Source organism: Microbacterium sp. AR7-10 (assembly GCF_001878835.1).
GTDB classification, from domain to species: domain Bacteria; phylum Actinomycetota; class Actinomycetes; order Actinomycetales; family Microbacteriaceae; genus Microbacterium; species Microbacterium commune.
Map to the genome: position 1 here is coordinate 53,989 of NZ_MJIR01000036.1, position 91,345 is coordinate 145,333.

Genomic DNA, 91,345 nt, shown 5'->3' on the forward strand with positions numbered 1-91,345 from the left:
CCCCGCGTCGAAGCTGTGCAGCACGATGGCGTCGGCCTTGTGGATCGTCTTGCCCGCCCAGTTGGCGATCACCTTCGCCGGGTCGCGGTAGGTGTACACGACCGTGCGATCGGCTAGCTTGCTGCCGTAGTGCAGGCGTGTGGCGTCTGGTGCACCGACCTCGATCCAGGCCGTGACGCGGCCGGTGCGGTCACGCACGAGCACCGCCGGCTCGTCGGTCGCAGCCACGCCCTCGGTGAACGCGATGCCGTCCGCATACTCGAGGCAGTACGCCAGCAGCCGCGTGAGCATGTACGCGTCGGTCTCGGACGGATGCCGCGCGAGTCGCAGGCTCAGCTCGTCGTAGACGCCGCGGTCGACGTCGGCGAGCTGCACATCGAACGTGTGGATCGTTGCGCCTGCCGCCATGGGTTCGAGCTTACGCGTCGAACACCACGGCGGCAGGCGCCCTCCGGTCGCAGTCGGACCGACCGGGGGGTGAGCGATCAGATGGTCGTTGTCCCCACATCGACCATCGCGACGATGAGCCCGAACTCCGTCGCGGCGCCTCGGGTGGCGAGCCGCATTCCTCCCGCTTCGGTCTCGGCTGAGCAGGTGCGAGACCTGAGACCACCTTCTCATCGACCTCGTGCGAAAGGGGGCGTCAGCCGGGTTCCCGCACGGCTCCGGACGGACCCGGCCTGTGATGAGTCGACGAGCAGTGCCGCACGGGCGTCCGTTCGACGATTCATGCCGAATCGTTCATACGTCTAATGGCGCTCGGCCCGCATCCTGCTTTCAGGATCCCTTCCCCGACAGCTGACGATAGATGGGCCATCGAGTAGCAATCTGACATGTGCTATGTTACAGGCGAGCCACGGCCCGTCCGTGGCCACGCCCGTCGAAGATGCGGGCATCCGACCGAGAATCAAGGACGACTCTATGGCCCGCAAGAAGCTGTCCCCCCTGGCTCCCCTTATCGTCGCCTCATCCTTCGCGCTCGTGCTCAGCGGCTGCTCGTCCGCCGGCGGCGGTGGCGGCGGCGACGCCGGCGAACCGCAGACCGGCGGCACCCTCAAGGTGCTCTCCAACGGCGACACCGATCGCATCGATCCGCAGCTGATCGCGTACGTGCCCTCGAACAGCATCACGCGCGTCATCTCCCGCTCGCTGCTCAGCTACGAGGCATCCAACGACGCCGAGACGCGCTCGAAGCTGGTCGGCGACCTCGCCACCGAGGTGCCCAAGCCGACCGATGACGGGCTGACCTACACCATCACCCTGCGCGACGGCGCCACCTGGGATGCGCCCGACGGCGCCCGCCCGATCGTCTCGGAAGACGTCGAGCGCGGCATCAAGCGCATCTGCAACCCGCACATCGGCGCCGCCTTGGGCAGCTACTTCATCACGCTCATCGACGGCATGGCGCAGTTCTGCGACGGCTTCGCCGATGTCGCTCCCGAGGCCGGCGCGATGAAGGAGTACATCGAGGCCAACGACATCACCGGAATCGAGACGCCCGACGACAAGACGGTCGTGTTCCGCCTCACCGAGCCCGCATCCGACTTCACGTCCATGCTCAGCCTGTCGACCGCCAACCCCGCCCCGGTCGAGGTGCTGGACTACCTGCCCGACTCGCCGGAGTACCGCAACAACTTCATCTCGTCGGGCCCGTACACGATCGACGAGCACAAGCCCGACGTGAAGCTCACCCTCACACGAAACAAGTCGTGGGACGCGAAGAGCGACCCGCTGCGCAAGGCGTACGTCGACAGCATCGAGATGACGATGGGCGTGGAGGTGGATGCCGCCATGCAGCAGCTCCAGGCGGGCTCCGCCGACATGCTGTTCGACATCCAGCCGGGACCTGCGAACATCCAGCAGCTCACCGCCGCCAATGACGAGAAGTTCTCGACCCTCGAGAACGGCGGGGTCGACCAGTTCATGTGGATCAACACCAAGACCGACAACAACGGCGGCGCGCTGCAGAAGCTCGAGGTTCGCCAGGCCCTGCAGTACGCGATCGACAAGAGCGCCGTCGTGCAGGTCATGGGCGGTACCGATATCGCCACGGTCACGAACGGCATCTTCGGACCCGGGATCAACGGGTACGAGGAGTACTCGCCGTACGGCGACGGGAGCGGCAAGGCCGACCCCGAGAAGGCGAAGGAGCTGCTCGCGAAGGCCGGCGTGCAGAATCTCACCCTGAAGTTCCCCTACCGCAACCTCGGCTCGCAGCCCGACATCGCCCAGACCGTGCAGGCGAGCCTCGAGAAGGCAGGCATCACCGTCGAGCTCTTCCCGGTCCCGCCCACCGACTACTACGCCAACTTCATGACCAACCGCGAGAACGCGTCCGGCGGCGAGTGGGACATCGCGCTGGTCGGCTGGTCGCCGGACTGGGTCGGCGGCGCCGCGCGCAGCGTGTACCAGCCGCAGTTCACCTTCGACGGGACGCCGCAGGCGTACAACTACGTCGACTACAACAACGACGAGGCGAACGCCCTGGCCGACCAGGCTCTGGCGGCCAGCACGCCCGAAGAGGCCGCCAAGCTGTGGCACCAGGTCGACCAGACGGTCATGAAGGACTCGCCCATCGTCAGCATCGCGGCGAAGAAGAAGGCCAACTACCACTCGGCGCGTGTGCAGAACTTCTCGATCTACGCTCTCGCGCAGAACGGCGACTGGGCCAACGTCTGGCTGACGAAGTAGCCGCTGCTCGACCTGCTGCTGCGGCGCGACCCGCTCGCGCCGCAGCAGCCCCACTCGGAAGAGAAGAGAACGAATGCCCATTCTCGAGGTGTCCCATCTGAAGGTCGACATCCCCACCGAGGGCGGCGACGTGCACGCTGTGAAGGACGTCTCGTTCGACGTCGCCGAGGGCGAGTTCTTCGGCATCGTCGGCGAATCCGGCTCGGGCAAATCGGTGCTCGTGCAGTCGGTGATGGGTCTCATCCCGCAGGCACGCACCTCCGGCGCGGTGCGCTTCCAGGGCGAGGACCTGCTGACACTCGATCCCGAGCGGCTGCGCCGCAAGCGCGGACGCGAGATCAGCATGATCTTCCAGGACCCGCTGTCCAGCCTGCATCCGCAGTACACCGTCGGATGGCAGATCGTCGAGCAGATCCGCGCACACGAGAACGTCTCCCGCCAAGCGGCGAAGGCGCGGGCGATCCAGCTGCTCGACAAGGTGCACATCAGCGATGCGGCGTCGCGGTTCGACGCATACCCGCACCAGTTCTCCGGCGGCATGCGTCAGCGCGTGATGATCGCCATGAGCCTCTCGCTCGACCCGGCGCTGATCATCGCGGATGAGCCGACCACCGCGCTCGACTCCACCGTGCAGGCGCAGATCCTGCAGCTCCTCGGTGAGATGAAGCAGGACTTCGGGGCGACGGTGCTGATGATCAGCCACGACCTCAGCGTGATGGCGAGTGTCGCCGACCGCGTCATGGTCATGTACCGCGGCGAGCAGGTCGAGGTCGGCACGAGTGATGAGGTGCTGCGCCGCCCACGAGAGCCGTACACGCGCGACCTGATCGCGTCGTCGGCCTTCACGCAGAGCGAGCGTCGGGCTCCGCTCGGTCAGCTCGCCGAGGCCGCCCCGGGCGATGCCGCCCCCGCCGCGGCCGGTCCGGTCACGGCTGCACCGATCGCCGAGGCGTCGGATGTCAGCGTCTCGTTCTCGGCGCGGCGCGGCGTCGAGCGCAAGGTTCTCGACGGCATCAGCCTCGAGGTGCGCCGAGGCGAGACGCTGGGCCTGGTGGGCGAGAGCGGATGCGGCAAGACCACGCTCGCCCGCACGCTCGCCGGCCTCGTACCGCCGTCGGAGGGCACCGTGCGCTTCGACGGCACCGACCTGCGCACCCTCAACGGTGCGCAGTGGCGGCGGATGCGCCAGCGCGTACAGGTGGTCTTCCAGGACCCCTTCTCATCGCTCAACCCCAAGCGCCGCGTCGGATCGATCATCGGCGACCCGCTGCGCATCCACGGCGTGGGCACCCCACGCGAACGCGAACGCCGCGTCCTCGAGCTGCTCGAGCAGGTCGGCCTCGACCCCGACCACTACAACCGCTTCCCTGCGCAGTTCTCGGGCGGGCAGCGTCAGCGGATCGGGATCGCGCGCGCCATCGCGCTCAACCCCGATCTGATCATCCTCGACGAGCCTGTCTCGGCGCTCGATGTCACGGTGCAGGCCCAGGTGCTGCAGCTGCTCGACGACCTGCAGCGCGAGCTCGGGCTGACCTATCTGTTCATCTCGCACGACCTCGCCGTCGTCCGTCACATGTGCGACCGCATCGCCGTGATGGAGCACGGGCGCATCATCGAGCTCGGCGAGGCCGAGACCATCTACGACGCGCCGCAGCAGCCGTTCACGAAGAAGCTGCTGGCCGCTGCGTTCCTCGGCGCGCTCAGCGACGCCGGTGACCCCACCCCGTCGGAGGCGCACGCATGAGCCCGTTCTCGAAAGAGACCCTGACACTGCTCATCCCGGCGAAGGGCGCCGCCGACGCGGCATCCGGGGTGAAGAGCTCGTGGCAGCTCACCCTCCGCCGGCTGCGGCGGGACCCGGCCAGCGTGGGCTCTGCCGTCGTCATCGTGTTCATCGTCGTCTTCGCCCTCGGCGCGCCCCTGATCGCGCAGTGGACCGGGCACGGTCCCACCGAGCAGTTCCGCGAGACCGGGCTGTCGCCCGCCGGCATGCCTGTGCCACCGAACGGCGAGTTCCTGCTCGGCACCGACCAGCTCGGCCGCGACCTGCTGGTGCGGCTCGCCTACGGTGCCCAGGTGTCGCTGCTGGTCGGCGTGGTCGCGTCGCTGGCGGCCTCGGCGATCGGCATCCTGATCGGGATGACCGCCGGCTTCTTCGGCGGGGTGGTCGACACGGTGCTCAGCCGCGTCATCGATCTGGTGATGAGCGTGCCGTTCCTGCTCGTGGCGATCGCCACGGTGTCGGTGCTCGGGCCCAGCCTGCAGCTGTCGATCTCGGTGATCGTGTTCTTCAGCTGGGCGGGCCTGGCCCGCGTCATCCGCGGGCAGGTGCTCGCCCTGCGTGAGCGGGAGTTCATCGAGACGGCCCGCTCGCTCGGTCAGTCCCCCATCGCCACGATGTTCCGCGATGTGCTGCCGAACCTGGTCGTGCCGATCGTGGTGTACACGACGTTGATGATCCCCGCCGCCATCGTGTTCGAGGCCACGCTGTCGTTCCTGGGCCTCGGCACCGTGCCGCCCACCCCCAGCTGGGGCAACATGCTCGCCGACGCCTCCAACGGATCGATGTACATCGTCGCTCCGTGGATGGTGCTCGTGCCCGGCCTTGCCCTGCTGGCGCTGACCATCACGTTCAACCTCGTCGGCGACGGTCTTCGCGACGCGCTCGATCCGTCCTCTGCGAAGGGAGCGCGGGCATGATCCGCTTCCTGCTGTCGCGCATCGGGTTCGGCCTGCTGGTGCTGTTCCTGCTCAGCGTGTTCATCTTCGTGCTGTTCTACGTGACGCCCTCCGACCCGGCGCGGATCATCGCCGGCGACAAGGCGACCGAGGCGCTCATGGCGCAGATTCGGGCGAACCTCGGCCTCGACAAGCCGATCTGGGAGCAGTACCTGATCTTCATCGGCAACCTGCTGCAGGGTGACCTCGGCTTCTCGTACCGCTCGAGCCTGCCTGTCGCCGATCTCGTACTGGCCCGGATCCCCGCGACCATGTCGCTGGTCTTCGGCGCGGTGGTCCTGTGGCTCGCGATCGGAATCCCGATCGGCATCGCCTCGGCCAAGCGTCCGGGCAGCGTCCGCGACCGCCTGGGTCAGGGGTTCGCGCTGGTCGGCATCAGCTTCCCCACCTTCGTGCTGGGCATGCTCGCCCTGTACCTGCTGTACTACCTGCCCACCCGCTTCGGGGTGAACCTGTTCCCGCCGTCGGGGTACGTGCCCTTCGCGACCGACCCTCTGCAGTGGGCGTGGCATCTGGCGCTGCCATGGCTGACCCTCGCGATGGTCACCGCGGCGGTGTACGCGCGGCTCACCCGCGGGCAGATGCTCGACGTGCTCGGCGAGGACTACGTGCGCACGGCACGAGCGAAGGGATTGACCGAGCGGCGTGTGATCTACGTGCACGCCTTCCGCAGCGCCATGCCGCCGCTGGTCACCCAGCTCGGCATCGACATCGGGCTGCTGCTGGGTGGTGTCATCGTGATCGAGCAGGTCTTCGGCCTGCAGGGCGTCGGGGCGCTCGCGGTGACCAGCGTCGCCATGCAGGATCGGCCGGTCGTGATCGCCATCGTGCTGCTCGGCGGACTGTTCGTCGTGCTCTCGAACCTCATCGTCGACCTCTTCTACGCGCTGCTCGACTCCCGGGTGCGCACCCGGGCGCAGTGAGCGCGGCACCGGTCACGGCGGGCGCGGCGCCACCGGACCCGGCAGCCCCGGGCAGACTGGATCGGTGCCTGCGAACCGCCGGCATCCCCATCGGAAGGCAAGGTGACCTGCGTGACCTCTGGCAGCGCGTACTTCGTCGGCAAGGACATCGTGGCCCGCGACGTGTGGACCACCGTGCCCCTGGACTGGAACGACCCCGACGGCGAGACCATCGAGATCTTCGCCCGTGAGTTCGTCGCCGCCGAGCGCCGCCACGACGACCTGCCGCTGCTGCTGCACCTGCAGGGCGGTCCCGGCGGCAAGGGCGTGCGACCGGTCGGTCGGGGCGACTGGGTCGCCGCCGCGCTGTCGCGCTTCCGGCTCATCGTGCCCGACCAGCGCGGCACCGGCCGGTCGACGCCGCTGTCGGGGTCGCGGTTCGCCGAGATGCCGGCTGAGGAGGCCGCGCGACGGCTGTCGCTGCACCGGGCGGACTCGATCGTGCGCGACTTCGAGGCGCTGCGCGCCGCACACTACGGCGGGCGCCGCTGGTGGACGATCGGGCAGAGCTACGGCGGCTTCCTCACACTGCACTACCTCTCCGCCTTCCCCGAGGCGATCGTCGCCTCCGCGATCGCGGGCGGGCTCCCCTCGCTCGATCCGGACCCCGCCGAGGTCTACCGGCGCACGTTCCCGCGCGTGGTGGAGAAGAACCGGCAGTTCCGTGAGCGCGCCCCGCACCTCGCCGAGCGCATCGCGCGGGTCGCGGACACCCTGCAGGCGCAGGACGTCCGCCTCGCCGACGGCGACCGCCTCACCGTGCGCCGCCTGCAGACCCTGGGCTTCGACTTCGGCATGGGCCCCGGGTTCGACCGGGTGCACTGGCTGCTCGATGAGGCCTTCAGCGACCCGGCCGAGACCGGGCTGAGCGACACCTTCCTCGCCTCGGTGGGCCCGGCCACCGCGTTCGCCGGCAACCCGCTGTTCATCGCCCTGCAGGAGAGCATCTACGGCGCAGGGCCGACGGGCTGGGCGGCGCAGCGCGAGCGGGAGCGGCACCCGGAGTTCGACGAGGATGCGCGGCCGGTGCTGTTCACCGGCGAGATGGTGTTCCCCTGGATGTTCGAGGAGGTCCGTGCGCTGCGCGGCTTCCGCGCGGGGGTCGAGCTGCTCGCCACACAGGAATGGCCGATCGAGCTGTACGACACCGCGCGGCTCGGCGCGAACGAAGTGCCGGTCGAGGCGGTGGTGTACTTCGACGACATGTACGTCGACGCCGGGCTCTCGCTCGACACCGCGGCCCGCGTGGGAGGGCTGCACGCGTGGGTCACCAACGAGCACGAGCACGACGGCATCGTCATGGACGGCGTCGCCGAGCGGCTGTTCACCGCACTCGAATGGCGCCTCGGCGGGCGCGGCGGCGAACGATCCTGACCCGGCGGGTGCGCCATCCGCACCTGTTCCCCGCCCGACGACCCTCTGGAGACAGCATGAGCAATCACCACCACCAGCCCACCGGCTACGGCGCCGAGGTGCACGTCGTCGACTGGGAGAGCGGCATCCCGAACGCCCGCTCCGACTCGCAGGATCCACGGATGCCGTCACTCGCGGCCGCCTCGGGTTTCACCGACTGGATGAGAACCGGTTGGGGTGATGCCGACCGCACGCCGCGGGTAGAGCCCGGCGCCGCGCAGGCGGCCGCCCGTCACCGCGAGCGCCTCTCGACCGCCCTTCCGGGTCGCACCCTCGTCGTCGCCGCGGGGCGCGCACACGCGCGACTGAACGACTTCTTCTTCGACTTCCGCGCACACAGCGACTTCCTCTGGCTGGTGGGCTTCGGTGTGGAGGACGGGGTGCTCGTGCTCACCCCCCGTGCCGGAGGACATGACGCGACGCTGTACATCATCCCGCCCGCGCGTCCCGGCGCCGCCGCCTTCCATGCCGACCCCACCCACGGCGAGCTCTGGGTCGGTCCGCTCGCCGGCACCGCTGAGCTGGCCGACGCCCTGGACGTGCGCGTACGCGAACTGGACGAGCTCGCTGTGCCCGACGACGCGCTCATCGCGGGCAGTGCGGTCGTGGGCGCCGTGCCCGGTCGGCAGCTGGGCGCCCGGGCACGCTCAGCCGAGCTCGCCCAGACGCTCTCCGCGCTGCGAATGCAGAAGGACGCGTGGGAGCTCGCCGAGCTGCGCGCGGCCGTGCAGCACACCGTCGAGGGATTCGCCCAGGTGCGCCGAGAGATCCCCCACGCCGTGCAGCACGGCGGCGAGCGCTGGCTGCAGGGGACCTTCGACCGGCACGCCCGCACGGTCGGCCAGGCACCCGGGTACGCGAGCATCGTCGGCTCGGGAGCGAATGCGCCCATCCTGCACTGGGTGCGCGCCGACAGCCCGGTCGATCCCGAAGCGCTGCTGCTGCTGGACATGGGAGTGGAGAACCGCAGTGGATACACCGCCGATGTGACGCGCACGCTCCCGGCGAGCGGACGCTTCACCACGGCGCAGCGCGAGGTGCACGACCTGGTCGAGCGCTCGCACCGCGCCGGCCTCGCCGCGGTGGCACCCGGTCGCGACTGGCGGGACTTCCACATCGCGTGCATGGAGGTGCTCGCACAGGGTCTCTCCGACTGGGGGCTGCTGCCGGTCTCGGTCGACGAAGCGCTCGCGGCGGATGGTCAGCACCACCGCCGCTACATCGTGTGCGGCGTCGGACACCACCTCGGACTCGACGTGCACGACTGCGGGGCGTCATCGTACGCGCAGTACTTCGAGGCGAGCATGCAGCCGAGCATGGCGCTCACGGTCGAGCCGGGTCTGTACTTCCACGCGTGGGATGAGACCGTGCCGCCGGAGCTGCGGGGTATCGGCGTGCGCATCGAGGACGACGTCGTCGTGACCGACAGCGGGATCGAGGTGCTCAGCGACGCGCTGCCGATCGATTCCGCAGGGTTGGAGCACTGGATGGCCTCCGTACTGTAATATGTTACATATGACCAACGGCTTCAGCGCCGCGAAAGCTGGAAAGGAACAAAGATGTCTCAGAAGGCTCCCTGGCATGGCGTGATCGTCGCATCCGCCCTGCCGTTCAAGGACGACCTCTCGGTCGACTACGACCGTTTCGCCGATCACGTGCGCTTCCTCGCCGAGAACGGTTGCGACGGGATTGCGCCGAACGGCTCGCTGGGTGAATACCAGAACCTCAGCGAGCAGGAGCGCGCGAAGGTGATCGAGGTCGCCGTTGACGCCGCCCCCGAGGGCTTCTCGGTGATGGCGGGCGTCGGCGCCTACGGTGCGCTGCAGTCGGCGCACTGGGCCGAGCAGGCCGCGAAGGCCGGCGCGGACTGCGTCATGCTGCTGCCTCCGAACACGTATCGGGCGAACCGTGAGCAGGTGAAGCACCACTACGCCACCGTCGCAGCGGTCGGCCTGCCCATCGTGGGCTACAACAACCCCATCGACACCAAGGTCGACCTCGTGCCCGACCTGATCGCCGAGATCCACGAGGCCGGCCACATGGTGGGCGTGAAGGAGTTCACCGGCGACCCCCGGCGCATCTACGAGATCAAGGAGCTCGCTCCCGACATCGACATCCTGATCGGCACCGACGACAGCGTTCTCGAGGTCGGCATCGCGGGAGCCGTCGGCTGGGTGGCCGGCTACCCCAACGCCATCCCGCAGGCCACCGTCGAGCTGTTCCGCCTGTCGACCTCGGGAGACGTGCGCGACCTCGAGCGCGCCAAGGTGATCTACCGCGACCTGCACAAGCTGCTGCGCTGGGACACCAAGACGGAGTTCGTCGAGTCCATCAAGCTCTCGATGGACGTGCTCGGCCTGTACGGCGGCCCCTGCCGCCCGCCGCGCCTGCCCCTTCCGAAGGACGTCGCCGACCGCATCGTCGCCGACACCGAAGAAGCCGCCGCCAAGGGCTACGGCAAGTGATCCACGCCGTGGATGCGCGGGCGGCGTGCTGTCGCCGCGCATCCACGGCATCCGATAGTTTCGTAGGCAGTGCCATGCCGCATGGCACTGCCTACGCTTCTTGATCGGTGGTCGTTCATGACACTCCCCTCCGTCGTCACCCCCCTGCAGCCGGTGATGAACCTGCGTGAGCGCGTGGAGGTGGCGCTCGAGGCGGCGATCCGCGCCGGAGAGATGGCCCCCGGCGAGCTCTTCTCGGCGCCCGCGCTCGCCGCCCGATTCAACGTCTCGGCCACGCCGGTGCGCGAAGCGATGCTGAACCTCGAGAAGCTCGGCTTCGTCGAGGCGGTGCGCAACAAGGGGTTCCGCGTCACCGAGGTGCGCGATGACGAGGTGGCGAACATCGTCGCGGTGCGGCGACTGCTTGAGCCGCCGGTGATGCGCGAGCTGGCGGGGAAGATCCCGGCGGATGTCATCGAGAAGCTGCGCGCGACGGCGGATGCCATCGTCGAGGGCGCCTCCAGCGGCGACCTCACCACGTACCTCGAAGCCGATCGCGCCTTCCACGAGGCGATCAACGTGCACAGCGGCAACCCGCGCCTGGCCACGCTCATCTCGCAGCTGCGCAAGGAGACCCGCCTACCTGGCCTGGCCGATCTGCTGGCCACGGAGGAGCTGTCACGCTCGGCCGCGGAGCACCACGAGCTGCTGGACCTGCTCGCGGCGGGTGAGGGTGAGCGCGCCGAGCGCCTCATGCACCAGCACATCGGCCACGTCATCGGCTGGTGGGCGGGACGGCCCGAAGCCGCCAGCTGACGCCTGCTCGCCCGCGTGGCGGATCATCCGTGCGAGGTACACGGATACCTCGCATGCACGACGCGGTGCGGATCCGCTGCGGCGAGGCTGGAAGCATGAACGCACGCACAGCCCTCGCCGCTTCCGTCCTGATTGCCGCAGCGGGGTTCTCCCTGACCGGATGCACGGCGTACGAGGAGCTCGTCCACCAGCAGTCCACGCACACCTTCGACGACCTCGCCGCGTTCCGTGCGGAGGCCGAGGTCGACGCGCCGTGGCTCCCCGCGGATGCCACCGACATCACCGTGCGCACCTCGACGTCGGAGAAGTCCGATGACGTGGTCATCCTGCTCACCGGTGAATCCCCTCTCGCCGGCGACTGCGCGGATGTTGAGCGACGCTCGGCACCGGTGTGGACTCTCGACGACGCACCGGACCCTTACGCGGCGAAAACGGTCTTCGCCTGCGGCGACTGGAGCGTGATCCCCGCAGAGGACGGCTGGTTCGGCTGGACGCCGAACTCCGACGCGGAGCGCGCGGACGCGCGGGGGAAGTGACCGGTCGGCGAAACGCGCACCGTCTGGTCGCACGCCGCTGTCGGATACGGGAAAACCCCCGATTTCTCGGGGGTTTTCATGGCGGTGACGGTGGGATTTGAACCCACGGTAGGGGGTTACCCTACACAACTTTTCGAGAGTTGCACCTTCGGCCGCTCGGACACGTCACCGTCGTCCAGCTTACGACATCCGTCCGCCCGTTCGCGAATCGAGACCGACCCGCGCACCGAACAGCGATAGCGCGTGACATATTACTGTTTTGATCCTAGATTGGGAGCATGCCCGACGTCATCGCGGATCTCGCCCTGGTCAACGCGCAGCTGCTCTCGGAGCGGGTGAGCATGTCCGCCGCCATCGCCGCCGTGCAGAGCACGCTGCGAGACGGTTTCGACCCCGAGCACGACCTCGCGCGGCAGATCCTCGACGTCCCCAACGGGCAGCTGCTGCTCATGCCCGCCGCCGCGGGCGGCGCCGTGGGGCAGAAGTTCGCCACAGTCGCGCCCGGCAATCCCGAGCGGGGTCTCGAGCGCATCCAGGGCGTGTACATCCTCGTCGACGGCCAGACCCTCGCGCCCACTGCCATCCTCGACGGCACCGCGCTGACGAGCCTGCGCACCCCCGCGGTCTCCGCCGCCTGCGCGGACGTGCTCGCCGGCGCGACCGCCGGCGACCTCGTCGTCATCGGCACCGGGCCGCAGTCGATCCGTCACGTCGAGGCGTTCGCGGCGATCCGCCCGCTGCGCTCGGTGCGCATCATCGGGCGGGATGCCGGACGCGCGGCATCCGCCGTCGAGGCCTCCCGCTCCTACGCGCCCGACGCCGACATGCGCGCAGGCACCTTCGACGACATCGCGGCCGCCGACCTCATCGTGTGCGCGACCACGGCATCCGCTCCCCTGTTCCCCTCTGAGGCGGTGCGCGACGACGCGACGATCGTCGCGATCGGCTCGCACGAGCCCGACCGCACCGAACTCGACCCCGCGCTCGTCGGCCGATCGCAGGTCGTCGTGGAGAGCCGCCGGGTCGCGGCATCCGAAGCCGGTGACGTGATCGTCGCCGTAGAGGCGGGGATGCTGCGCCTCGAGGACGTCGTGACCATGCACGAACTGTTCACCGGCGCGACTCCCGCCGCGACCGACCGCCCGCGGATCGTCAAGACCTGCGGCATGGGCTGGCAGGACCTCGCCGTCGCCCGGCTGGCCGTCTGAGCGCCGGACCACGGAACCACCCGAGCATCGAAGGAGAACGCATGCAGTGGAGCACCGAGGACTGGCACACCGCCGGGGAGCCGTTCCGCATCGTCGAGGGCGCACCCACGCACGGCGACACGGTCGCCGAGCGCCGCATCGAGGCGATCAGCGGTGAAGCGGATGCCATCCGGCGGTTCCTCTGCCTCGAGCCGCGCGGCCACGACGACATGTACGGCGGGTTCATCACCCCGCCCGACGACGCGGGCGCCGACTTCGGGGTGCTGTTCTGGCACAAGGACGGCTTCTCGACGGCGTGCGGGCACGGCACGATCGCCCTCGGCGCCTGGGCGGTGCGCACCGGCCGAGTCCCGTCCGACCCCGACGGCGAGACGGCGGTGACGATCGACGTTCCGAGCGGACGCGTGCAGGCGCTGGTGCGCCAGAGCGCAGGGCGCATCGACGAGATCGTCTTCCGCAACGTCGAATCCCGGGTGCTCGCCCGCGGCATCCCGCTGCGCACGTCGCACGGCGACGTCGAGGTCGACCTCGTCTTCGGCGGCGCGGTCTACGCGACGCTGCCCGCCTCGGTCGTCGCGCTCGAGGTCACCCCGCAGCACACCACCGATCTCATCGCGATCGGCCGCGAGATCAAGTGGGCGCTCAACGGGCATCCGGCCGCGCAGCTCGAGGACGACCGTCTTTCGGGGGTCTACGGCACCATCCTGTTCGACGATCTCGGGCGCACCGACGCGGGTCCCCACCAGCGCAACGTGACCGTGTTCGCCGACGGTGAGGTCGACCGCAGCCCGTGCGGCTCGGGCACTGCGGCGCGAGTGGCGCTGCTCGCGGCGAGCGGAGCGCTGGCCGATGACGAGACGCTCACCCACGACTCGATCATCGGCACCCGCTTCCTCGCGCGCGTCGCCGAGCGCACGACAGAGGGGGTCATCCCCGAAGTCCGCGGCATGGCGCACCGGGTCGGCACCTGCACGTTCGAACTCGACGAGAACGACCCCGTCGCCGACGGCTTCAGCCTGCGCTGACCGAGAGAACCGAGGAGACATGAGCATGTCCGCACCCGCAGCACCCCTGACGATCTCCGGCGCCCAGGTCTGGGACGGCGAGCGCTTCGAGCGCCGCGACCTGCACATCGCCGAGGGCAGGGTGTGCGAGCACCCGCATCCCCGCGCCCAGACGCTCGACGCGGCTGACCTCTGGGTCGTCCCCGGACTCATCGATGCGCACTTCCACGCCTACGCCACGAGCATGGACGGCTTCGAGAACGAGCGGGGCCCGCTCAGCTATGCCGCACTCAACGGCGCGCGCCGGCTCGCGCGGGCGCTGCAGCGGGGCTTCACCACGGTGCGCGACGTCGCGGGCGGCGACATCGGGCTCGCTCAGGCGATCGATGCCGGACTGTTCCCGTCTCCGCGGTACCACTTCACCGGCCCCGCCCTCAGTCAGACCGGCGGGCACGGCGATCCGCGCGCCGCGCACGTGGACGTGTGCTTCTCGCACGGGCACATGTGCGAGGTCGTCGACGGCGTCGACGACCTGCGCGTCGCCGTACGCGAGCGGCTGCGCACCGGCGCGCACGCGATCAAGGTGATGGCCTCTGGCGGGGTGTTCTCGCTGACCGACCCGATCCGGATCCCGCAGTACTCACCCGAAGAGCTGCGCGCCGTTGTCGAGGAGGCGACCCGCCGCGGCAGCTACGTCGCCGCACACGCCTACTCGTCCGAGGCCGTGCAGCACGCCGTGCGCGCCGGCATCCGATCGATCGAGCACGGCAACCTCATCGATGAGGCGACGGCCGAGATGATGGCAGAGGCGGGTGCTTTCCTCGTGCCCACCCTGGCCGCGTACGACGCGATGGACCGCCGCGGCGCCGAGATCGGGCTGAACGCCGTCTCCCTCGCGAAGAACGCCGAGGTGCTGACGAAGGGGCAGGATGCCGTGCGGCTCGCCCACGCCGCCGGCGTGCGGGTCGGCTTCGGCAGCGACCTGATGGGTGACCTCGAAGACGACCAGCTCGCCGGGGTGCGTCTGCAGGTCGAGGCCAGCGGTGCCGCCAGGACACTGCAGTCGATGACCGTCGTAAACGCCGAGCTGATCGGGGATACCGCGCTGGGACACCTGCGACCGGGCGCGTACGGGGACGCCGTGCTGCTGGCATCCGACCCGCTCGCCGACCCCTCGACGCTGTGGCGCGAGGACGCACGCCTCGGCGTCATCCGCTCCGGCGCCCGCATCTGACCACGCAGCCGACGACAGCCACGGTTCAGCGACACCCACGGTTCAGCGACACCCCCATCCAAGGCCGAGACCCCCACGTGCGCCTGCGCACACGTGGGGGTCTCGGCGTAACGCGGGTCTCAGCTGAGAGGCGAGACCAGCCGGTCGGGTCAGCGGGCGAATGAGCCCCACTCGTGCGAGCGACCGGCCTCGCTGCGCTGCTGCGGCACATTCCACGGGTTGTCGTCGCGCAGCGGTGCGGGCAGCAGCTCCTGCGGGGCGCCCTGGTAGGCCACGCCGCGCAGGAAGCGGGTGATCGCGGCGGTGCCGACGCTGGTGGCATCGGTCGTGGTCGCCGGGTACGGGCCGCCGTGCTGCATGGCGGGCGTCACCGAGACGCCGGTAGGCCACCCGCCGAACAGCACGCGTCCGCTCGTCTGTGCGAGTGCGTCGACCAGCGGGGCGAGCGAGCCGTCGGAGAGCTCGTCGGCGCGTGCGTGCAGGGTCGAGGTGAGGTTGCCGGGGAACAGCTCGACGTGCAGCTGCGGTAGCGCATCCCTGTCGCTGTACTGCACGATCACCGACAGCGGTCCGAAGGACTCTTCGAGCAGAGCCTCGCGGTTCGCCATCAGGGTGTCGACGCCGACGGTCACCACGGTCGGGGTGGCGTAGGTCTGCCCGGCGTCATCCGTGCGCACCTCCCCCTTCGAGAGCACGGTCACCCCGTCGGCGCCCAGCACGTCGTCACGACGCTGCGAGAACGCGCGCCCGATGCCCGGGTTCAGCAGCCGGTGCTCGTCGACGGCGCCGGCGGCATCCGTCACCGCACCCAGATCCGACCCCTCCGGCACGAACAGGAACCCGGGCTTGGTGCACAGCTGCCCCGCCGAGCCCGACACCGAGGTGACGAACGCCTCGAGCAGTGCGGAATCGGCGTAGGTCGCATAGACCGGGTTCACGCTGCCCAGCTCGCCGAAGAACGGGATCGGCACGGGCCGGGATGCGGCGATGTCGGCCAGCATGCGGCCGACGTGCGTCGACCCGGTGAACGCCCCGGCGCGGATGCGCTCGTCCTTCAGCAGCGCGACGCCGTTCTCCTGCCCGCTGATCAGCTGGAAGCTCCCCTCGGGCATCCCCGCGCCCTCGAGGGCCGCGGCGACGATCTCGGCGGTGCGCCGCGACAGCTCCGGATGCCCGGAATGCGCCTTCACCACCACGGGGCATCCCGCCGCGAGTCCGGCGGCCGAGTCGCCGCCCGCGACCGAGAACGCGAACGGGAAGTTCGATGCGGCGAAGTTCAGCACCGGGCCGACCGGCTCCAGCATCCGGCGCAGGTCCGGTCGCGGACCGATGACGTAGTCGGGGTCGGCTGCGTCGATGCGCACATCGAGGTAGCCGCCGTCGACGATGGTGTCGGCGAACAGGCGCAGCTGCCAGGCCGTGCGTCGCAGCTCGCCGGCCAGCCGCGTCTCGGTGAGGCCGGTCTCGCGCATCGCGATCTCGATGAGCTCGGGCGCTGCGCTCTCCAGCGCTTCGGCGACCGCGACCAGGGCCGCGCCGCGCTCGCGGGGGCTGGTGCGGGCGAACGGGCGGGCGGCGACGGCCGCGGCTGCGGCGACGGCGTCGATGGGCTTCTCTGTCACTGTTCTCTCCTCGTCTCGATGTCTGTCTGCGGTGTCCGCGCTGCGGTCAGAACACGAACCCCTCGGGGAACGGGTCGTCCGGGTCGAGCAGATACTGCCCGAGTCCGGTCACCCAAGCGCGTCCGGTGATGGTGGGCACCACCGCGGGGCGGTCTCCCACGCGCGTCTCGGCCACCAGCGTGCCGGTGAACTCGGTGCCGATGAACGACTCGTTCACGAACGGCACGTTCAGGTCGAGCTCGCCCCTCGCGTGCAGCTCGGCCATGCGGGCGCTGGTGCCGGTGCCACAGGGCGAGCGGTCGAACCAGCCCGGGTGGATCGCCATCGCATGACGGGATCGCACGGCATCCGAACCGGGGGCGATGAACTCGACGTGGTGCACGTGGTCGGCGCCGCGCAGCACCGGATGCACGGGCGGGGCCTGGGTGTTGATGGCATCCATGATCGCGAGTCCGGCGGCGAGGATGTCGTCCTGCCGGGCGCGGTCGAAAGGTAGCCCCACCTGTTCGAGGTCGACGAGCGCGTAGTAGTTGCCGCCGAACGCGACCGAGTAGCTGATCTCGCCGATGCCCGGCACGTCGATGCGCTCGTCGAGGCGGTCTACGAAGCTCGGCACGTTCTCGATGGTGACGTCGAGGGCCCGGCCGTCCTCCACGCGCACCCGCGCGATGACCAGGCCCGCGGGGACGTCGAGGCGGATCTCGGTGACCGGCTCGGTGACCTCGACCATGCCCGTCTCGACGAGCACCGTCGCCGCCCCGATGGTGCCGTGCCCGCACATCGGCAGGAACCCGGATGCCTCGATGAACACGATGCCCCAGTCGGCGTCGTCCCGCGCCGGCGGCTGCAGCAGCACACCGGACATGGCGGCGTGACCGCGCGGCTCGTTCATGAGGAAGCCGCGCAGCCCGTCGAGATGCTCCATCGCGTACAGGCGGCGATCGTTCATGGTCGCGCCGGGGATGCGTCCCACCCCACCGGTGACGACGCGCGTGGGCATCCCCTCGGTGTGCGAGTCCACGGCCTGGATCGTTCGACGCGCGCGCATCAGATACCTCCTGTGATTGTGGTCTTCGTGTCGGCGAGCGCGGCGAGCTCTCCGATGCGCACCGACGAGAGCACGGGACGGCGATCGAGACTGAAGCCCGTCCCCAGCACGTCCTCCACACTGCGGCCGCAGGTGCGGCCCTGGCAGGCGCCCAGCCCCGCACGCGTGGACAGCCGCATGGCGCGCGACGACGCGGCCGAGTACTCGTCGATGCGCGCCTTGGGCACGCTCTCGCAGCGACAGATGATGGTGTCCTCCTCGAGCCAGCTCGTCCATCCGCGCCCGATGCGGTGCACGTCCAGCCGAGCGGCGAACGCCCGCATCCGTCGCCTGGCGGCCAGCGGTGCCCGCCGGCGGGCATCCGCGTCGGGCACCCCGGCGGCGGCGAGTCCGGCGATCTCGCCCTCGGCGAGCGCGGCATCCGCACCGCCGATCCCGGTGATCTCGCCCGCCGCGTAGACGCCGGCGACGGTCGTGCCCTGATCATCACCGACGCGCACGAATCGGTCGGAGCCGATCTCACAGCCGAACTGGATCGCCGCCTCGAGCCGCGGGGTGAATCCGTGTCCGAGGGCGACCGAGTCGCACTCGACGGTCCGCTCGGTCCCCGCGATCGGATGCCAGTCCGCGTCGATCCGCTGCACGGTGACAGCCTCCACCGCGGCACCCCCATGGATGCGGGTGACCGCGCTGCCGAAGCGGTACGGGGTGCGGTGCCGCGCCAGCGAGAGCAGGTACGAGCCGAGTTCTCCGGCCTTGCCGACGGCGGCGGTGAGCTCCCACGCGCGGGCGCCCCAGCCGCGCAGCATCCGGCCGGTCGAGGTCGCCTCGACGACCTCGGCGACCTGCCCGCCCATCAGTGCCACGCTCTGCGCGACCGGCAGCAGGAACGGACCGGCGCCGGCGACCACGGTGCGCACGCCGGGTGCGAGCCCGTCGCGCTTGGCCAGCGCCTGTGCGGCGCCGGCGGAGGTGACGCCGGGAAGCGTCCACCCCGGCACGGGCAGGACGCGATCGTGCGCGCCGGTGGCGACGATGACCGCATCAGCCTCGATGGTCTCCGCGCGTCGGTCCGCCGCGTCGGCGGGGCCGATCAGCACGTGCGCGCGCAGCGGCGGGCCCGCCTCGACGCGCCACACGCTCGCCGACGACACCACGCGCACCCCGCGGAGCCGGTCGCGCAGATCGGCGAAGCGGCGGCGCTGATGCTGCAGACGCTCGTCGGTGAGCACAGGATGGTGGCGCCAGAACTGCCCGCCGACGCGCTCGCCCTCGTCGACGAGCACCACCTCGGCACCGGCGTCTGCTGCGGCTGCGGCAGCGGCGAGGCCGGCGGGGCCGGCGCCGATGACCATCACCCGGCGCGCCGTATCGCTCATGCGCGGGTCTCCTTCTCGATCACGTCGCCGTCGCAGGCGGTGCGCTGGCATGCGCGCACGCCCTCGACGCCGTTGACGGTGAGCACGCAGTCCTGGCAGACCCCGATGCCGCAGAAGATGCCGCGTTCGCCGCCCTCGGCGGTGCGCCAGGTGCGGTGCCCGTGGGCGAGCAGCACGCCGGCGATGCTCTGGCCGTCGCGTCCTTCGAGCGACTCCCCGTCGAATCGGATCTGTACGGTCATGCCGCGGCTCCCTGCAGGGTGGCGCGCGAGGGCAGGAAGGGCGTCGGGTCCAAGGGCGCCGGGACGCCGAGCACGGCGTGCGCGATGAGCGCCCCGGTCGTGGGCGCCAGGCCGATGCCGGCGCCCTCGTGACCGGCCGCGTGGAACAGTCCCTGCACGCGTGCGTCGGCACCGATTGCGGGCAGGTGGTCGGGTGCGTACGGGCGGAAGCCGAAGTAGGTGCGCAGCAGCATGGTGTCGCGCAGGAAGGGGAACAGCCGGCTCGCCTTCGCGGCGATCTCGGCGAGCGGCGCGAGCAGGCCGTCCTCCGAGAATCCGACGCGCTCGCGGCTCGAGCCGATCAGCACGGTGCCGGCGGGGGTCGACTCGACCACCGTCGAGGTCTGCAGCGCGGCATCCGCCGATCCGACCGCGCCCACGTAGTCGGCGTCGTACACCTTGTGGAAGATGCGCTGCGGCATCGCCGTCGTCACCAGGATCGTGCCGCGGCGCGGCCGGATGTCGAGGGCGGCGCCGAACAGCGTGGCGATCTCACCGGCCCACGGACCCGCGCAGTTCACCACGGCATCCGCATCGATGCGGCCGGTCGAGGTGCGCACACCCCGCACCCGCCCGGCCTCGACGACGGCCCCGGTGACCTCGGTGATCTGCAGTTGCGCCCCGAGGTGACGGGCGCGGGCGAGCATCGCCTGGGTGGCCAGGCTCGGCTGCACCTGGGCGTCGTCGGGGTAGTGCACGCCGACGGCGATCTCGGGGGCGAGGTGCGGCTCGGCGGCGCGCAGCGCCGGTGTGTCGAGCACCTCGGCGCGGATGCCCATCTCGCGCTGCGCCGCAGCGAAGGCCTTCAGCGCCTGGGCGCCCTCGGCGAAGGCGACGACGATCCCGCCCTTCGCCTCGAACTCGGTGGCCGGCTGTCCGGGCACGCGCTCCGCGTCGAGACGGGCCGCGAGCTCGCGCCACGCGCGGTTCGCCTCGACGGCCATGACCGCTTCGGCTCCCGGCTGCTTGTCGGAGACGAGGATGTTGCCCTCGCAGCGACTCGAAGTCTCACCGGCCACCCCGGTGCGGTCGAGCACCGTCACCTCGGCGCCGGCTTCGGTCAGGCTCAGCGCGCAGGCGGCGCCAACCGCGCCGGCTCCGATCACGATGATCCGCATCGATCACACCTCCTCGACCAGCTTAGTGCAATGTCACATGCTCACAATGCTTATCAGCCCCCGAGATAGGCGTCGATCACCCGGGCGTCCGCCGCAAGTTCCGCGGCCGGACCCGACAGGGTGGTCTGCCCGCTCTCGACGACGTACGCGCGGTCGGCGATCTTCAGCGCCGCGCGGGCGTTCTGCTCGACCAGCAGCACCGTGGTGCCCTGGGCGTTCACCGCCTGGATCGTCTCCATGACCTGCTTGACCACCAGCGGGGCGAGTCCCATCGACGGCTCGTCGAGCAGCAGCAGCTTGGGTCCGCCGATGATCGCGCGTCCGATCGCGACCATCTGCTGCTCGCCGCCCGAGAGCGTGCCGCCCTGCTGGCGGCGCCGCTCGGCGAGGCGCGGCATCAGCGCGTACACCTGATCGACGCGCTGGGCGATGAGCTTCGCGTCGCGCACGGTGTATCCGCCCAGCAGCAGGTTCTCGTGCACGGTCATGGTCGAGAAGATGCGTCGACCCTCCGGCACGTGGATGAGCCCCGCCGCGACGATGTCCCAGGGCTTGGCTGTGGCGAGATCCATCTCACCCCAGCGCACGGCGCCCGACTTCGGGCGCACGAGCCCCGAGAGCATGTTCATCGTCGTCGACTTGCCGGCGCCGTTGTTGCCCAGCAGGCAGACGATCTCACCCTCCTGCACCTCGAAGCTCAGACCTCGCAGGGCGTGCACGCGACCGTAGTAGACGTCGGCCGCATCGACTGTCAGCGTGCTCACGACCGGCCCCCCTTGCGGGTGCGACCCGGTCGGGCAGGATCGAGCGATGACAGGTTCACGGTGCCGGTCTGCAGCTTGGTGTCGTCGAGTGCCTCGTCTTCGACGCCGAGGTACGCCTCGATGACCACCGGATCGTGCTTGATCTGCTCGGGCGTGCCCACCGCGATCTCCTTGCCGTAGTTGAGCACCACGATGCGCTCGGCGAGCTCCATGATCAGGCCCATGTCGTGCTCGATCAGCACGACGGCGACGCCGAGGTCGCGGATGCGGCGGATCAGCTGCATCAGCCCCTGCTTCTCGTTGAAGTTCAGTCCGGCGGCCGGTTCGTCCAGCAGCAGCAGCTTCGGCCCGGTGGCGAGGGCGCGAGCGATCTCGACGCGGCGCTGCTCGCCGTAGGGCAGCTGCGTGACGTAGAGGTTCTCGTCGCCGGTGAAGCCGACGAAGTCCAGCCATCCTCGGGCCTGCTCGGCGCACTCCGCCTCGGCACGCCGGTACCCGGGCGTGTGCAGCAGAGTCGCCCAGAACCCCTCGCGCAGGTTGGCGTGCATCGCCGTCTTGATGTTGTCGAGCACGCTGAGCTCGCGGAACAGGCGCAGGTTCTGGAACGTGCGCGCCATGCCCCACTTCGTCACCCGCGACGGCAGCACCCGGTAGAAGCCGAAGCTCTGCAGCAGGTCGACCAGACGCAGGGTGCGGAAGATCCCGGGCGCTTCGCGCACGATGTCGTTGCCGTCGAAGACCACCGACCCCGACGTCGGCAGGTAGAACGCCGAGATGCAGTTGAACGCACTGGTCTTGCCGGCGCCGTTGGGCCCGATCACCGCGAGGATCTCCCCCGCCTCGACCGAGAAGCTCAGCCCGTCGACGGCCTTCACGCCGCCGAACTGCAGGCGCAGGTCCTTGACCTCCAGCAGCGCACTCATCGGCTCTCCTCGCCTTCCACGGTCTCGAGGTCCTCGTTGGCGGCCGGCGGCGGCACCGCCATGAACCCTGCCGTCGCCGGCGGCACCGGCCTGCGCTTCTTCAACCAGGGCAGCACTGCGGTCGCCGGCCACAGCCCGGAGGGGCGGAACAGCATGACCACCACCAGCAGCACACCGAAGATGAGGAAGCGCCATTCCGCGAAGTCGCGCAGCAGCTCGGGGGCGAGCGAGACGAACAGCGCGCCGATGATCACACCGGGCGTCGATCCCATGCCGCCGAGCACGACGGCCATGAGGATGAGCGCCGAGTACAGGAACATGAAGCTGTTCGGGCTGATCGCCGACAGGTGCGTCGCCATGAGCTGCCCGGCGACGCCGGCCCAGACCGCGCCGATGATGTACGCCATGATCTTCGCGATGTAGGTGTTGATGCCCATCGCCTCAGCGGCATCCTCATCGTCGCGCACGGCCTTCCACGCCCTGCCCAGTCGCCCGCGGGCGAGGCGCCCGGCGCCGATCACGCCCACGAGCACGACCACGGCCGCGACGAAGTAGTAGAACACCACGCGCTGCGGGAACTCCAGCCCGAACAGGGTGAAGCCGTCGGCGAAGCTCCAGTCGCCGAAGCGCCAGGTGGGGATGCCGTGGATGCCGGAGGGCCCGCCGGTGATGTCGAGGTTGTTCGCCGTGATGCGGATGATCTCGCCGAAGCCGAGCGTGACGATGGCGAGGTAGTCGCTGCGCAGGCGCAGGGTGGGCGCGCCGATGATGATGCCGGCGATGATGCACGCCAGAACCGTGGCCGGCAGGGCCGCCCACATCGGCCAGCCGAGCACCGTCGTGAAGATGCCGGAGGTGTAGGCGCCGACGGCGAAGAAGGCGATGTAGCCCAGGTCGAGCAGTCCGGCATAGCCGACGACGACGTTGAGCCCCATGCACAGCATGATGTAGATCAGCGCGCTCGTCGCGATCGACATCGTGTACCGCGACGCGTCGAGGAACGGCAGCACGAGCAGCAGCACGATGCTGATCGCACCGAGCGCACGCAGGAAGCCGGTGTTGGACGAGAGGATGCCCGCCGGCGGGGCCGGGCGATCGAACAGCGGGGACGGCGCGCGCAGTGCGGCGCGGTCTCGGAATGCGGAGCGGGACATGTCACATCCTCTCGACGACGCGGGCGCCGAGCAGCCCGGTGGGTTTGAAGGTGAGGAACAGGATGAGGAAGGCGAACGAGAAGACGTCTCGCCATTCGCCGCCGAACCACGCCGAGCCGAACGACTCGAGCAGCCCGAGCAGCAGTCCGCCGAGCATGGCGCCGTAGAGATTGCCGATGCCGCCGATGACGGCCGCGGTGAACGCCTTGAGTCCGATGATGAATCCCATCAGGAAGTCGATCGAGCCGTAGTAGGCGCCGGCCATCACGCCGGCCGCTCCCGCGAGCGCCGAGCCGATGAAGAACACCGTGGCGATCACGCGGTTGACGTTGACGCCCATCAGCTGCGCGCCCTGCGGGTCGAGGGCGATGGCGCGCATGGCCCGCCCCTGGCGCGTGCGCTCGACGATGTGCGCGAGCACGAGCATCAGGGCGGCCGCGATCACGACGAGCACGATCTGCGCGGCGGTGATGCGCATGCCGGCGAAGTCGAAGCCCGACGACTCCAGCCGCACCGGGAAGGCCTCGGGGTTGGGGCCGAAGATCTGGCGCACGGCGTACTCGAGGGTGAACGAGACGCCGATGGCCGTGATCAGCACGGCCAGGCGCGGGCTCTTGCGCAGCGGACGGTAGGCGATGCGCTCGATGCCGACGCCGATGAGACCGGTGGTCACCATCGACAGCAGCATGATGACCAGCAGCAGCGGGATGGACGACTCGTTCGAGATCCCGAATGCCGACATGGTCGCGAAGCCGGCGAATGCGCCGAGCATGTAGATATCGCCGTGCGCGAAGTTCAGCAGCTTGATGATCCCGTAGACCATGCTGTAGCCGAGCGCGACGAGGGCGTAGAACGAGCCGACGATGAGGCCGTTCCAGATGAGTTGCATCACTGCGGATGTCCTTGCTCGTCAGGGGCGGAAGGAAGCGTCCCGGTCGGATGCCGGGTGGGAGCGGGTCGGTGCCGCCGAGCGGGGCGGCTCGCACCGCCCCGCTCTGCCGATCTCATCCCTGGAGGTCGTCCTCGAGCACGAAGCTGCCGCTCGCGGGATCGATGCCCACGATCACGAAGCCGCCGCCCGAGAGGGTGTGATCCTTGGTGAACGTCAACGGGCCCGCGAAGGTCTTGAAGTCCTTCAGCCCCTCGAGCGCCGCGACGACCTTGTCGAAGTCGGTGCTGTCGGCTTCGTCGATCGCCTCGGCGACCACGCGCACGGCATCGTACGACTGGGTGGAGTACGGGCCGGGCTTGCCGCCGGCGAGCTTCTCGTAGTCTGCGATCCACTTGTCGGCGCCCTGGATCATGTCGGGCGTCTGCGTGAACGTTCCCACGACCTTGTCGGTGTAGCCCTTGCCGGCGATCTCGGCGAACTTCGCGTCGACCGAGCCGTCGCCCACCAGGAACGCGCCCTCATAGCCGGCGTCGGTGGCCTGGCGGACGATCAGGCCGCCCTCCTGGTAGTACCCGGTCCAGTAGACGAGGTCGGGCTTCGCCGAGGCGAGCTGAGTGGCCACGGCCGAGTAGTCGTTCTCGCCCGGGGTGACGGTCGCCTCGAACGAGACGGTGAGGCCGGCATCCTTCGCCTGCTGCACGAACGAACTGGCGAGGTCGGTGGAGTACGCCGTTGCATCGTCGATCGCCGCGACGGTCTTCGCGCCGATCTTCTCGGCGTACGTCACCGCGGCCTTGGCCTGCTGGGTGCCGGTGCCGTTGATGAGGAATACGCCGGGCAGCTGCTGCTTGACGAGCTCGTTCGAGTTGGCTGCCGGGATGACCATGGGGATGCCGGCCTCGTCGAAGATCGGCAGCGTGGGAAGGGTGGCTCCCGAGCAGTAGCCGCCGACCGAGGCGACCACGCCGTTGGTGACGAGCTTGTTCGCGGCCGCGACCGAGGCAGTGGCGTCGCAGGCGTCGTCCTCCACCACCAGTTCGAGCTTCCGGTCGTCGATGCCGCCGTCGGCGTTGATCTCGTCGATCGCGAGCTGCGCGCCGTTCTTCATGTAATCCCCGAAAGCGGATTCGCTGCCCGAGAACGGCGCCAGCATCCCGAGCTTGATGGGCCCGTCGGAGTCACCGCCCCCGTCGTCGCCGGCGCCGAGGCCGCCCGAGCAGCCGGCGGTGATGATGATCGCGCCTAGGGCGGCGACGAGGGACAGCGTGCGTCGCAGACGCGGATTGCGGGTGTTCATGTGATGGTCCTCCTGGATGCCTCATTGCATGTGCCATCGGATAGTACGTGACACATTACTGCTGAGGTGGCCAGAAGGGAATCTCCGAGATCAATCTGTGACCGGCGACGCGTGGAACAGTCGATCAGCGCTCGTCGCGTCCGCTCCACACGCCTCCGACGTGACCGATATGCCGGCGCATGAGCGCCTCCGCTCCCTCGCCGTCGCCGGCGACCAGCAGATCGACCAGCTGCGCATGTTCGAGGGCGGTGGGCACGAGCGCGTCGGTCTCCACCAGATGCGCCAGCCCCACCAGGCGCGTCTGCTGACGAAGTTCTCGCACCACGTCGAGCAGTGTGCGGTTGCCCGCCTGCGCGAGGACTCGCAGGTGGAATGCGGTGTCCGCGGCCAGGAACTCCGCGAACAGCCCCGCTCGGCCCGCCTCGACGATGCGGTCGGCCAGCGCACGCAGCTCAGCGACCACGTCGTCGTCGAGTGTGCCTGCGATGCGACGCATGGGCGGCGCCTCGAGCAGCATCCGCACCTCGCACAGCTCGTTGAGCTCATCCTGAGAGACCTCGGTCACCGCGAATCCGCGGTTGCGGATGGGATTGAGGAAACCGCGGCGCGTGAGATTGAGCATCGCCTCGCGAACCGGAGTGGCGCTGACCCCGAAGTCAGTCGCCAGACGTGGCACGGTCAGCACATGTCCCGGCGGGATCTCCCCGGCGACGATGCGCGCCGACAGCTGGTTCTCGATCTGTTCGCGCAGGCTCTCGGTGGGAGCGAGGGGGGCGGCGAAGTCGCTCAGCGCATCCTGCAGCATCATGGCGACACACTACCCGCACCCGAATCGGCTGCGACGGCGCTTCTGCCCGGCCGTCCCCGAGTCGCCGGATGACCGTTCGCAATAGGATCGATCTGAGAGCGGATGCCGGAACGGAGACGCGCGATGGGATACCTCACCTCCCCTGCCCTGAGCGAGACCGGCTACGTCGTGCTCGACCGCCACGATCAGTCGGCCGATCCCGTCGAGTGGCGCGACCTCGAGTACGTCGGGTGGCGCTCGTCGGGCATCACCCGCTTCGCGCCGCTCGCGAGCCACGCCGGCGATGTCGAGTGCAACGGCTTCTGGAACCACACTCCCCCGCGCACCGACAAGGACGGCGTGTGGATCCCCTCCCAGGTCGCGAAGGCGCCGACGCTGCAGGCGCGGGCGCTCGAGCCCGGCGCCAACGTGGGTCGCTGCCGCGTCATCGAGCTGCAGCCGAACACGTATGCCGATGCCATCTACAACCTGCACCAGGATGACAACAACCGGCTCAACACCGAGGGCACCGGGTGGGTCGTGCGTGCGTGGCTCAACCTCACCGACGATCCCGATTCGCTGCTGATCCTGCGCTCGGACCGTTTCGACCCCTCGACCGAGATCCGCCTCCCGCTGCACGCCGGCTCCCGCATCGTCGTCGACACGCAGCGCTTCTGGCACGCCGTGTGGCATCAGGGCCCCGAGCCACGCTACTCGCTGATCTGCTCGTGGACGTCGGGTCCCGAGCTCGACGCGTACCTGACCGCGGGCAACGCTGACCCGCATCCGGCATCCGTCCCGCTTCCGGCATCCGTCGTCGCCGAGGCGCAGGCGGAGATGCACCGGCGCATCGAAGAGCGCCGTCAGGCGTTCGAGGCGCACGGGATCGTGATGGAGCCGACCGAGTCGCTGTACAACTGACCGTGCACGTCGGGCGCACAGACGCCGGAGACCGGATCAGGCGGTGAGCCGAAGCTGAACCGTGCACTCCTCCGGCCGCCGCGCGACCTGCACGCATTCCGCTGCGACCGGTCCGCCGGCCTGCGTCAGCACCCCCTGCATGAGCCCGAGGTGCACCTGGCACAGCATCGGACGGTGCTCGGGAGAGCTCGCGGCATGCGGGCACGGCGTGAGGTCGACCGTCATGCGACCCTCGTCGACGATCGGCTCGAAGCCGCTCTCCTCGAGATGCTCGACCAGCGCGTCCAGCTGGTAGGTCGCCTCGCGGCCCAGCTCGGAGTCCGGCTCCGACAGGATGCGTCGCATCAGGTCGCCGCGGCGGGCGGCCTCCGCGACCTTGTCGCGCGCGATCGGGCTCGACGCCTCGGGGGCCCCGGTCGCCGCGCTGTACAGGGTGCGCGGGCGCCCGCGCGTGGTGCGGTGCTCGGCAGCCTGGATGACGTAGCCGCCCTCGATCAGCCGCTGCAGGTGCTCGCGCACGGTGTTCGCGTGCAGACCGGTCGCCTCGCACAGCTCGCCGATCGTCCGCTCGGCTCGCGTCTGCACGAGATGCAGGATGCGCACGCGCGAGTAGCTGGAGATGGGCCCGTACGAGACCGCAGTGGTGGTCATGCTCCCATGCTCCCAGAGCCGGCACGCGGGCGGGTGATCGAGGGCCGTGAATAATCCCGAACCACCCGCAGACGGGTGGCGCGGATAGTGTGGAGGCCATGATCCCCGCCGCCGTGCTCACCGTCTCCGACCGCTCCGCGGCCGGGGTGCGAGCCGACTCCGCTGGTCCGGTCGCCGTGCGCGCGCTGCGCGACGCGGGGTTCGCCTGCGCGGACGCGACCGTGATCCCCGACGGGGCGGATGCCGTCGAGCATGCCCTGCGAGAGCTTCTCGATGCGGGCATCCGGCTCATCATCACCAGCGGCGGCACGGGCGTCGGCCCGCGCGACGAGACGCCGGAGGGCACCACCCGCGTGATCGACAGGCACCTGCCGGGGATCGCCGAGGAGCTGCGCCGCGCCGGCCTCGCGGCCACCCCCGCATCGATGCTGACCCGCGGCCTCGCCGGGGTCGTCGGCGACGCACTGATCGTCAACCTGCCCGGCTCGCCGAAGGCCGTCGCCGAGGGCATGCCCGTCGTGCTCTCGGTCGCCGGGCACGTGCTCAGCCAACTCCACGGAGAGGACCACTGATGACCGTCCGCCTCGCGCGCATCTCAGATCAGCCGCTGTCACTCGACGAGCACATCACCGCCGTCGACAGCACCACAGCCGGTGCCGTCACGACCTTCGTGGGCCGGGTGCGCGATCACGATCCGGATGCCGCGGACGCCGTCGTCGCGCTGGAGTACACCTCCCACCCGGATGCCGAGCCGACGCTGCACCGCATCGCCGAGGTCGCCGCTGAGGGGACGGATGCCATCGTCGCCGTCAGCCATCGGGTCGGGCGACTCGATGTGGGCGAGGCGGCCGTCGTCATCGCGGTGGCGTCATCGCACCGCGATAAGGCGTTCACCGTGTGCCGCGAGGTGATCGAGGCGATCAAGCGCGAGCTGCCGGTGTGGAAGCGACAGGTCGAGGCCGACGGCACGACCGCGTGGAAGGGCATCGGCGGCTGACCGCGGACGCGGCCTGACCCGTCGGCACACCTGCCGGCTCGCCCTCGACTCACCCGGGCACACCCCCGGCCTCGCCCGCCGGCTCACCCGCCGGCGAAGGGCGGAAGCACGTCGATGGTTCGCGCCTCGGCGAGCGCGAAATCATCGTCGACGCGGGTGCCGTCGACGAGCACCGCGCAGCGCGACAGGATGCCGGTGAGCGCCGGATGCTCGGCGAGCAGCCGCTGCTTGAGCACGCCCAGGGTCGGGGCATCCGTCGTCAGCGAATCCTGACCGACCGCCTCCTGCGCCGCGGCGAAGAAGCGCACCGTGGCGCTCTGCGTCGTCGTCATCTCAGGACTCCTTCCAGTCGCCGGCCAGCTCGACCACCGCGGCGACGGTCTCCCGCACCTGCTCCGGCGNNCGCGCGACGCCGTTGGCGACGTCGCGCGCGAGGTCGAGGATGAGACCGATCGGCACGTCGTCGGGGGCCAGGCCGAATCGCTCGCGCAGGGCGAGCGCCCACTCGTCGAGCGCCTCCGGCGGCAGGGTGCGGGATGTTTCGCTCACGTGCTCCTCCTCGAATGCGGCGCGCGTGCGCGCCAGGTCCGCCGGGGTGTCGATGTCGGCGGTGATCCCATCTTCGTCTGCCAGCCACGTTATATCGAGGCCGCCGAGCAGGGCGCGGCACGACGAGTCGGCGAGCTCGCCGGTCGCCGCGCGGATCGAGGCGCGCAGGGCGTGAGTGCGGTACACGCCGGCCAGCCATTGCGGATGCCCGTCGGCGGTGAGCACGACCGCATCGGCATGGGGCGGGGCCGAGCTCGCCGCGCTCGTCAGACGCGTCACGACCCGGTCGGCGTGCGGCAAGTCGCCGGCGAGCACGAGCATCCATTCCGCGCCGCCGCCGTCGCCGCTGCCGCCGTCGCCGCCGTCGCCGGCGTCGCTGCCGCCGTCGCCTGCTCGATGCTCGAGGGCGGCCACCGCCGCGGCGATGGCCGCGGCGATGGCCGCGGCCGGGCCCGAGAACGGCGGATCCTCGCGCACCCAGCGCAGCCGCGGGTCAGGATCNNCCGCGGCCAGCGCCCGAGACAGCAGCGTCCGACCGCCCACCTCCAGCAGCGGCTTGACCCCGCCTCCCATCCGGGTGGCGCGTCCGCCGACGAGCAGGATCGCGCCGAAGGTCGACGCGATCATTCGCCGGGCCGACGCCACGATCCGCTGCGACCGCCCTCCTTCGCGGTGATGCGCAGGTGCTCGATCGATGCGGACTTGTCGACGCCCTTGATCATGTCGATCACCGACAGCGCGGCGACCGAGACGGCGGTGAGCGCCTCCATCTCGACGCCGGTGCGGTCGGCGGTGCGCACGGTCGCCTCGATGGCGACGCCCTCGTCTTCGATGTCGAGGTCGACCACCGCGCCGTGCACGCCGATGACGTGCGCGAGGGGCAGCAGCTCAGGGGTGCGCTTCGCCGCCTGAATGCCGGCGATGCGCGACACGGCCAGCACGTCGCCCTTGGGCACCGAGCCGTCGCGCAGCAGGGCGACCGTCTCGGGCGCGCAGCGCACGAACCCGCGGGCAGTGGCGGCGCGGACGGTCGGCTGCTTCTCGGTGACGTCGACCATGCGGGCGTGGCCGGCGGAATCCAGGTGGGTGAAGGTCATCACAGCTCCATGACTTCGATGAGGTCGCCGACGGAGACCTGCTCCGTCTCGGCGGGGACGATCGCATAGGCCTCGGCCGCGCCGAGCCCCACGCTGAGGTGCGAACCCGACCCGCCGGCGGTCGCCGGGCGCACGACCGGGCGGGCCGGGTCGGTGCGGTCGATCACGGCGGGAAGGTACTGTCGGCGCGCGGGCGGGGTGCGCCAGTCGACGCCGGCGGCCAGGTGCTGGCGGGGCCGGTGGATGGCGCTGCGCGCCTGCATGCGCAGCAGGGCGGGGCGCACGAAGACCTCGAACGACACTGCGGCGCTGACGGGGTTGCCGGGAAGGCCGAACATCAGCATCCCGTCGGCGGCGGCGCCGAAGCCCTGCGGCTTGCCGGGCTGCATGGCGATCTTCGTGAACTCCATGGCGTCGCCGAGGCTCTGTCTGACGACCTCGTAGGCCCCGGCGCTGACGCCGCCGGAGAAGATGATCGCGTCGGCGCCGAGCCGTCTCGCCTCGGCGACAGCGTGGGCGGGCCCGTCGCCCTCGTCGTCGACGACGCGGCGCAGCACGATCGCGGCGCCGGCCTCTGCGGCGAGCCCGGCGAGCAGGATGCCGTTGGACTCGGGGATCTGTCCGCGCTGCAGCGGCGTGCCAGGTGCGACGAGCTCGGAGCCGGTCGACACGATCGCGACCCGGGGTCGGGGGGCGACCTCGACGTGCGAGGTGCCGGCGGATGCCAGAGCCGCCAGCTGCCGCGGACCGAGCAGGGTTCCCGCGCCGAGCACGACCGCACCGGCGCTGATATCGGCACCGGCGCGACGGATGTGCGCGTTCTGCGCCTTGGGCGCGCGCTGCACGACCGCCGTCTGGAGCGAGTCGGCGAGGCCCCCGGCGGTGTCTTCGAACGGCACGATCGCGTCGGCGTCGGTCGGCGTCGGCGAGCCGGTCATGATCCGCGCGGCCTCTCCGGGCGCGATCGCCGGGTCGATCGCGCTGCCGGCGGGGATGTCGGCGACGACGCGCAGCGTGACCGGATGTTGGGGCGTCGCGTCCGCGACATCCGCCCAGCGCACGGCGAAGCCGTCCATGGCGGAGTTGTCGAAGACGGGCACGGCGGAGGCCGCGTGCGCGTCGGATGCCAGGGTCAGACCGTGCGCGTCATCGAGCGGCACGGTGATGGGCAGGCGCTGCCGCACCTGTGCGAGCACGATCTCGAGCTGCTCTTCGACGGTTCTCATGCGTGCCCCTCCTCTCGTCGCCATCCCCACCCCACCCGCTGCCTCGCTCCGGTATGAGTTNNAACTCATACCGGAGGGAGAAGCGGGGGTCATGGGGTGGGCTCCTGCGCGGTCCAGGCGTCCATGCCGCCGGAGAGCACCACGGCGTCGCGGCCGGCAGCACGCAGGGCTTCCGCCGCACGCCGCGCGCGCACCCCGGCCTGGCAGATCACGACGATCCGCTCGCCGTCGATCGCGCCGGGGTCGGCGAGCACCCGCGCGAGGGGCAGGTGGGTGGCATCGGGGATCATGCCGGTGGCGACCTCGGCATCTTCCCGCACGTCGAGCAGCAGCGCACCCGCCTGAGACTCGACGACGAGGTCGGCGACCGCGATGTGCGGAATCGTCCGCTTCGCCTCGGGCTCCGGCACCGCCCGAGCGCGAGCTCGAGCCGGACGCAGCGGCACCTCGCCCATCTTGGCGCGCAGCGCGTCGATGACGAGCACTCTGCCCAGCAGCGGGTCGCCGATGCCGGCGATGAGCTTGATCGCCTCCATCGCGAGGATCGACCCGGCCTGCAGGCAGAGCGCTCCGAACACCCCGACCGCGGCGCACGTGGGCAGCTCGCCCACGCTGCCCTCCGGATACAGATCGCTCAGCACGACGGCGTCGACGCCCTCCGGCGGCGACGACCAGAAAACCGTGATCTGCGCGGCGAACTCCTGGATGACGCCCCACACCAGCGGGATGCCCAGCCGCTCGGCGGCGGCGGCGACCACCAGGCGCGTCTCGAACGTGTCGGTGCCGTCGATCACCAGGTCGGCTCCCGCCAGCAGGTCTGCCGCGTTGCCGGATGCCAGCCGCGCGCGCACCGGTCTGACGACGGTCTCGGGTGAGAGGTCGGCCGCGACGCGCACGGCACTGTCGACCTTCGGCCTGCCGACATCATCGAGCCGGTGCATCACCTGGCGCTGGAGGTTGGACAGCTCGACGTCGTCATCGTCGATGATCGTCAGGGTTCCGATCCCCGCTGCGGCGAGCGCGAGCACGACGGGCGCACCGAGTCCCCCAGCCCCGACGACCGCGACGTGGGCGGCGTGCAGGCGGCGCTGCCCGATCTCACCCAGCCCGGCGAGAACATGGTGGCGCGCGGTGCGCACGCGCTCGGCGTCGCTCAGGGCCTCGACGGGCTCGACGAGGGGCGGCAGGGGCATACTCCGAGCGTACGGTCCTCGTCGGCGGCGGGCCAGCACCGCTCGCCGGGGAAAGCCCGCACCCCGGGACCGAGGTTCCGCAGATGCGGCGTTTTTCTCCCCCAGCGCACCCAGATGCGGGAGCACCGCGGCTAGAGTCGGCTCATGACCTCATATCGCATCGCCGACGCGGCCCGTCTGCTCGGCGTGAGCGACGACACGGTGCGGCGCTGGATCGACCACGGGGCGCTGCCGGTGACCGGCGACTCCCCCGCCCGCATCCCCGGGGCCGCTCTCGCCGAGCACGCTCAGCGCCTGGCCGACGCGCCCGCAGACGACTCCGACCCGTTCTCCAGCGCGCGCAATCGCTTCACGGGGCTGGTCACCCGGGTGCAGATCGATGGCGTGATGGCCCAGGTCGACATCCAGGCCGGTCCGCATCGCGTGGTCTCGCTGCTGTCGGCCGAGGCCGCCCGGCAGCTCGATCTGCAGCCCGGTTCGCTCGCGTCCGCCGTGATCAAGGCGACGAATGTGGTCATCGAGACGCCGAAGGAGATGCGGCGGTGAGGTCGCGGGTGGTCGGGATCGCCGCGCTGCTCGGCGTGCTGCTGCTCACCGGATGCACGCCGGCGGCGCGCGGGGGTGACAGCCTCGATCCGAACGGCGAGGACTCCGGACCGGGTATCGAGCAGACCGGTGCGACCGGGGAGGTGACGGTGTTCGCCGCCGCGTCGCTGCGCACCGCGTTCGACGAGATCGCGGAGTCGTTCGAGCAGCAGCACCCCGCCGTCACCGTGAACCCGATCGTCTACGACGGCTCGAGCACCCTGGTGACGCAGCTGATCGAGGGCGCGCAGGCCGACGTGCTCGCCACGGCCGACGAGCGCAGCATGCAGTCGCTCGTCGACAGCGGGCTGGCGGCCGGCCCGCAGCCGTTCGCCACGAACACGCTGGTCGTGGCCGTGCCGGCCGGCAATCCCGGCGACGTCGAGACCCTCGCAGACCTCGCCGACGTCGTGACCGTGCTCTGCGCCCCTCAGGTGCCCTGCGGCGCGGCGACCGCCACGCTGCTCGAGACCGCGGACGTGCGGGTCTCCGCGGCGAGTCTCGAGCAGAACGTCACGGCGGTGCTGCGGAAGGTCGCCGCCGGAGAGGCGGATGCCGGAATCGTCTACGCCACCGATGCGGTGGGCGACGATGCGGTGCAGAGTTTCGCACCCGACGGCGCGGACCAGGTCGTCAACCGCTATCCGATCGTGACGCTGGAGGATACGGGCGAGGCGGCCGCCCTCTTCACCGCCTTCGTGCGCGGACCCGAGGGGCAGCGGATCCTGCAGCGGCTCGGATTCGGGACACCGTGACGGCGCTCCCCACCCCCGATCGTCGCTCGACCACGCGTCGCGGCGGCATCCGCGACACCGGCACCGGCACGCCCTTCACGCTGATCGCCCCGGCGGTGCTGGGCGTTCTGCTGCTGATCCTGCCGCTGCTGGCGCTGGTCACCCGCGCGTCCTGGGCGACGCTGTGGCAGGACATCACCTCTCCGGTCGCCGTCGACGCGCTACGCCTGTCGCTCCTCAGCGGTCTGGCCGCCACGGCGCTCTGCCTGGTGCTCGGTCTTCCGCTGGCGCTGCTGATGGCGCGTTCGGGTCCTCGGGTGTCCGCCCTGCTGCGCGCGCTCGTCGCGGTGCCGCTCGTGCTGCCGCCGATGGTCGGCGGCGTTGCGCTGCTGTTCCTGTTCGGCAGGACCAGTCCGATCGGCCGGATGCTGTCTGATGCCTTCGACGTGACCCTGCCGTTCACCCCGACGGCGGTCGTGCTGGCGCAGGCGTTCGTCGCCCTGCCGTTCCTCGTGCTCGCGGTCGAGGGCACCATCCGCAGCGTCGGCGGCCGATACGAGCGCACCGCGGCGACGCTGGGCGCGAGGCCGTGGCGGGTGCTGTGGCGGGTGACGCTGCCGCTCGCGGCGCCCGGCATCGTCGTGGGCGTGATCCTGTGCTTCGCTCGGGCGATCGGCGAGTTCGGGGCCACGGCGCTGTTCGCCGGCAACGCCCCCGGGGTGACCCAGACGATGCCGCTGGCGATCTACACGGCGTTCAACGGGGCGGGCACCGGGCGCGAGACGGCGGTGGCGCTGTCGATCCTGCTGCTGGCGACCGCGGTCGTGGTGCTGCTGCTCGTGCGCGCGTGGCGACCGGGAGCGCTGAAGTGACGGGCGCTCTCGACGCGCACGTGATCGTCGAGCACGCCGAGCTCGACGTGCGCCTGTCGCTGAGTCCCGGCGACGTGCTCGCGGTGATGGGCCCCAGCGGTGCCGGCAAGACGACGCTGCTGGATGCCATCTCGGGTCTCACCCGTCTCGACGCCGGGCACGTCGACATCGACGGCGATCGGCTGGCGGATGCCACGCGACACATTCCCCCGTCGCGGCGCGCGATCGGCCTGCTCGGGCAGGACCCGCTACTGTTTCCGCACATGACCGCCATCGGCAACATCGCGTTCGCCGCGCGGTCGGCAGGTTCGTCGCGCGCCGAGGCGGTCGCGGTCGCCGCCGAGTGGATGCCGCACATCGGGCTGCCCGGACACGGTGATCGCCGCCCGGATCAGCTCTCCGGCGGTCAGCGTCAGCGCGTCGCCCTCGCCCGCGCCCTCGCGGCGCGCCCGCGGCTGCTGTTGCTGGATGAGCCGTTCAGCTCGCTCGACGTGCTCGCCGCCGCGCAGCTGCGCGAGGTCGTGCACGACCAGCTGCACGGCACCACGACGATCGTCGTCTCGCACACGGTCGCCGACGCTCACGCCCTGGCGGATCACCTGCTCATCCTCGAGCACGGCCGCATCACCCAAGAGGGCCCCCTCCACGAAGTGCTGGCGACCCCGCGCACCCCCTTCACCCAGGCGGTAGCCGCCACCCGCTGACCCCTTCTCCCCCCTTTCTCCTTTCTTCACTCACCACCGCCGCCCCGGCTGCACACCGAGTAGGGCGTAGGGACGTTCCCGGAGTGAGCATCGGGGAGGGACCCGCGAAGCGGGAGGGGCACCCGTTCTGCGAACGAAGGGAACGTCCCGGAGCCCGGCCCCGTTTCCAGAAACCTCCAGAACGTCCCGACCAGGGACGTCAGGGACGCCGCAGCCGCGCCGGGTCCGGCGTCGACACCGGATCCCAACCCCGCTTCGGCGACTGCGACCCGCGGTGGTCGTCACGCGAGCGGTACACGATGTACGGCCGGAACAGGTAGCCGACCGGCGCCGAGAACACGTGCACGAGCCGGGTGAACGGCCACAGGGCGAACAGCAGGCAGGCCGTGATGACGTGCAGCTGGAACAGCAGCGGCACCTCGAGCATGAGCTCGGGCCGAGGGCGGAAGATCATCAGCTCGCGCATCCACGGCGAGATCGTCTCGCGGTAGTAGAACCCCGATCCGAACACCTGGTACACGAAGGTGGCGAGGGTGCCGAACGCCAGCGTGGCACCGAGGAAGACGAACATCACCTTGTCCATCACAGTCGTCGCGAGGAACACGGCGGGCACGGTGCGGCGGCGGAAGACGAGGATGGCGAGACCGGCGAGGGTGAGCACGGCGGCGAACGAGCCGAGCACGGTCGCGCCGATGTGGTAGATCTCCTCGCTGATCCCGATGGCGTACAGCCATTCGCGTGGGATGAGCAGGCCGACGACGTGGCCGGCAATGACCATGAGGATGCCGAGGTGGAACATCGGCGATCCCCAGCGCAGCATCCGGTTCTCGTAGCTCTGCGACGAGCGCGTCGTCCAGCCGAACTTGTCGTACCGGTAGCGCCAGATGTGTCCGAGGATGAACACGGCCGCGCACACGTACGGCAGCGCCACCCAGAGCAGGAACGGCATGGTGTTCATGATCACTCCCCGGTTCGGCGGAAGGCGGGCATCGGCAGGCTCATCCCGACCGTCTCGGTCGGCGGGCCCTCGTTGACGAGTGCGAGCACGCGCTCGCGGGTGCGCTGGTCGACCTTCGGCAGCGACAGCGTGACCGCGCGCACGACCTCGGCCCACGGGCTGTCCATCCCCTCGAGCGCGGCACGCAGCACCTCGATGCCCTCGCGGTGCGCGGCGAGCACGGCGTCGGCGACCTCCGACTGCGACCGCGCCGAGAACTCCAGCACCGCGGGCAGGTAGTCGGGCAGCTCGGCCGCGTCGAACTCCCACCCCGCGGCGCGGTACGCGTCGAGGAACGTGACGAGCGCCGTGCCGCGGCGGCGGGTGTCGCCGGTCGCGTAGTAGCTGAGGTACAGCGAGCACTTGCGCTTGAGGTCGAAGGTGTTCACGTAGCGCTGCTGCCACTCGGACGCGCCGGCGTCCCGCGCCTGCTGCAGGAACTGCTGCAGCGGCTCGGCGATGACCGTCGGCAGTGCGGCGGTGTGCGCCTCGAAGACGTCGAGCCGCGCGAACCACTGCGCGTCGGGGTAGTCCAGCAGCAGAGACGCGAGCATGTGCACGGTCTGCCGCTGCGGGCCGGTGAGGGATGCCGGCGCCAGGGCATCCGGCAGCCGTCGGCGCGGGGTGACGCGAGGGGGAAGGACGGTGCTCACGGTGCTTCCTCGTCGTCGTAGTGGCGCGGCTCGGCGCGCTCGGAGGGCGGGAACAGCCCGTTCGGACGACCGTTGCCGTCCCAGTTGAGCAGGTTGACCCGTCCCGGCGACGAGGGCCGATCGGCGGTCTGCCGGTCGGCCAGCGCGTGGAAGTTCTCCACCGCGACCGGCACCGACGTGCCGCTGGCCGCGCCGAACGGCCCGCCGGCGCCGCCCATGCCGGGCCCGCCGTCGTAGTCGAGCGAGCAGGCCATCTCCTCGAGCTCGTGTGCGCGCTCGGAGTGCGCGGTGGGGATGACGTAGCGCTCCTCGTACTTCGCGATCGCGAGCAGCCGGTACATCTCCTCGATCTCCGCGCCGGTCATGCCGACCGCGTTCGCGATCCGCTCGTCCCGCTCGTCGTCGATGCTCACACCGCGCATGTACGAGCGCATGGCGGCGAGCTTGCGCAGCGACGCGTCGACCGGCCCGATGTCACCGGCGGTGAACAGCTCGGCGAGGTAGCCGATCGGGATGCGCAGCTTGTCGATCGCCGCGAACAGCGTTCGGGCATCCTCCCCGTCGTTGCCCGAGCCGGTGACCACGTCGACCACCGGCGAGAGCGGCGGGATGTACCAGACCATCGGCATGGTGCGGTACTCCGGATGCAGCGGCAGCGCCACCTCGTAGTCGTGGATGAGGCGCCAGACGGGGCTGCGCTGGGCCGCCTCGATCCAGTCCTCGGGGATGCCGTCGCGACGCGCCGCCTCGATCACCGCGGGGTCGTGCGGGTCGAGCAGCACCGAGCGCTGCGCGTCGAGCAGCTCGTGCTCGTCCTCCACCGCCGCAGCCTCCGCGACCCGGTCGGCGTCGTAGAGCACGAGGCCGAGGTAGCGCAGTCGACCCACGCAGGTCTCCGAGCACACGGTCGGCAGGCCGACCTCGATGCGCGGATAGCACATGGTGCACTTCTCGGCCTTGCCGGTCTTGTGGTTGAAGTAGACCTTCTTGTACGGGCATCCCGAGACGCACATCCGCCAGCCGCGGCAGGCGTCCTGGTCGACGAGGACGATGCCGTCCTCGGCGCGCTTGTACATCGCGCCGGATGGGCACGATGCCACGCACGACGGGTTGAGGCAGTGCTCGCAGATGCGCGGCAGGTAGAACATGAAGGCCTTCTCGAACTCGGCCTTCACCTCCTCGCTCATCTTCTGCAGGATCGGGTCGTCCTGCATGGTCTCGATCGAGCCGCCCAGATCGTCGTCCCAGTTCGCCGACCACTCGACCTTCATGTCCTTGCCGGTGATCAGGCTCTTCGGGCGTGCGACGGGGGTGTGCGCGCCGCTGGGCGCGTTCACGAGCATGTCGTAGTCGTAGGTCCACGGCTCGTAGTAGTCGTCGATCTCGGGCAGCTTCGGGTTCGAGAAGATGCGCGCCAGCTTCGCCAGGCGTCCCCCCGAGCGCAGCCGCAGCCGGCCGCGCTTGTCGCGCACCCAGCCGCCGCCCCACTTCTCCTGGTCCTCGTAGCCGCGCGGATAGCCGACGCCCGGTCGCGTCTCGACGTTGTTGAACCAGACGTACTCCACGCCGGTCCGGTTGGTCCACGCCTGCTTGCATGTCACCGAGCACGTGTGACACCCGATGCACTTGTCGAGGTTCATCACCATCGACATCTGCGCCATCACCTTCATCGGTACTGCACCTCCTGGTTGCGGCGGCGGATCGTGGTGACCTCGTCGCGCTGGTTGCCGGTGGGTCCGAGGTAGTTGAACGCCCACGCCAGCTGCGCGTAGCCGCCGATCAGGTGGCTGGGCTTGAGCAGGATGCGGGTGAGGGAGTTGTGGATGCCGCCGCGCTGACCGCTCATCTCGCTCAGCGGCACATCGACCGTGCGGTCCTTCGCGTGATACATGTACACCGTGCCCTCGGGCATCCGGTGCGAGACGTTCGCCCGGGCGACGACGACGCCGTTGCGGTTGTACGACTCGATCCAGTCGTTGTCGCGCACTCCGATCTTCGCCGCGTCCTGCGGGCTCATCCAGATCGTGGGGCCGCCGCGCGAGAGCGAGAGCATGAACAGGTTGTCCTGGTACTCGGAGTGGATCGACCACTTCGAGTGCGGGGTCAGGTAGCGCACGTGCACCTCGGTGTGGGTGCTCTTGCCTGGCACGACATCGCCGAACAGCCGGTGCATGTCGAGCGGCGGCCGGTAGATCGGCAGCGCCTCGCCGAGCTCGTCCATCCAGTCGTGGTCGAGGTAGAAGTGCTGACGCCCGGTGAGGGTGTGCCACGGCTTGAGGTGCTCGACGTTGATCGCGAAGGCCGTGTACCGGCGGCCGCCGTGCTCCGATCCCGACCACTCCGGCGAGGTGATGACGCTGCGCGGCTGCACCGAGACGTCCTGGAAGCTGAGGTGCGTGCCCTCGTGCTCGTCGGCGAGGAACGTCATCTTCTGCCCGGTGTGCTTCTCGAGCTTCTCGAATCCCTGCACCGCGAGGCGTCCGTTGCTCGTTCCCGACATCGCCAGGATCATCTCGCAGGCCCGCTTGTCGCTGTCCAGGCGCACGCTGCCCGCGTACGGGCCGGTGGTGACGGTGCCGTTGAGTCGCTTGAGGCGCTCGATCTCGGGCTCGGCACGATAGGTGATGCCCTTGGTCGTGAGTCCGAGCTTCGCGGTCAGCGGGCCGAGCGACTTCCAGCGCTCGGCGAGGTTCGGATAGTCGCGCTCGACGACGGTCAGCTTCGGCATGGTGACCCCGGGAACGCGGGGCAGATCCTGCACGCGCCCGTGCGGAGTCGCCATCACGTCGGGGGTGTCGTGCTGCAGCGGCGTCGCGACCACGTCGCGGCGCACGCCGAGGTGCGTGCGCGCCATGTCGCTGAACTTCTCGGCCAGGATGCGGAACGTGTCGAAGTCGGTCTTCGTCTGCCACGGCGGCGCGATGGCCGGGTTGAAGGCGTGGATGAAGGGGTGCATGTCGGTCGACGACAGGTCGTGCTTCTCGTACCAGGTCGCCGCGGGCAGCACGATGTCGCTGAACAGCGTGGTGCTCGTCATGCGGAAGTCGGCCGTCATGAGCAGGTCGAGCTTGCCCTCGGGCGCCGTGTCGCGCCAGGTCATCGACACGGGACGCGAGTCCTCCGGCGCCTCGTGCGCGCGCACCGACGCGTCGGTGCCCAGCAGGTGCTTCAGGAAGTACTCGTTGCCCTTGCCCGACGAGCCGAGCACGTTCGCTCGCCAGATGTTCATCACGCGCGGGAAGTTCTCGGGGGCGTCCGGGTCCTCCACCGCGAAGCGCAGCGAGCCCTCGTCCAGGCTGTCGACGATGTGCTGCGCCGCATCCTTGCCCGCAGCTTCGGCCTCGTCGGCGAGATCGAGCGGGTTGCGGTCGAAGGTCGGGTAGCTCGGCATCCATCCGCGCTGCACGGACTCGACCAGGCAGTCGGCGGTGGTGCGGCCCTCGAACCTGCCCAGACCCAGCGGGGAGGCCAGCTGGTCGGCCGGCAGCCCGTCGTAGCGCCACTGGTCGGTGGCGAGGTAGAAGAACGCCGTGCCGATCGTGTGCCGCGGCGGACGCCCCCAGTCGGCGGCGGCCGCGTACTGCTGGTAGCCGGTGATCGGGCGCACCTTCTCCTGCCCGACGTAGTGCGCCCATCCGCCGCCGTTCACGCCCTGGCATCCGGTCATCGTCGTCAGGGCGAGGAAGGTGCGGTAGATCGTGTCGGAGTGGAACCAGTGGTTGGTGCCCGCCCCCATCAGGATCATCGAGCGTCCACCCGAGCGGTCGGCGTTGTCGGCGAACTCGCGCGCGATGCGGATCGCCTGCGGCGCGGGCACCGAGGTGTGCTCCTCCTGCCAGGCTGGGGTCCCGGGGCTCGACGCGTCGTCGTACCCGCTGGCCCACTGCCCGGGCAGGCCGTCGCGGCCGACGCCGTACTGCGCGAGCATCAGGTCGAACACGGTGGTGACGGTCTTGCCTGCGATCGTGCGCACCGGCACGCCGCGGGTGACCGCACCCGAGCCGCCGGCGTGCTCCTGCCCGGGCTCGGGATCGAGGTCGAAGCGCGGCAGGCGCACCTCGGCCGCCTCGCCCGCCCAGTCGGCCAGATCGGCGACCGACAGCGGCGGCACGACGTCGCCGAGGTCGAGGTTCCAGCGGCCCTCGTCCTCGGGGGTGAAGCGATGCCCGAGCGAGCCGTTCGGCACGACGGCGCTGCCGTCGGCATCCATCAGCACCGGCTTGAAGTCCGCGCGCGGCTGTGCGGCGGCGGCGCCGTCGAGGTCGGACGCGGTGACGAACTTGCCGGGTACGAGACCGCCGTCGCGCTGTTCGAGCTCGACGAGGAACGGCGCGTCGGTGAAGCGGCGCATGTAGTCCTCGAAGCGCGCGGTGCGCTTCTCGACGAAGTGCTCGCGCAGGATCACGTGCCCCATCGACAGCGCAAGCGCGGCATCCGTCCCGGGGTGCGGGGCGACCCACTCGTCGGCGAACTTCGTGTTGTCGGTGTAGTCGGGCGAGACGGTGATGACCTTCTGACCGCGATAGCGCGCCTCGGCCATGAAGTGCGCGTCGGGAGTGCGGGTGACCGGCACGTTCGAGCCCCACATGATCAGGTAGCCGGCGTTGAACCAGTCCGCCGACTCGGGCACGTCGGTCTGGTCGCCGAACACCTGCGGGCTCGCGACGGGGAGGTCGGCGTACCAGTCGTAGAACGACAGCATCGTGCCGCCGATGAGGTTCATGAACCGGGAGCCGGCGCCGTGCGACACCATCGACATCGCCGGGATGGGCGAGAAGCCGGCCACGCGGTCGGGGCCGTACACCTTCACCGTGTGCACGTGCGCCGCCGCGGCGATCTCCATCACCTCGTCCCACGTCGTGCGCACCAGGCCGCCCTTGCCGCGGACGCGCTTGTACGACCGGGCCTTCTCGGGGTCTTCGACGATCGACGCCCACGCGTCGACGGGATCGGGATGCTGCGCCTTCGCCTCACGGTAGAGGCGGGCGAGCGTGTCGCGGATGTACGGGTACCGCACCCGGGTCGGCGAGTACGTGTACCAGCTGAACGCGGCACCACGCGGGCAGCCGCGGGGCTCGTACTCCGGCGAGTCCGGACCGACGCTCGGGTAGTCGGTCTGCTGCGCCTCCCAGGTGATGATGCCGTCCTTGACGTACACCTTCCACGAGCACGATCCGGTGCAGTTCACCCCGTGCGTGGAGCGCACCACCTTGTCGTGCGACCAGCGGTCCCGGTAGAACGAATCGCCCGATCTGCCGCCCTGCAGGAACACCGCGCGCAGGTCGTCGGAGGTCTCGCCCGGCCGCACGAAGCGGCCCATGTTGAGAAGCGCGTCGGCGAGCGGACCATCGGTCGCGGCGTCGCGGTGAGTACGGGTTCCGGGGGTCATCTCTGTTCCTTCCGGAGGACGGCTGGTACTCCAGCATCCTGTCCGGATGCCCGGCCCGTTACAAGGGTTCACCGTTTTTATTCATTTCCGACCGGCAACTTCCGCACCGCTTTTCTCCGGCCCGCAACGTAGCCAAGTCGCCCGAAGCGCGCTACCGTCGCCGGTATCGAAGGGATGCACGATGACTGCCGCCACCACTTCCCCCGCAGGCACCTCGACCGAGCTCCGGGGCGGCCTCGGCCAGGTGCTGCTCGCCACCCTCGCCTCGACCATCGCGTTCTGGGCATGGATGTCGATCTCGCCGCTGCAGAAGACCTACGCCACCGAGATGGGACTGGATGAGGGGCAGATCTCCCTCATGCTGGCGACGCCCGTGCTCGTCGGCGCGCTGGGCCGCATCGTCGTCGGTGCGATGACCGACCGCTTCGGTGGGCGCAAGATGTTCACGGTCGTGCTGCTGCTCTCGGCACCGGCCGTGCTGCTGGTCGCCCTGGCCGGCAGCATCCGCAGCTTCCCGCTGCTGATGCTCGCCGGTTTCTACCTCGGCGTGGCCGGCACGATCTTCGCCGCCGGGGTTCCGTTCTCGGGCGCCTGGTTCCCGCCCGAGAGGCGCGGCTTCGCCACCGGCGTGTTCGGCATGGGCATGATCGGCACCGCCGTGTCGGCGATGTTCACCCCGCGGCTCGCGCAGGACATCGGCTACCTGCCCACCCACCTGCTGATCGCGGGGGCGCTGGTGGTGATGGCGGTGCTGGTGTGGTTCTTCATGCGCGAATCCCCCCAGTGGCAGCCCAACCACGAGAAGCTCGTGCCGAAGGTGATCGGCGCGCTCAAGCTGGCGGTGACCTGGGAGATGGCGTTCCTGTACGGCATCGTGTTCGGCGGGTTCGTGGCGTTCTCGACGTTCCTGCCCAAGTACCTCACGACGATCTACCCCGACGACGTCGACGCGCTCGGCGCGGGCATGCGCACCGCGCTCTTCGCCGCGGCGGCGGTGGTGGCGCGCCCGATCGGAGGTGTGCTCGCCGACCGGTTCGGACCGAAGGTGATCTCGCTCGTGTCTCTGGGCGGGATCGTGAGCCTCGCGTACATCGTCGGCCAGCAGCCGGCCGAGGGCATCGTCACGGGCGTCACGTTCATCCTGATGGCGGCGGCGATGGGCCTCGGCATGGGTGCCGTGTTCGCCTGGATCGGGCCCTCGACGCCGAAGGAGAAGGTGGGAGCGGTGAGCGGTGTGGTCGCGGCCGCCGGAGGCCTCGGCGGATACTTCCCGCCGCTCGTGATGGGCGCGACCTACGACGCGTCGACCAACTCGTACCACCTGGGCCTGTGGCTGCTGGTGCTGGTCGGAGCGTTCGCGCTGGTCGTCGCCGGCATGCTGCGGGATGTGGGTCGCAAGGGCGCCTGAGCGCGGGTGACCGGCTCAGCGCAGGATGACGGGAAGCGTCGCCCACCCCGCCAGCGGCGGCAGATGCCGGGTGGGCGTCCGGTCATGCGCGAAGTCGACGCCGTCGGTGCCCGCCAGCAGGGCGACGGTGATCGCGCGCAGCTCGGCGTACGAGAGGTCGCGACCGGGGCAGACGTGCGGACCGGCGCCGAAGACGAGGTTGTGCTCGGCGTGCGCCTCGGGGTCGAAGCCGGGCGAGAACACGTCAGCGTCGCGGTTCGCCGCCGTCCAATCCAGCAGCACGGGCGAGTCGGCGTCGAGCGTCACGCCCGACGGCGTCGTCACCGGGCAGGTGGTGACCCGCTTGTTCGCCACGAACGGGTCGTCGAGGCGCAGGCACTCGCCGAGGATCGCGTCGAGCTCGGCGGTGGCGTGCGGTGCCTGCTGAGCCAGGGTCCGCACGCGCTGCTGCCAGCGCGGACGCTCGGCCAGCCGGTGCACCACCACCCCCACGCAGCGAGCCAGGGAGCCGAGGTCGCCCGCCGTCCAGTTGCGCAGGATCGAGACGATCTCGTCGTCGGAGAGCGGCCGCCCGTGCACGCGCTCGGCGAGCAGTCGATGGGTGGCGTCGTCGGCGGCGCCGCCGGGCGTCGTCGCCTCGCGATGCGCGGTGACCTGTCGGGTCACGATCTCGTCGAACCACGCGGCCACGGCGGCGTTGCGTGAGCTGTCGCCCGCGCGCGCGGCGGCGTAGTTCTCGGCCATCCACTCGCGCAGCTCGCTCTCGAGGGAGTCGGGCCAGCCCAGCCAGCGGCACTGCGCGCGCACCGCGAACACCTCGCCGAGGTCTGCGACCGCGTCGATCGGCTCGTTCCTCGGCAGCGCGGCGACGACCTCTCGGGCCGTCGTCTGCAGCATCTGCTCGAGGGAGGCGACGAGCTCGGGAGTCATCTGCCGCTCCACGACGTCGCGGAACGCGCGATGCTCGGCGCCGTCCATGCCGTTCGGCACGTGCAGGTGGTGGGAGGTGCGGCTCGAGAATCGCTCGGGATCCTGCGCAGCCGCGATCACATCGGCGTGCCTTGTCAGTCGGACGGGTTCGGTCATCGTGTCTCCTTCGGCCGCCTTCAGGCTAACGGCGGGGGCGGAGAGCGCGACCGTGAGAAACCGGGTTCGCGGTCTCGGATGCCGTCGTGTCGGATGCCGGGGATAGCCTTGCTGCATGGCCACCCGCAGACCCGCCCCTCCCGCTTTCGTGTGCTCGGAATGCGGCTGGACGACGGCGAAGTGGGTCGGCCGGTGCGGCGAGTGCCAGCAGTGGGGCACGGTGCAGGAGCAGGGCGCGAAGACGGGGCTGGCGCGGCAGACCGAGGCCGTCGCGCCGTCCGCGAGCCGCGCCGCTCGGCCGATCACGCAGATCACGACCGCCGACGCGCCACGGCGCAGCAGCGGGGTCGGCGAGTTCGACCGCGTGCTGGGCGGCGGCATCGTGCCCGGCGCGGCGATCCTGCTGAGCGGCGAGCCTGGGGTCGGCAAGTCCACGCTGCTGCTCGAGGTCGCGGCATCCACCGCCCGCACCGGCCGCCGCGTGCTCTACGCCAGCGCCGAGGAGTCACCGGCCCAGGTGCGGCTGCGCGCCGAGCGCACGAACGCGCTGCACGACGAGCTCTATCTCGCCAGCGAGACCGATCTCGCCACCATCCTCGGTCACATCGACGACGTGAAGCCGGATCTGGTGATCGTCGACTCGGTGCAGACCGTGGCATCCGGTCTCATCGACGGAGCCGCCGGTCAGCCGAGCCAGGTGCGCGAAGTCGCCGCGACGCTGATCAGGGTCGCGAAAGACCGCGGTCTTCCGGTGATCATCGTCGGGCACGTGACCAAAGACGGGCAGGTCGCCGGCCCTCGGGTGCTCGAGCACCTGGTCGACGTGGTGTGCCACTTCGAGGGCGACCGGCAGACGGCGCTGCGCTTCATCCGCGCGCTGAAGAACCGCTTCGGGCCGACCGACGAGGTCGGATGCTTCGAGATGACCGGTGCGGGCATCTCCGAGGTGCCGGATCCGAGCGGGCTGTTCCTCTCGCAGGGTGCGGCAGAGCCGGGCACGTGCGTGGCGATCGCGCTGGAGGGGCGACGCGCTCTGCCGGTCGAGGTGCAGGCGCTGACCATCGAGTCGAACGCCCCGAACCCGCGCCGCGTGGTGCACGGTCTCGACGCGTCGCGGGTGGCGATGGTGCTGGCGATCCTCGAGCGGCGTGCCGGCATCCCGACCTCGAAGCTCGACGTGTACGTGTCGACCGTGGGCGGGGTGCGCTTCACCGAGCCGGCAGCCGACCTGGCCATCGCCGTCGCCGTGGCGGGGTCGATCCGGCAGTGGTCGGTGCCGCGCACCGTCGCGGCGGTGGGCGAGCTGTCGCTGGCCGGCGAGATCCGCCCCGTGACGCAGGCACCCCAGCGGCGTGGGGAGGCCGCGCGACTCGGCTACCAGCAGGTCGTCGATGACCGATCGAAGACGCTGCGCTCCGCGCTGACCGACATCCGCGCCCGCGCCACCGATCGACGGCCGGAGGCGTCGATCCCGCCGTTCTGACGGGGGTCAGGCGTCGAGCGCCTTGAGCAGCTCCGCGGGCGGCGCCTGCATCGGGTGCGGGCCGGCGATGTCGAGGAACACCGTGGTGATGGTGTCGCGGTGCGTGTTCAGGAACGACCTCAGCCACGTCGGCGAGTAGATGCCGACCCCGGGTGGCAGGTTGGCGGGCTTGTGCTTGGCATCGCTGAACAGCAGCAGCGCGACGTCGCCGGTGTTCGCGTCGCGGTACGTCCACACCTCGCCGCTGTCGAGCGGATTGTCACGGGCCCCGGGCTTGATCAGCGGGACGACCGTGTTGCCGTTGCGGAGCGCGAGGGCGACAGCCGCCATGTCCTGCTTCTCGAGGGCCTGGGCCAGAGCCTCAGAGCGGAAGTCCTCGGGTGCGGGGCGCTTGCTGCCTGACTTCTTCTTCGCCATGACACCAGCCTAAGAGTGGGGCCCTCTCGAGTCCTCCATTGGGGACTGGGGAACTCGAGAGGGCCCTCCGGTTCTCGGTCGCGGCGATTGTCGAAGCGCTGGGGACGCTGGTCTCGACACCACTGGGGATGGCTTGCTGCGACAGAACTGAGAACCTGACCTCCATGGTATCCCAAAATATCGTTCGTGTCAGCCACAGATCGAGAAAGAGTTCGAGTCCGCAGTGGCGTTTCGCTCAGCGCAGCATGATCTGCTTGGGCGTCTCGCTGCTGAAACCGCCGATCGACACGGCGACATGATACGAGGCTCCGCCTCCCGGTGCGCGAGGACGATTCTGCTCTGCACAGGTCTCGGTCGATGAGCGCGTGCGATCCCAGACGACCGGCGTCGCGCTGGTGACCGATGAGCCGGCTTCGAGGGTCACGATCATGTCGCTCGATTCCGACTGGCAGTCGGTCGAGCGCCACCACACATCGTCTCCGCTGCTGACCGTGAACGTCTGCGTGCTCGAGCCCACGTTCAGCGTGCAGTCGGCTGCGCCGCGGTTCGTCAGCGAGATCGACAGCTGCGGCAGCGCCTCGGCCGGATAGGTGTCGGCATCGGTGACGGCGGTCACGACCACGTCTTCCGCGGTGCACGCCGCGATGCCCGGAGTCTCGGTGGGCTCCGGCGACGGCGTCGCGCTGGAGCTCTCGGGGGTCGGGGTGGTCGTGGCCTCAGGGTCGAGCGTCGGGTCGGCGGGCGCGGCGGCCGACCACGGCTGTGCGATCGCCAGCCACACCCCACCGCCGACGGTGGCGAGCACGAGAACGAGAAGCACCAGCACCGCGAGTCGGCGGCGACGGTAGACGGCGGCGGACTGGCGGGGCATGACTCCAGGCTAATTCAGGTGCTTGATCATCCTCGTGTTGCCGAGCGTGTTCGGCTTGACGTGAGCGAGATCCAGGAACTCCTCCACGCCCGCATCCCCGCTGCGCAGCAGCTGCGAGTACACGTCGGCGTCGACCACCTGCTCGCCGATCGGCTCGAAGCCGCGGCGCGAGAAGAACTCGGTCTCGAAGGTGAGACAGAACAGCCGGGTCAGCCCGAGCTGTCGCGCGCGATGCTCGAGGTCGGTGACGATCGCGCGGCCGACGCCGTGGCGCAGGTAGTCGTCGCGCACGAGCAGGGTGCGCACCTCGCCGAGGTCCTCCCACATCACGTGCAGGGCGCCGCAGCCGATCAGCTGGCCGTCGGCCTCGGCGATGACGAACTCCTGAACGGCGCCGTAGAGCACGGCGAGATCCTTGCCGAGCAGGATGCGCTGGTCGACGAGCGGCTCCAGCAGCGCGTGGATGCCGATGACGTCTGTGCTGCGGGCGGGGCGGACGAGGAAGTCTGTCACGGCTCCACCCTAGATCGACCGACCCGCAGCGAATCCGCATGACCGCTGGGAGTCGGCATCCTCATATGATTGCCTGAGGCAACTACATGTAGAGTGAGAGCATGCCCGCCGACGCCCCATCCCCCGAGAACGTGCTGCTGCAGGCGCTCACTCTTCTCGTCGCACGATGGTCGTCGCCGAACGTGCAGCGCGCCGTCGCGCAGAGCGCCGGTGTCACCGTCGACGCCGCCGACGTGTCGGCGCTGTACGTGCTGGGGCTGCACGGGCCGCTGCGCGCCGGCGATCTCGCGGAGGCGATGCACATCAGCCGGCCCACCGTCAGCAAGCAGCTGTCGCGGCTCGAGCGGGCGGGGATGATCCGTCGCGAATCCGATCCCGTCGACGGTCGGGCGACCATCGTCGGCCTCTCCGCCGAGGGCGCCGCCGCCCACCGGCGACTGCTCGCGCAGGGCACCCGGATGATGCGTCACGCGCTGCGCGACAAGACGCGCGACGACGCCGCCGCCTTGGCCGCCCAGGTCGCCGAACTCGTCGCCCGGCTGGGCGTCACCGACTTCCCCGGCGACTCCGCCGGGGATACGCCGCGCCCCCACCCGGAGCGCAGATCTGAGGAGGATCAGTCATGAACCGCACCTATGTCGTCACCGGATCGGCATCCGGCATCGGCGAGACCACCGCGCGACTGCTGCGCGAGCGCGGCGCCCGGGTGATCGGCATCGATCTGCGCGACGCCGACGTCGAGGCCGACCTCAGCACGGCGGAGGGTCGTCAGTCGGCGGCCGACGCCGCGATCGAGCTCGCCGGCGGCACGGTGGATGCCGTGATCGCCTGCGCCGGCATCTCGGCCCCCATCGCGAAGACGCTCTCGGTGAACTACTTCGGCGTCGTCGAGCTGCTCGAAGCCCTGCGTCCCGCGATGGTGCGCTCGTCGGCTCCGCGCGCGGCCGTGGTGTCGTCGATGGCCTCGCTGCAGCAGAGCCCGCCCGAGCTGGTCGACGCGGCGCTGTCGGGCGACGAGGCGGCGACGCTCGCGATCGCCGAGCAGCTGACCGCGCAGGGGCCGCGCGAGGCGTACCAGGTGTACCCGGCGTCGAAGCGCGCGCTCTCGCGCTGGGTGCGTCGCCGCTCCATCTCGCCGGAGTGGGCGGGCGCCGGCATCCCGCTCAACGCGGTCGCCCCCGGCACCGTGCTCACCCCGATGACCGAGCAGCTGCTCGCCACCGAGGAGGGGCGCGCGATGGTCGACGCGGCGGTGCCGATGCCGCTGAACAGCCACCAGCCGCCCGAGTCGATCGCGAACCTGCTGATCTGGCTGACCGGGGTCGAGAACACGCACCTGGCCGGGCAGGTCATCTACGACGACGGCGGCGCGGATGCCACGCTGCGCGGCGACGACATCTGGTCGTGGAACGACCCGCGCTGATCCCCTGAAGACGCCGAAGAGGCCGGATGCCATGGCATCCGGCCTCTTCTTCGCTGTCTGACCGGTCGGGTCAGCCGGCCGCGATCTCGGGGGTGGTCGAGATGCCGCCGCCGGTGTTGATACCGACCGACACCTTCTCGCCGCGCGGGGCGTGCTCGAAGGCGAACTTGCCGTCGACGACGTCGACCTTCACGTGGTCGCCGGTGTTCAGCTGACCGTGCAGGATGCGCTCGGAGAGCTGGTCCTCGATCTCGCGCTGCATGGCACGACGCAGCGGACGCGCACCCAGAGCGGGGTCGAACCCGATGTCGATGAGCTTGTCCTTCGCGGCATCCGACAGCTCGACGGTCATGTCGCGGTCGAGCAGGCGGTCGCCGAGCTGCTTCGTGAACAGACCCACGATCTGGCGCAGTTCGTCCTTGTTCAGCTGCGGGAAGACGATGATGTCGTCGAGACGGTTGAGGAACTCGGGCTTGAAGTGGCGCTTGAGCTCTTCGTCGACCTTGCCCTTCATCCGCTCGTACGTCGTCTGCGAGTTGCCCTCGATCTGGAAGCCGACCGGGCCACCGGCGATCGCCGACGAGCCGAGGTTCGTCGTCATGATGATCACGGTGTTCTTGAAGTCGACGATGCGTCCCTGACCGTCGGTCAGACGACCCTCTTCGAGGATCTGCAGCAGCGAGTTGAAGATGTCGGGGTGCGCCTTCTCGATCTCGTCGAACAGCACGACCGAGAACGGCTTGCGGCGCACCTTCTCGGTGAGCTGGCCGCCCTCTTCGAATCCGACGAATCCGGGAGGGGCTCCGAACAGACGCGACACGGTGTGCTTCTCACCGAACTCGCTCATGTCGAGGGAGATCAGCGCGGCCTCGTCGTCGAACAGGAACTCGGCGAGGGCCTTGGCGAGCTCGGTCTTTCCCACACCGGTGGGGCCGGCGAAGATGAACGAGCCGCTGGGGCGCTTCGGGTCCTTGAGGCCGGCGCGCTGGCGGCGGATCGTGCGGCTGAGCGCGGCGATCGCCTCTTCCTGGCCGATGACGCGCTGGTGCAGCGCCTTCTCCATGAAGACGAGTCGGCTCGACTCCTCCTCGGTGAGCTTGAACACCGGGATGCCGGTGGCCTGGGCGAGCACCTCGGCGATCAGGCCCTCGTCGACGACCGCCTGGGTCGCGACGTCACCCGAGCGCCACTGCTTCTCGAGACGCAGCCGCTCGCCGAGCAGCTCCTTCTCCTGGTCGCGCAGTGATGCGGCCTTCTCGAAGTCCTGCTCCTCGGATGCCGCCTCCTTGTCCTGGCGGACCTTGGCGATCTTCTCGTCGAACTCGCGGAGCTCGGGCGGCGAGGAGAGGATGCTGAGGCGCAGGCGCGCGCCCGCCTCATCGATCAGGTCGATCGCCTTGTCGGGCAGGAAGCGGTCGGACACGTAGCGGTCGGCGAGGTTGGCCGCGGCGACGATGGCGCCGTCGGTGATCTGCACCTTGTGGTGCGCCTCGTAGCGGTCGCGCAGTCCCTTGAGGATGTTGATCGCGTGCGGGAGGGTCGGCTCGTTCACCTGGACGGGCTGGAAGCGACGCTCGAGCGCGGCATCCTTCTCGAAGTACTTGCGGTACTCGTCGAGGGTGGTGGCGCCGATGGTCTGCAGCTCGCCGCGGGCGAGCAGCGGCTTGAGGATGGATGCCGCGTCGATCGCGCCCTCTGCGGCGCCCGCGCCGACGAGGGTGTGGATCTCGTCGATGAAGACGATGATGTCGCCGCGGGTGCGGATCTCCTTCGTGACCTTCTTCAGGCGCTCTTCGAAGTCTCCGCGGTAGCGGGAGCCGGCGATGAGCGAGCCGAGGTCGAGCGAGTAGAGCTGCTTGTCCTTGAGCGTCTCGGGAACGTTGCCCTTGACGATCGCCTGGGCGAGGCCCTCGACGACGGCGGTCTTGCCGACGCCGGGCTCGCCGATGAGGACGGGGTTGTTCTTCGAGCGGCGCGAGAGGATCTGCATGACCCGCTCGGCCTCCTTCTCGCGGCCGATCACCGGGTCGAGCTTGCCGTCGCGCGCAGCCTGGGTGAGGTTGCGGCCGAACTGGTCGAGCACTTGCGAGCCGCCCTGGGCCGCCTGCTGGCTCTCGTTGGTGGTGGCTCCGACCGACGCGGTCTCGCGACCGGGGGCACCGGAGAGCAGCTGGATGACCTGCTGGCGCACCTTGTTGAGGTCGGCGCCGAGCTTGACGAGCACCTGAGCGGCGACGCCCTCGCCCTCGCGGATGAGGCCGAGCAGGATGTGCTCGGTGCCGATGTAGTTGTGGCCGAGCTGCAGCGCTTCGCGCAGGCTCAGCTCGAGCACCTTCTTCGCGCGCGGCGTGAAGGGGATGTGGCCGGTCGGCTGCTGCTGACCCTGGCCGATGATGTCCTGCACCTGCTCACGCACGGCGTCGAGAGAGATGCCGAGGCTCTCGAGCGCTTTGGCGGCGACGCCCTCACCCTCGTGGATGAGGCCGAGGAGGATGTGCTCGGTGCCGATGTAGTTGTGGTTGAGCATCTTCGCCTCTTCTTGGGCGAGGACGACGACCCGGCGGGCTCGGTCGGTGAATCTCTCGAACATGCTGTGACTCCTTTTCGCGCGGGGCGAAGCGGCGGTGGCGCCGTGTACATCGAGAGTAACGACCGTGGCGGCGAGGAATGCCCGTGTTCGCCGTCGGCATACGTTTCTGCCGTCGGCCGGGCTTCCGGATGCCGCTCATCGGGTGTGGCTTCCCGGTCATCGAGCGGTCGCCTCCCGGTCATTGAGCGAGCGAAGCGAGTCGGGATGCAGCCCACCGTCGGGCTCGGGGCTCCTGCTGACGCCCGTTGACACCCATATCGATGGTCGTTATGTTAACGATGACCGATAACAACGACTATCGATATGCAGGGTGGATATGGAGACCAGGGAAGGCGCTCAGGCAGAGCGCACATTGAGCAGGGGTGACACCGTCAGTCTGGCGCTGTTCGTCATCGCGGGGGTGGCTATCGCGCTGTGGACGGTGTGGAACGTCGCCGCCCGCATCGCCGAATTGGTCGGCGGCGGCCCGCTCCAGGTTCTGGTGGAGTTCGTCGACACGAGGGCCGATGCGAAGGTCGCCGGCACGACCCTCCCGGTCGAGCTCGATCGAGCGGTCATCAGCGTCGAGGGTCTCGACGCGATAGGCGTGGTCGCGGGGGTACTGGGGCAGATCGCGTTCGGTGTCACGATCGTCGTCGTGGTGGCGTGTCTGATCGCGCTGAGCCGCAACATCCTCCGCGGGCGCGTGTTCGGCAAGGCGAACACCCGGCTCGTGGCGGTCGGCGGCATAGTCGGCCTGGTCGGTGCCGCCGCGTCGCACTTCTTCGACAACATGCTCGCGAACGCGGCGATGGCGCACGCGATCGACGGCCCGTTCGACACCGCTGTGATCACGGTGGAGCCGTTCACCTTCGTGCTGGCCGCTTTCGCTCTGGCGGTGGTCGGTTCGGTGTTCGTGGTCGGCGACCGGCTGCAGCGCGAGACGGAGGGCCTGGTCTGATGGGCGTCCTGCTGTGGGTGCTGGCTGCCGCGCTCGCCGTCGGGTTGGGGATCGCGGTCGTCTTCTTCGTCCGGAGCAGCGCGGGCGCTTCGCACGACGGGGAGCCCGCGGTCATCCGGGTGACCTTCTGGGTCACACTGCTGTGGGCGGGCATCGCGATCGCCGGCGCGCTCGTGACTGCTGTCGCGACGCTGGTGCAGAGCGCCGTGCAGATCACCGTGCCCACAGCCGCGTACTGGCCCGCGCTGCCGGAGGGTGCGTTCGTCGAGGGCGCGAGCGCGACGCGGACCGACGGCGGCTTCACCGATGCCGACGTGGTGGTCGAGGGCCTGAGCACGGGTGCGCGGGTGTGCTGGGCGATCGGGCAGGCGCTGTGGTGGCTGGTGCCGGGCGCCGTCGGGGCCCTGGTCGCCATGTCGTGCTATCAGCTGCTGCGCGGGCGCGCCTTCGCGCCGGTGCTGTCGCGGATGTCCATGGTGACGGCGGTCGTGGTCTGCCTCGGCGGCATCGGGGCGCAGGTGCTGTCGGACATCGCGGGAAGCATGGCGTCGACCGAGCTTCTCGCGTACTCCGGTGGCGGCTTCGAGGAGGTCGCCGGGATCGACGACGTGCTGGATGCCTGGTGGCCCGACCCGATGTTCAGCGTCACCCTTCCGTTCTGGCCGATCGCGGCCGGGCTGGCGTTCGCCGCTCTTGCGGTGATCCTGCGCAACGGAACTCGACTGCAGCGCGAGACGGAGGGGCTGGTATGACGCCGGCGGAGGCGGATGACGAGTTCACGGGCATCCACTGCCGTCTCGACGAGCTGCTCGCCGAGCGCGGGATGACGCTGACGGAGTTGAGCGCTCGGGTGGGGGTGAGCATCGTGAACCTGTCGGTGCTGAAGAACGATCGGGCGCGGGCGATCAGGTATTCGACGCTGCGTGCGGTGTGCGACGCGCTCGAGTGCGAGGTGGGTGACCTGCTCGTGCTGGCGCATCGCGACTGACTCGGCGCGCTGCGGGGGCGCTGGCGCACCGGCCGGAACCAGTCCTCGAGCTCCGCGGGTCAGGCGATGGCCGGCCGGAATCGCAACGGCGGTGGTCCGAGCTCACCCCACGCGTAGGAGAGGAATCCTCTGGGGCGCAATGGGCGCACTTCTCCCCCGGGGTCGTGAAGCTGGAAGTCGTCCTTCCCGTCGCGCGTGATGCGCCATCCCCCGTGGTGGAGTTCCATGTGGTGGAAGCGGCAGAGCAGGATCCCGCGGTCGATGTCGGTGCGCCCGCCGTCGCGATGCCATTCGTCGATGTGGTGCGATTCGCAGTACGAGGCGGGGCGGTCGCATCCCGTCCACCGGCAGCCTCCGTCGCGCAGGGCGAGGGCGATGCGCTGCGTGGGGGTGAAGAGGCGCTGCTCGCGGCCGACGTCGAGCGGATTGCCGCACGCGTCGACGCGCACGGGCACGATGCCGGAGTCGCAGATGTGCTGATCGATCATGGCATCCGGAACCGCACCGAGTCCGTCTTCGGCGTAACCCACGCGCGCGCCGTCGTCGTCGACCACCTGCACCAGTCGCACCCCGGCCTGCCGGGTGCCGAACACGTCTCTTGCGTCGGCGAGCGCGCCCGCGCGAAGCAGATCGATGATGAGGTCGTACTGCAGCTGCTCGTTGGTGCGCGGATCGTCGACGAGCGCCTTCGCCTTGCTCTGCTCGTCGGAGTCGACGAAGCGCGGACCGCCTCGACGTGGTCGAAGGGCCGCGTGGATGAGCGTGCTGACGAGCGCCGCGCCATGGTCGTCGTAGGCGATGCTCGCGCGGCGCACGCCGTACTGGTCGATCCACTCCCGGTACGAGCGCTTCTCGTGCCGGTCGAGGAATCGCTGCTCGGCGCCTTCAGGGTCGAGCAGGTCGCGGATCGCGCGGGCCGCAGCGCCGAGCTCTTCGGCCGTGCGCTCTGGCGCTTCGGCGACCAGCTGTTCGGCTGCCTGCGCCCACGCGGCTCGGATGGCATCGTCGGCGTCTCGTCGCTGCTGCTCGTCGACGATCCCGTCGGCCGCGGGTGGCTCGGCGAGTCCGCGTTCGATGACGTCGAACTCGGTTGTGCTGATGCGGCCGTCGCGGCGCGCAGCGCGCAGCGGCTCGCGCCAATCGATCGGTCGCCAGGTGGCATCCGGACCGTCAGCGGTCTCGTCGGGGGCATCCGGATGCTGCGGATCCAGCTTCGGGAAATCCGCTTCGCCGCCGAGCATCGCCTCACCGACGCGAACCTGTCGGGAGGCGTCGGCCTTGCTCGATCCAGTGATCTTCTGCACGAGCGAAGCGGCGTTGCGATGCCCCTCCTTCTGTGCGGCTCCGGAGTGGCCGGCGTCGCGGTGCGAGCGGGTCGCGATGACGCCGACTGCGATCAGTCGCAACTGCTCGGCGTGCTGCAGCGCTTCGTTCGCTTCACGCAGGACGGCGACGACCTCGGCATCCGTCATGGCGGTCACCGCGTGCTGCGCCTGCGTGAGCGACGCGCACGCGTCGCCCCGCTCGCGCAGGGTCGGGACGAGCGCCGCGACCTCGGTGAAAGTTGCCATACTTCATAGTGACAGAGGCCACCGACATTCGAAGATTACACTGTCGAAAACTCGGCCGCGACCCGCAGCGCCTCGAGTGCCATCGGCCAAGGCAGGCGCTCCTGCTCGAGACGCACCCCGCCCTCCGAACGGATGCGGTCGAGCGTCGCCTGCTCAGACGGGGTGAGCGCCGGCAGCACACGCACGGCGGCGCCGTTCGGGTCGGGCACCCACAGCTCTCGGTGGGCGAGGAGCGTCGCTTCGTCCATAAGCACGCTGAGCGCGTCGACGCCGTTCGATCGCAGCCGGTGCAGGATGGCGAAGCCATCGGCATCCAGATCCCCCCAATAGAGCACCCTCGACGAAAGCGCCCACGGCAGGCGGTGAATCGGCACGGCGTATCCCCCACCGTGCACGGCGACTGCGACGGACCAGTCGGGCAGCGCAAGCACCGACTCGAGGTTCTCGCAGACGATGACGATGGCGGGATTGATCGGCAGGGCCGCGAGTTCGTGGATCGGCGCGGTGACGTCGCTCAATCCGCCGGGCCGATCGTCGGGGTCGAGAAAGCGGATCCGCAGCGTCTCCGGCGATGGCACGAGGCCGAGATCCTGTTCTCCGGTGATGGCGGAGTACATCGCCTCGACCAGTGCGCGGTGCGTGCCCAGCCACTTGGTGTGCATGCCGGGGATGGGCACCTGGCGCAGTCGATACCCGGAAGACGGATGCCGGCGCAGCCACGTCAGCACCTCGAGAAGCAGCGTGAAGTCGAGGTCCGTCTGCCTGTCTATCGCTCCACCCCGACGCTGGATCGCCCCCACGATCTCTTCGCCGTCACCGAAACGCTCGCGGAGTTCCCCCGCGCGGTCGCGGATCCGCGCCCAATCGCGGTACACGACAGCGCCGGCGAATCGCGCGAGGGCGTCAGTCGTATGCAGAGACAGTCGTTCGGGCAGTTCTTGCCTGCCCGCGCTGGGCCAGTTCTTGGTCGCCCAGCCGATCTGCAGATCAGCACCCTGAACACTCCGCCACGACGCCGCCCACTCGCTCGCCGCGCGCGGGTCGGCCAGCACCTCCCGCTCGGTAGGCGGTTTCAACGGAATATCGAGCGCGACCGCCGCACCACCCCGCGCCGCCCATTCCCGACGCCCCTTCTCGACGGCTCGCGCTGCGCGTGCACGAGCCTCCGTCACGGTGACCGGCATCACTCGACCTGCTCGAACGGCACGTTCGACAGCAGCGATTGCTTGCGGGTCGGGTTCGACACCGACGTGACGGCTCCGACGTAGCTCTCGATCGTCTGGAGCAGCTTCTGCGGTGTGGCGAGGATCATGTGGAACCCGAACTCGCGGAACACGTCCATCGCCATCCGGGTGTACTGGCTGTCGGCTTTGTCGAACGCCTCATCGAGCACGATCGTGCCGTACGCGGGAACGTCCTGTTCGTCGTCGGTCAACTGGTAGCGCAGGGCTGCCGCCAAGCAGAAGATCACGAGCTTCTGCCTCTGCCCGCCCGAGAGTCCGGCGCTCGAATCATGCACGCTCAGCACGCGGCCCGCGCGGTCGACCTCTTGCGCCTGGAACGTCACGTGTTCGCGCGTGTCGAGGCAGCGCTGACGCCAGGCGTGATCGGCGCGGTCGCCGTTCTCAGCTGATTCGAGGCGATCCATGATGCGTTTCAGCGCCGCGAACCGCTGCTCGGCTCGCAGGTCGTTCTGATCCCATGACCCGTCGACGATGCCCTTCAGATCGGCCATGAACTCCGTCGCGTCCGGCGATCTCCTCGTCTTCACCCGGATCCGCAGGAAGCGGTCGGCGTCGAACAGCGACCGCCCCAGAGACGCGTTCACCGGATCGATGCGCTCCTCGATCTGCTTGGGCGCGTCGCGGATCTCGCTGAGCAGATGCCCGATCAGGTCTCGCGACTTCTCGCGCAGCAGTCGCCGGAACTTCTCTTCATACTCCGGAAGGCCGCGGGTGCGGATGCCGTCGAGCAGAGCCCGATATCCGCTGCGATCGTCGACGTCCGACGTGAGGTCGGGCGCGGTTGCAGGCCATGCGCCCCGGAACTCGGATGCCAGTCGCGCGAACGCCATCATCGAGCGGGCCCGCGCCGAGTCCGCCTCCTTCGCTGCCACATGCAGCGCGTTCGCGACCTTCAGCCCGATCTCGCCGATGTTGGAGGTGTCGATCCGCCGCTGCACGGTGCGGTACCTCTTCTCGAGCAGTGCTGCATCGGCATCCTCCAGCGTCACCCCCTGGATGTGGCCGGTCAGACGAGCGATCAGCGCGTCGGATTGCCGCAGCGCTTCGGCCGCGAGCGCCTGGGCCGCCTTCGCCGTGTCGGCTTCGGCGCTTGCGCGCTTCTGCTGCTGCTCGGCATCCGCCACCGCCTTCGATGCGTCGTCGAGCTCGCTGCTTCGAGCGGTGAGGCGAGCGAGCTCCGCCTCTCTGTCTGCGAGCGTGGCGTCGGCGGATGCAGCGTCGAACTCGGTCCAGGTGCGCTCGAGCACGCGTTTCAGCACCAGGCGTCTGGCCAGAGCGGCCTCGGTCGCCGCGAGGTGCTCGTCAAGCTCCGCTCTCGCGAGATCGGTTTCGCGCTGCGCGACCGCACGACGCTCGAGAAGGTGGTCGATCTTGGCCTGATTGTCGGATCCGAGAATCCAGTGGCTCCGGTCGTCGATCGACACACGATCGTTCTTCTCGTACCGGCGTGCCGAGGTCTTGATCTGCCCGCCCCGGGTGACGCCCCGCTCCACGTCATCGAGGTCATCCGGCCCCGCGACGCACGAGATGTCGTACGACTCCGACAACCGAGAGTGCATCCAGCTCGCGAACGGGCCCTCGGTGACCGCAATGCGGTGCAGCAGCGAGTCGCGCGCCTGCACCGGGCGCGGAGCGCCGGCATCCGCGGGCACCGCCTCGATCACGAGACGCGTTCCGAGCGAGCGCTCCTCGATGAGACGCCTCACGCGAACCAGATCAGCGTCACGCACCAGCAGGGCCGAGGCGAGCGGACGAAGCACGCGCTCGATCGCGCCGGTCCATTCGGCGTACTCGGGAGCCACGTCGATCAGTTCGCCGCCGAACGGCAGGCTCTTCTCGCTGACCCCGAGCTCGCCGACCAGCCACTCCCGCACGGCGCGCAGCCGCGGTTCGAGGTTGCTGCGGCTGTGCTTCAGCGACTCGAGCTCGGCATCGAGCTCGTTCAGGTGGCGGCGCGCATCGGCGTACCGCTCGTGGGCGGCGTGACTGCCCTCGTCGTCCTGGGTGCGGTCGAGATGTGCGCGCGCCGATTCCTGCAGAGCGGCGAACTCTGCGGCATCCGACGGCGCGTGTCCTATTCCCGCAGAACGCAGCTCGGATGCGAAGCGCTCGACGTGCGCGCGGATGCGCTCGCCCTCGCGCCGGGCGTCGTCGATGCCGCGCCGCAAGAGCCCGGCATCCGCTCCGCCGAGTTTCGCCTCGTGCATCCGCGCCTCGCTGAGCGCACGCTCGGCCTGTTGTCGCACCGCGTCGGCAGCGGTCGCTCTGTCTCGCGCGCGGGCGAGTTCCGCCACCTGATCTTCACGCTCGCCCTGCGCGAGCCTCAGATGGAGGCGATCCTGAAACGGCTCCTGCATCTCGATGAGATGCTGCAGCTCGGCTACTTCTCGCGACTGGCGTTCGTACTCGGCCGTCGCCTCTTCGAGGCGTTCGAGATGCTCGGCCTGACGACGCAACTCGACCACATGCTCGTGCGCCGCATTGAGTTCGCGGAACTGCTCGGTGGCGTTGCGCGCCTGATCGAAGGTGCCGGGCCGATCGAGCATGAACGCACGAAACAGAGTGTCGAGGTTGCCCAGGTTCTTGGCCGACTGCGTCTTGTGCAGCAGGTGCAGGGCGTTGTCGCCGCTGATGCCGAACACCCGCCGCATCCGGGTGAAGAAGCCGCCGTGACTGCCCGTCGAGACGAACGCGTCGGGGAACGCGGCCTTGAGACGACGCGCTTCGATCCCCTTCGCGACGAACGGCGCGAGCTCGGTCAGCGCGACTTCCGTGCGCAGCAGCAGGAATGCGTCTTTGAGGTCGGCGCGCGCCGTCTGCGTGCCGGGCAGGTGGAAGAGCCGAACGAGGCTCACCGGCGCATCGTTCTGGTTCTCGAAGCGCAGCAGAATCGCGCTCCAGGTCGCTCGCGGGCGAAGGTAGGTGCTGACGGCCCGGTCTTCGAGCTCGTCGGCCTCTTTGCTCCACGCCCCGCGCACGTAGCTGACGAGGCCGCGGTCATCGGCACGTGACGAGGCGTCCTGCGCGGCTGCGTTGAAGCGCAGCCACCGTTCCGGTGTCAGCACGGCGGCGATCGCATCCAGCAGCGACGATTTGCCGGACCCGGATGCCCCGGTGATCAGGTGCCCCTTGCGGGAGACGTCGATGCGGTGGGCTCCGTCGAAGGTGCCCCAGTTGACCACTTCGAGTCGCGCGAGGCGCCATTGCCCCGGGCGCAGGTCGTCTTCCGCGGCGGCTTCTGGATGCATCTCAAGCAACGTCATCTTCGGCCCCCTCGTCGTCATCGGGCGTCGCGATCTCCAGTTCGGCGACCACGCCGCTGCTGTCGCGTTCGCCCGAGCGAATCCGCGCGTACTCGGCGGCGATGATGCGCACCTGATCGGCATCGACCAGCATCCGCAGCACGGGCGAGATCTCGACGCGCTCGTCGGTGAGCGCGTGGACGACCCGCAGCTTGTTGCGCATCTTCAGCCACGAGGCGTTCAGTCTCTTGGCGAAGTCCGTCTCGTCGCGGTCTTCGGTGCGGAAGGGCACGAGTTGCTCGAAGACGTCGTCTCTTCCGACGATGACGCGCCCGTCGTGCTCGCCGCTGAGCAGCATCTGCCGCAGCACCAGCAGCATCGCGGTGTCGATGAAGGTGAGCTGCTCGGATCTCACGGCGACGGGGGCGTCCTGTTCGCCGGTGTCGGCGTTGCGCACGAAGGCGAAGCCGGCGTCGCGGTCGAGCACCAGATCGAGGAAGAGGTCGTGCAGCCGAGATCGGATGCTCGCTTCGTCGGCGAGCAGCGCCGACCACGGGCCCGGCGCGCGGGCGGCTGAGAGGTACGGCCCCTGGATCAGCTTCAACAGCGCACGTCGGGCGTCGATGCTGAGCGTGCCGGTGTCGCCAGGCCACCTGGCGCTGGCGGCCATCTCGTGGGCCGCTGTCGTTGCATCCGTCTCGGTCACAGAACCCTCCCCGTGAAGCGATAGCTGGGTATCCGCGCGGCCCTGGTCACGGCATCCGCGCCGACCCAGGTGACGCGTTCCGGGCCGCTCGCCACCCCTTGCGCGGCGCCGATGGCCAGCAGTCCGACGACACTCGCGACCCCCTGCGTCGCCGGGAAGCGCTCGAACACCCCGCCGACCGTGACCGCGTCGACGTCTTTCAACATCTGGTTCACGTTGCCGGTGAGCTCGTCGAAGTCGATCTCAGTCTCGCGCGCGAGTGCGCGCAGCTCTTCGATGCTGACCGGAGCTGCCTCATGGGTGATGACTGCCTCAGGTGCGTCGTATGCGGCGGGGTCGTGCAACCGAAGCGCGCCGGCGCTGCGCATCGGCACGGCAGAGAGCGACAGGCTGATCTCGGTCGCCTTGTACGGCTTGATCCGGATGCTTGCGGCGTGGCCCGCGGCGAGCGCGCCGCGCAGCTCTCGGCGCAGCACGCGATCGCGCTCGTACTCTTGCGACTGCACGTAGCGGCGCAGTCCCCTCGCAAACGTCGTGATGACGTCGTGTATCTCGCCGCTGCGCTCTTTCAGCGTGCGCAGCAGCTGGCGCAGAAAGCGGCGTTCGGCGGCGCTCAGCGCGCCGGCGAAGTCGCGCTCGAGCACGCGCCGGATGTCGTCCTCGAACTCCTGGCCGCGCTCGGGGTCGAGCACGAGTCCGGCGAATCCGGTGAAGCTGCGCCCCGCGTCGGATTCGTCGATCATGTTCACGCCGCGGAAGATGTCGTCGAGCACGGTGCGCTGGGCGGCATCCGATTCCAGCACCCGCGCGCGCAGGTCGCGATTGAGCTGCTCGAATTCTGCGCGGACCCGTGCAAAATCGCTGGGGATGTCTTCTGCCATGGCGAGGATGTCACGCACGCGCTCGACGGCGCGCTCGTGGTCGACCGGTGGTGACTCGCCGCGGTTGATCGCGTCGATCTCTGCGTCGATCTGCGCGCGCTGCTCTTCGAGCCGTGCGATGCGGGTGCGCGCGTCGGGGTCGGAATCGACGGCCAGGCGGTGCAGCTGGGATGCGATGCTGGCCAGCCGCGATTCGGTCGCCGCCTGCCGCGGCTGCGCGAGCTGTGCGAGAAACCGGCTCGCCGTCAGCGCGGCCGGCGACAGCTCGAAGGTCTCGCCTCGGCTTGTCTCGGCGGGTCGCCGCACGAGGTAGCCGGCGGTGCGCCAGTCGGCGCAGTACGCCTTCGCGGTGCCGGGCAGGTCGAAGCCGTGTGCGCGCAGTTCGTCGAGGTCGGCGTCGATGCGTTCGTAGAGGTCTTCGCTCTCGATGCGGCGCTCTTCGCCGCCGAGGTGGGCAGCGAGTACCGAGACCATCACCGGCGCATTGTCGGCGCGCAGCATGCGCCACGCGACGTGCTCGTCGAGCAGTCGCGTCAGCGCGTGCGCCTGTGCCAGTGCGGTCATGGGGTCTCCTCAGATGGGATCTCGCCCATCTTGAGGGATGCTACCGACAGTGGCCGACGCGGTCCTGCTGGGCCACCGTCTGATACTGGGTAATGTCCGCGCGGGAGGGGAAGGTGTTAGTCGGAAGCCGACCCGTCCGAGGACGGATCCACCCCGCGCTTCCGAGCGCCGAACAGCGCAGCCGCCTTCCCGCGGATGCTGTCGGCGGCGCCGGAAATCGCCGCTCCGGCGTCCTTCACGGCGGTCACCGCACGGGCCTCGTCCGGCACGCCATCGCCGTCGAGGTCGACCGAACGGAACACCTCAGCACTCTTGCTCACCGTGCCGGCGACTCCGACTCCAGCGCGTTTCACTGCCGTGAGGGCGCGGGCTTCATCGGGGATGCCGTCGCCATCCAGGTCCACGGATCGGAAGGCTTCGGTCGCGGTGCTCAGCACGCCCCACACGCTTTCGCCGAAGTCCTTGACGTTGCCCGCTGCAGAGTCGAAGGCGAGCATGGCGCGTGACGGCTCGGCGTCCGTCGGCTTCTCGTAGTCTTCCAGCCACTCCGGGAAGCCCACCGGCGGCTCCGGAAAGGCCATGCGCGCGGCCTTGACGACGTCGCGCCCGAAGGTGAAGCTGCCGACGCCTCCGATGACGGCCCCGACGCCGAACGGGATCGCCTTGCCGACCGCGCCGGCGCTGAGCTTGCCACCGAGCTTGATGGACTCGCGTCCCAGCGCGATCGTCAAGGGCGCGAGAGCCGATTCGGGAAGCTGCTCGGTCAGCACCTCGCCCCAGCCCTTGGGCAGCGCCTTGCCGACGACGCCGGAGGCTGACGACTTCGCGGCGCTTACGCCGCCGATACCGACAGCGTTCATGACCATCTTGTTCACCTGGCTCTGCGACTTCTGCCCGAGAAGCATCCCCAACACGAGCGGCTTGGCGCGCTCAGGATCGTCAACGGGGATCCCGTGCAGCTCGGCCACTGCAAGGACGTAGAGGGCGCTCGTCTCGTAGAAGAACAGCACGTCAGCAACGCCGAGCCCGAGGGCGATCGGAACGCCGAGGCCCGGGATCGCGGCGGATGCTCCGACCCCGCTGCTCGTGATAGTCACCGTCGCGACGTACCGGCTGTCGAGTTCCTTGAGCATTTCGGTCGGTGTCGCCTGCGGCTTGGCACGTCGGACCGAACGCAAATACTCCAGGACGACCGGACGCTGCACGGAGATGGCTTTGTACATCTGGGCCTGGAAGCCCTCGGTCTGCGCTGCTTCGCGGGCCTTCCCGACGACGACATCGGGCGCGATGCCCGACGCCGGAGTTGCAGTCTCGTCTGCGGCCGGGTTACCTGCGGGTTCAGTCATGGGGTTCTCCTCGCGTCAGGGCGAGTGTATTGGAGGGCAGGGACATGTCTGCAGTTGCGGGTGTCAAGTCTCGAGCGTCAAGAGTGCCCAGGCACCCTCGGAGCTCGTTCGGTGCACATCTCTGATGACATCCCGGCAAGTGGCAAAACGCGTCCGCTCTGCCAATCCTGTGGTTCCGGCGCCAAGGCCGAAGCGGCGAATGTGAGCCACTCCGGGATGGAGGCGGCGAACCGGCTCACGGCTTATCTACAGCCACCACAGTGTCGTAGAGCCCGTATCGCCGTAGCCCTTCGTGCGATTCGATGCCCGTGTACGACAGGGACGCGTCTTCGTACCTGCGGAATGCGAACACGGCCTGATTCATGTGTCCAGCGTTGAAGACGCCGAGCGAGACGAGCAGGTTGAAGTCCGCAACCGACAGACCAGTTACCGCCTTGAACAGCTCCGGCTCGATCTTCGTGATGACGTCGTACAGCGTGTTCTCGCGGTAGTCCGTCAGGTACATGAACGCGGGGATCCGGGTGGCGAACTTGATCAGCTTCTCCTGGATCTGCTTCCGCTTGGACTTGTACTCCTTCTCCTCCGCAGTCAGTTGCTTCTTCTCGCCGGGTGTGATGTCGTCGCCCTTCTCCTTCTTGGCCTTCGACACCGCCTCACTCTTGTTCACGACTGTCTCGAAGACGTTCGACCCGAGCGCGCGGAAGCCCTCGATGTTCATGACGGCGTCCATGGCCTCCTTCGAGTCCATGATCTTCTTGAGCGTCCCGTTGTCGACGTTGACGAGAACTGCCGACTCCCATTTGCGCGCGAGGAGCGTCGCCGAGGTGCCCGACATGGCGATGTCGAGGATGCCGGCGGCGTCCACCTGTGTCATGTTCGACCCGTCATACGCGAGAACCGGCAGGAAGCTCACCAGCTCCTCGACGGCCTTCTCGGGGTTCGGGTTCTCGGGCGCCAGCCCGCGGCCGTACTCGCTGATCTGCCGCAGCGCCCGCGTGGGCGCGAAGTCGAACACGAAGCAGACCGGCTTCAGGATCGCCTCCTCGTGCGGGTCGTCGCCGTTCGGGTTGCGGATGCTCCAGGGCGACTGCACTCGGAACGCCGCCTGGAAGTACGTCTCCGGCGCCTGCAAGTTGCGCAGCATCAGGATCGACGACCACTGAGGCACCGTGACGCCGGTCGTCAGCTTGCCGACGGTGAGGGTGATCGTCTTCGTGTCGTGCCCGTTGCCGATCGCGTCGCGGACCGGCGGCAACGCCGCGAGCCCGACGCCGATTCCGGGAGCGGAGACATTGATGACCGTGTAGTCGTGCCAGAACGCGTTCTGCGGTTCGGCGAGCAGGTTGCCCATGGCCGCACAGGATGCCGTACGCGGCAGCATCCACAGCGAATGCTGCATGTACGGCAGCAGCCGGGTATCGGAGTACGGGAACGGCGGGCGTGTACCGGCTTTCAGCGCATCGACCTGCGTCGGCATGTACGAACCACGGATGATGTCGAGCCATTTCTGCACGTCGTCCTTGTGCACGAACTCGGCGTCGGCGCCGGCGCCCTTCGCTTCGAAGAACGCGTTCAGATCGAACTCGTCAAACTCCCCCTGGTGCGCGATCGCGACCAGCTCTTCGGGCATCTGGTAGGTGAGCAATCGCATCTCAGGCAGCGACGCGTAGGGGTTCGGCTCGTCAGGATGCTCTGCCGCGAACTGCGCCTTCGCTCGCTGCTCGTCGGTGTACGTCCAGTTGAAGATCTGCTCCTCGATGAAGCGCCCCTCGTTGAGCACCTTGAACGGTGTGCCCGAGAGGTAGAGGTAGGCGGATGCCTTGATCGGCACGAACGCGTCCTCATCGCTGCCGCGCTCCTCGAGCTCTTCGGCGAACGTCTCCTCCGCGGCAGAGAACTCGATCTTCTCCTCCTTCTTCGCGTCGTCTTCGCCCTCGAACAGCTCCTTGGCCGCGTCGCGCCACGCGCCGAAGTGGTACTCGTCGAATACGACGAGGTCCCACGTGAGCTCGGTGAGCCACTTGTGCTTGGGCTTGAAGTTGCCGGCCGCGTCACGACCCATGAGATCCTGGAATGACCCGAAGAAGACGAGCGGATGCTCGGGGTCGACCGTTGACGGATCGCCCTCGTTCTTGCGCGAAAGGTACTGCCAACCGTTGAAATCGACGTGCGTCTTGAGGTCGGTGTCCCACGCGTCTTCCACGGCCGGTTTGAAGGTCACGACGAGGATGCGCTTCGCCTCGAGCTTCTTGGCCAGCTGGTACGTGGTGAATGTCTTGCCGAAGCGCATCTTCGCGTTCCAGAGGAATTCCGGCACAGCATCAGAGTCCTTCGACCAGCGGTCTTGGTAGTACCAGTAGGTCTTGTCGACTGCCGCCCGCTGCTCGTCGCGCATGCCGAAGGTCGCGTGGTGGGAACCGGAGTAGCTCTCGTTGGCCCGGAGTTCGGCGATCGCAGTGCGGACGTCGTCGGCTGTGCAGCGCATCCACTCGCGACTGGACTCGAAGACGACATTCTCGAAGCCCTTCTCGATCAAGCGCTCGCGGACGTCGCGGTCGGTGAATATGCTGCCGTCTTCGCGATCGGCCGGCTCGTCGACCTCGAGTGTGTAATCGACCCGAGCTTGACCCTGTGACTGCTTGATGCGGTCGTTCACGTTCGCCTGCGTTGTCTGCCCGACTTTCAGGCAATCCCGCCAGCGTTCTGCGACCTCGCCGGACGACCATGCGTAGATGCGGAGGCGGGCTTCCGGCTTCGGCTCGAAAAGTTCGACGGAGCGCTCAGGCATCGTCGGGATCCGGGACATCAAGGAGGGTCGCATCGTGCGCGGCAACCTGAGACTCGATGAAGGCGATCTCTTCAGCTGTTAGATCGTAGCGCTCGTAGAGGAGCTCGTCGGTCCACAATCTGTCGAGCGGCAGATCCGGAACGAAGGCATACACACCTCGCGCGGCGTCCTGGGTTGACTTGCGCAGAGACACTAGGAAGCGAGCGAAACGCGTCTCAAGGTAGCGGGCGTAGTTGGCCGCTTCGCGAGATGAGTCGAACCTGCCCGCGACGAGATAGGTCTCAGTGCATGCGGTGCCCGGGCCAGCCATGATCGGACGACCCAAGAACTTCGTCTCGACAGCCGCGCTCGTACCCTGAACCCGAGTCATCAGCACCTTCCACTCGTCGACCCAGCCACGATTGATCGGCAACTCACCTCGCTCGATCCAGTCAACACGCTGGTTCGCGTACAACTTAACCGGCTCGGACATGCCGGCGGCGTTCGGATTCCCTTTGAAGTTGGTGGGGAGCCCGAAAGGCTTACGACTTGAGACGCGAGCGTCGAGAGTTGGCTCGTTCTTGGCTCGGACCTTCTCGAGTATCGGAACGGCCGCGTTCCACCTGACGAGGATGTCGTATGCGTCAAGATAGCGTTCCTCGGCTTCGCCGGCGGGCTGTCCGTCCCACATCGTCTGTATGCGACAAGGCCCATCGTGGTCTCGATCCCAAAGGAAGTAGGAGATGCCGCCTCGGATCTTCACTCCGGGAAATGCCTCGTAAAGCTTCGGATAGTCGACAATGCCCCGTATGCGGTGGTCGCCGAGCATGCGGGATCGAAACGCATCAAGCCCTTTTCCGCCCGCGAACCATCGGGAAGGGGTGACGAAGATGCCGTAACGCGGGTCTAGTGCAAGTGCGTTCTCAACGAACAGCTGATAAATGGGGGCTGCGGATGTGCCGTGGCCCCCATCATCAAGTTGATACGGCGGGTTCCCGATGATGACGTCGAACTGCATGTCGGCTCCGAACAGCTCGTTGACGCGAGCCTTGATGTTGTCAGTGTGAATGAAGGCGTAGGCGTGGGTCTCGAGGAACTCGTCGCGAGCGTACTCTCCCTCTGACGCTCCGCAGTACCTGCATTTGCCGGTCCCAACCTGCTCAACGAGCTCCTCGTCGCCCGTCAGAGGATTCGAGCGGCGCTCCTTCCTGCGGCCGGTCCAGGTGTGCTCAGTCCGGTCGAACCAGATGTTTCCCCAGTCCCGGTCGAACGACTTCGCGATCGAGAACTTGCCCGTAGCGTCCTTGGAGCAGTACACACTGCGCCGCGCGAGCAGCGACGTGAGGCGCGTGATACCGATTCCGAAGACCTGCTTGGTGAGGATGTGGTCGACACGCTCCTCGAGGTCGGGGATCTGCGACGCCAGGCCCTCGGTCAGACGCCGGGTGATCTCCCGGAGGAAGACGCCCGACTTCGTGAACGGGTCGAGGAACGTCACGGTCGAATCGGCCCAGATCGACTTGCCAGCGTTAGATTCAGCCCATGCCTGCTCGAGGGTGTCGAGCATCTGGTTCGCGAATTCGGGCGGCGTGAAGACCTCGTCGTTCGAGAGATTGGCGATACAGGTGAGGACGTCGGGGTTATGACCCTGGAGGGTGAAGGATGCCTGGAGGGTCATGACGCGGCGATCTCCTTCACGGTCATCGCCGGGTAGGTCTGCACCGGCGTGAAGATCTCGTGCTCTTCGAAGTGCGCGAACAGACCTTCCGACGCCGCGGCACGCTGCGTGAGGCTGTCGTAGCGGAAGTCGCGTCGCTGGAACTTGCCCAGCCCGAGGTACGCCCACTCCGGGAAGGTGATCGGCTCCCCCGCTGCGGTCGTCATCTTCAGCGCATCGCCCTGCACGACGTTGACCGCCAGTACGGCCGTGGCGGCATCCAGCCAGACGTCTTCAGACTTCAACTTCAGGTACCGGGCGAAAGTACCCAGCAAGTTCTCGCGGCACTCCTCTGCGTTGTCTGCCAGCAGTTCGATGCCGTAGATGCACATGAGCCCGAACAGCGCGTAGTGACGCCTCTCGAAATCGCTCTTGCCATACCGCGCTTCGACGGACGCGAGCTTGCGCTCGAGGACGGGCACGAGGAAGTTGCCCGACCCACAGGCAGGCTCGAGAAATCGCGAGTCGATCCGCTCGGTCTCGCTCTTGACGAGATCGAGCATGTCGTCGACCAGCCAACGAGGCGTGAAGACCTCTCCGTGATCACTGACACGCTGCTTCGACTTGACCAGCTTCTCGCCGACCATCGCCGCCCTCCCCTGGGTTCCCTCACCCCGGATCGGTACTTGTACCCGGGTGCGTTAACCCTGGCACAAGTGGCGGACATTCCTCACGCTGGTCAGGTGCCCCGCGTCCCCTCCCCTGCTGCCGCTCGCATCGGCGAGCTGATCGCGGACGAACGCAGGCGTCGCGGCATCACGCAGGACGAGTTGGCCGTGCTGACACAGATCGATTCGTCGAACATCCGCGGCTACGAGAAGGGCCGCGCACTGATGGGCATCCCGACGCTGGTGCGCATCGCGGATGCACTCAAGGTCGAACCGGGGATGCTGCTGGACGGCGTCACGGTGGACATGTTCGCTCTGCCCGCCGAGGACGGACGTCGGCGGGCGTAGGAGGGTCGCTGCGTTTCGACTCGCTTCGCTTGCTCAACGACCTGGGGCGCTCGCTCAACGACCGGGGGTGCTCGCTCAACGACCCGGCCTCGTCACGCTTCGTCACATCCATTCGCTGGAATACGACGATCCGCTTAGCGTTTAGTCCACGTGAAGCGCACTCCGCGCAGACAATTGGAGTCCCCTTGAGCACCTCTTCATCCACCGCGCGCGCCCAGAAGGCGCCCGACACCCGAAGCCCGGCACGCAAGCTGCTGACGTCATTCGGTTTCCAGATCATCGCCGCCCTCATCCTGGGCATCGGCGTCGGACTGATCGCCGTCTCGCTCGGCGCCTCAGCCGAGAACCCGACCCCGCTGTCGGACACGCTCGACCGCATCGGCAGCTCGTACGTCACGCTGCTGCGTGCGGCCGTGGTCCCGCTGATCTTCACTGCGATCGTGGCGAGCATCTCCAACCTGCGCCGCGTGCAGAACGCGGCCCGCCTCGCGGGTCAGACGATCCTCTGGTTCGGCATCACCGCGTTCATCGCCGTGATCATCGGCATCGCCCTCGGTCTGGTCATCCAGCCCGGCTCGAAGGCCGGCGCCGGCCTCGAGACCGGCGACCCGTACACGGTCGGCACCTGGTGGAACTTCCTGCTCGGGCTCATCCCGCAGAACTTCCTCGGACTCACCGTCTCGACCAACCCCGGCCCGGTCGAGGGCACGCTGGTGTCGAACGTGAACTTCAACATCCTGCAGGTCATCGTCGTGGCCGCGGTCGTCGGCATCGCCGCTCTGAAGGCCGGCCGCAAGGCCGAGCCGTTCCTCGCCTTCACCGAGTCGCTGCTGAAGGTCATCCAGCGCGTGCTGTGGTGGATCATCCGCATCGCCCCGATCGGCACCTTCGGCCTCATCGGCGCCGCCGTCGTCAAGTACGGCTGGGACAAGCTGACCTCGCTCGCCTGGTTCGCCGGCGCGATCTACATCGGCCTCGCCCTCGTGATCTTCGTGGTCTACCCGATCCTCGTGAAGACCCACGGCCTGTCGATCAAGCAGTACTTCTCGGGCGTCTGGCCCGCCGTGCAGCTGGCCTTCGTCAGCCGCTCGTCGATCGGCACCCTGCCGCTCACCGAGCGCGTCACCGAGCGCAACCTCGGCGTGCCCCGCGGCTACGCGTCGTTCGCCGTGCCGCTCGGCGCGACCACCAAGATGGACGGCTGCGCCGCGATCTACCCGGCCATCTCCGCGATCTTCGTCGCGCAGTTCTTCGACATCCAGCTGAGCTTCATCCAGTACCTGCTGATCGTGATCGTCTCGGTCGTGGGTTCGGCCGCGACCGCGGGCACCACCGGCGCCATCGTGATGCTGACCCTCACCCTGTCGACCCTGGGCCTGCCGCTCGAGGGCGTCGGACTGCTGCTCGCCATCGACCCGATCCTCGACATGGGCCGCACCGCGGTGAACGTCGCGGGCCAGGCGCTGGTTCCGACTATCGTCGCCAAGCGCGAGGGCATCCTCGACGAGGAGCTCTACAACGCTCCTCGCAACGGCCTGCCGTTCGCGGAAGACATCGACGACGCGGATGCCGTGGAGCCGGATGCCACGAAGGAGCCGGCCGGCGCTCGCTGACCTCGCTCACCCGCAGAAAGCGCCTCGCCCTGTCAGGGCGGGGCGCTTTCTGCATCCGGATGCCCTGGCATCCCCCGACCCGCGCCGGTGACGTCAGCGCGAGCGGCGCTCCTCCTCCAGCTCGCGCCGCAGGTCGCCGTTCTCGTCTTCCAGATCGAGCACACGGCCGATGCCGGCGAGGTTCACCCCGGCATCCCGCAGCTCGGCGACCCGGCGCAGGCGGTCGATGTCGTCGTCGCTGTACCGCCTCGTTCCTCCGTCGCTGCGGAACGGAGTCAGCAGCCCTCGTCGCTCGTACAGCCGCAGCGTCGCCTCGGGGACATCGGCGAGATCGGCCGCGACGGCGATCCCGTACACCGGAGTTGCACCGTCGCGGTCGGCCATTCGGCATCCATCCTCGTACTTGAAATCTGTTCGAACTGGAGCTATAAATATACATCACCAGATGCAGATTTCCTGCATCCGCAACAGCGCCGCCGGCCGGCGGCCCATAGTGAGAGGAGAACACCATGGCCATGACCCTCGACCCGATCAGTCAGCTCGATCGTTTCGCTGCGAGCGTGCTGGACTCCGTACGCGCCCCGCGCGTGATGCCCGTCGACCTCTGCCGCGACGGCGACCGCTATGTCCTGCATGCCGACATCCCGGGCGCCGACCCCGGCTCGATCGACGTCGATCTCGACGGCTCGCAGCTGTCGATCCGCGCCCAGCGCACCGCCGACACCGGCGAGGGCATGCGCTGGATCGCCCGCGAGCGCGGCACCGGAAGCTACTTCCGGCAGTTCACGCTCGGCGACGGCGTCGACCTCGAGCGCATCAGCGCGTCGTACGACAGCGGCGTGCTCTCGGTGATCATCCCGGTCAGCGAGCGCGCGAAGCCGCGCCGCATCCAGGTCGAGTCGACCGACACCCGCGAGGCGATCAGCGCCTGATCCGCAGCGGGGAGCGCCCGCCCGGGCGCTCCCCGCCCTGATCCGGAAAGGAATGTCTCATGTCCCCCTCCCCCGACCTCCGCCGGTTCCTCGCCGAGATGGAGTTCCCCGCCGCGAAGGACGACCTGGTGCGCGAAGCCATCCGCGACGGGCTCGACCGCGACGACATCGCCGCCATCGAGCAGCTCCGCGGGTACAGCTACAGCGCCCGGTGGCAGATCCTCACCGCGCTGCGCCTGGGCCGCCCGTCCGCTGACGCCCTCGTGCCTGCCTGAGCTCGCAGCGCCCTGGCCGCGTGGCACCTGAGCGCCGGGCACCCGGCGCTCAGGTGCGCAGCGACATCCTCGTGTCGAGCGCGAGCTCTTCGGCATCCATCGCTGCGATCAGCTCGTGCATGACCTCCTCGCTGAGGTTGCCGGCGCGCCGCTCCTCCAGCAGCAGGTCGCGGCGCACCGACAGCCAGCCCTTCGCCATCGCCGCGAACTGCTCCGGCGACGGCCGCACCGGCCGCTCTTCCGCCGGCTCCTCGCCGGCCTGGTCGGCGCCCGCCTGCATGCGCACGAGACGCTCGGCATACGCGTCGAACGCCGGCAGCCGCTCCTCGCCGTGCTCCTTCGCCCACGCGCGCCTCGCCTCGCGCAGGTAGGCCTTGCCGACGTCGCGGCTGCGTTCGCGCACGGATGCCAGCTGTCTGGCATCCTCCCGCGCCTCCTCGTCGTCCACGACCCCCAGCGCACCGATCAGCCACGGCAGGGTGAGCCCCTGCAGCAGCAGGGTGCCGACGGTCACGACGAAGGCGACCACGACGATCGCGTCGGCCGCCCGCGCATCGAGACCCGCGAGATCGGCCGCGGCGAGCGCGGTGGCCAGCGTGACCACTCCGCGCATGCCGGCCCACGAGATCACCGCGTTGTCGCGCCACGAGAGCGTGGTCTCGGTCAGCCGGCGCCGCAGCTGCTCCTCGGTGAGCGGGCGCCGACGACGACGCCTGTTCGCGAGCGGAAGCGCCTTCTTCGCCGCCGACATCTTCTCCCACCGACGCAGACGCAGCTTCGTCCAGCGCTGGCCCCACGCGCCCGCCGGGTACACGAAGAGCGGCCGCACGACGAGCACCGCCAGCAGGACGATCACCGCCAGCAGCAGGATCGTGCCTCCCTCGCCGTCTTCCAGCTCGCCGATCACGCGCGGCAGCTGCAGCCCGATGTACGCGAACACGAACGACTCGAGCAGGAAGTCGGCCGAGAGCCACAGCGGCGCCTCCTGCTGCCTGGTCGCGTAGCTGGTCTTCGGAGCGTTGAAGCCGACGAACAACCCCATCGCGACCACCGCCAGCACGCCCGACCCGAGCAGCTGCTCGGCGATCGCGTACGCGCCGAACGGCGCGAGCAGACCGAAGGTGCCGTTCACGACCGGATCGTCGACGCGCATCCGCAGCTGGTGCAGCGCGATACCGAACACCAGCCCGACCGCGCCCCCGATCACCACGGCGAGCGCGAACTGCCAGATCCCGTCCCAGATCGACACCGTGGCGCCGGCGACGATCGCCGCGAACACCCGGAACATGGTCAGCGACGTGGCGTCGTTGATCAGGCTCTCCCCCGACAGCACCGTCATCACCCGCCGCGGCAGGCCGAGCCGGCGGCCGATGGACGCCGCAGACACGGCATCCGGAGGGGCGACGATCGCCCCCAGCAGCAGGGCTCCCGGCAGGGTCAGCTCGGGCATCACCCACCACGCCAGCAAGCCCACGACGACAGCGGTGACGACGACGAGACCGACACCCAGCCGTCGGATCTGCGGCATCGCCCGGTGGAAGCTGAGGAACGACACGTCGAGCGCCGCCGAGTACAGCAGCGGCGGCAGCACGACGTTCAGCAGCAGGTGTCCGTCGATCGCGATATCCGGCACGAACGGGAGGAAGGATGCCAGCAGCGCGACGACCGTGACCAGCAGCGGTGCGGGCCATCCTCTTCGGCGGGCTACGGCTGCGACCGCCACGGCGCCGACGACGATGAAGAAGATGCTGGACTCCATTCCAGGAAGGGTACGCCCTGGGTGCGCCCCGGTGATCCGCTCGGGGATGCGTCCGGGGATCTGCGCTGGATCCGCCCGGTGCGGAATGCGCGCGCGGCGACCGACGTTGTCCTCTGACGATGACTACTCCCGCGCTCTCCGTCCTCGATCTCGTTCCCGTCCGCACCGGCCAGACCAGCGCGCAGGCCATCGCGTCGTCGATGCAGCTCGCCCAGCACGCCGATGCGCTCGGGCTCACCCGGTACTGGTTCGCCGAGCACCACAACATGCCGTCGGTGGCATCGACCACACCGCCGGTCCTGATCGCCGCCGCGGCCGCGCGCACGCAGCGGATCCGCGTCGGCTCGGGCGGCGTCATGCTGCCCAACCACGCGCCCCTGATCGTGGCCGAGCAGTTCGCCGCCCTCGAGGCGCTCGCACCGGGACGCATCGACCTCGGCATCGGCCGGGCACCGGGCAGCGACCCGGTGATCACGCATCTGCTGCGCCAGTCGGGCACGACCGGAGACGTCGACCGCTTCCCCGCGCACGTGCAGGACATCGCCGCGATGGTGCAGTCCGACGGCGCGACGGTGCGCTTCACCAGCGGCGGCGAATACGGCGTGAAGGCGACGCCCGCGGCATCCGGATCCCCCACGATCTGGCTGCTGGGCTCGAGCGACTACTCCGCCCAGCTCGCCGCCGCGCAGGGGCTGCCGTACGTGTTCGCGAACCACTTCGCGGGAGTCGGCCTGGAGCGCGCCCTCGACCTGTACCGCTCGCAGTTCCGCCCGTCCGAGACGCTCGACGCGCCGCTCACCTTTCTCACCGCGAACGTGGTCGCCGCGCCGTCGGCGGAGGAAGCGGAGGCCCGCGCCCTGCCGCAGCTGCGCGCGATGGCGCGCTTGCGCGGCAACAAGCCGATGAGGCCGCTCGAGACGGTCGACGAGGCGCAGCGCGGCGCGGCTGAGCATCCGGATGCCCAGGAGCAGACCCTCATCGACGCGATGCGTCAGCGCTGGCTGATCGGCGAGGGTGCCGAGGTTCGGTCGTCTCTGGCCGCATTCGCCGCGCAGCACGGCGTCGACGAGATCATGGTGTCGCCGGTCGCCGGCGCCTACGACGGCGAGCCGCTCGATGCGGCCACCGGGCGCGCGCAGACCCTCGACCTGCTGGTGGCGTAGGCCGCGCCGCCCTTCACGGGGTGCGGGGTCAGTTGCGTACGTTTTCGGGGACGGAACCGTACGTTTGTGACCCGCGGAGGCGCGGGTCGGCGCCCACGATGACTCCTGTGGTCACCGCGCACGATGGCGCCTTGCTTGTCCACAGATTGCGCGGATCCGAACGTTGCCCACAGCAGCTGGGCCATGCACGGGTCCGCGGTCGGTCGCAGGTCGACCATGGAGAGATGCGAGCCAGGACGCCTCTTCCCCCAACACTCGGTGAGCGGTTCACCGTCAAAGAGGCGTCCGGCGCGGGCGTCCCGCGGCGGCGCCGGGACGCTCCGGACCTCGCCCGGCCGTATCGCGGCATCCGAGTCACGACGGAACCCGAGACGTTCGACGACCGAGTGACGGCCTACGCTCCGCGTCTTGCTGCGGATCAGCGCTTCGGCGGTAGGACGGCGGCGCGCATCTGGCGGATGCCTGTGCCTTCGACGTGGGAGAAGGACGAGACACTCCATGTGTTCGTGCCCACAAGCGGTTCCCGCCCGCGCACTGCCGGTGTCACCGGGCGTCGTCTTGCCCCGGAGCGGCTCACCCTCCATCGGATCGACGATGTGCCTGTACTCGATCCTGTCGCGACGCTCTTCTCCTGCGCGAAAGGGCTCACCAAGCTCGAAGCGGTGACCCTGATCGACTCGATCCTCACCACCGCGACGAACTATCCGGGGCTCCGCCTGAGCCGTCCGCACGTGACGATCGACGACATTGCGGAGCGCCTCAATGTCTGGAACCGCTTTCCGGGATGTGGCACGATCCGCGAGGCTCTGGCACTCGCCTCCTACGACGTCGAATCGCCGAAGGAGACCGAGACCCGACTGCTCATGCGGACGTGCGGGCTGCCAGAGCCGGTGGTTCAGTACAGAGTTCTGAACGGCCTCATGCTCGTCGCGCGCACCGATCTCGCGTACCCCGAACTGAAGATCGCGATCGAGTATGAAGGCGATGGGCATCGTACGAGTGCCGAGCAGTGGCGGCGAGACATCCGGCGTCAGCGAGAGCTGGAAGCGCTCGGCTGGATCGTGATCCGCCTCACCCAGGACGACCTCAACGATGCCGACGCGCTGATCAGACGAATCCGCGGCGCCATAGCATCCCGCTCGGCCTGACCCGCCCGGCGGGTCCCATCCCTTGCGAGGTCAGTCTCGTACGCTTTCGGCCAGATCCGCGTGCACAACTGACCCCGCACACGAGCGGAGCGGGTCGTGTGCGCACGCCGACGCACCCATGTCCGCCTGCGGGGTCAGTAACGTACGCTTTCGGGCAGATCCGCGTACACAACTGACCCGGCACACGGGTGGACCGGGCGCCGCGGCGGACCACGCGCCGCGAAGGGCCGGCGCGCCGCGGCGGACCACGCGCCGCGAAGGGCCGGCGCGCCGCTGCGGGGTCAGATACGTACACTTCCGGGCGGATCTGCGTGCACAATCGACCCCGCACGCCGGCGGCGCGGGCCCGCACGCGAGCGGATGACCCCGTACCCCGGCGAGCAGGGGCCCGCGGGCTACGCCTCGGGTTCGCCGTGCAGCAGCGCGCGCAGCCAGTCGCGGGCCTCGACGAACACGCCGTCGGCGTATCGCTCGGGGTAGTGCACGATCCGGCGGTCAGCGCGCGGGTACGAGCCGAGGAAGACGACGCGGGGGCTGAACCGCCGGATGCCGAGCAGCGCGTCGGCCATGCGCTCGTCGTACGCGTGACCGTCGGCATCCACCACGAACCGGTACCGGCCGAGGGCATCGCCGACAGGACGCGACTGCAGCAGCGACAGGTTGATGCCGCGGGTCGAGAACTGCTCGAGCATGTCGAGCAGCGCGCCGGGGCGGTCGTCGGGGAGCTCGACGATCAGCGAGGTCTTGTCGGCTCCGGTCGGCTCGCCCGGCGGGGTCGGCCTCGACACGAGCACGAAGCGCGTCACGGCGTTGTCGTTGTCGCCGATCTGCTCGGCGAGCACCTCGACGTCGTGGTGCTGCACGATGCCGGGCGCGGCGATGGCGGCCTGGGCCGGCGACGAGCCGTCGAGCACACCCAGGATGGATGCCACATTGCTGGCCGCCGGAACATGAGCGTGCCTCGGCAGATGCTCGCCCAGCCAGCTGTGGCACTGCGCGTAGGCGACGGGATGCGCGGCGATGACCTCGACGTCCTCCAGCCGCACGCCCGGCTTGCCGACCAGCACGAAGTTCACCTTCACCAGGTACTCGCCGATGATGCGCAGCCCCGGCAGCGTGGCGAGCGCGTCGAGCGTGGTCGACACCCCGCCCTCGACGGAGTTCTCGATCGCGATCATCGCCGCGTGGCTGCGTCCCTCGAGCACGTCGGCGAGCGCCTCGCCGACGTTGTGCACGGGCTTCCAGTCGTGGCCCCTGGCCTCGGGCACCTGATCGAGCGCTGCCTCGGTGAAGGTGCCTGCGGGGCCCAGGTAGCTGTAGGTGCGGCGTTCGGTCACCACGTCAGCCTAGCCCCGCGGCTCGGCGGCCCTTCGAGCCGTTTCACTACCACGAACGCGCCTGTGACGACATCCGTCACCGGCTGAGGTGCGCGAGCGCCCCGAGGAGGGGCAGACTATCCCCATGACGAGCCGAGCTGGCCTCCCCGCGGAGGAAAAGGATCTGATCGACGTCGACGAGTTGATCGCCGCCTACTACGACCGCATCCCCGATCCGTCCGACCCGGCTCAGCGCGTCGCGTTCGGCACGAGCGGGCACCGCGGCTCGTCTCTCAGCACCAGCTTCAACGAGCAGCACATCGTCGCCACGACCCAGGCCATCGTCGACTACCGGCGCGAGCAGGGCATCACGGGCCCGCTGTTCCTCGGCCGCGACACCCACGCCCTGTCGCTGCCGGCCGAGCGCACCGCGATCGAGGTGCTGATCGGCAACGGCGTCGACGTGCGCGTGGACTCCCGCGACTCGTGGGTACCCACCCCCGCGCTCAGCCACGCGATCCTCACCCACAACCGCGGTCGTGCGTCGGGCGCCCCCGACCGCGCCGACGGCATCGTCATCACTCCGAGCCACAACCCGCCCCGCGACGGCGGGTTCAAGTACAACCCGCCGCACGGCGGCCCGGCCGACACCGACGCCACGTCGTGGATCGCGCAGCGGGCGAACGCGCTGATCGAGGCGGGCCTGGAGGGCGTCGAGCGGATTCCGGATGCCGACATCGACGACGACTCGATCGGCCAATACGACTTCCGTGACGCGTATGTGCGCGACCTGCCCTCGATCATCGACATCGACGCGATCACGCGCGCGGGCGTGCGCATCGGCGCCGACCCCATGGGCGGGGCATCGGTCGAGTACTGGCAGCTCATCAAAGAGATGCACGGCATCGACCTGACGGTCGTGAACCCCGAGGTCGATCCGACCTGGCGCTTCATGACCCTCGATTGGGACGAGAAGATCCGGATGGATCCGTCGTCGCCGAGCGCCATGGCATCCCTCGTCGCCAAGCGAGACGACTACGACGTGCTCACCGGCAACGACGCCGACGCCGACCGGCACGGCATCGTCACCCCGGATGCGGGGCTGATGAACCCGAACCACTACCTCGCCGTCGCGATCGACTACCTGTTCTCGCACCGCACCGAGTGGCCTCGCGACGCGGCGATCGGCAAGACGCTCGTGTCGTCGATGATCATCGACCGCGTCGCCGAGTCGCTCGGCCGCCGCCTGCTCGAGGTGCCGGTCGGATTCAAGTGGTTCGTGCCGGGTCTGCTCGACGGCTCGGTCGCGTTCGGCGGGGAGGAGTCGGCCGGTGCGTCGTTCCTGCGCAAGGACGGCACGGTCTGGTCGACCGACAAGGACGGCATCCTGCTCTGCCTGCTCGCCGCCGAGATCATCGCCGTGACCGGCAAGACGCCGTCGGAGCGCTACCGCGAGCTCGAGCAGGCCTTCGGCTCGTCGGCGTACCAGCGGGTGGACGCCCCGGCGACGCCCGAGCAGAAGGCGGCGCTGGGCAGGTTGGCTCCGGATGCCGTGACCGCGACCGATCTGGCCGGCGAGCCCATCACCGCGAAGCTGTCGCACGCACCGGGCAACGGCGCGGCGATCGGCGGGCTGAAGGTGCAGACCGAGCACGCGTGGTTCGCCGCGCGTCCGTCGGGCACGGAGGACGTCTACAAGCTATACGCCGAGAGCCTCAAGGGTCCGGAGCACCTCGCGCAGGTGCAGGAGGAGGCGCGGGTCGTCGTGTCCGCCGCCCTCGGGGGCTGAGCGCGAGCGCCGTCGGCGGCTCTGCGCGGTCGCCCGCTGAGCGAGGTCAGGAGCCGGATGCCGACCCGGAGCCGCGCACCGCGAGCGCAAGCCGGCGACCGGCCTCGTGCAGCCACCGGTGCGTGTCCGCCAGCGCGGATGCCGACGAGCCGGCCACCTCGGTGAGCGAGGCGGATGCCGTGAACGGCGCGAGATCGGCATCCGGCGCTATCCGACCGGCCACGAGCACCGCGTCGACGCCGGAGGCGGCGGCGAGGGATGCCACGAACGACGGCACCTTGCCGTCGCCGGACTGCCCGTCGTAGGCACCCTCACCGGTCACGACCGCATCGGCGGCGGCGATGGCATCGGCGAGTCCGATCAGGTGCGCCACCTCGGCCGCTCCGGGCAGCAGCGTGCCACCCCAGGCGATCAGCGCCGCCCCGACACCGCCCGCCGCGCCGGAACCGGGCACGGCCGGATCGAGGGCGAGCAGTCGGGCGAGGCGCTCGAGTGCGGCATCCGTCTGCTGCTGATCCGAGGGATCGGTCAGCCCCTTCTGCGGGCCGAACACCGCCGCGGCGCCGCGGGCGCCGGTGAGCGGGTTGGTGACGTCGGTGAGCACCGGCACCTCGGGAGCCGGGCGGAGCCCGCTCAGATCAGCCGAGACGATATCGCCCAGCCCACGGGCGCCGGGCGCCGTCTCCGCTCCGCGCGCGTCGAGGAACCGCGCGCCGAGCGCGCGCAGCATGCCCGTGCCGCCGTCGGTCGATGCGCTCGAGCCGATGCCGAGCACGAGACGAGAGACGCCGTGGTCGAGAGCCGCGGCGATGGCCTGGCCGAAGCCGCGCGAATCAGCATCCCACGGGCGCAGCTCGTCGAGAAGCTCGATGCCCGATGTCGAGGCCATGTCGATCACGGCGGTGCCGTCGGGCGCATCGTCGGAGGCCGGCAGCAGCAGCCACGCGGTATCGACGGGATGCCCGGCGGGGCCGTCGACGGTGATCGGCATCCGGCGCGCTCCCGGCACTGCGGCGGCGAAGGCCGCGACGGTGCCCTCTCCCCCGTCGGCCATCGGGCGCAGCACCGGCGAGACGCCAGGATCGACCGACGCCCATGCTTCCGCGAGGACCCGCGCCGCGTCGGCGGCGGCGATCGTGCCCTTGAAGCTGTCGGGGGCGAAGACGATGCGCGTCACCGGTCGACTCCGGGCGTGCTCTCGCGCACGATCACATCGAGATCGGCCGTGGGCGGGTGCCACTCGTCGTCGACGGTCGCCCGGAACGCCTGATACCCGAGCTCGATCAGCGGCACCCGCACGGTGCTCAGCCGCGGGGTGACGTCGCGGCTGACGGGCACGTCGTCGAATCCGCAGACCGCGATGTCCGCGCCCACGCGTCGCCCGCCCTCGCGGATGGCGGTCATGGCGCCGATGGCGATCACGTCGCTGAGCGCGAAGACGAGGGTGCCGGGGTCGACGCCGTCGGCGAGCGCCTGCCTCATGGACGCGGCCCCGGACTCGCGCTCGAACGTGCCGCGATAGGTGCGTTCGATGACGCCGCCCTCGGCGCCGAACCCGGCGGTGAAGCCGGCCAGTCGGTCATCGGATGTGCGCACGCGCTCCGTGGCGCCGATCGCGATCGCGCGGCGGTAGCCGAGGGCCGCCATCGCGCGGCCCAGGCGCTCGGCGCCGCCGCGGTTGTCGATGCGGATGCTGCGGTCGCCGCCGGGGCCGAACGTGACGGTGCGCCCGCCCAGACCGGAGAATGCGGAGAGTTCGCCGTGCGTGTCGTCTTCACCGTCGTTGCCCCGCGAGGCGGCGAGGATCACGCCACGCGGACGCTGCCCGCGCAGCGCACGCAGGATCTTCGTCTCCCGCTGCGGGTCGCGCTCGGTGATCGCGATGGTGACGATCAGCCCCTCCTCGTCGGCGCCGCGGGCCACGCCCGAGGCGATCAGCCCGAAGTAGGGGTCGGCGATGTCGGCGACGAGCAGCGCGATGGCCGCCGATGTGCCCCTCGCCGTGGCCTGCGCCGAGGCGTTCGCCGTGTAGCCGAGCTCTTCGGCCGCCTTCTCGACGCGCTCTCGGAACGACTCGGCGACCTTGCGCTCAGAGCCGTTCAGCACCCGGGATGCGGTGGCGAGCGAGACCCCCGCCGTGCGTGCCACGTCGTGCAGCGTGGGCGGCGAGGTGCGCGCGGACGCGGCGTCGGCGGTCATGGCCACAGCCTACCGATTGCCGGCATCCCGACCCGGCTCAGGGCGGGGCGACTCGGACGCGGCGTCGCGATCGAGGAGGTCGAGCAGAGTCGCCGCCTCCGCTGCCAGCAGCGCCGGGTCGTCGTCGACGACGAACTCGAGCAGCGCGTCGCGCGGCGGCACCGGCTGCGCCGACGCCGCGACGAAGAGCGGATGCCAGAGGCTCTCGCGCGCGCTGAGGTGCAGCCTCGTGTCGAACGGCCACCACGAGAACACGTGCACGGCGCTGGTGTGCTCGGCGATCTGCGCGAACTCGTGCAGGGCGACATCGTCGGGGGCGTCCACGGTGGGCTGCCAGTACGTCGAGAGCCCAGGCACGTCCGCCAGTAGTCGCAGCGTCGCCGCCGGGGTGTCGGCGAGCGTGCGCCGGTGGAACTCCAGCGCCAGGGCGACGCGCCGCTCGGACGCCTCGGCGACGGCATCCCGCAGCCGCGAGACGACCTGCGCGTACTGCTCGGGGCTCGCATCGGCCGAACCCGTGCGGCCGGCCCAGATGCGCACGCGGTCCGCGGCCAGCGCGGTCGCGCTGTCGAGGATCGGCGTGAGCGGCTCGTCTGCTCCGGCGCGGAAGTACGAGCCGTACGAGCACACCGCAAGGCCAGCATCCGTCGTCGCCGCCGCGACCTCCGCGGCGCGCTCGACATCTCCCGGCGGCACGTGCACGTCGCCGCCCCACTCGATCACCTCGAGCCCGGCCGCCGCGGCCCGCGCGGCCACCTCCTCCGCGGCCAGCTGCCGAAACGTCACCGAGCACAGTCCCGCTCTGATCATGTGCGCCTCCCGCACCAGCACATCACAGGTACGGCGACACCGTCGCCGCGAATGCCTCGGCCGTGCGCGCGACGACCTTCTCCGGCGCGTCCGACCAGATGTCGGCGTTGAAGATCTCCACCTCGATGTCGCGGTCGTAGCCTGTCTCGACGACCGCTCGGGTGAGCGAGGCGAAGTCGATGACCCCGTCGCCCATGTAGTGCCGCGACAGCAGCACGTCGGCGGGGAACGGCGTCTTCCAATCGCACACCTGGTACGTCGAGATGCGGCCCTCGCGGCCCGCACGGGCGATCTGCTCGTGCACCTGCGGATCCCACCAGATGTGGAAGGTGTCGACCGCAGCGCCGACCGTCGCGGCGTCGAAGTCGGAGGCGATGTCCAGCGCCTGGCCGAGCGTGGTCACCACGCAGCGGTCCGAGCCGAACATCGGATGCAGGGGCTCGATCGCCAGGGTGACCCCGGCGCTCTGCGCGTACGGGGCGAGCACGCCCAGGGCATCCCGAACCCGCTCGCGCGCGCCGTTCAGGTCGCGCGACCCCTCGGGCAGGCCGCCGGCGACCAGCACGAGGACGGCCGTCGATCCCTCGGCGCCCGCGGCGGCGAGGGCCGCGGTCTCGTCGATCGCTCGTCGGTTGTCGTCGAGCGCGGCGTCGCGCGCGGGCCCGGCCGGGAGGGTGAAGAACCCTCCTCGGCAGTGGGTCGAGAAGCGCAGCCCCGAGTCGGCGAGCATCGTCGCCGCGGTGTCGAGGCCGACCTCGTTCACCGGCTCGCGCCACAGTCCGATCGACTGCACGCCCGCGTCGGCGGTCACCCGCAGAGCCGTGGCGAGATCGGCGTACTTGATGGTCGCCTGGTTGATCGACAGGCGGGGGTCGGGAGTGATCACGCGTCCAGTCCGTTCAGCTTCAGCATGCCGTGCCAGCGCTCGCGCGCGAGCTCGGGGTTCTCGAGCGCGAGCGACGCGTTGGCCAGCTCGACGATGCGCGACAGATGCGGCAGGCTGCGCGCGGAGTGCAGACCGCCCACCATCTGGAACGCGGGCTGGTGCCCGTTCAGCCACGACAGGAACGCGACGCCGGTCTTGTAGTAGAACGTCGGCGCGGCGAACACCTGGCGGCTGAGCTCTTCGGTCGGACCGAGGATGCGCCGGTACGCCTCGTGGTCGTCGGCGTCGAGCGCCTGGATCGCCGCCGAGGCGACCGGGGTGATGGCGGCGAACGCACCCAGCAGCGCGTCGGAGTACGACCGTCGCCCGACCTGCGAGTCGCCGATCAGCGACACGTAGTTGAAGTCGTCGCCGGTGAACATGCGCACACCTTCGGGAAGGCGCTCACGCACCGAGATCTCACTCTCGGCGTTGAGCAGGCTCATCTTGACACCGGCGATCTTCGACGGGTTCTCCCCGATGATCTCGAGCAGCACCTCCGCCGCCGCCTGCCAGTCGCTCCCGCCGCCCGTACTGAGCGAGGTCGACGTGAAGTAGCCCTCCAGCTCGGGGTCGAACGCCGGGCCCAGCCAGTGCAGCACCACCGGCGTGGTCGCCCGTTCGAGCACCGCGCGGTAGACACGGCGGTAGTCGTCGGGCGATTCGGCGACGCGGGCGAGGTGGCGGGATGCCATCAGCACCGGCCCCGCCCCCTGCTCCTCGGTGAACTCGAGCTGCGACACGTACGCGTCGATGACGGCATCCAGCGAGATGTGCGTCTCGGCGACGTGATCGGTGTTGACCCCGACCACGACCGACCCGCCCTCCTCGCGCGCCACCTCGGCGCTGCGGGCGATCAGCTCGCGCGTCGCCGCGGCATCGAGGCCCATGTTGCGCTGGGCGGTGTCCATGGCATCCGCCACCCCCAGCCCCCACGAATAGACGTTGCGGCGGAACGCGAGTGTCGCATCCCAGTCGATGTCGGCGGGCTGGCCGGGGGTGTTGTCGGCGTGCGGCCGCGGCACGACGTGCGCCGCGGCGTAGGCCACGCGCGAGCGCAGCGGCGAGGTCGGGCGCGCGTACGCGCCCGAGTCGTTGAGCGTGGCATCGGAGAGATCTCCGGATGCCGAGAGCAGGCGAAGCGTCGTCACAGCGACAGCCTCTCGATGGCGACCTTGCGGCCCTCGGCGCTCGAGGTCAGGCCGGCCTCGGCGAACTGCACCCCGCGGGCGCCCGCGAGCAGGTCGAACGGGTAGTCGGTGCCGAGCACGTACGAGGTGAGATACTCCTCCCACTGCTGGCGGAAGCCGTTGAGGAAGACGTCGTTCGTCGGCACGTTCTGCCAGTCGCCGTCGTAGTCGTGGGTGTCTTCGAGGTCGGGGTTCCAGACCGGCTTCGGGGTGGCGTTGCGCGGCTGGATCTTGCAGCCGAACAGGCCGACCACGGCCGAGCCGTGCGTGCCGTCGACCTGGAACTCGACCAGCTCGTCGCGGTTCACGCGCACGGTCCACGAGGAGTTGATCTCGGCGATCACGCCGCCCTCGATCTCGAAGATGCCGTACGCGGCGTCTTCGGCGGTGGCGGTGTAGTGCTCGCCCTTCTCGTCCCAGCGGTCGGCGATGTGCACGGCCGCCTGGGCGTAGACGCTCTTCACCTCACCGAAGAGGTTCTCGAGCACGTAGTTCCAGTGCGGGAACATGTCGGTGATGATGCCGCCGCCGTCTTCGGTGCGGTAGTTCCAGCTGGGGCGCTGCGCCGGCTGCCAGTCGCCCTCGAACACCCAGTAGCCGAACTCGCCGCGCACCGAGAGGATGCGGCCGAAGAAGCCCGAGTCGATCAGGCGCTTGAGCTTCTGCAGCCCGGGCAGGTAGAGCTTGTCGTGCACGACCCCGGTCTTGACGCCGGCATCCTGCGCGAGCTTCGCCAGCTCGAGGGCCTCTTCCAGCGACTCGGCGGTGGGCTTCTCGGTGTAGATCGCCTTGCCGGCGGCGATGGCCTTGCGGATCGCGGTGGCGCGCGCCTTGGTCACCAGGAAGTCGGCGTAGATCTCCCACTTCGGGTCGGCGAGCGCGGCGTCGAGGTCGGTCGTGTAGTCGTCGATGCCGTGCTTGGCGGCGAGCTCGGCGAGCTTCGCCTCGCTGCGCCCGACGAGCATCGGCCTGACCGTGACCTTCGAGCCGTCGGGCAGCTCGACGCCGCCCTGATCGCGGATCGCGAGGATCGAGCGCACGAGGTGCTGCCGGTAGCCCATGCGTCCGGAGACGCCGTTCATGATGATGCCGATCTCACGCACGTCGGTCATGGTGGTCCGTTCTGTCGAGGTCTGTGCCCGGTGGGAGGGAGTCCCGTCGGGAAGTGATGGGTAAACGCTTTCCGATATAAAAGCACCTTCCGTCGCCCACCGCAAGCCCGGTCATTCCGCGAGGTCGTCGAGCAGGTCCGCGAAGTGGTCGAGATCCTCGGCCGACCAGCGCCGCAGGCGCTCGGCGAGGCGGCTCTCGTACGCCGCGCGCGCCGCGGTGACGCGATCGACGGCCAGGGGCGTGGCGACCAGACGACGGGCGCGCCGATCATCGGCATCCCGGATGCTCTCGACCAGCCCGAGCTCGGTGAGCCGACTCACCTGGCGGCTCACCGCCGACTTGTCGGTCTGCAGGCGATCGATGATCTCGCCGGCGCTGCCGTGGCCGTTCACGATCGACACGAGCACCTGGTAGCCCAACGGCTGCAGCTCCGGATGCACGGTCGCCGCCGCGTCGCGCCACCCCACGCGGATCCGCGCGAACAGCCGGCCGAGCTCCCGCTCGACGCGGTGCACGGCATCGTCGAGCGCCGCGCCGTCGAGGGTGTCGTCGGGGACGGGCGCATCGTGGGGGGCATCGCTCACCTCGCCAGCCTAAACCGCGGCCGTTTCGGGCCCGCGATCGCCGTGCGATCGCCGTGCGATCGCCGTGCAAGGTCAGTTCGGTACGCATCCGCGGCCGAAACCGTGCACAGCTGACCCCGCATCCGGTTGCCGCCGCGCCGGGCGCGCGACCGCGCCCGCGCCCGCGCCCGAGAGCAGCGGTGCGAGGTCACTTGCGTACGCATCCAGCGCCGAAATCGTGCACAACCGACCCCGCACGCGATCGGGGGGGGCGACGCCCCCGGGGCTCAGACCTCCGCGAGCAGGCGGAACGCCTTCGACGCGGCCTGCACCTCTTCCGGCGTCAGCTCGGCGAGCACGGCCCGCATCCGCTCGGCGTTCTCCACCCGCAGCTGGGCGAGCGTCTCCTGCGCCGCGGCGGTGGCGGTGAGCGCCCGCAGCCTGCCGTCGCGCTCGTCCGGGCGGGACTCGAGCAGCCCGAAGTCCTCCAGCATCCGGATCTGACGACTCACCATCGACTTGTCCATCTCGAACAGCTCGGCGAGCTGGTGGGCGTTCGCGCCGCCCGTGCGGGCGATGTACGACAGCAGCTTGTATCCGGAGGGCTGCAGGTCGGGGTGCATCCGCGCCGCGGACTCGCGCCAGAGGGTCTTCGCCCGCGAGAAGATGAGGTTCAGCTGCCCCTGGAAGTCGGCGAGTGCCTCGTCGACGCTCTGCGTCTGCACCTCAGCGCACCTGCTCCGGCACGCGGCCGTCGTTCGCGACCACGCGGATGCTGCCGGTCGACCCGCCCACCTCGGCCTCGGCGACCTCGATCGCCGACCCTTCGGCCTGCTCGCGCAGCTGCTCGGCCGAGTTCTTCGTCGACAGCGGCTTGTTGCGGATGAACGCGATCGCGATCACGCCGATCACGGCCAGCGGCACGGCGACGATGAACGCGTCGGCGATGCCCAGTCCGTAGGCAGACTCGACCACGCGGCGGATGCTCTCCGGCAGGCTCGACATGTCGGGCACGTCGCCCGAGCCGAGCGACGTCAGAGCGCTCACCTCCTCCGGCGACTTCGGCACGAACGTCGCGAGGTCGTCCTTGATGTACGCGCCGACGTTGGTGGCGAGGATGGAGCCCATGATGGTCACGCCGATGGTTCCCGCGATGGTGCGGAAGAAGTTGACGCCCGACGACGCGGCGCCCAGCTGACGTGCCGGGGTGTCGTTCTGCACGATGAGGGTGAGGTTCTGCATCACCATGCCGAGCCCCGCGCCCAGCACGAACATGTAGATCGCAACCAGGGGGAACGGGGTGTCCCAGCGCAGCGTGGACATCAGAGACACGCCGACGAGGGCGAGCACCGAGCCCAGCATCATCCAGCCCTTCCACTTGCCGAAGCGGCTCACGAGCTGGCCGATGATGATCGACGCGCCCATCTGGCCGACGATCATCGGGATGGTCATCAGGCCCGACTCCGTCGGGGTGGCGCCGCGGGCGAGCTGGAAGTACTGCGCGAGGAACACCGAGGTGGCGAACATCGAGACGCCGATCGCGATCGAGGCGATCACCGAGAGCGTGAAGGTGCGGTTCTTGAACAGCGTCATCGGCACGATCGGCTCGGCGACGACGAACTCGACCGCGACGAAGGCGAGGATCACGACCGCGGCTCCGATGCCGAGCGCGTAGCTGGTCGAGGAGTCCCAGTCGAACTGCGAGCCGCCCATCGAGACCCAGATCAGCAGCGCCGAGACGCCGACGGCGAGCAGCACGATGCCGAGGTAGTCGATCGAGACCTTCGCATTCTGCGGCTTGGGTAGGTGCAGGGTGAGCTGCAGCAGCACGAGCGCGAGCACGGCGAACGGCACGCCGACGAAGAAGTTCGCGCGCCACCCCCACACGTCGGTGATGAATCCGCCCAGCAGCGGGCCGCCGATCGTGGCGAAGGCCATGATGCCGCCGACCACACCCATGTACTTGCCGCGCTCGCGCGGCGAGATGATCAGGGCGACGGCGACCATCACCAGCGACATCAGCCCGCCCACGCCGATCCCCTGCACGACGCGCACGGCGATGAGCATGTTCGTGTCGGTCGAGAAGCCCGCGATCACCGTGCCGAGGGTGAACAGCACGAGTGACACCTGCACGAGCACCTTGCGGTCGAGCAGATCGGCGAGCTTGCCCCAGATCGGGGTGGAGACGGCCGTCGCCAGCAGGCTGGCGGTGATCACCCAGGTGTACTGGGCCTGCGTGCCACCCAGGTCGGCGATGATGACCGGCAGCGATGTCGAGACGACGGTGCCCGAGAGCACGGCGACGAACATGCCGACGATGAGGCCGGAGATGGCGGTGAACACCTCACGCGCCGAGCGGGCGGTCGAAGAGGGAGGGGAGGAAAGAGAGGTCAAAAGGTGCGGCTCCTGGAAGATGGTTGATCTTTCTCAACCGTATCACTAATCGTTGACAGTCATCAACTATTGCTGGACATCAACTATTCCGCGGAACCCGCCCGACGGCCCGGATAGGCTCGTCTCGCGGCATCCGCCCCGCCGGACGCCCGCCGGAAGGATGCGCTGTGGATGCTGAATGCTCGTGCGGCTGCGGCACGCCGTCTCGATCGGCTTTCGCGACCGTCTCGCTGCGCCCCGGCGCCTCCCCGACAGCAGGCTCCTCGCAGCACGCCGTGCCGCAGGTGGTCGTCCCGGCAGGGTCATTCGTCATGGGCGACTCGTCTGGCGACCGCAACGCGGCCGACGGCGAGGTGCCGCTGCACCGGGTGAGCCTCGACGCATTCTCGATGGATGCCACGAGCGTGACCAACGACGACTTCGCGCGCTTCGTCGACGACACCGGATACCGCACCGAGGCCGAGGAGTTCGGCTTCTCGGCCGTGTTCCATCTCGCCCTCGCGGCCGACGAGGCCGACGTGCTGGGCCGGCCGCCGCAGACCCCGTGGTGGATCGGTGTGCGCGGCGCCGACTGGCGGCATCCCGGCGGACAGCACTCGAGCATCGACGGACTGGGCGATCACCCGGTGGTGCACATCAGCTGGAACGACGCTCAGGCCTATTGCGAATGGGCGGGGCGCCGACTGCCCACCGAGGCCGAGTGGGAGTACGCGGCGCGCGGCGGTCTCGAGCAGCGGAAGTACCCGTGGGGCGATGACGAGGTCGACGACGGCGGCTGGCGCACGAACATCTGGCAGGGCGAGTTCCCGCGCACCAACACGCTCGAGGACGGCTTCCTGACCACCGCGCCGGTGCGCTCGTTCGAACCCAACGGCTACGGACTGTGGCAGATGGTCGGCAACGTGTGGGAGTGGGCGTCGGACTGGTTCTCGCCCGGGTACTACCGCGTCTCGCCGTCGCACGCTCCGACCGGGCCGGAACGCGGGCAGTCGCGCGTGCTGCGCGGCGGCAGCTACTTGTGTCACTCGTCGTACTGCAACCGATACCGCAACTCGGCACGGTCGCAGAACACCCCCGACTCGTCGATGGGCAACGCCGGGTTCCGCACGGTCGGCCGGTAGCGGGCGCCGCTACCGGATCGACACGATCAGCACGGCCGCCAGTCCCAGCATCCCCGCCGCCGCCACCCCGGCGGCGAGCACGAGCAGCGCCCCTGCACCGACCGCACGCGGAGGGCGATCCTGCTCGACGTCCGCCATGAATGCGCGATGCCGTCGGCGCGACACCCGCCAGAGCAGGGATGCCGCCAGCAGACCCGCCATTCCCGGCAGCACCCACTGCGCGCCGCCCAGCCACAGCGGAAGCAGCCGCAGCGAGACGAGCGAGCCGACCGCGAGCGACAGTGCGGTGCGGCGCCACGACAGCGACGTGCGCTCGAGCTGCAGGCCGGCGTCGAAGGGACCCGGCCACGAGGGTGCGGTCGCCGGCCCTCCGGCGCGGCCGCTCATCGCAGCACGGCGAGCAGCACGAGCACGCCCGAGGCGACCACGGCCAGTGCGAGCACGATTCCCGTGGGAGGGTGCGGCAGGGGCCGACCCAGCCGCATGGCGCGCTCGACCCGCGACCACTCCACCCAGGCGATGATCGGCAGCAGGATGCCCGTGATGATGAGCACGAGGGAGGCGGCCAGGCGCAGCGGGGCGTACATGTCGAGCGCGAGCGCCTCGAGCGCCACGCCACCCGCGATCAGGGCGAGCGCCGTGCGCGTCCAGGCGAGGAAGGTGCGCTCGTTCGCGAGCGAGAAGCGCACGTCCGGCTCGCTGCCCTGCCGGAACACCGAACGCGGGAAACGACGATCGGGATGCTCGCTCACCCGTTCAGGATACCGGCGTCGAGCCTCTCGCAATCCGCCCGTCGGAGTGATGGAGTAGACTCATGCGCGCAGTCATCATGCACGGACCCGGCGACGTCCGGGTCGAGGATGTCCCGACCCCCGAGCTCGTGGAGCCGACCGACGCGATCATCCGCGTCGACGCGGCCTGCATCTGCGGCTCCGACCTGTGGCCGTATCGCGGCATCTCGCCGGTGAAGCGGCCGTCGCGGATGGGCCACGAGTACATCGGCGTCGTCGAGCAGGTCGGGTCGGAGGTCCGCGACATCCGGGTCGGAGACTTCGTGGTCGGCTCGTTCATGGCATCCGACAACACCTGCGAGATCTGCCGGGCGGGGTACCAGTCGCGATGCATCCACGTCGTCGGGATGGGATCGATCGGCACGCAGGCCGAGTACGCCCGGATCCCCTGGGCGGACGGGACGCTCGTGAAGGTCACGGGCGACATCACCCCCGAACGGCGCCGCAGCCTGCTCGCCGCCTCCGACGTGCTCGGCACCGGGTGGTTCGCGGCCGTCGCAGCCGAGGCCGGGCCCGGCAAGACGGTCGCCGTGGTCGGCGACGGGGCGGTCGGGCTGCTCGGCGTCCTCGCGGCGTCGCAGCTGGGGGCCGAGCGCATCATCGCGATGTCGCGGCACGCCGACCGCCAGGCGCTCGCCCGTCGCTTCGGCG

84 protein-coding genes, 1 tRNA gene and 2 pseudogenes (1 of these 87 cut by a window edge) are annotated in these 91,345 nt (G+C 69.6%); 35 read left to right on the forward strand and 52 right to left on the reverse strand.

Going from position 1 to position 91,345, the window contains the following annotated elements:
• Positions 1 to 408: the 5' portion of a YaeQ family protein gene (locus tag BFN01_RS03590; protein ID WP_071641664.1), read on the reverse strand. The gene continues 138 nt to the left of window position 1, outside the view; the window shows 408 of its 546 coding nt (coding positions 1-408); it begins with the start codon at positions 406 to 408; the stop codon falls past the left edge of the window.
• A gap of 513 nt (positions 409 to 921) precedes the next feature.
• Here BFN01_RS03590 and BFN01_RS03595 point away from each other — a divergent pair.
• The 9 genes from BFN01_RS03595 (at position 922) to BFN01_RS03635 (ending at position 11,601) form a co-directional block, all read left to right on the forward strand.
• Positions 922 to 2,691, forward strand: coding sequence for an ABC transporter substrate-binding protein (locus BFN01_RS03595; RefSeq protein WP_083428624.1), 1,770 nt, complete (start codon positions 922 to 924; stop codon positions 2,689 to 2,691).
• 73 nt (positions 2,692 to 2,764) lie between these two features.
• Entirely contained in the window at positions 2,765 to 4,435 is a 1,671-nt protein-coding gene (locus BFN01_RS03600) for an ABC transporter ATP-binding protein (protein WP_071641666.1), read from the forward strand.
• Entirely contained in the window at positions 4,432 to 5,391 is a 960-nt protein-coding gene (locus BFN01_RS15110; protein ID WP_071641668.1) for an ABC transporter permease, read from the forward strand. The genes BFN01_RS03600 and BFN01_RS15110 overlap by 4 nt, the downstream gene beginning before the upstream one ends.
• Positions 5,388 to 6,353, forward strand: a complete 966-nt coding sequence (locus BFN01_RS03610; protein ID WP_071641670.1) for an ABC transporter permease — start codon at positions 5,388 to 5,390, stop codon at positions 6,351 to 6,353. Before BFN01_RS15110 ends, BFN01_RS03610 begins: the two co-directional genes overlap by 4 nt.
• A 111-nt stretch (positions 6,354 to 6,464) precedes the next feature.
• Complete coding sequence (locus tag BFN01_RS03615; RefSeq protein WP_071641815.1) at positions 6,465 to 7,766, forward strand: alpha/beta fold hydrolase; 1,302 nt, start codon at positions 6,465 to 6,467, stop codon at positions 7,764 to 7,766.
• 56 nt (positions 7,767 to 7,822) lie between these two features.
• A complete protein-coding gene (locus BFN01_RS03620; RefSeq protein ID WP_083428625.1) occupies positions 7,823 to 9,310 on the forward strand; it encodes an aminopeptidase P family protein in 1,488 nt (495 codons plus the stop codon).
• Between the two features lie 54 nt (positions 9,311 to 9,364).
• Positions 9,365 to 10,270, forward strand: a complete 906-nt coding sequence (locus BFN01_RS03625; protein ID WP_071641672.1) for a dihydrodipicolinate synthase family protein — start codon at positions 9,365 to 9,367, stop codon at positions 10,268 to 10,270.
• Between the two features lie 117 nt (positions 10,271 to 10,387).
• Complete coding sequence (locus tag BFN01_RS03630; protein ID WP_071641674.1) at positions 10,388 to 11,065, forward strand: GntR family transcriptional regulator; 678 nt, start codon at positions 10,388 to 10,390, stop codon at positions 11,063 to 11,065.
• Between the two features lie 95 nt (positions 11,066 to 11,160).
• Positions 11,161 to 11,601, forward strand: coding sequence for a hypothetical protein (locus tag BFN01_RS03635; protein WP_143187139.1), 441 nt, complete (start codon positions 11,161 to 11,163; stop codon positions 11,599 to 11,601).
• Between the two features lie 79 nt (positions 11,602 to 11,680).
• Here BFN01_RS03635 and BFN01_RS03640 read toward each other — a convergent pair.
• Positions 11,681 to 11,771: transfer RNA gene (locus BFN01_RS03640), tRNA-Ser, on the reverse strand.
• A gap of 108 nt (positions 11,772 to 11,879) precedes the next feature.
• Here BFN01_RS03640 and BFN01_RS03645 point away from each other — a divergent pair.
• The 3 genes from BFN01_RS03645 to BFN01_RS03655 are packed head-to-tail and all read left to right on the forward strand — an operon-like array spanning position 11,880 to position 15,047.
• Positions 11,880 to 12,809, forward strand: a complete 930-nt coding sequence (locus tag BFN01_RS03645) for an ornithine cyclodeaminase family protein (RefSeq protein ID WP_071641679.1) — start codon at positions 11,880 to 11,882, stop codon at positions 12,807 to 12,809.
• Between the two features lie 41 nt (positions 12,810 to 12,850).
• Positions 12,851 to 13,834: a proline racemase family protein gene (locus BFN01_RS03650; RefSeq protein ID WP_177243793.1), complete on the forward strand. Its 984-nt coding sequence runs from the start codon at positions 12,851 to 12,853 to the stop codon at positions 13,832 to 13,834.
• A gap of 25 nt (positions 13,835 to 13,859) precedes the next feature.
• Complete coding sequence (locus tag BFN01_RS03655) at positions 13,860 to 15,047, forward strand: amidohydrolase family protein (protein ID WP_083428633.1); 1,188 nt, start codon at positions 13,860 to 13,862, stop codon at positions 15,045 to 15,047.
• Between the two features lie 149 nt (positions 15,048 to 15,196).
• Here BFN01_RS03655 and BFN01_RS03660 read toward each other — a convergent pair whose 3' ends face one another.
• The 11 genes from BFN01_RS03660 to BFN01_RS03710 form a co-directional block, all read right to left on the reverse strand.
• Positions 15,197 to 16,669: an aldehyde dehydrogenase (NADP(+)) gene (locus BFN01_RS03660; protein WP_071641683.1), complete on the reverse strand. Its 1,473-nt coding sequence runs from the start codon at positions 16,667 to 16,669 to the stop codon at positions 15,197 to 15,199.
• Between the two features lie 46 nt (positions 16,670 to 16,715).
• Positions 16,716 to 17,717, reverse strand: a complete 1,002-nt coding sequence (locus BFN01_RS03665; protein ID WP_071641685.1) for a proline racemase family protein — start codon at positions 17,715 to 17,717, stop codon at positions 16,716 to 16,718.
• Positions 17,717 to 19,096, reverse strand: a complete 1,380-nt coding sequence (locus BFN01_RS03670; protein ID WP_071641687.1) for an FAD-dependent oxidoreductase — start codon at positions 19,094 to 19,096, stop codon at positions 17,717 to 17,719. Before BFN01_RS03670 ends, BFN01_RS03665 begins: the two co-directional genes overlap by 1 nt.
• Complete coding sequence (locus BFN01_RS03675) at positions 19,093 to 19,338, reverse strand: (2Fe-2S)-binding protein (protein ID WP_071641689.1); 246 nt, start codon at positions 19,336 to 19,338, stop codon at positions 19,093 to 19,095. The genes BFN01_RS03670 and BFN01_RS03675 overlap by 4 nt, the downstream gene beginning before the upstream one ends.
• Positions 19,335 to 20,495, reverse strand: coding sequence for an FAD-binding oxidoreductase (locus tag BFN01_RS03680; protein WP_071641691.1), 1,161 nt, complete (start codon positions 20,493 to 20,495; stop codon positions 19,335 to 19,337). Before BFN01_RS03680 ends, BFN01_RS03675 begins: the two co-directional genes overlap by 4 nt.
• Positions 20,496 to 20,548: 53 nt before the next feature.
• Positions 20,549 to 21,259 carry an ABC transporter ATP-binding protein gene (locus BFN01_RS03685; RefSeq protein ID WP_071641693.1) on the reverse strand — a complete coding sequence of 237 codons (711 nt, stop codon included), beginning with the start codon at positions 21,257 to 21,259 and terminating at the stop codon, positions 20,549 to 20,551.
• Positions 21,256 to 22,182 carry an ABC transporter ATP-binding protein gene (locus BFN01_RS03690; protein WP_071641695.1) on the reverse strand — a complete coding sequence of 309 codons (927 nt, stop codon included), beginning with the start codon at positions 22,180 to 22,182 and terminating at the stop codon, positions 21,256 to 21,258. The genes BFN01_RS03685 and BFN01_RS03690 overlap by 4 nt, the downstream gene beginning before the upstream one ends.
• Entirely contained in the window at positions 22,179 to 23,336 is a 1,158-nt protein-coding gene (locus tag BFN01_RS03695) for a branched-chain amino acid ABC transporter permease (RefSeq protein WP_071641697.1), read from the reverse strand. Before BFN01_RS03695 ends, BFN01_RS03690 begins: the two co-directional genes overlap by 4 nt.
• A 1-nt stretch (position 23,337) precedes the next feature.
• Entirely contained in the window at positions 23,338 to 24,225 is an 888-nt protein-coding gene (locus BFN01_RS03700) for a branched-chain amino acid ABC transporter permease (protein ID WP_177243798.1), read from the reverse strand.
• A gap of 115 nt (positions 24,226 to 24,340) precedes the next feature.
• Positions 24,341 to 25,525, reverse strand: coding sequence for a branched-chain amino acid ABC transporter substrate-binding protein (locus tag BFN01_RS03705; RefSeq protein WP_071641701.1), 1,185 nt, complete (start codon positions 25,523 to 25,525; stop codon positions 24,341 to 24,343).
• Between the two features lie 124 nt (positions 25,526 to 25,649).
• Positions 25,650 to 26,333 (reverse strand): GntR family transcriptional regulator, encoded by a 684-nt coding sequence (locus BFN01_RS03710; RefSeq protein ID WP_256221019.1) that lies wholly within the window; start codon positions 26,331 to 26,333, stop codon positions 25,650 to 25,652.
• 123 nt (positions 26,334 to 26,456) lie between these two features.
• Between BFN01_RS03710 and BFN01_RS03715 the strand changes: the two genes are divergently transcribed.
• The gene (locus tag BFN01_RS03715; RefSeq protein WP_071641703.1) at positions 26,457 to 27,233 is read left to right on the forward strand and encodes a hypothetical protein; all 777 of its coding nucleotides are present in this window, start codon (positions 26,457 to 26,459) and stop codon (positions 27,231 to 27,233) included.
• A 36-nt stretch (positions 27,234 to 27,269) separates the two neighbouring features.
• On the opposite strand, the gene BFN01_RS03720 is transcribed toward BFN01_RS03715, so the two are convergent.
• Positions 27,270 to 27,884 carry a metalloregulator ArsR/SmtB family transcription factor gene (locus BFN01_RS03720; protein ID WP_071641705.1) on the reverse strand — a complete coding sequence of 205 codons (615 nt, stop codon included), beginning with the start codon at positions 27,882 to 27,884 and terminating at the stop codon, positions 27,270 to 27,272.
• A 98-nt stretch (positions 27,885 to 27,982) separates the two neighbouring features.
• Here BFN01_RS03720 and BFN01_RS03725 point away from each other — a divergent pair, with 98 nt between their 5' ends.
• Both BFN01_RS03725 and BFN01_RS03730 read left to right on the forward strand, forming a co-directional pair.
• Complete coding sequence (locus BFN01_RS03725; RefSeq protein ID WP_071641707.1) at positions 27,983 to 28,456, forward strand: molybdenum cofactor biosynthesis protein B; 474 nt, start codon at positions 27,983 to 27,985, stop codon at positions 28,454 to 28,456.
• The gene (locus BFN01_RS03730; RefSeq protein WP_143187140.1) at positions 28,453 to 28,881 is read left to right on the forward strand and encodes a molybdenum cofactor biosynthesis protein MoaE; all 429 of its coding nucleotides are present in this window, start codon (positions 28,453 to 28,455) and stop codon (positions 28,879 to 28,881) included. The genes BFN01_RS03725 and BFN01_RS03730 overlap by 4 nt, the downstream gene beginning before the upstream one ends.
• Before the next feature lie 83 nt (positions 28,882 to 28,964).
• On the opposite strand, the gene BFN01_RS03735 is transcribed toward BFN01_RS03730, so the two are convergent.
• The 6 genes and pseudogenes from BFN01_RS03735 to BFN01_RS03755 form a co-directional block, all read right to left on the reverse strand.
• Positions 28,965 to 29,213 (reverse strand): MoaD/ThiS family protein, encoded by a 249-nt coding sequence (locus BFN01_RS03735; protein WP_071641711.1) that lies wholly within the window; start codon positions 29,211 to 29,213, stop codon positions 28,965 to 28,967.
• Positions 29,214 to 29,284: 71 nt separating this feature from the next.
• A pseudogene (locus BFN01_RS03740) lies at positions 29,285 to 29,931 on the reverse strand (NTP transferase domain-containing protein); the annotation flags it as partial.
• 2 nt (positions 29,932 to 29,933) lie between these two features.
• Positions 29,934 to 30,057, reverse strand: a pseudogene (locus tag BFN01_RS15735) (NTP transferase domain-containing protein); the annotation flags it as partial.
• Positions 30,054 to 30,527, reverse strand: coding sequence for a cyclic pyranopterin monophosphate synthase MoaC (moaC, locus tag BFN01_RS03745; RefSeq protein WP_071641715.1), 474 nt, complete (start codon positions 30,525 to 30,527; stop codon positions 30,054 to 30,056). The gene moaC and the pseudogene BFN01_RS15735, both read right to left, overlap by 4 nt.
• Positions 30,527 to 31,753 carry a gephyrin-like molybdotransferase Glp gene (gene glp / locus BFN01_RS03750; protein WP_083428626.1) on the reverse strand — a complete coding sequence of 409 codons (1,227 nt, stop codon included), beginning with the start codon at positions 31,751 to 31,753 and terminating at the stop codon, positions 30,527 to 30,529. The genes moaC and glp overlap by 1 nt, the downstream gene beginning before the upstream one ends.
• 89 nt (positions 31,754 to 31,842) lie before the next feature.
• Entirely contained in the window at positions 31,843 to 32,946 is a 1,104-nt protein-coding gene (locus tag BFN01_RS03755; RefSeq protein WP_071641718.1) for a HesA/MoeB/ThiF family protein, read from the reverse strand.
• Between the two features lie 144 nt (positions 32,947 to 33,090).
• Here BFN01_RS03755 and BFN01_RS03760 point away from each other — a divergent pair, with 144 nt between their 5' ends.
• From BFN01_RS03760 to BFN01_RS03775, 4 genes are read left to right on the forward strand one after another with little or no spacing between them, the layout of a single operon-like run.
• Positions 33,091 to 33,492, forward strand: coding sequence for a molybdopterin-binding protein (locus BFN01_RS03760; RefSeq protein ID WP_071641719.1), 402 nt, complete (start codon positions 33,091 to 33,093; stop codon positions 33,490 to 33,492).
• On the forward strand, positions 33,489 to 34,286 hold the full coding sequence (gene modA / locus BFN01_RS03765) for a molybdate ABC transporter substrate-binding protein (protein WP_071641721.1): 798 nt from the start codon (positions 33,489 to 33,491) through the stop codon (positions 34,284 to 34,286). The genes BFN01_RS03760 and modA overlap by 4 nt, the downstream gene beginning before the upstream one ends.
• A gap of 47 nt (positions 34,287 to 34,333) precedes the next feature.
• The gene (locus tag BFN01_RS03770) at positions 34,334 to 35,137 is read left to right on the forward strand and encodes an ABC transporter permease (protein WP_071641822.1); all 804 of its coding nucleotides are present in this window, start codon (positions 34,334 to 34,336) and stop codon (positions 35,135 to 35,137) included.
• A complete protein-coding gene (locus tag BFN01_RS03775) occupies positions 35,134 to 35,841 on the forward strand; it encodes an ATP-binding cassette domain-containing protein (protein ID WP_071641723.1) in 708 nt (235 codons plus the stop codon). The genes BFN01_RS03770 and BFN01_RS03775 overlap by 4 nt, the downstream gene beginning before the upstream one ends.
• 199 nt (positions 35,842 to 36,040) lie before the next feature.
• Here the strand turns inward: BFN01_RS03775 and narI are convergent, their stop codons facing one another.
• Genes narI through BFN01_RS03795 form a run of 4 tightly spaced genes read right to left on the reverse strand, consistent with a single transcriptional unit; the run spans position 36,041 to position 42,880 of the window.
• On the reverse strand, positions 36,041 to 36,799 hold the full coding sequence (gene narI, locus BFN01_RS03780; RefSeq protein ID WP_071641725.1) for a respiratory nitrate reductase subunit gamma: 759 nt from the start codon (positions 36,797 to 36,799) through the stop codon (positions 36,041 to 36,043).
• Between the two features lie 2 nt (positions 36,800 to 36,801).
• Positions 36,802 to 37,491 (reverse strand): nitrate reductase molybdenum cofactor assembly chaperone, encoded by a 690-nt coding sequence (gene narJ, locus BFN01_RS03785; RefSeq protein ID WP_071641727.1) that lies wholly within the window; start codon positions 37,489 to 37,491, stop codon positions 36,802 to 36,804.
• Positions 37,488 to 39,161, reverse strand: coding sequence for a nitrate reductase subunit beta (gene narH, locus BFN01_RS03790; protein ID WP_071641729.1), 1,674 nt, complete (start codon positions 39,159 to 39,161; stop codon positions 37,488 to 37,490). Before narH ends, narJ begins: the two co-directional genes overlap by 4 nt.
• The gene (locus BFN01_RS03795; protein WP_071641731.1) at positions 39,158 to 42,880 is read right to left on the reverse strand and encodes a nitrate reductase subunit alpha; all 3,723 of its coding nucleotides are present in this window, start codon (positions 42,878 to 42,880) and stop codon (positions 39,158 to 39,160) included. The genes narH and BFN01_RS03795 overlap by 4 nt, the downstream gene beginning before the upstream one ends.
• Before the next feature lie 181 nt (positions 42,881 to 43,061).
• Here BFN01_RS03795 and BFN01_RS03800 point away from each other — a divergent pair, with 181 nt between their 5' ends.
• Positions 43,062 to 44,288 (forward strand): MFS transporter, encoded by a 1,227-nt coding sequence (locus tag BFN01_RS03800; protein WP_083428628.1) that lies wholly within the window; start codon positions 43,062 to 43,064, stop codon positions 44,286 to 44,288.
• Positions 44,289 to 44,303: 15 nt separating this feature from the next.
• Here BFN01_RS03800 and BFN01_RS03805 read toward each other — a convergent pair whose 3' ends face one another.
• Positions 44,304 to 45,374 carry a cytochrome P450 gene (locus tag BFN01_RS03805; RefSeq protein ID WP_071641733.1) on the reverse strand — a complete coding sequence of 357 codons (1,071 nt, stop codon included), beginning with the start codon at positions 45,372 to 45,374 and terminating at the stop codon, positions 44,304 to 44,306.
• Positions 45,375 to 45,489: 115 nt separating this feature from the next.
• Here BFN01_RS03805 and radA point away from each other — a divergent pair, with 115 nt between their 5' ends.
• Positions 45,490 to 46,857: a DNA repair protein RadA gene (gene radA / locus BFN01_RS03810; RefSeq protein WP_071641735.1), complete on the forward strand. Its 1,368-nt coding sequence runs from the start codon at positions 45,490 to 45,492 to the stop codon at positions 46,855 to 46,857.
• A 6-nt stretch (positions 46,858 to 46,863) separates the two neighbouring features.
• Here the strand turns inward: radA and BFN01_RS03815 are convergent, their stop codons facing one another.
• The 3 genes from BFN01_RS03815 to BFN01_RS03825 form a co-directional block, all read right to left on the reverse strand.
• Positions 46,864 to 47,274: a dehydrogenase gene (locus BFN01_RS03815; protein WP_071641737.1), complete on the reverse strand. Its 411-nt coding sequence runs from the start codon at positions 47,272 to 47,274 to the stop codon at positions 46,864 to 46,866.
• 235 nt (positions 47,275 to 47,509) lie between these two features.
• The gene (locus BFN01_RS03820) at positions 47,510 to 48,145 is read right to left on the reverse strand and encodes a hypothetical protein (protein ID WP_071641739.1); all 636 of its coding nucleotides are present in this window, start codon (positions 48,143 to 48,145) and stop codon (positions 47,510 to 47,512) included.
• A 9-nt stretch (positions 48,146 to 48,154) separates the two neighbouring features.
• Positions 48,155 to 48,658 carry an amino-acid N-acetyltransferase gene (locus tag BFN01_RS03825; RefSeq protein ID WP_071641741.1) on the reverse strand — a complete coding sequence of 168 codons (504 nt, stop codon included), beginning with the start codon at positions 48,656 to 48,658 and terminating at the stop codon, positions 48,155 to 48,157.
• 101 nt (positions 48,659 to 48,759) lie between these two features.
• On the opposite strand from BFN01_RS03825, the gene BFN01_RS03830 reads away from it, so the two are divergent.
• Complete coding sequence (locus BFN01_RS03830; protein ID WP_071641743.1) at positions 48,760 to 49,284, forward strand: MarR family winged helix-turn-helix transcriptional regulator; 525 nt, start codon at positions 48,760 to 48,762, stop codon at positions 49,282 to 49,284.
• Positions 49,281 to 50,081, forward strand: coding sequence for an SDR family oxidoreductase (locus BFN01_RS03835; RefSeq protein WP_071641745.1), 801 nt, complete (start codon positions 49,281 to 49,283; stop codon positions 50,079 to 50,081). The genes BFN01_RS03830 and BFN01_RS03835 overlap by 4 nt, the downstream gene beginning before the upstream one ends.
• 70 nt (positions 50,082 to 50,151) lie before the next feature.
• On the opposite strand, the gene BFN01_RS03840 is transcribed toward BFN01_RS03835, so the two are convergent.
• Positions 50,152 to 52,671, reverse strand: a complete 2,520-nt coding sequence (locus tag BFN01_RS03840) for an ATP-dependent Clp protease ATP-binding subunit (RefSeq protein ID WP_071641747.1) — start codon at positions 52,669 to 52,671, stop codon at positions 50,152 to 50,154.
• A gap of 316 nt (positions 52,672 to 52,987) precedes the next feature.
• Here BFN01_RS03840 and BFN01_RS03845 point away from each other — a divergent pair, with 316 nt between their 5' ends.
• Genes BFN01_RS03845 through BFN01_RS03855 form a run of 3 tightly spaced genes read left to right on the forward strand, consistent with a single transcriptional unit; the run spans position 52,988 to position 54,599 of the window.
• Positions 52,988 to 53,611 carry a DUF2975 domain-containing protein gene (locus BFN01_RS03845; RefSeq protein ID WP_071641749.1) on the forward strand — a complete coding sequence of 208 codons (624 nt, stop codon included), beginning with the start codon at positions 52,988 to 52,990 and terminating at the stop codon, positions 53,609 to 53,611.
• Complete coding sequence (locus BFN01_RS03850) at positions 53,611 to 54,363, forward strand: hypothetical protein (protein ID WP_071641751.1); 753 nt, start codon at positions 53,611 to 53,613, stop codon at positions 54,361 to 54,363. Before BFN01_RS03845 ends, BFN01_RS03850 begins: the two co-directional genes overlap by 1 nt.
• A complete protein-coding gene (locus tag BFN01_RS03855; protein ID WP_071641753.1) occupies positions 54,360 to 54,599 on the forward strand; it encodes a helix-turn-helix transcriptional regulator in 240 nt (79 codons plus the stop codon). Before BFN01_RS03850 ends, BFN01_RS03855 begins: the two co-directional genes overlap by 4 nt.
• A gap of 59 nt (positions 54,600 to 54,658) precedes the next feature.
• Here BFN01_RS03855 and BFN01_RS03860 read toward each other — a convergent pair whose 3' ends face one another.
• The 9 genes from BFN01_RS03860 to BFN01_RS03900 all read right to left on the reverse strand — a co-directional run bounded on the left by BFN01_RS03860 (position 54,659) and on the right by BFN01_RS03900 (position 69,224).
• The gene (locus BFN01_RS03860; RefSeq protein WP_071641755.1) at positions 54,659 to 56,170 is read right to left on the reverse strand and encodes an HNH endonuclease signature motif containing protein; all 1,512 of its coding nucleotides are present in this window, start codon (positions 56,168 to 56,170) and stop codon (positions 54,659 to 54,661) included.
• Between the two features lie 35 nt (positions 56,171 to 56,205).
• On the reverse strand, positions 56,206 to 57,354 hold the full coding sequence (locus tag BFN01_RS03865) for a Wadjet anti-phage system protein JetD domain-containing protein (protein WP_071641757.1): 1,149 nt from the start codon (positions 57,352 to 57,354) through the stop codon (positions 56,206 to 56,208).
• Complete coding sequence (locus tag BFN01_RS03870; RefSeq protein WP_071641759.1) at positions 57,354 to 60,677, reverse strand: ATP-binding protein; 3,324 nt, start codon at positions 60,675 to 60,677, stop codon at positions 57,354 to 57,356. Before BFN01_RS03870 ends, BFN01_RS03865 begins: the two co-directional genes overlap by 1 nt.
• The gene (locus BFN01_RS03875) at positions 60,664 to 61,362 is read right to left on the reverse strand and encodes a DUF4194 domain-containing protein (protein ID WP_256221020.1); all 699 of its coding nucleotides are present in this window, start codon (positions 61,360 to 61,362) and stop codon (positions 60,664 to 60,666) included. Before BFN01_RS03875 ends, BFN01_RS03870 begins: the two co-directional genes overlap by 14 nt.
• Positions 61,359 to 62,807, reverse strand: coding sequence for a DUF3375 domain-containing protein (locus BFN01_RS03880; protein WP_071641761.1), 1,449 nt, complete (start codon positions 62,805 to 62,807; stop codon positions 61,359 to 61,361). Before BFN01_RS03880 ends, BFN01_RS03875 begins: the two co-directional genes overlap by 4 nt.
• 116 nt (positions 62,808 to 62,923) lie before the next feature.
• The gene (locus BFN01_RS03885; protein ID WP_071641763.1) at positions 62,924 to 64,153 is read right to left on the reverse strand and encodes a hypothetical protein; all 1,230 of its coding nucleotides are present in this window, start codon (positions 64,151 to 64,153) and stop codon (positions 62,924 to 62,926) included.
• A gap of 235 nt (positions 64,154 to 64,388) precedes the next feature.
• Positions 64,389 to 66,941 (reverse strand): GIY-YIG nuclease family protein, encoded by a 2,553-nt coding sequence (locus BFN01_RS03890; protein ID WP_071641765.1) that lies wholly within the window; start codon positions 66,939 to 66,941, stop codon positions 64,389 to 64,391.
• Positions 66,934 to 68,598 carry an Eco57I restriction-modification methylase domain-containing protein gene (locus tag BFN01_RS03895; RefSeq protein ID WP_071641767.1) on the reverse strand — a complete coding sequence of 555 codons (1,665 nt, stop codon included), beginning with the start codon at positions 68,596 to 68,598 and terminating at the stop codon, positions 66,934 to 66,936. The genes BFN01_RS03890 and BFN01_RS03895 overlap by 8 nt, the downstream gene beginning before the upstream one ends.
• Positions 68,595 to 69,224 carry an N-6 DNA methylase gene (locus BFN01_RS03900; RefSeq protein ID WP_071641769.1) on the reverse strand — a complete coding sequence of 210 codons (630 nt, stop codon included), beginning with the start codon at positions 69,222 to 69,224 and terminating at the stop codon, positions 68,595 to 68,597. The genes BFN01_RS03895 and BFN01_RS03900 overlap by 4 nt, the downstream gene beginning before the upstream one ends.
• A 96-nt stretch (positions 69,225 to 69,320) precedes the next feature.
• Between BFN01_RS03900 and BFN01_RS15380 the strand changes: the two genes are divergently transcribed.
• Both BFN01_RS15380 and BFN01_RS03910 read left to right on the forward strand, forming a co-directional pair.
• A complete protein-coding gene (locus tag BFN01_RS15380; protein WP_071641771.1) occupies positions 69,321 to 69,593 on the forward strand; it encodes a helix-turn-helix domain-containing protein in 273 nt (90 codons plus the stop codon).
• A 185-nt stretch (positions 69,594 to 69,778) separates the two neighbouring features.
• Entirely contained in the window at positions 69,779 to 71,206 is a 1,428-nt protein-coding gene (locus tag BFN01_RS03910) for a dicarboxylate/amino acid:cation symporter (RefSeq protein ID WP_071641772.1), read from the forward strand.
• Between the two features lie 93 nt (positions 71,207 to 71,299).
• Here BFN01_RS03910 and BFN01_RS03915 read toward each other — a convergent pair whose 3' ends face one another.
• Positions 71,300 to 71,590 (reverse strand): MerR family transcriptional regulator, encoded by a 291-nt coding sequence (locus tag BFN01_RS03915; RefSeq protein WP_071641773.1) that lies wholly within the window; start codon positions 71,588 to 71,590, stop codon positions 71,300 to 71,302.
• Between the two features lie 125 nt (positions 71,591 to 71,715).
• On the opposite strand from BFN01_RS03915, the gene BFN01_RS03920 reads away from it, so the two are divergent.
• Positions 71,716 to 72,138: an Hsp20/alpha crystallin family protein gene (locus BFN01_RS03920; protein WP_071641774.1), complete on the forward strand. Its 423-nt coding sequence runs from the start codon at positions 71,716 to 71,718 to the stop codon at positions 72,136 to 72,138.
• Between the two features lie 59 nt (positions 72,139 to 72,197).
• The gene (locus tag BFN01_RS03925) at positions 72,198 to 72,413 is read left to right on the forward strand and encodes a DUF2795 domain-containing protein (RefSeq protein ID WP_071641775.1); all 216 of its coding nucleotides are present in this window, start codon (positions 72,198 to 72,200) and stop codon (positions 72,411 to 72,413) included.
• A 49-nt stretch (positions 72,414 to 72,462) separates the two neighbouring features.
• On the opposite strand, the gene BFN01_RS03930 is transcribed toward BFN01_RS03925, so the two are convergent.
• A complete protein-coding gene (locus BFN01_RS03930) occupies positions 72,463 to 74,172 on the reverse strand; it encodes a sodium:proton antiporter (RefSeq protein WP_071641776.1) in 1,710 nt (569 codons plus the stop codon).
• 119 nt (positions 74,173 to 74,291) lie between these two features.
• Here BFN01_RS03930 and BFN01_RS03935 point away from each other — a divergent pair, with 119 nt between their 5' ends.
• Together BFN01_RS03935 and BFN01_RS15115 are read left to right on the forward strand one after the other, a co-directional pair.
• Positions 74,292 to 75,335 (forward strand): LLM class flavin-dependent oxidoreductase, encoded by a 1,044-nt coding sequence (locus tag BFN01_RS03935; protein WP_177243794.1) that lies wholly within the window; start codon positions 74,292 to 74,294, stop codon positions 75,333 to 75,335.
• Between the two features lie 107 nt (positions 75,336 to 75,442).
• On the forward strand, positions 75,443 to 76,483 hold the full coding sequence (locus BFN01_RS15115; protein ID WP_177243795.1) for an endonuclease domain-containing protein: 1,041 nt from the start codon (positions 75,443 to 75,445) through the stop codon (positions 76,481 to 76,483).
• A 395-nt stretch (positions 76,484 to 76,878) separates the two neighbouring features.
• On the opposite strand, the gene pheA is transcribed toward BFN01_RS15115, so the two are convergent.
• The gene (pheA, locus tag BFN01_RS03945) at positions 76,879 to 77,820 is read right to left on the reverse strand and encodes a prephenate dehydratase (protein ID WP_143187143.1); all 942 of its coding nucleotides are present in this window, start codon (positions 77,818 to 77,820) and stop codon (positions 76,879 to 76,881) included.
• A gap of 124 nt (positions 77,821 to 77,944) precedes the next feature.
• On the opposite strand from pheA, the gene pgm reads away from it, so the two are divergent.
• Positions 77,945 to 79,588, forward strand: a complete 1,644-nt coding sequence (pgm, locus tag BFN01_RS03950; RefSeq protein WP_071641785.1) for a phosphoglucomutase (alpha-D-glucose-1,6-bisphosphate-dependent) — start codon at positions 77,945 to 77,947, stop codon at positions 79,586 to 79,588.
• Between the two features lie 46 nt (positions 79,589 to 79,634).
• Here pgm and BFN01_RS03955 read toward each other — a convergent pair whose 3' ends face one another.
• The 9 genes from BFN01_RS03955 to BFN01_RS03995 all read right to left on the reverse strand — a co-directional run bounded on the left by BFN01_RS03955 (position 79,635) and on the right by BFN01_RS03995 (position 88,782).
• The gene (locus BFN01_RS03955) at positions 79,635 to 80,765 is read right to left on the reverse strand and encodes a glycerate kinase (protein ID WP_071641787.1); all 1,131 of its coding nucleotides are present in this window, start codon (positions 80,763 to 80,765) and stop codon (positions 79,635 to 79,637) included.
• Positions 80,762 to 81,787 carry a LacI family DNA-binding transcriptional regulator gene (locus BFN01_RS03960; RefSeq protein ID WP_071641789.1) on the reverse strand — a complete coding sequence of 342 codons (1,026 nt, stop codon included), beginning with the start codon at positions 81,785 to 81,787 and terminating at the stop codon, positions 80,762 to 80,764. The genes BFN01_RS03955 and BFN01_RS03960 overlap by 4 nt, the downstream gene beginning before the upstream one ends.
• Positions 81,788 to 81,796: 9 nt before the next feature.
• Positions 81,797 to 82,597 carry a sugar phosphate isomerase/epimerase gene (locus tag BFN01_RS03965; protein ID WP_071641828.1) on the reverse strand — a complete coding sequence of 267 codons (801 nt, stop codon included), beginning with the start codon at positions 82,595 to 82,597 and terminating at the stop codon, positions 81,797 to 81,799.
• Between the two features lie 22 nt (positions 82,598 to 82,619).
• Positions 82,620 to 83,483, reverse strand: a complete 864-nt coding sequence (locus tag BFN01_RS03970) for a sugar phosphate isomerase/epimerase (protein ID WP_143187144.1) — start codon at positions 83,481 to 83,483, stop codon at positions 82,620 to 82,622.
• Positions 83,480 to 84,673, reverse strand: coding sequence for a dihydrodipicolinate synthase family protein (locus BFN01_RS03975; protein WP_071641791.1), 1,194 nt, complete (start codon positions 84,671 to 84,673; stop codon positions 83,480 to 83,482). Before BFN01_RS03975 ends, BFN01_RS03970 begins: the two co-directional genes overlap by 4 nt.
• On the reverse strand, positions 84,670 to 85,824 hold the full coding sequence (locus BFN01_RS03980) for a Gfo/Idh/MocA family protein (RefSeq protein WP_071641793.1): 1,155 nt from the start codon (positions 85,822 to 85,824) through the stop codon (positions 84,670 to 84,672). The genes BFN01_RS03975 and BFN01_RS03980 overlap by 4 nt, the downstream gene beginning before the upstream one ends.
• 111 nt (positions 85,825 to 85,935) lie before the next feature.
• Positions 85,936 to 86,409 carry a MarR family winged helix-turn-helix transcriptional regulator gene (locus BFN01_RS03985; protein ID WP_071641795.1) on the reverse strand — a complete coding sequence of 158 codons (474 nt, stop codon included), beginning with the start codon at positions 86,407 to 86,409 and terminating at the stop codon, positions 85,936 to 85,938.
• A gap of 266 nt (positions 86,410 to 86,675) precedes the next feature.
• A complete protein-coding gene (locus BFN01_RS03990) occupies positions 86,676 to 87,113 on the reverse strand; it encodes a MarR family winged helix-turn-helix transcriptional regulator (protein ID WP_071641798.1) in 438 nt (145 codons plus the stop codon).
• A 1-nt stretch (position 87,114) separates the two neighbouring features.
• The gene (locus tag BFN01_RS03995) at positions 87,115 to 88,782 is read right to left on the reverse strand and encodes an MDR family MFS transporter (protein ID WP_071641800.1); all 1,668 of its coding nucleotides are present in this window, start codon (positions 88,780 to 88,782) and stop codon (positions 87,115 to 87,117) included.
• Positions 88,783 to 88,949: 167 nt separating this feature from the next.
• Here BFN01_RS03995 and BFN01_RS04000 point away from each other — a divergent pair, with 167 nt between their 5' ends.
• Entirely contained in the window at positions 88,950 to 89,903 is a 954-nt protein-coding gene (locus tag BFN01_RS04000; RefSeq protein WP_371260983.1) for a formylglycine-generating enzyme family protein, read from the forward strand.
• A 9-nt stretch (positions 89,904 to 89,912) separates the two neighbouring features.
• Here BFN01_RS04000 and BFN01_RS04005 read toward each other — a convergent pair whose 3' ends face one another.
• Complete coding sequence (locus BFN01_RS04005; RefSeq protein ID WP_071641804.1) at positions 89,913 to 90,290, reverse strand: DUF202 domain-containing protein; 378 nt, start codon at positions 90,288 to 90,290, stop codon at positions 89,913 to 89,915.
• On the reverse strand, positions 90,287 to 90,655 hold the full coding sequence (locus BFN01_RS04010; RefSeq protein ID WP_071641806.1) for a YidH family protein: 369 nt from the start codon (positions 90,653 to 90,655) through the stop codon (positions 90,287 to 90,289). Before BFN01_RS04010 ends, BFN01_RS04005 begins: the two co-directional genes overlap by 4 nt.
• Before the next feature lie 62 nt (positions 90,656 to 90,717).
• Here BFN01_RS04010 and BFN01_RS04015 point away from each other — a divergent pair.
• Positions 90,718 to 91,345: alcohol dehydrogenase catalytic domain-containing protein (locus tag BFN01_RS04015; protein WP_177243796.1), on the forward strand; the 628-nt coding region annotated here is incomplete at its 3' end.

Bases quoted from the DNA above. Each gene is read 5' to 3' on its own strand.
- BFN01_RS03595 (WP_083428624.1), top strand. From the start codon at position 922: ATGGCCCGCAAGAAGCTGTCCCCCCTGGCTCCCCTTATCGTCGCCTCA.
- BFN01_RS03600 (WP_071641666.1), top strand. From the start codon at position 2,765: ATGCCCATTCTCGAGGTGTCCCATCTGAAGGTCGACATCCCCACCGAG.
- BFN01_RS15110 (WP_071641668.1), top strand. From the start codon at position 4,432: ATGAGCCCGTTCTCGAAAGAGACCCTGACACTGCTCATCCCGGCGAAG.
- BFN01_RS03610 (WP_071641670.1), top strand. From the start codon at position 5,388: ATGATCCGCTTCCTGCTGTCGCGCATCGGGTTCGGCCTGCTGGTGCTG.
- BFN01_RS03620 (WP_083428625.1), top strand. From the start codon at position 7,823: ATGAGCAATCACCACCACCAGCCCACCGGCTACGGCGCCGAGGTGCAC.
- BFN01_RS03625 (WP_071641672.1), top strand. From the start codon at position 9,365: ATGTCTCAGAAGGCTCCCTGGCATGGCGTGATCGTCGCATCCGCCCTG.
- BFN01_RS03630 (WP_071641674.1), top strand. From the start codon at position 10,388: ATGACACTCCCCTCCGTCGTCACCCCCCTGCAGCCGGTGATGAACCTG.
- BFN01_RS03635 (WP_143187139.1), top strand. From the start codon at position 11,161: ATGAACGCACGCACAGCCCTCGCCGCTTCCGTCCTGATTGCCGCAGCG.
- BFN01_RS03645 (WP_071641679.1), top strand. From the start codon at position 11,880: ATGCCCGACGTCATCGCGGATCTCGCCCTGGTCAACGCGCAGCTGCTC.
- BFN01_RS03650 (WP_177243793.1), top strand. From the start codon at position 12,851: ATGCAGTGGAGCACCGAGGACTGGCACACCGCCGGGGAGCCGTTCCGC.
- BFN01_RS03655 (WP_083428633.1), top strand. From the start codon at position 13,860: ATGTCCGCACCCGCAGCACCCCTGACGATCTCCGGCGCCCAGGTCTGG.
- BFN01_RS03665 (WP_071641685.1), bottom strand. From the start codon at position 17,717: ATGCGCGCGCGTCGAACGATCCAGGCCGTGGACTCGCACACCGAGGGG.
- BFN01_RS03670 (WP_071641687.1), bottom strand. From the start codon at position 19,096: ATGAGCGATACGGCGCGCCGGGTGATGGTCATCGGCGCCGGCCCCGCC.
- BFN01_RS03675 (WP_071641689.1), bottom strand. From the start codon at position 19,338: ATGACCGTACAGATCCGATTCGACGGGGAGTCGCTCGAAGGACGCGAC.
- BFN01_RS03680 (WP_071641691.1), bottom strand. From the start codon at position 20,495: ATGCGGATCATCGTGATCGGAGCCGGCGCGGTTGGCGCCGCCTGCGCG.
- BFN01_RS03690 (WP_071641695.1), bottom strand. From the start codon at position 22,182: ATGAGTGCGCTGCTGGAGGTCAAGGACCTGCGCCTGCAGTTCGGCGGC.
- BFN01_RS03695 (WP_071641697.1), bottom strand. From the start codon at position 23,336: ATGTCCCGCTCCGCATTCCGAGACCGCGCCGCACTGCGCGCGCCGTCC.
- BFN01_RS03700 (WP_177243798.1), bottom strand. From the start codon at position 24,225: ATGCAACTCATCTGGAACGGCCTCATCGTCGGCTCGTTCTACGCCCTC.
- BFN01_RS03705 (WP_071641701.1), bottom strand. From the start codon at position 25,525: ATGAACACCCGCAATCCGCGTCTGCGACGCACGCTGTCCCTCGTCGCC.
- BFN01_RS03710 (WP_256221019.1), bottom strand. From the start codon at position 26,333: ATGATGCTGCAGGATGCGCTGAGCGACTTCGCCGCCCCCCTCGCTCCC.
- BFN01_RS03715 (WP_071641703.1), top strand. From the start codon at position 26,457: ATGGGATACCTCACCTCCCCTGCCCTGAGCGAGACCGGCTACGTCGTG.
- BFN01_RS03720 (WP_071641705.1), bottom strand. From the start codon at position 27,884: ATGACCACCACTGCGGTCTCGTACGGGCCCATCTCCAGCTACTCGCGC.
- BFN01_RS03725 (WP_071641707.1), top strand. From the start codon at position 27,983: ATGATCCCCGCCGCCGTGCTCACCGTCTCCGACCGCTCCGCGGCCGGG.
- BFN01_RS03735 (WP_071641711.1), bottom strand. From the start codon at position 29,213: ATGACGACGACGCAGAGCGCCACGGTGCGCTTCTTCGCCGCGGCGCAG.
- moaC (WP_071641715.1), bottom strand. From the start codon at position 30,527: ATGACCTTCACCCACCTGGATTCCGCCGGCCACGCCCGCATGGTCGAC.
- glp (WP_083428626.1), bottom strand. From the start codon at position 31,753: ATGAGAACCGTCGAAGAGCAGCTCGAGATCGTGCTCGCACAGGTGCGG.
- BFN01_RS03755 (WP_071641718.1), bottom strand. From the start codon at position 32,946: ATGCCCCTGCCGCCCCTCGTCGAGCCCGTCGAGGCCCTGAGCGACGCC.
- BFN01_RS03760 (WP_071641719.1), top strand. From the start codon at position 33,091: ATGACCTCATATCGCATCGCCGACGCGGCCCGTCTGCTCGGCGTGAGC.
- narI (WP_071641725.1), bottom strand. From the start codon at position 36,799: ATGAACACCATGCCGTTCCTGCTCTGGGTGGCGCTGCCGTACGTGTGC.
- narH (WP_071641729.1), bottom strand. From the start codon at position 39,161: ATGAAGGTGATGGCGCAGATGTCGATGGTGATGAACCTCGACAAGTGC.
- BFN01_RS03795 (WP_071641731.1), bottom strand. From the start codon at position 42,880: ATGACCCCCGGAACCCGTACTCACCGCGACGCCGCGACCGATGGTCCG.
- BFN01_RS03800 (WP_083428628.1), top strand. From the start codon at position 43,062: ATGACTGCCGCCACCACTTCCCCCGCAGGCACCTCGACCGAGCTCCGG.
- BFN01_RS03805 (WP_071641733.1), bottom strand. From the start codon at position 45,374: ATGACCGAACCCGTCCGACTGACAAGGCACGCCGATGTGATCGCGGCT.
- radA (WP_071641735.1), top strand. From the start codon at position 45,490: ATGGCCACCCGCAGACCCGCCCCTCCCGCTTTCGTGTGCTCGGAATGC.
- BFN01_RS03815 (WP_071641737.1), bottom strand. From the start codon at position 47,274: ATGGCGAAGAAGAAGTCAGGCAGCAAGCGCCCCGCACCCGAGGACTTC.
- BFN01_RS03820 (WP_071641739.1), bottom strand. From the start codon at position 48,145: ATGCCCCGCCAGTCCGCCGCCGTCTACCGTCGCCGCCGACTCGCGGTG.
- BFN01_RS03830 (WP_071641743.1), top strand. From the start codon at position 48,760: ATGCCCGCCGACGCCCCATCCCCCGAGAACGTGCTGCTGCAGGCGCTC.
- BFN01_RS03835 (WP_071641745.1), top strand. From the start codon at position 49,281: ATGAACCGCACCTATGTCGTCACCGGATCGGCATCCGGCATCGGCGAG.
- BFN01_RS03840 (WP_071641747.1), bottom strand. From the start codon at position 52,671: ATGTTCGAGAGATTCACCGACCGAGCCCGCCGGGTCGTCGTCCTCGCC.
- BFN01_RS03845 (WP_071641749.1), top strand. From the start codon at position 52,988: ATGGAGACCAGGGAAGGCGCTCAGGCAGAGCGCACATTGAGCAGGGGT.
- BFN01_RS03850 (WP_071641751.1), top strand. From the start codon at position 53,611: ATGGGCGTCCTGCTGTGGGTGCTGGCTGCCGCGCTCGCCGTCGGGTTG.
- BFN01_RS03855 (WP_071641753.1), top strand. From the start codon at position 54,360: ATGACGCCGGCGGAGGCGGATGACGAGTTCACGGGCATCCACTGCCGT.
- BFN01_RS03860 (WP_071641755.1), bottom strand. From the start codon at position 56,170: ATGGCAACTTTCACCGAGGTCGCGGCGCTCGTCCCGACCCTGCGCGAG.
- BFN01_RS03865 (WP_071641757.1), bottom strand. From the start codon at position 57,354: ATGCCGGTCACCGTGACGGAGGCTCGTGCACGCGCAGCGCGAGCCGTC.
- BFN01_RS03870 (WP_071641759.1), bottom strand. From the start codon at position 60,677: ATGACGTTGCTTGAGATGCATCCAGAAGCCGCCGCGGAAGACGACCTG.
- BFN01_RS03880 (WP_071641761.1), bottom strand. From the start codon at position 62,807: ATGACCGCACTGGCACAGGCGCACGCGCTGACGCGACTGCTCGACGAG.
- BFN01_RS03885 (WP_071641763.1), bottom strand. From the start codon at position 64,153: ATGACTGAACCCGCAGGTAACCCGGCCGCAGACGAGACTGCAACTCCG.
- BFN01_RS03890 (WP_071641765.1), bottom strand. From the start codon at position 66,941: ATGCCTGAGCGCTCCGTCGAACTTTTCGAGCCGAAGCCGGAAGCCCGC.
- BFN01_RS03895 (WP_071641767.1), bottom strand. From the start codon at position 68,598: ATGACCCTCCAGGCATCCTTCACCCTCCAGGGTCATAACCCCGACGTC.
- BFN01_RS03900 (WP_071641769.1), bottom strand. From the start codon at position 69,224: ATGGTCGGCGAGAAGCTGGTCAAGTCGAAGCAGCGTGTCAGTGATCAC.
- BFN01_RS03915 (WP_071641773.1), bottom strand. From the start codon at position 71,590: ATGGCCGACCGCGACGGTGCAACTCCGGTGTACGGGATCGCCGTCGCG.
- BFN01_RS03920 (WP_071641774.1), top strand. From the start codon at position 71,716: ATGGCCATGACCCTCGACCCGATCAGTCAGCTCGATCGTTTCGCTGCG.
- BFN01_RS03925 (WP_071641775.1), top strand. From the start codon at position 72,198: ATGTCCCCCTCCCCCGACCTCCGCCGGTTCCTCGCCGAGATGGAGTTC.
- BFN01_RS03930 (WP_071641776.1), bottom strand. From the start codon at position 74,172: ATGGAGTCCAGCATCTTCTTCATCGTCGTCGGCGCCGTGGCGGTCGCA.
- BFN01_RS03935 (WP_177243794.1), top strand. From the start codon at position 74,292: ATGACTACTCCCGCGCTCTCCGTCCTCGATCTCGTTCCCGTCCGCACC.
- pgm (WP_071641785.1), top strand. From the start codon at position 77,945: ATGACGAGCCGAGCTGGCCTCCCCGCGGAGGAAAAGGATCTGATCGAC.
- BFN01_RS03960 (WP_071641789.1), bottom strand. From the start codon at position 81,787: ATGACCGCCGACGCCGCGTCCGCGCGCACCTCGCCGCCCACGCTGCAC.
- BFN01_RS03965 (WP_071641828.1), bottom strand. From the start codon at position 82,597: ATGATCAGAGCGGGACTGTGCTCGGTGACGTTTCGGCAGCTGGCCGCG.
- BFN01_RS03980 (WP_071641793.1), bottom strand. From the start codon at position 85,824: ATGACCGACGTGCGTGAGATCGGCATCATCATGAACGGCGTCTCCGGA.
- BFN01_RS04005 (WP_071641804.1), bottom strand. From the start codon at position 90,290: ATGAGCGGCCGCGCCGGAGGGCCGGCGACCGCACCCTCGTGGCCGGGT.